General features: G+C 69.9%; 103 protein-coding genes, 1 tRNA gene and 1 pseudogene (2 of these 105 cut by a window edge). 46 read left to right on the top strand and 59 right to left on the bottom strand.

Annotation, left to right across the window (positions count from 1 at the left end; genetic code table 11):
- Positions 1-522: the end of a dihydrolipoyl dehydrogenase family protein gene (locus IEY81_RS03255; protein ID WP_189117022.1), read on the top strand. The gene continues 933 nt to the left of window position 1, outside the view; 522 of the gene's 1,455 nt are visible here — the last part of the coding sequence; its start codon lies off the left edge, out of view; the stop codon is at positions 520-522.
- 54 nt (positions 523-576) lie between these two features.
- Here IEY81_RS03255 and poxB read toward each other — a convergent pair whose 3' ends face one another.
- Together poxB and IEY81_RS03265 are read right to left on the bottom strand one after the other, a co-directional pair.
- Positions 577-2,301, bottom strand: a complete 1,725-nt coding sequence (gene poxB / locus IEY81_RS03260; protein ID WP_189117023.1) for a ubiquinone-dependent pyruvate dehydrogenase — start codon at positions 2,299-2,301, stop codon at positions 577-579.
- Positions 2,302-2,526: 225 nt separating this feature from the next.
- Positions 2,527-3,723: an ATP-binding protein gene (locus IEY81_RS03265; RefSeq protein ID WP_189117024.1), complete on the bottom strand. Its 1,197-nt coding sequence runs from the start codon at positions 3,721-3,723 to the stop codon at positions 2,527-2,529.
- Between the two features lie 204 nt (positions 3,724-3,927).
- On the opposite strand from IEY81_RS03265, the gene IEY81_RS03270 reads away from it, so the two are divergent.
- Together IEY81_RS03270 and IEY81_RS03275 are read left to right on the top strand one after the other, a co-directional pair.
- Positions 3,928-4,791, top strand: coding sequence for an Fpg/Nei family DNA glycosylase (locus IEY81_RS03270; RefSeq protein ID WP_189117025.1), 864 nt, complete (start codon positions 3,928-3,930; stop codon positions 4,789-4,791).
- Positions 4,792-4,800: 9 nt separating this feature from the next.
- Positions 4,801-5,127, top strand: a complete 327-nt coding sequence (locus tag IEY81_RS03275) for a rhodanese-like domain-containing protein (protein ID WP_189117026.1) — start codon at positions 4,801-4,803, stop codon at positions 5,125-5,127.
- On the opposite strand, the gene aat is transcribed toward IEY81_RS03275, so the two are convergent.
- Positions 5,124-5,858, bottom strand: coding sequence for a leucyl/phenylalanyl-tRNA--protein transferase (gene aat / locus IEY81_RS03280; protein WP_189117027.1), 735 nt, complete (start codon positions 5,856-5,858; stop codon positions 5,124-5,126). The genes IEY81_RS03275 and aat overlap by 4 nt on opposite strands.
- 56 nt (positions 5,859-5,914) lie before the next feature.
- Here aat and IEY81_RS03285 point away from each other — a divergent pair, with 56 nt between their 5' ends.
- Positions 5,915-6,613: an EcsC family protein gene (locus IEY81_RS03285; protein WP_229787285.1), complete on the top strand. Its 699-nt coding sequence runs from the start codon at positions 5,915-5,917 to the stop codon at positions 6,611-6,613.
- 10 nt (positions 6,614-6,623) lie between these two features.
- Here the strand turns inward: IEY81_RS03285 and IEY81_RS03290 are convergent, their stop codons facing one another.
- The 9 genes from IEY81_RS03290 to IEY81_RS03330 form a co-directional block, all read right to left on the bottom strand.
- Complete coding sequence (locus tag IEY81_RS03290) at positions 6,624-7,826, bottom strand: hypothetical protein (protein ID WP_229787287.1); 1,203 nt, start codon at positions 7,824-7,826, stop codon at positions 6,624-6,626.
- A gap of 11 nt (positions 7,827-7,837) precedes the next feature.
- Positions 7,838-8,932, bottom strand: coding sequence for a hypothetical protein (locus IEY81_RS03295; protein ID WP_189117028.1), 1,095 nt, complete (start codon positions 8,930-8,932; stop codon positions 7,838-7,840).
- On the bottom strand, positions 8,932-10,041 hold the full coding sequence (locus IEY81_RS03300; RefSeq protein WP_189117029.1) for a hypothetical protein: 1,110 nt from the start codon (positions 10,039-10,041) through the stop codon (positions 8,932-8,934). The genes IEY81_RS03295 and IEY81_RS03300 overlap by 1 nt, the downstream gene beginning before the upstream one ends.
- Positions 10,042-10,141: 100 nt before the next feature.
- Positions 10,142-11,080: a hydroxymethylglutaryl-CoA lyase gene (locus tag IEY81_RS03305; RefSeq protein WP_189117030.1), complete on the bottom strand. Its 939-nt coding sequence runs from the start codon at positions 11,078-11,080 to the stop codon at positions 10,142-10,144.
- 114 nt (positions 11,081-11,194) lie between these two features.
- Positions 11,195-13,060 (bottom strand): acetyl/propionyl/methylcrotonyl-CoA carboxylase subunit alpha, encoded by a 1,866-nt coding sequence (locus IEY81_RS03310; RefSeq protein WP_189117031.1) that lies wholly within the window; start codon positions 13,058-13,060, stop codon positions 11,195-11,197.
- A complete protein-coding gene (locus IEY81_RS03315; RefSeq protein WP_189117032.1) occupies positions 13,060-14,598 on the bottom strand; it encodes a carboxyl transferase domain-containing protein in 1,539 nt (512 codons plus the stop codon). The genes IEY81_RS03310 and IEY81_RS03315 overlap by 1 nt, the downstream gene beginning before the upstream one ends.
- Before the next feature lie 25 nt (positions 14,599-14,623).
- Positions 14,624-15,196 carry an SACE_7040 family transcriptional regulator gene (locus IEY81_RS03320; protein WP_189117033.1) on the bottom strand — a complete coding sequence of 191 codons (573 nt, stop codon included), beginning with the start codon at positions 15,194-15,196 and terminating at the stop codon, positions 14,624-14,626.
- Between the two features lie 34 nt (positions 15,197-15,230).
- The gene (locus IEY81_RS03325) at positions 15,231-15,911 is read right to left on the bottom strand and encodes an SWIM zinc finger family protein (RefSeq protein ID WP_189117034.1); all 681 of its coding nucleotides are present in this window, start codon (positions 15,909-15,911) and stop codon (positions 15,231-15,233) included.
- Entirely contained in the window at positions 15,908-18,658 is a 2,751-nt protein-coding gene (locus IEY81_RS03330; RefSeq protein WP_189117035.1) for a DEAD/DEAH box helicase, read from the bottom strand. The genes IEY81_RS03325 and IEY81_RS03330 overlap by 4 nt, the downstream gene beginning before the upstream one ends.
- A 151-nt stretch (positions 18,659-18,809) precedes the next feature.
- Here IEY81_RS03330 and IEY81_RS03335 point away from each other — a divergent pair, with 151 nt between their 5' ends.
- From IEY81_RS03335 to IEY81_RS03355, 5 genes are all read left to right on the top strand, one after another.
- Positions 18,810-20,414, top strand: coding sequence for a DHA2 family efflux MFS transporter permease subunit (locus IEY81_RS03335; protein WP_189117036.1), 1,605 nt, complete (start codon positions 18,810-18,812; stop codon positions 20,412-20,414).
- A 2-nt stretch (positions 20,415-20,416) separates the two neighbouring features.
- Positions 20,417-21,310 (top strand): endo alpha-1,4 polygalactosaminidase, encoded by an 894-nt coding sequence (locus IEY81_RS03340; protein ID WP_189117037.1) that lies wholly within the window; start codon positions 20,417-20,419, stop codon positions 21,308-21,310.
- Positions 21,311-21,359: 49 nt separating this feature from the next.
- The gene (locus tag IEY81_RS03345) at positions 21,360-21,926 is read left to right on the top strand and encodes a DUF4333 domain-containing protein (protein ID WP_194501157.1); all 567 of its coding nucleotides are present in this window, start codon (positions 21,360-21,362) and stop codon (positions 21,924-21,926) included.
- Between the two features lie 5 nt (positions 21,927-21,931).
- On the top strand, positions 21,932-22,426 hold the full coding sequence (locus IEY81_RS03350) for a hypothetical protein (RefSeq protein WP_189117039.1): 495 nt from the start codon (positions 21,932-21,934) through the stop codon (positions 22,424-22,426).
- A 146-nt stretch (positions 22,427-22,572) separates the two neighbouring features.
- Positions 22,573-23,175 (top strand): hypothetical protein, encoded by a 603-nt coding sequence (locus tag IEY81_RS03355; RefSeq protein ID WP_189117040.1) that lies wholly within the window; start codon positions 22,573-22,575, stop codon positions 23,173-23,175.
- Positions 23,176-23,325: 150 nt separating this feature from the next.
- Here the strand turns inward: IEY81_RS03355 and IEY81_RS03360 are convergent, their stop codons facing one another.
- Positions 23,326-24,678 carry a hypothetical protein gene (locus IEY81_RS03360; protein ID WP_189117264.1) on the bottom strand — a complete coding sequence of 451 codons (1,353 nt, stop codon included), beginning with the start codon at positions 24,676-24,678 and terminating at the stop codon, positions 23,326-23,328.
- 311 nt (positions 24,679-24,989) lie between these two features.
- Between IEY81_RS03360 and IEY81_RS03365 the strand changes: the two genes are divergently transcribed.
- Complete coding sequence (locus IEY81_RS03365; protein ID WP_189117041.1) at positions 24,990-25,391, top strand: hypothetical protein; 402 nt, start codon at positions 24,990-24,992, stop codon at positions 25,389-25,391.
- 22 nt (positions 25,392-25,413) lie between these two features.
- Here IEY81_RS03365 and IEY81_RS03370 read toward each other — a convergent pair whose 3' ends face one another.
- Both IEY81_RS03370 and IEY81_RS03375 read right to left on the bottom strand, forming a co-directional pair.
- Entirely contained in the window at positions 25,414-25,818 is a 405-nt protein-coding gene (locus IEY81_RS03370) for a hypothetical protein (RefSeq protein WP_189117042.1), read from the bottom strand.
- A gap of 120 nt (positions 25,819-25,938) precedes the next feature.
- Positions 25,939-26,244 carry a hypothetical protein gene (locus IEY81_RS03375; protein ID WP_189117043.1) on the bottom strand — a complete coding sequence of 102 codons (306 nt, stop codon included), beginning with the start codon at positions 26,242-26,244 and terminating at the stop codon, positions 25,939-25,941.
- Positions 26,245-26,409: 165 nt separating this feature from the next.
- Between IEY81_RS03375 and IEY81_RS03380 the strand changes: the two genes are divergently transcribed.
- Both IEY81_RS03380 and IEY81_RS03385 read left to right on the top strand, forming a co-directional pair.
- Positions 26,410-27,612, top strand: coding sequence for a sensor histidine kinase (locus IEY81_RS03380; protein WP_189117044.1), 1,203 nt, complete (start codon positions 26,410-26,412; stop codon positions 27,610-27,612).
- Complete coding sequence (locus IEY81_RS03385; RefSeq protein ID WP_229787289.1) at positions 27,609-28,289, top strand: response regulator transcription factor; 681 nt, start codon at positions 27,609-27,611, stop codon at positions 28,287-28,289. Before IEY81_RS03380 ends, IEY81_RS03385 begins: the two co-directional genes overlap by 4 nt.
- A 301-nt stretch (positions 28,290-28,590) precedes the next feature.
- Here IEY81_RS03385 and IEY81_RS03390 read toward each other — a convergent pair whose 3' ends face one another.
- From IEY81_RS03390 to IEY81_RS03415, 6 genes are all read right to left on the bottom strand, one after another.
- Positions 28,591-30,687 carry a RecQ family ATP-dependent DNA helicase gene (locus IEY81_RS03390; protein ID WP_189117045.1) on the bottom strand — a complete coding sequence of 699 codons (2,097 nt, stop codon included), beginning with the start codon at positions 30,685-30,687 and terminating at the stop codon, positions 28,591-28,593.
- A 249-nt stretch (positions 30,688-30,936) separates the two neighbouring features.
- Positions 30,937-32,607: a M4 family metallopeptidase gene (locus IEY81_RS03395; RefSeq protein ID WP_189117046.1), complete on the bottom strand. Its 1,671-nt coding sequence runs from the start codon at positions 32,605-32,607 to the stop codon at positions 30,937-30,939.
- A gap of 161 nt (positions 32,608-32,768) precedes the next feature.
- Positions 32,769-34,721, bottom strand: a complete 1,953-nt coding sequence (locus IEY81_RS03400) for a M13 family metallopeptidase (protein ID WP_271188329.1) — start codon at positions 34,719-34,721, stop codon at positions 32,769-32,771.
- 125 nt (positions 34,722-34,846) lie between these two features.
- The gene (locus IEY81_RS03405; protein WP_189117047.1) at positions 34,847-35,776 is read right to left on the bottom strand and encodes a DUF559 domain-containing protein; all 930 of its coding nucleotides are present in this window, start codon (positions 35,774-35,776) and stop codon (positions 34,847-34,849) included.
- A gap of 193 nt (positions 35,777-35,969) precedes the next feature.
- Positions 35,970-37,184 (bottom strand): M15 family metallopeptidase, encoded by a 1,215-nt coding sequence (locus IEY81_RS03410; RefSeq protein ID WP_189117048.1) that lies wholly within the window; start codon positions 37,182-37,184, stop codon positions 35,970-35,972.
- Between the two features lie 60 nt (positions 37,185-37,244).
- Entirely contained in the window at positions 37,245-37,814 is a 570-nt protein-coding gene (locus IEY81_RS03415) for a TetR/AcrR family transcriptional regulator (RefSeq protein WP_189117049.1), read from the bottom strand.
- A gap of 93 nt (positions 37,815-37,907) precedes the next feature.
- Between IEY81_RS03415 and ppgK the strand changes: the two genes are divergently transcribed.
- The gene (ppgK, locus tag IEY81_RS03420) at positions 37,908-38,663 is read left to right on the top strand and encodes a polyphosphate--glucose phosphotransferase (protein WP_189117050.1); all 756 of its coding nucleotides are present in this window, start codon (positions 37,908-37,910) and stop codon (positions 38,661-38,663) included.
- 2,111 nt (positions 38,664-40,774) lie between these two features.
- Here the strand turns inward: ppgK and IEY81_RS03425 are convergent.
- Together IEY81_RS03425 and IEY81_RS03430 are read right to left on the bottom strand one after the other, a co-directional pair.
- Positions 40,775-41,389 (bottom strand): nitroreductase family protein, encoded by a 615-nt coding sequence (locus IEY81_RS03425; RefSeq protein WP_189117051.1) that lies wholly within the window; start codon positions 41,387-41,389, stop codon positions 40,775-40,777.
- A 53-nt stretch (positions 41,390-41,442) separates the two neighbouring features.
- Positions 41,443-42,078 (bottom strand): YitT family protein, encoded by a 636-nt coding sequence (locus tag IEY81_RS03430; RefSeq protein WP_189117052.1) that lies wholly within the window; start codon positions 42,076-42,078, stop codon positions 41,443-41,445.
- 97 nt (positions 42,079-42,175) lie between these two features.
- On the opposite strand from IEY81_RS03430, the gene IEY81_RS03435 reads away from it, so the two are divergent.
- Positions 42,176-43,678, top strand: coding sequence for a hypothetical protein (locus IEY81_RS03435; protein ID WP_189117053.1), 1,503 nt, complete (start codon positions 42,176-42,178; stop codon positions 43,676-43,678).
- A gap of 71 nt (positions 43,679-43,749) precedes the next feature.
- On the opposite strand, the gene pntB is transcribed toward IEY81_RS03435, so the two are convergent.
- The 3 genes from pntB to IEY81_RS03450 form a co-directional block, all read right to left on the bottom strand.
- Positions 43,750-45,150 carry a Re/Si-specific NAD(P)(+) transhydrogenase subunit beta gene (gene pntB / locus IEY81_RS03440; protein WP_189117054.1) on the bottom strand — a complete coding sequence of 467 codons (1,401 nt, stop codon included), beginning with the start codon at positions 45,148-45,150 and terminating at the stop codon, positions 43,750-43,752.
- Positions 45,151-45,152: 2 nt separating this feature from the next.
- Positions 45,153-46,688 carry a Re/Si-specific NAD(P)(+) transhydrogenase subunit alpha gene (locus IEY81_RS03445; RefSeq protein ID WP_189117055.1) on the bottom strand — a complete coding sequence of 512 codons (1,536 nt, stop codon included), beginning with the start codon at positions 46,686-46,688 and terminating at the stop codon, positions 45,153-45,155.
- Positions 46,689-47,021: 333 nt separating this feature from the next.
- Complete coding sequence (locus IEY81_RS03450) at positions 47,022-48,011, bottom strand: aldo/keto reductase (RefSeq protein ID WP_189117056.1); 990 nt, start codon at positions 48,009-48,011, stop codon at positions 47,022-47,024.
- 102 nt (positions 48,012-48,113) lie between these two features.
- Between IEY81_RS03450 and IEY81_RS24035 the strand changes: the two genes are divergently transcribed.
- The 6 genes and pseudogenes from IEY81_RS24035 (at position 48,114) to IEY81_RS03475 (ending at position 53,348) form a co-directional block, all read left to right on the top strand.
- The gene (locus IEY81_RS24035; protein WP_229787293.1) at positions 48,114-48,500 is read left to right on the top strand and encodes a helix-turn-helix domain-containing protein; all 387 of its coding nucleotides are present in this window, start codon (positions 48,114-48,116) and stop codon (positions 48,498-48,500) included.
- A 15-nt stretch (positions 48,501-48,515) separates the two neighbouring features.
- A pseudogene (locus tag IEY81_RS24040) lies at positions 48,516-48,950 on the top strand (MmyB family transcriptional regulator); the annotation flags it as partial.
- A 233-nt stretch (positions 48,951-49,183) separates the two neighbouring features.
- On the top strand, positions 49,184-50,527 hold the full coding sequence (locus IEY81_RS03460) for an FAD-dependent oxidoreductase (protein WP_189117057.1): 1,344 nt from the start codon (positions 49,184-49,186) through the stop codon (positions 50,525-50,527).
- Between the two features lie 175 nt (positions 50,528-50,702).
- Positions 50,703-51,515: a class I SAM-dependent methyltransferase gene (locus IEY81_RS03465; RefSeq protein WP_229787296.1), complete on the top strand. Its 813-nt coding sequence runs from the start codon at positions 50,703-50,705 to the stop codon at positions 51,513-51,515.
- A 31-nt stretch (positions 51,516-51,546) separates the two neighbouring features.
- Positions 51,547-52,272: a Clp protease N-terminal domain-containing protein gene (locus tag IEY81_RS03470; RefSeq protein WP_189117058.1), complete on the top strand. Its 726-nt coding sequence runs from the start codon at positions 51,547-51,549 to the stop codon at positions 52,270-52,272.
- 86 nt (positions 52,273-52,358) lie between these two features.
- Entirely contained in the window at positions 52,359-53,348 is a 990-nt protein-coding gene (locus IEY81_RS03475) for a hypothetical protein (RefSeq protein WP_189117059.1), read from the top strand.
- Positions 53,349-53,395: 47 nt separating this feature from the next.
- Here IEY81_RS03475 and IEY81_RS03480 read toward each other — a convergent pair whose 3' ends face one another.
- The 4 genes from IEY81_RS03480 to IEY81_RS03495 form a co-directional block, all read right to left on the bottom strand.
- A complete protein-coding gene (locus tag IEY81_RS03480; protein ID WP_189117060.1) occupies positions 53,396-54,283 on the bottom strand; it encodes a hydroxyquinol 1,2-dioxygenase in 888 nt (295 codons plus the stop codon).
- Positions 54,283-55,335, bottom strand: a complete 1,053-nt coding sequence (locus IEY81_RS03485) for a maleylacetate reductase (protein ID WP_189117061.1) — start codon at positions 55,333-55,335, stop codon at positions 54,283-54,285. Before IEY81_RS03485 ends, IEY81_RS03480 begins: the two co-directional genes overlap by 1 nt.
- A 25-nt stretch (positions 55,336-55,360) precedes the next feature.
- Positions 55,361-57,151 (bottom strand): FAD-dependent oxidoreductase, encoded by a 1,791-nt coding sequence (locus tag IEY81_RS03490; protein WP_189117062.1) that lies wholly within the window; start codon positions 57,149-57,151, stop codon positions 55,361-55,363.
- 122 nt (positions 57,152-57,273) lie between these two features.
- The gene (locus IEY81_RS03495) at positions 57,274-58,125 is read right to left on the bottom strand and encodes an alpha/beta fold hydrolase (RefSeq protein ID WP_189117063.1); all 852 of its coding nucleotides are present in this window, start codon (positions 58,123-58,125) and stop codon (positions 57,274-57,276) included.
- A gap of 138 nt (positions 58,126-58,263) precedes the next feature.
- Between IEY81_RS03495 and IEY81_RS03500 the strand changes: the two genes are divergently transcribed.
- Both IEY81_RS03500 and IEY81_RS03505 read left to right on the top strand, forming a co-directional pair.
- A complete protein-coding gene (locus tag IEY81_RS03500) occupies positions 58,264-58,683 on the top strand; it encodes a hypothetical protein (protein ID WP_189117064.1) in 420 nt (139 codons plus the stop codon).
- On the top strand, positions 58,673-59,332 hold the full coding sequence (locus tag IEY81_RS03505; protein ID WP_189117065.1) for a hypothetical protein: 660 nt from the start codon (positions 58,673-58,675) through the stop codon (positions 59,330-59,332). Before IEY81_RS03500 ends, IEY81_RS03505 begins: the two co-directional genes overlap by 11 nt.
- Here IEY81_RS03505 and IEY81_RS03510 read toward each other — a convergent pair.
- The 9 genes from IEY81_RS03510 to IEY81_RS03550 form a co-directional block, all read right to left on the bottom strand.
- Positions 59,304-60,065 carry a hypothetical protein gene (locus IEY81_RS03510; RefSeq protein WP_189117066.1) on the bottom strand — a complete coding sequence of 254 codons (762 nt, stop codon included), beginning with the start codon at positions 60,063-60,065 and terminating at the stop codon, positions 59,304-59,306. The genes IEY81_RS03505 and IEY81_RS03510 overlap by 29 nt on opposite strands.
- A 10-nt stretch (positions 60,066-60,075) precedes the next feature.
- A complete protein-coding gene (locus IEY81_RS03515; protein WP_189117067.1) occupies positions 60,076-61,305 on the bottom strand; it encodes a hypothetical protein in 1,230 nt (409 codons plus the stop codon).
- Positions 61,302-61,613, bottom strand: coding sequence for a hypothetical protein (locus tag IEY81_RS03520; RefSeq protein WP_189117068.1), 312 nt, complete (start codon positions 61,611-61,613; stop codon positions 61,302-61,304). Before IEY81_RS03520 ends, IEY81_RS03515 begins: the two co-directional genes overlap by 4 nt.
- A gap of 119 nt (positions 61,614-61,732) precedes the next feature.
- Entirely contained in the window at positions 61,733-62,764 is a 1,032-nt protein-coding gene (locus IEY81_RS03525; protein ID WP_189117069.1) for a branched-chain amino acid ABC transporter permease, read from the bottom strand.
- Positions 62,761-63,627, bottom strand: a complete 867-nt coding sequence (locus tag IEY81_RS03530; RefSeq protein ID WP_189117070.1) for a branched-chain amino acid ABC transporter permease — start codon at positions 63,625-63,627, stop codon at positions 62,761-62,763. Before IEY81_RS03530 ends, IEY81_RS03525 begins: the two co-directional genes overlap by 4 nt.
- Positions 63,627-64,355 (bottom strand): ABC transporter ATP-binding protein, encoded by a 729-nt coding sequence (locus tag IEY81_RS03535; protein WP_229787298.1) that lies wholly within the window; start codon positions 64,353-64,355, stop codon positions 63,627-63,629. The genes IEY81_RS03530 and IEY81_RS03535 overlap by 1 nt, the downstream gene beginning before the upstream one ends.
- Positions 64,352-65,137 (bottom strand): ABC transporter ATP-binding protein, encoded by a 786-nt coding sequence (locus IEY81_RS03540; protein ID WP_229787300.1) that lies wholly within the window; start codon positions 65,135-65,137, stop codon positions 64,352-64,354. The genes IEY81_RS03535 and IEY81_RS03540 overlap by 4 nt, the downstream gene beginning before the upstream one ends.
- The gene (locus tag IEY81_RS03545; protein ID WP_189117071.1) at positions 65,134-66,426 is read right to left on the bottom strand and encodes an ABC transporter substrate-binding protein; all 1,293 of its coding nucleotides are present in this window, start codon (positions 66,424-66,426) and stop codon (positions 65,134-65,136) included. The genes IEY81_RS03540 and IEY81_RS03545 overlap by 4 nt, the downstream gene beginning before the upstream one ends.
- A 189-nt stretch (positions 66,427-66,615) precedes the next feature.
- Positions 66,616-67,587: a helix-turn-helix domain-containing protein gene (locus IEY81_RS03550; protein ID WP_189117072.1), complete on the bottom strand. Its 972-nt coding sequence runs from the start codon at positions 67,585-67,587 to the stop codon at positions 66,616-66,618.
- Between the two features lie 129 nt (positions 67,588-67,716).
- Between IEY81_RS03550 and IEY81_RS03555 the strand changes: the two genes are divergently transcribed.
- Positions 67,717-68,250, top strand: coding sequence for a Dps family protein (locus IEY81_RS03555; RefSeq protein ID WP_189117073.1), 534 nt, complete (start codon positions 67,717-67,719; stop codon positions 68,248-68,250).
- A gap of 174 nt (positions 68,251-68,424) precedes the next feature.
- Here IEY81_RS03555 and IEY81_RS03560 read toward each other — a convergent pair whose 3' ends face one another.
- Genes IEY81_RS03560 through IEY81_RS03570 form a run of 3 tightly spaced genes read right to left on the bottom strand, consistent with a single transcriptional unit; the run spans position 68,425 to position 70,867 of the window.
- On the bottom strand, positions 68,425-69,660 hold the full coding sequence (locus IEY81_RS03560; protein ID WP_189117074.1) for an NAD(P)/FAD-dependent oxidoreductase: 1,236 nt from the start codon (positions 69,658-69,660) through the stop codon (positions 68,425-68,427).
- The gene (locus IEY81_RS03565) at positions 69,657-70,001 is read right to left on the bottom strand and encodes a non-heme iron oxygenase ferredoxin subunit (RefSeq protein WP_189117075.1); all 345 of its coding nucleotides are present in this window, start codon (positions 69,999-70,001) and stop codon (positions 69,657-69,659) included. Before IEY81_RS03565 ends, IEY81_RS03560 begins: the two co-directional genes overlap by 4 nt.
- A gap of 59 nt (positions 70,002-70,060) precedes the next feature.
- Entirely contained in the window at positions 70,061-70,867 is an 807-nt protein-coding gene (locus IEY81_RS03570) for an IclR family transcriptional regulator domain-containing protein (RefSeq protein WP_189117076.1), read from the bottom strand.
- A 122-nt stretch (positions 70,868-70,989) separates the two neighbouring features.
- On the opposite strand from IEY81_RS03570, the gene IEY81_RS03575 reads away from it, so the two are divergent.
- Genes IEY81_RS03575 through IEY81_RS03610 form a run of 8 tightly spaced genes read left to right on the top strand, consistent with a single transcriptional unit; the run spans position 70,990 to position 78,880 of the window.
- Complete coding sequence (locus IEY81_RS03575; RefSeq protein WP_189117077.1) at positions 70,990-72,216, top strand: MFS transporter; 1,227 nt, start codon at positions 70,990-70,992, stop codon at positions 72,214-72,216.
- Positions 72,203-73,486: an aromatic ring-hydroxylating dioxygenase subunit alpha gene (locus tag IEY81_RS03580; RefSeq protein ID WP_189117078.1), complete on the top strand. Its 1,284-nt coding sequence runs from the start codon at positions 72,203-72,205 to the stop codon at positions 73,484-73,486. Before IEY81_RS03575 ends, IEY81_RS03580 begins: the two co-directional genes overlap by 14 nt.
- Before the next feature lie 53 nt (positions 73,487-73,539).
- Complete coding sequence (locus tag IEY81_RS03585) at positions 73,540-74,565, top strand: ABC transporter substrate-binding protein (protein ID WP_189117079.1); 1,026 nt, start codon at positions 73,540-73,542, stop codon at positions 74,563-74,565.
- A gap of 5 nt (positions 74,566-74,570) precedes the next feature.
- Entirely contained in the window at positions 74,571-75,401 is an 831-nt protein-coding gene (locus tag IEY81_RS03590) for an ABC transporter permease (protein WP_189117080.1), read from the top strand.
- Between the two features lie 32 nt (positions 75,402-75,433).
- The gene (locus IEY81_RS03595) at positions 75,434-76,306 is read left to right on the top strand and encodes an ABC transporter ATP-binding protein (RefSeq protein WP_189117253.1); all 873 of its coding nucleotides are present in this window, start codon (positions 75,434-75,436) and stop codon (positions 76,304-76,306) included.
- Entirely contained in the window at positions 76,303-77,418 is a 1,116-nt protein-coding gene (locus IEY81_RS03600; protein ID WP_189117081.1) for a zinc-dependent alcohol dehydrogenase, read from the top strand. The genes IEY81_RS03595 and IEY81_RS03600 overlap by 4 nt, the downstream gene beginning before the upstream one ends.
- On the top strand, positions 77,415-77,927 hold the full coding sequence (locus IEY81_RS03605) for a hypothetical protein (protein WP_189117082.1): 513 nt from the start codon (positions 77,415-77,417) through the stop codon (positions 77,925-77,927). The genes IEY81_RS03600 and IEY81_RS03605 overlap by 4 nt, the downstream gene beginning before the upstream one ends.
- Positions 77,924-78,880 carry a PDR/VanB family oxidoreductase gene (locus IEY81_RS03610; protein ID WP_189117083.1) on the top strand — a complete coding sequence of 319 codons (957 nt, stop codon included), beginning with the start codon at positions 77,924-77,926 and terminating at the stop codon, positions 78,878-78,880. Before IEY81_RS03605 ends, IEY81_RS03610 begins: the two co-directional genes overlap by 4 nt.
- 23 nt (positions 78,881-78,903) lie before the next feature.
- On the opposite strand, the gene IEY81_RS03615 is transcribed toward IEY81_RS03610, so the two are convergent.
- The 3 genes from IEY81_RS03615 to IEY81_RS03625 form a co-directional block, all read right to left on the bottom strand.
- Positions 78,904-79,683 carry an IclR family transcriptional regulator domain-containing protein gene (locus tag IEY81_RS03615; RefSeq protein ID WP_189117084.1) on the bottom strand — a complete coding sequence of 260 codons (780 nt, stop codon included), beginning with the start codon at positions 79,681-79,683 and terminating at the stop codon, positions 78,904-78,906.
- A 94-nt stretch (positions 79,684-79,777) separates the two neighbouring features.
- A complete protein-coding gene (locus IEY81_RS03620; RefSeq protein WP_189117085.1) occupies positions 79,778-80,641 on the bottom strand; it encodes an alpha/beta hydrolase family protein in 864 nt (287 codons plus the stop codon).
- Positions 80,642-80,848: 207 nt separating this feature from the next.
- On the bottom strand, positions 80,849-82,018 hold the full coding sequence (locus tag IEY81_RS03625) for a glycoside hydrolase family 19 protein (RefSeq protein ID WP_229787302.1): 1,170 nt from the start codon (positions 82,016-82,018) through the stop codon (positions 80,849-80,851).
- Between the two features lie 165 nt (positions 82,019-82,183).
- Between IEY81_RS03625 and IEY81_RS03630 the strand changes: the two genes are divergently transcribed.
- The 3 genes from IEY81_RS03630 to IEY81_RS03640 all read left to right on the top strand — a co-directional run bounded on the left by IEY81_RS03630 (position 82,184) and on the right by IEY81_RS03640 (position 85,421).
- Positions 82,184-83,344, top strand: a complete 1,161-nt coding sequence (locus IEY81_RS03630; RefSeq protein WP_189117086.1) for an ROK family transcriptional regulator — start codon at positions 82,184-82,186, stop codon at positions 83,342-83,344.
- 74 nt (positions 83,345-83,418) lie between these two features.
- A complete protein-coding gene (locus IEY81_RS03635) occupies positions 83,419-83,829 on the top strand; it encodes a hypothetical protein (RefSeq protein ID WP_189117087.1) in 411 nt (136 codons plus the stop codon).
- Positions 83,826-85,421 (top strand): multicopper oxidase family protein, encoded by a 1,596-nt coding sequence (locus tag IEY81_RS03640; RefSeq protein WP_189117088.1) that lies wholly within the window; start codon positions 83,826-83,828, stop codon positions 85,419-85,421. Before IEY81_RS03635 ends, IEY81_RS03640 begins: the two co-directional genes overlap by 4 nt.
- 15 nt (positions 85,422-85,436) lie before the next feature.
- Here the strand turns inward: IEY81_RS03640 and IEY81_RS03645 are convergent, their stop codons facing one another.
- The 5 genes from IEY81_RS03645 to IEY81_RS03665 are packed head-to-tail and all read right to left on the bottom strand — an operon-like array spanning position 85,437 to position 91,135.
- A complete protein-coding gene (locus IEY81_RS03645; RefSeq protein ID WP_189117089.1) occupies positions 85,437-87,143 on the bottom strand; it encodes a cation:proton antiporter in 1,707 nt (568 codons plus the stop codon).
- A 10-nt stretch (positions 87,144-87,153) separates the two neighbouring features.
- Positions 87,154-88,092 (bottom strand): 2-hydroxyacid dehydrogenase, encoded by a 939-nt coding sequence (locus tag IEY81_RS03650; protein ID WP_189117090.1) that lies wholly within the window; start codon positions 88,090-88,092, stop codon positions 87,154-87,156.
- 30 nt (positions 88,093-88,122) lie between these two features.
- Positions 88,123-89,076, bottom strand: a complete 954-nt coding sequence (locus tag IEY81_RS03655; protein ID WP_189117091.1) for a sugar kinase — start codon at positions 89,074-89,076, stop codon at positions 88,123-88,125.
- The gene (locus tag IEY81_RS03660; RefSeq protein WP_189117092.1) at positions 89,073-89,816 is read right to left on the bottom strand and encodes a fumarylacetoacetate hydrolase family protein; all 744 of its coding nucleotides are present in this window, start codon (positions 89,814-89,816) and stop codon (positions 89,073-89,075) included. Before IEY81_RS03660 ends, IEY81_RS03655 begins: the two co-directional genes overlap by 4 nt.
- On the bottom strand, positions 89,813-91,135 hold the full coding sequence (locus IEY81_RS03665) for an MFS transporter (protein ID WP_189117093.1): 1,323 nt from the start codon (positions 91,133-91,135) through the stop codon (positions 89,813-89,815). Before IEY81_RS03665 ends, IEY81_RS03660 begins: the two co-directional genes overlap by 4 nt.
- Positions 91,136-91,269: 134 nt before the next feature.
- Between IEY81_RS03665 and IEY81_RS03670 the strand changes: the two genes are divergently transcribed.
- The 3 genes from IEY81_RS03670 to IEY81_RS03680 all read left to right on the top strand — a co-directional run bounded on the left by IEY81_RS03670 (position 91,270) and on the right by IEY81_RS03680 (position 93,887).
- Positions 91,270-92,070, top strand: coding sequence for an IclR family transcriptional regulator (locus IEY81_RS03670; RefSeq protein WP_189117094.1), 801 nt, complete (start codon positions 91,270-91,272; stop codon positions 92,068-92,070).
- Positions 92,071-92,205: 135 nt separating this feature from the next.
- Complete coding sequence (locus tag IEY81_RS03675) at positions 92,206-93,759, top strand: sodium-dependent transporter (protein ID WP_189117095.1); 1,554 nt, start codon at positions 92,206-92,208, stop codon at positions 93,757-93,759.
- Positions 93,756-93,887, top strand: coding sequence for a methionine/alanine import family NSS transporter small subunit (locus IEY81_RS03680; protein WP_189117096.1), 132 nt, complete (start codon positions 93,756-93,758; stop codon positions 93,885-93,887). The genes IEY81_RS03675 and IEY81_RS03680 overlap by 4 nt, the downstream gene beginning before the upstream one ends.
- Positions 93,888-93,968: 81 nt before the next feature.
- Here IEY81_RS03680 and IEY81_RS03685 read toward each other — a convergent pair whose 3' ends face one another.
- The 3 genes from IEY81_RS03685 to IEY81_RS03695 form a co-directional block, all read right to left on the bottom strand.
- The gene (locus IEY81_RS03685) at positions 93,969-94,340 is read right to left on the bottom strand and encodes a DoxX family protein (RefSeq protein ID WP_189117097.1); all 372 of its coding nucleotides are present in this window, start codon (positions 94,338-94,340) and stop codon (positions 93,969-93,971) included.
- Between the two features lie 71 nt (positions 94,341-94,411).
- Positions 94,412-95,152, bottom strand: coding sequence for an SDR family oxidoreductase (locus IEY81_RS03690; protein WP_189117098.1), 741 nt, complete (start codon positions 95,150-95,152; stop codon positions 94,412-94,414).
- Positions 95,149-96,822, bottom strand: a complete 1,674-nt coding sequence (locus IEY81_RS03695; protein ID WP_189117099.1) for a (2,3-dihydroxybenzoyl)adenylate synthase — start codon at positions 96,820-96,822, stop codon at positions 95,149-95,151. Before IEY81_RS03695 ends, IEY81_RS03690 begins: the two co-directional genes overlap by 4 nt.
- Before the next feature lie 154 nt (positions 96,823-96,976).
- Here IEY81_RS03695 and IEY81_RS03700 point away from each other — a divergent pair, with 154 nt between their 5' ends.
- Entirely contained in the window at positions 96,977-98,521 is a 1,545-nt protein-coding gene (locus tag IEY81_RS03700; protein WP_189117100.1) for an FAD-dependent monooxygenase, read from the top strand.
- 134 nt (positions 98,522-98,655) lie between these two features.
- On the opposite strand, the gene IEY81_RS03705 is transcribed toward IEY81_RS03700, so the two are convergent.
- Genes IEY81_RS03705 through IEY81_RS03720 form a run of 4 tightly spaced genes read right to left on the bottom strand, consistent with a single transcriptional unit; the run spans position 98,656 to position 101,554 of the window.
- Positions 98,656-99,897 (bottom strand): alpha/beta hydrolase, encoded by a 1,242-nt coding sequence (locus tag IEY81_RS03705; protein WP_189117101.1) that lies wholly within the window; start codon positions 99,895-99,897, stop codon positions 98,656-98,658.
- Positions 99,894-100,142, bottom strand: coding sequence for a hypothetical protein (locus tag IEY81_RS03710; protein WP_189117102.1), 249 nt, complete (start codon positions 100,140-100,142; stop codon positions 99,894-99,896). The genes IEY81_RS03705 and IEY81_RS03710 overlap by 4 nt, the downstream gene beginning before the upstream one ends.
- Positions 100,139-100,771, bottom strand: a complete 633-nt coding sequence (locus IEY81_RS03715) for a VOC family protein (protein ID WP_189117103.1) — start codon at positions 100,769-100,771, stop codon at positions 100,139-100,141. Before IEY81_RS03715 ends, IEY81_RS03710 begins: the two co-directional genes overlap by 4 nt.
- A 27-nt stretch (positions 100,772-100,798) precedes the next feature.
- Positions 100,799-101,554 (bottom strand): maleate cis-trans isomerase family protein, encoded by a 756-nt coding sequence (locus tag IEY81_RS03720; RefSeq protein WP_189117104.1) that lies wholly within the window; start codon positions 101,552-101,554, stop codon positions 100,799-100,801.
- Between the two features lie 178 nt (positions 101,555-101,732).
- Between IEY81_RS03720 and IEY81_RS03725 the strand changes: the two genes are divergently transcribed.
- From IEY81_RS03725 to IEY81_RS03750, 6 genes are all read left to right on the top strand, one after another.
- The gene (locus IEY81_RS03725) at positions 101,733-103,085 is read left to right on the top strand and encodes an MFS transporter (protein WP_189117105.1); all 1,353 of its coding nucleotides are present in this window, start codon (positions 101,733-101,735) and stop codon (positions 103,083-103,085) included.
- Positions 103,078-104,217 carry an acetyl-CoA C-acyltransferase gene (locus IEY81_RS03730; protein WP_189117106.1) on the top strand — a complete coding sequence of 380 codons (1,140 nt, stop codon included), beginning with the start codon at positions 103,078-103,080 and terminating at the stop codon, positions 104,215-104,217. Before IEY81_RS03725 ends, IEY81_RS03730 begins: the two co-directional genes overlap by 8 nt.
- A gap of 49 nt (positions 104,218-104,266) precedes the next feature.
- On the top strand, positions 104,267-104,998 hold the full coding sequence (locus IEY81_RS03735) for a TetR/AcrR family transcriptional regulator (RefSeq protein WP_189117107.1): 732 nt from the start codon (positions 104,267-104,269) through the stop codon (positions 104,996-104,998).
- 183 nt (positions 104,999-105,181) lie between these two features.
- Positions 105,182-107,287 (top strand): hydantoinase/oxoprolinase family protein, encoded by a 2,106-nt coding sequence (locus IEY81_RS03740; protein ID WP_189117108.1) that lies wholly within the window; start codon positions 105,182-105,184, stop codon positions 107,285-107,287.
- Position 107,288: 1 nt separating this feature from the next.
- A complete protein-coding gene (locus IEY81_RS03745) occupies positions 107,289-109,610 on the top strand; it encodes a hydantoinase B/oxoprolinase family protein (RefSeq protein ID WP_189117109.1) in 2,322 nt (773 codons plus the stop codon).
- 157 nt (positions 109,611-109,767) lie between these two features.
- On the top strand, positions 109,768-111,015 hold the full coding sequence (locus IEY81_RS03750; protein WP_189117110.1) for an NAD(P)/FAD-dependent oxidoreductase: 1,248 nt from the start codon (positions 109,768-109,770) through the stop codon (positions 111,013-111,015).
- A 22-nt stretch (positions 111,016-111,037) separates the two neighbouring features.
- Here the strand turns inward: IEY81_RS03750 and IEY81_RS03755 are convergent, their stop codons facing one another.
- Complete coding sequence (locus IEY81_RS03755) at positions 111,038-112,576, bottom strand: PucR family transcriptional regulator (RefSeq protein ID WP_189117111.1); 1,539 nt, start codon at positions 112,574-112,576, stop codon at positions 111,038-111,040.
- 74 nt (positions 112,577-112,650) lie between these two features.
- Positions 112,651-112,734, bottom strand: a tRNA-Leu gene (locus IEY81_RS03760).
- A gap of 242 nt (positions 112,735-112,976) precedes the next feature.
- Between IEY81_RS03760 and IEY81_RS03765 the strand changes: the two genes are divergently transcribed.
- Together IEY81_RS03765 and IEY81_RS03770 are read left to right on the top strand one after the other, a co-directional pair.
- Positions 112,977-113,684 carry an FHA domain-containing protein gene (locus tag IEY81_RS03765; protein WP_189117112.1) on the top strand — a complete coding sequence of 236 codons (708 nt, stop codon included), beginning with the start codon at positions 112,977-112,979 and terminating at the stop codon, positions 113,682-113,684.
- 79 nt (positions 113,685-113,763) lie between these two features.
- On the top strand, positions 113,764-113,767 hold the 5' end (the start) of the coding sequence (locus tag IEY81_RS03770; protein ID WP_008355644.1) for an FHA domain-containing protein FhaB/FipA. The gene runs 476 nt beyond the window's last position; the window shows 4 of its 480 coding nt (coding positions 1-4); it begins with the start codon at positions 113,764-113,766; its stop codon lies beyond the right edge, outside the window.

Raw genomic sequence — 113,767 nt, forward strand, 5'->3', positions numbered from 1 at the left:
GGCTGGCTCTACGCCGCCGGCGACGTCAACCACCGGGCGCTGCTGACCCACCACGGGAAGTACCAGGCCCGCGCACTGGGTGACCTGATCGCGGCACGCGCCCGCGGCGACGAGCCCGACCTGAGCAAGTGGGGCCGCCACGCCGCCACCGCGGACGAGCAGGCCGTCACCCAGGTGATCTTCACCGACCCCGAGGTCATCGCCGTCGGCCACACCGCGGAGTCGGCCGAGGCGGCCGGCATCGAGGTCGGCGTCGTCGACTTCGACCTCGGCTCGATCGCCGGTGCGTCCCTGCACGCCGACGGCTACACCGGTCACGCCCGGATGGTCCTCGACGAGGAGCGCAAGGTCCTGGTCGGCTTCACCGCGGTCGGCCCTGACACCGCCGAGATGCTCCACGCCGCCACCATCGCGGTCGTCGGCGAGGTGCCGCTCGACCGGCTCTGGCACGCGGTCCCGGCCTACCCGACGATGAGCGAGATCTGGCTGCGCCTGCTCGAGACCGCCGGACGCGACCGCTAGACGATTGATGCACGGGCTGACCTGCTACGCGACGCCACCGCGCGCATCAATCATCTAGAACAGCTGTCGCAGGTTGGCCTTGCTGAGGTCGATCAGCTCGTCACCCCGACCCGACATCACCGACCGCAGCGCGTAGAGGGTGAAGCCCTTGAGCTGCTCGGCGGTGATGTTGGGCGGGATGGAGAGCTCCTGACGCTCGGTGACGACGTCGAGCAGCGCCGGCCCGTCGTGGGCCAGGATGTCGGCGACCGCGTCGGGAAGCTCGTCGGAGCGCTCGACGCGGCGCGCGTGGATGCCCATCGCCTGGGCCACGTCGGCGAAGTTCGGGTTGGCCAGATCGGTGCCGTAGGTGACGAAGCCGGCGGCCTTCATCTCCAGCTCGACGAAGTTGAGCGAGGAGTTGTTGAAGACGATCAGCTTGACCGGGAGCCGGTTCTGGACGAGCGTCACGAGCTCGCCGAGCAGCATGGTCAGCCCACCGTCACCGGCGAGCGCGACGATCTGCCGGTCGGGGTGGGCGACCTGGGCGCCGACCGCCTGGGAGAGCGAGTTGGCCATCGAGCCGTGGGCGAAGGATCCGATCAGCCGCCGGCGGCCGTTCATGGTGAGATAGCGCGCCGCCCACACCACCGGTGAGCCGACGTCGGGGATGAAGACCGCGTCGTCGGCGGCGGCCTCGTCGACCAGCCGGGCGAGGTACTGCGGATGGATCGCCGCCTTGCCCTTCGACGGCGTAGCCAGCTCGTCGAGCTTGGTGCGGGTCCGGCGGTAGTGGTCGAGGGAGTCGTCCAGGTGGCGCCGGTCGCGGCTCTTCTCGAGCAGCGGCAACAGCATCTCCGCGGTGTCCTTGACGGTCCCCACCAGTCCGACGTCGATCGGGTGCCGCCGCCCGAGCTGCTCGCCGCGTACGTCGACCTGGACGGTCTTGGCGTGCTTGGGGAAGAACTGCCGGTAGGGCAGGTCGGTGCCGAGCATGAGCAGCGTGTCGGCGCGGTCCATGGCGCGATAGCCGGAGGCGAAGCCCAGCAGGCCGGTCATCCCGACGTCGTAGGGGTTGTCGTACTCCAGGTGCTCCTTGCCGCGGAGCGCATGAACCACCGGGGCGCCGAGCGTCTCGGCGAGCGCGACCACCTCGGCGTGGGCACCGGCGCAGCCCGCGCCGGCGAGGATGGTGACCCGCTCGCCCGCGTTGAGCACCTCGGCCGCCCGCGCGACCTCGTCCTCGGCCGGAAGGACCCGGGATCGCGTCGGGCGGATCGCGACCGCCCGCTCGGTCTCGGCCTCGGCGAGCGCGACGTCGCCGGGGATCACGAGCACCGCCACGCCCTGCTTCTCCACGGCGGTACGCATCGCGATCTCGAGCACGTGCGGCATCTGGCTCGGCTGGGCGACGTACTCGGTGTAGACCGAGCACTCCCGGAACAGCTCCTGCGGATGGGTCTCCTGGAAGTAGCCCGTGCCGATCTCGGAGGTCGGGATGTGCGCGGCGATCGCGAGCACCGGCACCCGCGAGCGGTTGGCGTCGTAGAGACCGTTGATCAGGTGGAGGTTGCCCGGACCGCAGCTCCCGGCCACCACCGCGAGCTCGCCGGTCGTGGCCGCGTCGGCGGCCGCCGCGAACGCAGCGGCCTCCTCGTGACGTACGTGGACCCAGCTCATGCCTCCGTTCTTGCGGAGCGCGTCGGTGAACGCGTTGAGCGAGTCGCCCGGAATCCCGTAGACGCGGCTCACGCCGCTGGCGGACAAGGTGGACACGATCTGCTCGGCGATGGTCGACATGCGGCCTCCTTCTCGGCGCGTACGTCACCACCGTAGATCAGCAGCGATGCAGAACCGGGAGGCTCAGCGCACCGAACGCAGGCCGCCGATGGCGAGCGGGACCGGGGGCATGTAACACGCTGTTCGTAGGACTACTCGCCCTATTGGATAGGGCGAGTAGTCCTACGAACGACGTGTTACACGTCGAACGACCGCCAGCTGTGGACGAAATGTGGCCCGAACCGCTCAGCCCTGCTGACGCAGATACCGCCCGAAGTGAGGGACGGTGAACGCGATCCGGCCACGCTCACCGGAGTAGATCAGGCCCTTCTTCATCAGCGCGTCGCGCGCCGGGGAGAGGGACTGCGGCTTCTTGTTCAGGTACGCAGCGACATCAGCGGTCGCGACGGTGCCGATGTCGTCGGCACCGAGCTCGACGGCCGCGTCGGCCATCGCCCGCAGGTAGTCGCGCTCCGCGGGCGTGGCCCGCTCGTAGCGGGACCCGAAGAAGCCGACGGCCAACTCGCGCTCGGCCTCGGGGGCGGCGACCTTGACGTCCTCGGCTGTTATCGGCGAGCGCGGCGCCTGGTCCCACACGGTCTTGCCGTAGGCCTGGATGAAGTAGGGGTAGCCTCCGGTCGCCGCGTACATCTCGGAGAGGGCGTCGGCCTCGAACTCGGCGTCCTCCTCGCCTGCCGGGGCGGCGAGCGCACGGTCGGCGGCGTCGCGCTCGAGACGGTCGATGCGCTGGTAGGAGAAGAGCCGCTCGGAGTAGGACTTGCTGGCCGAGAGAACGGCCGGCAGGTGGGGCAGGCCGGCACCGACGACGATCACCGGCAGCCCGGACTGGCTGATCTCGTGGCAGGCGGCGCACATCGCCGAGACGTCGTCGGGGCCGAGGTCCTGCATCTCGTCGATGAAGACGCCGACCCCCTTGCCGACGTCGGCGGCGAGCCCACCCACGTCGGTGAGCAGCTCGACCAGGTCGATCTCGACGTCGCCGGAGTCGGCCCGGCCGCGCACCGCCGGCGCCTCGATGCCGGGCGACCACTGCTCACGCAGCTTGGCGTTGGGGCCGGCCTCGCGCTGGGCGAAGCTGCGGATCACGCCGAGGACGTGGTCGACGTCGTCGGCACTCGGGTGGCCGAGCTCGCGCACCGCCTGGTGCAGGGCGCTCGACAGCGGCCGGCGAAGCGACTGGTCGGGCCGCGCCTCCATCTTCCCGGTGCCCCAGCCCTTGCGGACCGCCGCCGAGCGGAGCGTGTTGAGCAGGACCGTCTTCCCGACGCCGCGCAGGCCGGTGAGCACCAGGGAACGCTCCGGACGCCCGCGCGCCACCCGCTCCAGCACCACGTCGAACTGCCCGAGCTGCTCGTTGCGACCAGCCAGCTCCGGGGGCCGCTGACCGGCGCCGGGCGCGTACGGATTGCGGATCGGGTCCATGATCAGACGATATCCACATATATAGGGCGCGTCTTAGATTTCGCTAGCGAGCCACATCTTTCCGAGCGTAGGTCTTTATTCGGTTCTCTAAGAGCATTCCTAGAAAGCCGAAGACTCCGCGATCGATGGCTATCCTCGAACGTGTGTTCGATGTTAGCGGCAATCCCGCCCCGCACGCAAGCCTCACGACATAGACTCGCCGACATGCCGGAACTCCCCGAGGTGGAAGCGCTCGCCGAGGACCTGCGCGGGCGCCTCGACGGCCGCGCGATCACGAAGGTGCACGTCGCCCAGTTCAGCGCGCTGAAGACCTACGACCCGCCGATCACCGCGGTCGAGGGCACGCTCGTCGACAACGTCAGCCGCCACGGCAAGTTCATCGACATCGAGGCCAGCGGTGTCCACCTCGTGCTCCATCTGGCGCGCGGCGGCTGGATCCGCTGGCGCGACGAGGTGCCGGCGACGCCCCCTCGGCCCGGCTCGAAGTCCGGCCTGGCGATCCGGGTGGTGCTCGACGACGACACCGGCCTGGACATCACCGAGGGTGGCACCAAGAAGCGGCTGGCGCTCTACGTCGTCCACGACCCGCAGGACGTGCCGGGCGTCGCCTCGCTGGGCCCGGACCCGCTCGCCGACGACTTCACCCTCACCCGGTTCCGCGAGATCCTCGCCGGCCAGGGACGCAAGCAGATCAAGGGCGTGCTGCGGATGCAGTCGATCATCGCCGGCATCGGCAACGCCTACTCCGACGAGATCCTGTGGGCGGCGAAGATGTCGCCGTTCAAGCCCGCCGAGATGACCGACGAGGAGTCGGAGAGCCTCTACACCGCGCTGCGGACGACCCTCCAGGAGGCCGTCGCCCGCGACTCCGGCCTGGCGATGAGCGAGCTCAAGGGCGAGAAGAAGTCCAACCTCGCCGTCCACGGCAAGGCCGGCAAGAAGTGTCCGGTCTGCGGCGACACGGTCCTGGAGGTCAGCTTCGCCGACTCCAGCCTGCAGTACTGCCCCACCTGCCAGACCGGCGGTAAACCGCTCGCGGATCGCCGGATGTCACGTCTTCTCAAGTAGTCTTGACTGGTGACCATCCCCACCGTCGAGATCGCCGGCGTGCCCGATCCCCTGCCCGTCGCAGTCCTCGATGTCCGCGAGGACGACGAATGGGCTGCGGGCCACATCGAGGGTGCGACCCACATCCCGCTCTCGGAGCTCCCCGCCCGCCTCGGTGAGCTGCCCAAGGGCCAGACCCTGGTGGTCTGCAAGGTCGGCGGACGCAGCGCCCAGGCGGTGAACTACCTCGCCCAGCAGGGCTTCGAGGTGGTCAACCTCGCCGGCGGCATGCTCGACTGGGCCGCCGCCGGACGGCCGATGGTCAGCGAGACCGGCGCCGACGCATACGTCCTCTAGCTCTCGTCAGCCGGCGGACCGCCGAACGCCTCCGGGAGAGGCAGCCTGAGCGCCTTCTCCAGGCGGTCGAGGTAGTCGTTGCGCGGCATCTCGACCACGCCGAGCGAGGCCAGATGGTCGGTGCGCCACTGCACGTCCAGCAGTCGCTGGTCGATCGAGCCCGCCTCGCGCAGGGCGGAGACCAGGCCGACCAGGGCGACCTTCGACGCGTCGCGGACGCGGTGGAACATCGACTCGCCCGCGAAGAGCCCACCGATCGCGACGCCGTAGAGCCCGCCGACCAGGCGGTCGTCCTGCCAGGCCTCGACCGAGTGGGCCCAACCGAGCCGGTGGAGGTTGCCGTAGGCGCGACGGATCCGCTTGTCGATCCAGCCGTGCGGTCGGCGCGGGTCCGCGCACGCGGCCACCACCTCGTCGAAGCTGGTGTCGATCCGGATCTCGAAGTCGCGTACGGACCGGCGCAGGGACCGCGAGACGACGAGCCCGTCCAGCGGGAGCACGCCGCGCATGACCGGCGAGAACCACATCATCGGGTCGCGCGGGGACTCACCGGGCATCGGGAAGATGCCGTGCCGGTACGCAGCCAGGAGCGTCCCGGGCGCGACGTCCGCGCCCATCCCCACCAGGTCGTCGAGTCCGTCCGATCCGCGGGTACCCCCACCGTGGTCACGAAGGTCGGCGAAGGCCCACGGCGACGGCTCCGGTTCGATCGGACCCCCAAGATTCGCCACGACGAAACGTTATCGCCCCGCACCACCTCAACCACCACACACTTAGGATTTGCCCCATGATCGGTCCCAAGTCAGTGCTCACCAGTGCGGCTGGCCGCCTCGCGCCCAAGGTCATCGAGTCCGCCCCGGGTGTGACCACCCCGGTGGTCCGGCAGGCTCTCCACCACGCGATCGCCGGCATCGGGCCGCTCCCGGGCGCCGCCGCGGCCGCGGAGAAGCACCTCGAGAAGCAGGACGGCGACGTCGAGGCCGCGGTGAAGCAGGTCATCGACAACCACGTGCGGATGGCCGGCGTGGGCGGCTTCGCGACCAACATCGGCGGCCTGGTCACCCAGGCCGTGACGCTGCCGGCCAACATCACCGGCATCGCGATCATCCAGTGCCGGATGGTGGCCGTGATCGCCCATCTGCGCGGCTACGACCTGACCGACCCGCGCGTACGCAACGCCATCCTGCTCACCCTGCTGAGCGAGGAGAAGGTCGGCAAGCAGATCAAGGCGAAGAAGATCCCGGCTCCGCCGATGGCGGTCGCGACCGCTCCGGCCTACGACCGCTCGATCGACGACACCGTCGCCTCGGAGGTGGCCCAGGAGCTGCTCAGCCGCGTCACCGGTCGCGGCATGATCTCCATGGCCGCCAAGCGCGTCCCGCTGGTCGGCGGCGTCGTCGGCGCCGGGGCCGACGGCTGGATGACCTACCAGATCGGTCGCTACGTCTCCCGCGAGCTGCTGCCGCGACGGAGCGACAACCGCTGAGCGCCGGGCGTCAGCGGCGGCGTACGAGCCGGTAGACCTTCAGCATCGCGCGACCCCACCAGCGGCGCTCGAGACCCTCGCGCGCCCGCTCCTTGGGCACCAGCGAGCGGGTGTGCTCGAGCTCGGCGTGGAGCTCGGCCACCTCCTCCTCCAGGCGCGCCTCGGAGGTGCGCAGCCGGATGGCCTCCTGGAGCAGCGCCTCGATGGTGGCGACGCCTACGTCGAGGACCTGGCGGGCCGGGATGTTGTCGGGGTCGACGAACGGCTTGCCGGCCAGATCGGAGGGGACGAGCAGCTCGTCGAGACCGCCGACCACGTCGTAGCCGCGACCCGAGAGCGCCTCGACCCAGCTCTCGGAGAGCGACTCGACCCACGGCAGGATGTCCGGGGAGAGCGCCAGGCGCGCGGAGTCGCGGCGCTTGGCCAGCGTGCGGTGAGCCAGGAACTCGCGTACGAAAGGTCGGTAGTCGGCCGGTTCGAGCACCGGCACCACCGCCAGGTTGACCTCGCGCAGCAGGGCCGCCTCGGGCACACCGAGGGACGGGTTGCCGCGGTCGATCCCCTCGAGGTCGATGGTCACGTCGTCGAGGCCGAAGGCCGCCGCGAACCGCTCCCAGAGCAGCGTCGAGGGAGACCCCGGCGGCGGGACCGTGATCAGGTGGACGCGGTCGGGCGCGATGCCCTGGGTCCAGCGGTCGAGGATGTCGGGCAGCTCCTGGACGCCCCAGAACCACGACCCGATGCGGCCCTCGCGGGCGGGGTCGCGGATCTCCTCGAGGAACTCGGCGTAGGTGACCACCGAGCGGTGCTTGACGTTCTCCTGCCACTCGGCCGGGATCTGCCGGGCCAGGTCGCGCGCGGAGAGCATGATGTGGATCTCGGAGTCCTCACCGAGCGACTCCAACGCGTGCTTGGCCTGCTGCCAGGAAGCGGTGGCGAGGATCTCGTGGGAGATGATGACGGTGCCGTTCTCGACCGCACGCACCTTCGCGGCGAGCGCGTCCCAGGCGCCGGTGGCCTCCTCCTCGATGCCGCCCCAGGGCAGGTCCATCAGGTCGAGGGCGGCCAGGAAGTGGGCGTCGAAACGGTCCGCGAAGTAGTGGACGCCCTGCTCGGCGAGGGTCTCCCGGTTGTGGAAAAGGACATCCTGAAGATAAGAGGTGCCCGTCTTCGGGGTGCCGACATGAAGCAGCACGCGCCGCCCAGTCTCCACGTTGTACTCCTTCAGGAATGCCCCGCCAGCAACGACAACGCGAGCGCCAACGCCCGGCGCTCGTCGGGACCCTGAGTCGCCTTCCCCGAGGGGAGCAGCCGGTCAGGGTCTCCGTGGAGAGCGTATCCGGCTTCGAGCAAAGCATCACGTTGCCCCCGCGCCTGTCCTTCGACCCAGTCCAAACTTTCTTCTGGGACGCCGAGCTCGCGGGCATCGGGGACGAGCGGTTCGAGCTTCTCCAGCTGCGGTCGCAGGCGGTGGATGAGCAGCCGGCGCTGGGCCTTCAGATCGGTGCGTACGCTGAGAACCTGGCCGATCACGCGGGCCACCTCGTTCGACTCCGCCGAGACCGCCCAGGGGCCGGGGACGCTGTCGACGCCGAGCAGGCCGGGCAGCAGGGCAGGGTCGGTGACGATCTCGACCCGCTCCTTCCCGACCCGGTCGGCCCACCAGCGGGCGATCCGGGGCAGGTCGGCGCGCGGGCCGAGCCAGCCACGCCACTGCGCGTCGCGCATCCAGATCGACCAGGGGTTGACCCGGTTGGTGAAGGTGCGGAACTTCCAGGCGGCAGCGGCGATCTCGTCGAGCGGTCCGCCGAGGACGTAGACGGTGTAGCCCGCGGCGCCCGGAAGCCGCCCCTGCCTCTCCATCTCCTCGCGGATGGGCAGCGTCAGCCAGGGTGCGCCGACCAGCCGGTAGGGCAGCTTCCGCCGTTCCTGACCGGCCGGCTTCGACGTCGGGGGCGCACCGGCGTCGAGCAGGTCCTCGGCGAGCCGCACGCTCGCCGCGCGCAGCAGCTCGCGCGGCCTCAGGGTCGCCGGGTCGACCGGCGGCGGGCCGTACGTCCGGTTGTCGGTGTCGCCGACCAGAGGCAGGTCGCGCCGGCCGCGGCCGGGCGGGCTGGTGCGCAGCAGCGCGTCGACCCGGCCGGGCTCCGAGGGGCCGGTCGCGTTGAGCCGCCGCAGCAGCTCGAGCAGCTCGGCACCAGGGAGGTGGTCGGTCGTGAACGGGGCGGCAGGCTCGGACCAGTCGACCCACGGGGTGGTGCCACCCTCGCGCAGGTGTCTCGCCCAACCCCATCCTCTGGTGGGTGCTCCAGCAGGCATCAGGAGCGTCGCCCCTTGACGCGCCGCATCACCCGCGCCGCACGGGCGGCGACCGGACCTTGGGGCGGGTCGGTGCGGGCCGCCTCGACGACGACGGCGACCAGGGCGTCGATCGCGGCATCGGCGACGTCCTTCGGGCGCGGCGCGTCCGGGTCGATCCACTCGACGTCGGCGTCGGGTCGCTGCGGGCGGAGGTCGTCGAGGTCGCCGGAGACGTCGACCTTGGCCAGCTCGGCCCACTCGACCCAGAGGTCGGCGACCTGGTCGGCCCAGTCGAAGGCGGACGGCGGCATGGTGACGCGCTCGCGCCCGTCGCGGTGGGCGAGGGTGCGCTTGGCGATCACGTCGGTGACCAGGTGGCGGTAGTCCTCGCGCGGGAGCTCCTGCGCCTCGAGCCGGGCGTTGAGCCGGCGCAGCAGCGTCGCCTCCGCGCGGCCCAGCGACTGGTTGTGGCGGTCGCTGTCGACCGGGGTCCAGGACTCGTCGATGCCGACGACCTCGCAGAACCGCCGCCACAGCACCTCGCTGGGCGCGCCCTCGTGGGGCACCGTGACCAGGTGCACACGCTCCGGCGGGAGGTTGCGACCCCAACGGCTGAGCACGTCGGGCAGGCCGTGCGTACGCCAGAACCAGGCGGCCGAGCGCGACTGCTTCGCCGTCTGCATCCGCTCGAGGTAGCGCGCGAAGGTGACCTTGCGCTCGCGCTGGACCTGGTCCTGCCACTCGGCGGCCAGCACCCGCGCGATGTCGCGGACGGTGTAGACGATGTGCACCTCGGTGCGCCCGCCCTCGCCGAGATCGGTCATCGCCTTCTCGACCCGGTCGGGGCGAGCCCCGGCGAAGAGGTGGTGGCTGATCAGGATGGTCTCGGACTCGTCGCGGCGCACGCGCCTGACCAGGGAGTCCCACTCACCGTGGACGGTCTTCCGCATCCCGCCCCAGGGGCGGTCGATCAGGTCGAGGGCCGGCCGGAAGAAGTCGGGCTGGCCGCCGACCGGATAGAAGACGCCATGCTTCTCCAAGGACACCCGGTTGTGGAACAACCTGTCCTGGAGGTACGTCGTGCCCGTCTTCGGGGCGCCGACGTGGAGAAAGACTTTGCGCGCCATGATCCCGCTATTCTGCACCAAGTTAGTAGAGATTGTCGCGGCGGTCCGCCTTTTGTCACCCGGCCGTCACTCTTGAGTGCAGTGTAGGGCGTGGCGCCAGTCAGGAGCGCAGGGCACGCACCACGGCGGAAGGGCTCGGTCGGCCGAGGTGGTCGGCGAGCCAGCGGCTGGTGTCGGCGACCGCGTCGAGATCGACGCCGTGCTCGATCCCGAGCCCGTCGAGCATCCAGAGCAGGTCCTCGGTGGCGAGGTTGCCGGTCGCGCTCTTGGCGTAGGGGCAGCCGCCCAGGCCGCCGGCGCTGGCGTCGAAGGTGGTCACGCCGCACTGCAGACCGGCCAGGGTGTTGGCCAGCGCCTGCCCGTAGGTGTCGTGGAAGTGCAGCGCGAGCCGGTCGGTGGCGACGCCTTCTTCCGCGAAGGCCGCGATCAGCGCCTTCACGTGGCCGGCGGTCGCGACGCCGATCGTGTCGCCGAGGCTGAGCTCGTCGGCGCCGAGATCGAGCAGCCGCTTGCCGGCCTCGACCACCCTGGCGATCTCGACCTGACCCTCCCAGGGGTCGCCGAAGCACATCGAGAGGTAGCCGCGGACGGTCATCCCGGCGTCCTTCGCTCGCGTCATCGTCGGCTCGAACATGGCCCACTGGCCGTCGAAGCTCTGATTGAGGTTCTTGTTGGCGAACGTCTCGGTGGCGCTGCCGAAGACCGCGATGTGGCGCAGACCCAGCTCCAGCGCGCGGTCGAGCCCCTTCTCGTTGGGCACCAGCACGGGGAGCTCGCGCGCCCGGTCGCCCAGCCTGTCGACGAGCTCGTTCATCAGCTCCTTGGCGTCGGCCAGCTGCGGCACCCACTTCGGGTGGACGAAGCTGGTCGCCTCCACCGGGCTCAGCCCGGCCTCGAGCAGCCGGGTGATCAGGTCGGCCTTGACGCCGGTGTCGATCGCCGTCTTCTCGTTCTGAAGACCGTCACGCGCGCCGACCTCGTAGATCGTGACGCGGTCGGGCAGGCCGTCGTGGCGTACGACGGCGGGGAGGTCGGTCATCTGGTCGGCTCCTTCGGGCTCGGCTCGAGCCGTAACACGCTGTTCGTAGGACTGTTCGCCCTATCCGAACGACCGGATAGTCCTACGAACGACGTGTTACATGGTCGGCGGCGGTCACTCATGCGCTGCCTCCACCACGAACAGCTCCGCCCCGAGGGGCACCTGCGAGCCGGCGCCGGCACCGACCACGGTTACGGTGCCGGCGAACGGGGCCTTGAGGGCGACCTCCATCTTCATCGCCTCCAGGACGCCGAGCACCTGGCCCTCCTCGACCGTGTCGCCGACCTGCACGCGCACGTCGATGACCGTGCCGGGCATCTTGGCCTCGACCGCGCCGTCGCTGTGGTGGGCAGCTGCTCCGGCGACCCGGTCGGGCGGGGAGAAGTCGAAGCGGTGACCCTGGTGGACGATCTCGGCGAGGCCGGGCTGGACGTTCACCACTGCCCGATGACGTACGCCGTCGACGACTGCGACGAGCACGTGGTCGGCCGCGCTGATCTGGCGCACGACATGGTCGTCGACGCGGCCGGAGGGGCGGTCGACGGTGACGCTGCGGTCGAGGTCGACGATGGTGGGCGCTGCCGGGCCGGCGAGCCGCCAGCCGTCGGCGCGGAACGGCGTCGTGGTGTCCGAGACGGCGGAGAGCATCGCGCTCACCCACGCGACCATCGTGCGCGGCACCTCGGGATCGGGCGCCGCGACCTCGTTGCGGTCGAGCCAGGCGGTGTCGATCTCCGCGTCGCGGAACGCGTCGGAGGCGGCCAGCACGCGCAGGAAGCCGGTGTTGGTGGTCAGCCCGAGGACCGCGGTCTCGTCGAGCGCCCGGACCAGTGCGGCCCGGGCCGCCTCCCGGTCGGAGCCGCGGACGATGATCTTGGCGAGCATCGGGTCGTAGGCGGTGCTGACGACCTGCTCGCTCTCCAGCGCGTGCTCGACGCGGGCGTTCTCCGACCAACGCACGAGGGAGGTCCGGCCGGCCTGGGGCAGGAAGCCCGCGAATGCGTCCTCCGCATAGACCCGGACCTCGATGGCGTGGCCGTCGACGCGTACGTCGTCCTGGGTGATCCCGAGCGGTTCGCCCGCCGCGACCCGGAGCTGGAGTGCGACCAGGTCGACGCCGGTGATCTCCTCGGTCACCGGGTGCTCGACCTGGAGGCGCGTGTTCATCTCCAGGAAGTAGGCGTCACCGGTGGCGTCGTCGAGCAGGAACTCGACCGTGCCGGCACCGGTGTAGCCGACCTGCTTCGCGAGCGCGACGGCGCTGGTCAGGACCAGGTCGCGCTGCGCGTCGGTGAGCGTCGGCGCCGGGGCCTCCTCGATCACCTTCTGGTGGCGGCGCTGGGTCGAGCAGTCACGCTCGAAGAGGTGGACGACGTTGCCGTGGGTGTCGCCGAAGACCTGAACCTCGATGTGGCGGCCGCGCTCGACGTACTTCTCGATGAGGAGGGTCTCGTCGCCGAACGAGCTCAGCGCCTCCCGGGCGGCCGCGGCGCGGGCCTCGTCCAGGTCGGCCGCGTCACGGACGATGCGCATGCCCTTCCCACCGCCGCCGGCAGCGGCCTTCACCAGCAGGGGGTACGGACTGTCCTCGCCCCGCGGCACCACGGGTACGCCGGCCGCGACCGCGATCTCCCGGGCAGCGTCCTTGCGGCCCATCTGCTCGATCACCTCGGGCGTCGGGCCGACCCAGGTCAGCCCCGCCTTCGCGACCGCGCGGGCGAACTCGGCCCGCTCGGAGAGGAACCCGTAGCCCGGGTGGATCGCCGCAGCACCCGCCTCGACGGCAGCCGTGACGACCGCGTCCGGGTCGAGGTAGGAGGAGACCTCGACGGCCTCGTCGGCGTCGCGTACGTGGGGCGCGTCCGCGTCGAGCGCGGTGTAGATCGCGATCGTACGGATGCCGAGCTCGCGGCACGTGCGGAAGACGCGCCGCGCGATCTCGCCCCGGTTGGCGACCAGAACACTCTCGAACACGGCCATCACATCCTGAAGATTCCGTAGTTGGGCTCGGGGGTCGGCGCGTTCGCCGCCACCGCGAGGCCCATCGCCAGCACCCGGCGGGTGTCGGCAGGGTCGATGATGCCGTCGTCCCACAGGCGGGCGGTGGCGTAGTAGGGCGAGCCCTGGGTCTCGTACTGCTCCCGGATCGGCGCCTTGAACTCCTCGTCGTCCGGCTTGCCGGCGACCGTGGCGAGGACCGAGGCGGCCTGCTCGCCGCCCATGACCGAGATCCGCGCGTTGGGCCACATCCACATGAAGCGCGGGTCGTAGGCGCGACCGCACATGCCGTAGTTGCCGGCGCCGTAGGAGCCGCCGATGACGACGGTGAACTTCGGGACCACCGAGCAGGCGACGGCGGTGACGAGCTTGGCGCCGTCGCGGGCGATGCCGCGGTTCTCGTACTCCTTGCCGACCATGAAACCGGTGATGTTCTGCAGGAAGACCAGCGGGATGCCGCGCTGGTTGCAGAGCTCGACGAAGTGAGCGCCCTTGAGCGCCGACTCGGAGAAGAGGATGCCGTTGTTGGCGACGATGCCGACCTGCTGGCCCTCGATGTGGGCGAAGCCGCAGACCAGGGTCTCGCCGTAGAGCGCCTTGAACTCCTGGAGCTTGGACCCGTCGACGATGCGGCGGATCACCTCGCGTACGTCGTAGGGCGTCCTGGTGTCGGCCGGGACCACGTCGACGAGTGTCTCGGGCGAATCGAGCGGCTCCTCGTACGCCCCGGGGGTCGAGCCCGACGCGACCTTCTGCTCGGGCAGCGTCGAGACGATCCCGCGGACGATCTCGAGCGCGTGCTTGTCGTCGTCGGCGAGGTGGTCGACGACGCCGGACTTCGTCGCGTGGACGAGTCCGCCACCGAGCTCCTCGGCGGTGACCTCCTCACCGGTGGCCGCCTTCACCAGCGGCGGCCCGCCGAGGAAGATCGTGCCCTGGTCGCGCACGATCACGGTCTCGTCGCTCATCGCCGGCACGTACGCGCCACCGGCGGTGCACGAGCCCATGACGGAGGCGATCTGCGGGATCCCGCGAGCCGACATGTTGGCCTGGTTGAAGAAGATCCGGCCGAAGTGCTCACGGTCGGGGAAGACGTCGTCCTGCTTCGGCAGGAACGCGCCGCCGGAGTCGACGAGGTAGATGCAGGGCAGGTTGTTCTCCGCCGCGATCGTCTGCGCGCGCAGGTGCTTCTTGACCGTCAGCGGGTAGTAGGTGCCGCCCTTCACGGTCGCGTCGTTGGCGACGACCATGCACTTGCGGCCGCTCACGAGCCCGATGCCGGCGATCACGCCCGCGGACGGCACCGCCCACTCGTCGCCGTCGTCGTACATCCCGTACGCAGCCAGCGGGCTGATCTCCAGGAACGGTGATCCGGGGTCGAGGAGCCCGTCCACCCGGTCTCGGGGAAGCAGCTTCCCGCGGTCGGTGTGCCGTTGTCGGGAGCGCTCGCTCCCACCTTGGCGGACGCGCTCGAGCCGCTCCCGCAGCTCGAGGGTCAGCTCGCGCAGATTCGACGCCATGGCCAGAGGTTAACGTTCATTAACCTCACGTGACAAGCCCCCCGAGAGCGGCACGAGCCATCTGGGTGAGCACGGCGCGGGTGTCCTCCTCGGGGAGGACCCGGTTGTGCGGCGTGGAGTTGATCAGCCCGAAGACTCCGTGGGCCATCGCGCGAGCGGTGTCGGTGCTCAGCGACGGGTCGCGGTCGCGGAGCTGGTCGGCCCAGAGGTCGACGTACTTCCGCTGCAGGGTGCGGACCTGGTCCCGCGCCTCGCGCGGGAGCGACTGCCAGTCACGCTCCTGGACGACGATCAGCGCTCGGTCGCGCAGTGCGAAGTCGACATGCCAGTCGATCAGCGCCTCGATGGCAGCGGTGGTGCCCTCCGCGGCGCGCACCCGGGCTCGTCCCTCGCGGAGCAGCTCCTGGGAGATGGAGACGAGCATCTCGGCGAGCATCGCGTCCTTGCTCGGGAAGTGCTTGTAGAGCGCCGGACCGGAGATGCCGCAGGCTGCACCGAGCTCGGAGACGGAGACACCGTGGAAGCCGCGCGCGGCGAACAGCTCGGCCGCGGTGTCCAGGATCTGCTCACGCCTGGTCTTCGTCGGGGCCGAGGTCATTGCACGAGGTTAGCGCGTGATCACCTCCGTCAGCTCACTCCTCCAGCAGGTGGCGGGCGCGCAGCACCGCGTCGAGCGCGATCTCCACGTCATCGACCTGCTCCCGCGTCGACTCGCCGACGACGGGTTGCTGTCGGGGCTCCGGGGGCGTGGCGTCGCGTACGTGTCGGCGCAGCCGGCTCATCAGCTCGTCTCGCTCGGCCCCACGCAGGTGGAGCAGGACGGAGGCGTCCCGGTCGGCCGTCCAGCAGAGCTGGTGGAGCACCGCGAGCGAGTGATCGCACACGTCGTGCCAGTGGCCGCAGGTGCAGGTCACCGCGAGCTCCTCGCCGTAGGGGACCAGCTCGACCCCGGCCTCCTCGGCGTGCTCGGCTACGTCGAGCGGCAGCTCCCCGGCGAGCAGGGCCTCGGCCCGCGCAGGCGTGGCGCCGAGAACCTCCGCCAGGGCTGCGACCGCTTCCGCGTCAAGGGTCGGGACCGTGCCGGAGACCGTCCACAGCCCACGCTCGTCGTCGACCGCGGCCGCAAACCGGCCGGCGTCGACGACGAGGCCCCCGATCCGCCCCGACCGGGCGAGCGCGCGCGCACCGGAGAGCTGGTTGTCGTCGTAGGCCCGCTCCTCGATCGCCCGCAGGAACGCGCGGCCCCACCAGGACTCCACGCGTACGGAGCTGCGCCGGTGCGGCTCGCGCGCGAAGGTCAGCGCGGGGCTCATGACGCGATCCGGCGGCGTTTCCGGCGCTTCTGCGGACCGAGCTTGACCAGCTCGCGGAGCTCGGCGTTGGACAGCTCGGTGAAGGCCGCCTCACCGCTGCCGAGGACCGCGTCGGCGAGGACGCGCTTGCGCTGCAGCAGCTCGGCGACTCGCTCCTCGACGGTGCCCTGGGTGACGAGGCGGTGCACCTGCACCGTCTGCGTCTGGCCGATGCGGTGGGCCCGGTCGGTCGCCTGGTCCTCGACGGCAGGGTTCCACCACCGGTCGACGTGGATCACGTGGTCGGCGCGGGTCAGGTTGAGCCCGACCCCGCCGGCCTTGAGCGAGAGCAGGAAGACCGGCACCTCGCCGGCCTGGAAGCGCTCGACCATGCGCGAACGCTCCGCCACCGGGGTGCCGCCATAGAGGAACTGGTGCTCCACGCCTGCGGCTGCCCAGTGGGCCTCGAGGAGACGGGCCATCGCGACGTACTGGGTGAAGACGAGCACCGCTCCCGACTCGGCCAGCACGGTCGAGACCAGCTCGTCGAGGAGGTCGATCTTCTGCGACCGGCCCGCGATCCGGCCGGCCTCCTGCTTGAGGAACTGGGCCGGGTGGTTGCAGATCTGCTTGAGTCCCGTGAGCAGGCTCAGCACCAGCCCGCGACGCTGTGGGTCGTCGGCCTCGAGGCGCTCGATGCGCTCCATCGCGTCGCGCACGTACGCCTCGTAGAGGACTGTCTGCTCGCGGGTCAGCGACAGCAGATGGTCGGTCTCGGTCTTGGGTGGCAGCTCGGGCGCGACGCCGGGGTCGGACTTGCGGCGGCGCAGCAGGAACGGTCCGACCAGCGCGGCGAACTCCTTCGCCTTCCCCACGTCGGCCCCGGCCTCGATCTGGCTCGCCCAGGCGCGACGGAACGCCAGTCGGCTGCCGAGCAGCCCCGGCACGCACCAGTCGAGCAGCGCCCACAGCTCCGTCAGGTTGTTCTCCACCGGGGTGCCGGTCAGCGCCACCCGTGCGTGCGACGGGATCTCCCGCAGTGCTTTCGCGGTCGCCGAGGATGCGTTCTTCACGTGCTGCGCCTCGTCGGCGACGACGAGCCCCCACGGCACCGCCGCGAGCAGCTCCCGGTCGCGCCGCATGGTGCCGTACGTCGTGAGCACCACGCCCGTGGCTCCGTCGAGGTCGCGCTCGGCACCATGGTGGCGCCGCACCTCCACCCCCGGCGCGAACCTGGCGATCTCCGCCTCCCAGTTGCCCAGCAAGCTGGCCGGACACACCACCAACGTCGGCCCACCCACGGCGGTCGAGCCCGTCGAGACCCCCGCCTCACCGGAGGTCGAGCCTGTCGAGACCCCGTGTCGATGCAGATGCAACCCGATCGTCATCAGCGTCTTGCCGAGCCCCATGTCATCGGCCAGACACCCACCGAGCCCGAGGGACGTGATCCCGGCCAGCCAGGTCAGCCCCTCGACCTGGTAGCCACGAAGCGTGGCCTTCAGTTCAGCAGGCACCTCGACCGGCGGCCCCGAGGTCGCCGCGACGACCTGATCGCGCAGCCGAGCGATCGAGGCACCGATGATCACCTTCTCACCCGGCGCCGCCTCGGCGACCTCCTCGGGCACCTGCCCGGTCAGCGCGACCGCCAGCGCCTCCCCACCGCTGATCCGCTTGAGCAGCCGCTTGCGCGCGCGGCGGAGCACCGTCGGATGCACGACCGCCCACGACCCCCGCAGCCGCAGGACCGGCCCGGCGGCCTTCGCCAGCGCCTCCATCTCGGCAGCGTCGAGCGGCTCCCCGCCGAGCGCCGCCTGCCACTGGAAGGCGAAGAGACCCTTCTCGCCGAGCGGCGACTCCCTCATCAGGTCCTCGCGAGCAGAGGACGACGAGGAGGGCGCCCGGTCGACCGCGACCGAGGTGGTCAGGTCGCGCGAGAGCGAGCGCGGCCAGAGCACGTCGACGCCGCGCTCCTTCAGCCACTCGACCCCGTCCTCGAGGAGGCCGACGACCTCGTCGCTCGTCAGGGTCAGCGACGTGGGCACCGGCAGGTCGAGCAGCCCGTCGAGCACCGGCCATGCTTCCGCCGCGCCCCGGAGCGCGACCTGGGCGTGGGTGCGCGCCCGCGGGCCGAACCCGTGGTCGTCCCCCTCCTCCCACAAGCGCGCGGCGTCCGCGACGTGCAGCGGGTCGGTCTCGTCGTGCACCTGCGGCACCAGCGTCAGCGACCCGGCGAGCAGATCCTCCTCCGGAGCCTCGACCCGGAACGAGAGCCGAACCAGCGACGGCAGCGCCGCCGTCACCGGCCCCTCGTCGGTGCGATAGCGGGCCAGCCGGGTCTGCAGCGACTCCCGGAACGCGTTCGACCCGGACGCCTTCGGCGCCGAGGTCGGCACCGCATCCGCCACCGCGGCGACGATCTCGCGCACCAGCAGCTCAGCCGCCTCGCCGTCCAGATCCTCGTAGGAGCGCGACGAAGCCAGCAGCCGCACCCGCTCCTCGTCCTCGTCCGTGTAGCGGACCGCCCACGAGCCACCGACCGGCTCGAGCTGCCCGGCGGCCACGAACCGGAGCCCGAGATGAGCTGCTGAAGCGACCAGAGCGACGGAGGGATGCAGATCGGAGGCCGCGTACGCCTTCTTGAGGACCGGAAGCGCGGCCCGCATCGGCAACGACACCGAGCGCCGGGAGTCCACGAACTCCACGGCCGAGTCCCGTGGCGGCTGCGCCGGCCGGAAGACGGCGCGGCCGGTGACGGGGACGAAGGACATGGACACGACCGTAGCCGTCACCACGGACAGTCTCGGAGATCGCGCTCGTCAGATACCTGCCCGGGCACGCCGCGACGCGGTGATCCGTTTCACAGAGTAGTTGCAAATACCCGTTAGGTGACCTGCCGATCCGGTCGTAGGCTCTTAACCCGTGACAGACCTCTCTGCCCAGCATCAGACGCCCGACGACCACCTCGACAAGAGGGTGCTCGTCGTCGCAGGCGTCGTAGTGCTCGGATCGATCATGTCGATCCTCGACATCACCGTCGTCTCCGTCGCGCTGGAGACCTTCCAGCGCGAGTTCAACGCCACCTCGGCCGAGGTCGCCTGGACCATGACGGGCTACACCCTCGCGCTCGCGACGGTGATCCCGCTGACCGGTTGGGCCGCCGACCGGTTCGGCACCAAACGCCTCTACATGACCGCGATCGTGCTCTTCGCGGCCGGGTCGGCGCTCTGCGCGCTCGCCGACAACCTCGCGATGCTGGTCGCCTTCCGTGTGCTCCAGGGCATCGGCGGCGGCATGCTGATGCCGCTCGGCATGACGATCCTGACCCGCGCCGCCGGTCCGGAGCGGGTCGGCCGGGTGATGGCGATCCTCGGCGTACCCATGCTGCTCGGTCCCATCGGCGGCCCCATCCTCGGTGGTGCGCTGATCGACTCCGCGTCGTGGCACTGGATCTTCCTGATCAACATCCCGCTCGGTGTGATCGCGCTGATCTACGCGTTCCTCGCGCTCGACAAGGACCACGTCGAGCCGTCGCAGACCTTCGACTTCCTCGGCATGGTGCTGCTCTCGCCGGGTCTGGCGATGTTCCTCTACGGCGTCTCCTCGATCCCGGAGGCGGGCACGATCCTGGACCTCAAGGTGATCGGCTTCATGGTCGCCGGGCTCCTGCTGATCGCGATCTTCGTGCCGTGGGCGCTCGCGCGTCGCAACGACCACCCGCTGATCGACGTACGCCTCTTCGGCAACAAGGAGCTCACCGTCGCGGTCGTCACGCTGGCACTCTTCGCGATGGCGTTCTTCGGGGCGGGGCTGCTCTTCCCGCTCTACTACCAGACCGTACGCGGCGAGGACGCCCTCCACGCCGGCCTGCTGCTGGCGCCGCAGGGTCTGGGTGCGATGGTCACGATGCCGCTGGCGGGCATGCTCTCCGACCGCACCGGGCCCGGCAAGATCGTGCTCGGTGGTCTGACCACGATCGCGGTCGGCATGTTCGGCTTCTCGCAGCTCGACGACACCACGCCCTACTGGTATCTCCTGGGCTGCCTGTTCGTCATGGGCCTCGGCATGGGCTGCACGATGATGCCGACCTTCGCCGCCGCCCAGGCGACCCTGCGCGAGCACACCATCGCCCGCGGCACCACGCTGGTCAACATCGTCCAGCAGGTCGCCGCCTCCGCCGGCACCGCGCTCTTCTCGGTGCTGCTCACCAACGGGCTCAAGGGCCAGGAGTCGCTGGAGAAGTCGAGCAAGTTCATGGCCGCTCTCGGCGTCCCCGAGGACCAGGTGGAGTCGTTCGTCGCCGACCCCGCCAACCAGCAGAAGGTGGCCGACGCGATGGCCGCCGCCGGCATCGAACCGTCCGCGATGAAGGACCTCCTCGCCTCGATCCCGGCCGACACCGCCGCGGTCTTCAGCGAGGTCTTCCTGATCGCCTCGATCCTGGTCCTGGTCTGCCTCGTCCCGGCCTGGTTCCTCCCGAAGAGCAAGGCCGAGCACGGAGCCGCCGCACCCACGGTGCTCCACTGAGCATGTCGCGCCGGTCCCGCTCGTCGAGGCCGCGTACGCAGGGCCGGGCTGCCGACGGCAGCCCGGCCCTCGTCACGCTCGGCGGTCTTCTTCTGTCCCTCGCGCTCGCCGCCTGCGGATCCGCGGTGTCCTCGGAGGCGGAGCCCGATCGGCCCGCGCTCCCGCCGGTCGAAGGCGTCTTCGACTACCAGCTCGGCGGCACCGCCGACCAGCTCGCCGACGGCACCCCGATCGACGTCGTCGCCCGCGACGCCACCGCCTCCCCGCTGAACGGTGCCTACAACATCTGCTACGTCAACGGCTTCCAGACCCAGCCCGGCGCCGACTGGTCGGATCGCGCTGCTGCGCTCCTGCATGATGAGTCTGGTGCCGTCGTACGCGACCCCGACTGGCCCGACGAGATCGTCCTCGACCCCTCCACGGCGTCCGCCCGCGAGACGATCCTCGACGTCATCGAACCGGTCATCGAAGGCTGCGCCGAGGACGGCTTCGACGCCGTCGAGATCGACAACCTCGACACCTGGACCCGCTTCCCCACCATCTCTCAGGACGGCGCCTTCGCGCTGGCGCGCGCCTATGTCACCGTCGCCCACGAGTCCGGCCTCGCGATCGCCCAGAAGAACGCCGCCGAAGCCGCCCCCACCGCCCATGACGACCTCGGCTTCGACTTCGCCGTCGTCGAGGAGTGCGGCGCCTTCGCCGAGTGCGCCGCCTACACCGACGTCTACGGCCCGCACGTGCTCCAGATCGAGTACCCCGACTCCCTCGCGGAAGCCGGCCTCTCCTTCGGCCAGGTCTGCTCCGACCCGGCCCGCGCGCCGCTCACCATCCTTCGCGATCGGGATCTGGTGGAGCAGGGCGACGCCACGTACGTCTTCGACGACTGCGAACGCTGACAACACTCACATGCGACCGCAAAGCAAAATCACGTGATTACATGAACCCATGAAAGCCACCCGCGCCATCTCGGGCGCCGTCGCGGCCATGGCCCTTCTGCTGATGCCGGCCTGCTCGGTCTCAGTGAACGCCGGAGGGTCCATGGACAAAGCCAAGGTCGAACAGAAGCTTTCCGAGGTGTTCGAGGAGAAGACCGGCTCGAGACCTGACGAGATCGAATGCCCCGATGATCTGAAGGGCGAGGTCGACGCCACGATGAAGTGCACCATGACGAAGGACGGCAACGACTACGACGCCAGCCTGAAGGTCACCAAGGTCGACGGCTCCGACATCAACTTCGACTACAACATCGTCCCCCGAGACGATGGCGGCGATGCGGCCTCCTCGACCACCCTCGCCGAGAACATTCTGGAGACCGAGGTGGCCGACGTCCTGGAGAAGCAGGTCGGCCAACGCCCTGACGACGTCGACTGCCCTGGAGACCTCCCAGCCAAGGTCGGCGAGACCATGCGGTGCACCCTCACGGCCGGGGCCGACCGCCTCGGCCTCACCGTGACCGTCACCGAGGTCGTCGGAACCTCGGTGAACTTCGACGTCGATGTCGACGAGAGTTGAGTCTCGTGCCCACGCCACTCTCGAGCCTGCTTCCTCAGATCGTCACCCTGAACGTCCCAGATCAGCCCTTCAGCTTCTTCTCTCAGGGCCGCCAGATCATCGGGTGGTGGGACATCGCCAAGATCACCAGCCTCTATCCCACCCAGGCGACTCACGTGGACGAGGACTACCGCCTGACCGTTACCCTCGATGAACTACGCGGCAGCTTCGGTTACAACGAGATCCGCAGGTCAACCGAATGGGTGGCTGGATTCCGCGACGGGAAGTTCACGCTCGGCGGCGAGAAGAAGTGGCACTCCGGCAACCGCATCGAGAAGAAGTGGAGCTATCAAGCCGGTGGTCTCAACCGCACATCGGTCGGCGGTAGCCAACCGACGGTCGGGTACGACCCGGCGGTCTACTCGTTCGAGTCCAGTCGCATCAAGGATCCGCTCTTCACCTGGCTCCAGTCGCACGGCTGGAGACACAAAGGCTTTCTGGGACAATTCTTCGCGCGTTGAGGCACTTCTTGAGAGCACGGACCTCGTACCGAGCATTACCCTCTCTTGAGCCGTCGATAGCGGGGTACGACCACTCAGCGTATTCATTGAGTAGTCATGCGCATGCGTTGCCATTACGTTCACTCGTTGCTTGAGAGTGCGGGCGCATGAGGATGTCTCGGCCGGTCACTGTCGCCGCGCTCACCCTGACGATCGCGATCTTCGCAGGAGGGTGTTCACCAGAGGAGGACCTTTCAACGAAGGAAGCGAAGAGCGGATCGACCGGCAGCCCTTCTGAGTCGCGCGAACCGTCCGCGTCCTCGGGCTGGAAGACGGCTTCGGTCAAGATCGCCCAAATTCAGGTGCCGTTAGAGTGGACGATCTCATCGAGCGCAGACCAAGCGCAGATTGTCCGGGCACCCAAGGACTCGATCGGCCTCTCGCCAGGGTCTGGGAAGATCGTCGCGGGTCCGCATGCTGGCGACGGAGACGACGAGAACGCTGTGAACGCTCTTGCTGAACTTCGCGAAGTGGCGCTCGCCAATGACCTCAAGACTCTGAAGCGCCTGCCGAACGAAGCGATCAACGGTTCGATCTTCTACCACTTCCGAGGTGAAGATGAGCACACATGGCAAGACCACTTCGGCACGGTTCTACCCGGTGGCGACGATCGGTTCACTATCTCTTGGGACTTCACAAAGGCCGACATCGACCGTAAGGGCGCGGAGGCTCTGATCGCTCAGATCATGCCCACGTACAAGCCTCTCTGAGAACGGCGATGCTAGTGCCAGCACACGTTCGGGGAGAGCCCGAAGCAAAGGTTGACCGTTTTCCCTACAGAGGTTCGTCGCGGTGCTGCCGTGCTCGTGGGCAAGGGAGTGCAGCGCACCAAAAAGACGTTCTTAGTGCGGCAGTTGCCGTCAGGAACGCTTCTCGTTTCCGCCGTCCTCGGACGAGTCAGGCACCCATCCGCGAGAAGCTCGCGGATCCAGAACGTCGCTCGCGTTTTCAGTCCAGTCGTCGGTGTAGTCAGCTGCCCACTCTTGGTTCTGGCTGCCATTCTCATCGCGCTTCTTCGCTCCTCGGCGACCGGTCGCACCGGCGCCTGCGCGACCACCGGCGCCGCCTCGGCCGGCGGCACGTCCACCAGCACCAGAGCCGCGGCCACCTGCTGCTCCTGCCCCGCGCGCTCCCGCTCCGCGTGCCCCAGCATTGCGGGCACCCGCGCCAGCACCGGCTCCAGCACGCACACCGGCCGCGCCGGTCCTCGCGGCAGTTGACCTGGCCGCCACGCCCGGCGCGCCTGCCTTCGCAGCGGCGCCAGCGCCGAACTTGGTGGCGATCGCTTTCGCCACACCCGCACCGAGCAGTGCCCCACCTGCCCCGAGCGCGAGCGCGGTGGCGCCGCCTGGTCCGCCGCCCAGCGGGGCCAGGCCTTCCGAGGTCTCGACCATCGCGTAGGACGTCGCCGGAGCTGGGGACCCGTCAGCACTGATCCACTGCCCCTTCTCGTTGTCCCACTCCGGGATGTTCTCGGCCTGGTGCTGCTTGATCGCCTCGTTCTCGGCCTCGATCTTCTCGTAGCCCCAACCGTCGGGATAGAGCGCGTTCGAGCTGATCTTCGCCTTGCGCGCCTGCGCTGCCGCAACGGCGCTGTAGGAGCCGGGGATCGAGGTCGGGGTGCCAGACGGGCGCTCCTGCCGAGTGTTATCGGGATCGATCAGTGCACGGACCTTCGGGTCGGCGTCGATCACCGCTGCGTCGACCGCTTGGACCTTGGCCGCGGCTTTCCGCTCTGCATCGGCGATCGCGGCCTCTCGCTCGGCGTGATCGGCCTTCGCCTGCGCCAGGGCCGACTCGTTCTTCTCTGCCCGCCGCTTGCCGACCTGCTTCGCATCGGTGGGGAAATCAGCGGGGTTGACAGCCGGGTGCGACCCGGGGAGAGATGAGTCGATCTCCGCCTTGGCAATCATTGCTTCTTTGATCCGGAGCTGCACGGCCGAAAGTGCGTCCTCTGCATCAAGGATCTTGTCACGCTTCTCGTGTGCGAACTTCGAGGAGTCCACCAAGGTGTTCTTCATCGCAGCGCCGGACATCATCGTCTCTGAGAAGCCGTCACTTGCCTTGGTGGCGTTGTTGCTCATGGTCCGGCCGGCACTGTTGAAGGCCCGGCGTCCGTCGCCCCAGCCGTTGGTCATCGCCGTGATCGCACCGGGATCGGCCCCACGAACGTAGTCATCGAGCCGAAGCGCCCAAAAACCCTTGACCGACATGAAGACCCCTCCCCGTGAACCATGGGAGTCCCTCGGACCCCCGCACGAGTAAAGTACACACCATTTGCACTGGATCCACCCAGAGTCGGCCGAACTGTCTGCTCTACTCTCAACGTATGACGATCTCTCGGCCAGTGACACTTGCCGCTCTGAGCCTCGCAATGACCTTGACAGTGTCAGGCTGCTCTTCTTCGACCGAGAAGTCCCCGGAGACCAAACCGAGTCCCACCTCAGCAAGTCCGTCGCCTACCACGCCATCCGTTCCCGCAAGCTGGCAAGCCGTCGATGTTGGCAAAGTAGCAGAGCTACGAGTGCCTCCTGACTGGACGATCGACGCCACGAACGCTTCATTACAGACCTTGGAAGCACCGAAGGACGCTACCGGCTTTCCTCCTGGACGGGGCGGAATAGGTGTCGGAAGTCTTGCTGGCGGGGACCAAGCGGAACAGTTCGATTGGGTCGCAAAGCATGCGAAGGAGAACGACTACGCGGGGTACGACAACTTCAAGCGACTTCCTGACGAGGTAATAAACGGCACCAAGTTCTTCAGGTTTCAGTTCGACTCAGAAGCAGTGTGGTGGGACGTGTACGGCACGGTCACTGCCGACGGCGAGCACAGCATCCTCATCGAATGGCAATTCGACAAGACAATCGATCGCAAGCAGGCGGAGGATATCTGGAGTCCGGTGATGCCAACCTTCAAGATGCCGTAGCGAGGTCAGCGGCTAGGCGCACTCAGACCGCGATGTTGCGGCCCTTCGACAGGGTGTCCTTGTTGAACAGCACCAGCGGGTTACTCATGATCGTGGTGGCTTCGACGAACTTCTGGAGAACCAATGCAGCCGCCTCAGCCTCGGCGTCGGCACCTTCTAGCTCCTTGACCGCAAGATCGATACCCTCGTCCATCTTAGTGATCGCTGTCTCGGACTCGGTCAGTGCCGTCTGAATGGCCGTGTGGCCCGCCGCGACAAGGCTGAACAGGTACTTTCCATCTGCCGAGTCGCCGAACATCCCCGCCGCTGGCGCCGTCATTCCGCCCTTGGCGTTCGCGATGTTCTCCTTCTCGACGTTCAAGTCCTCGCGCACCTGACCTAGCGCGATGTAATCGACTGCGATCTCTTGCCCGTTGCCCTCACCCATGATCCGCCCTCCCGAGGCTTCCGTACGCACCCCCGGCGGGTGCCTCAGTAGGAGTAGTACACCCCAGATCACGCAACAGCGCGACCCGGATGCCCACAGTGGGCCGAGCAACAACCAGAGCTACGAAGACACCTCCGCGAGCTCCTCACGAAACTCATGCGTACCGATCCGCCCCATCAACGGCGCGAGGTCGGCGAGCAGGTCCGCGAAGTTCGCCTCGTAGTCGGCAGGAGGGAGCGCCGGGTCGAGCTGAGCCTGGAAGCGAGTCCGCCAGCGGTGGCGGAGAGTCTGCGCCAGACGGTCAGGGGTACCGAAGACGGCGGCGTAGGCAGGCGACCACGGCAGGCTGCAGGTCGGGTCACTCCGCAGCGTCTCCTCCGCTTCGTTCAGCAGCCGGTAGCGGTCATGGGTCTCGGTCCACGTCATCGTCCTCACCGTCTTCGTCGTCGGGATGGTGTCGTCGACGCTACGGAGCGGTGGCCGCCCGGCACATCGCACGCTGGCAGGCACCTGGCTTCCTACCGTGGTAGGAGTGCGGCCGCCTGCCACGGGCGGATGCGACCCAGGTCACGCCTTCCTAGACTGGGCGGCATGACTGTCCGGAGCCTGGCTCGCGACGTACGCGACTTCCTGGACGGTCGCGTACGCAGCAAGGACCTCGACATCCCCTGGTGGGCGCCGCTGCTGTCGGCCGCCGCGCTCGTCGGGGTGGTGGCGGTGGCGGTGCTGCAGCGGGAGGTCTCGACCGCGGCGGTGATCGCGGGCCTGGTCATCGTGGTGCCGTCCCTGAGCATCTTCTTCGTACCTTCGACGCCCGACTGGCTCAGGCACAACATGTGGGCGGTCGACCTGGTCCCGACGCTCGCCGGGACGGCGTGGCTGATGGCGCAGCCGGCGACCGCGTTCTGGCCGCAGCACGACTTCGGGCCGGCCGTGCTGGTCCCGCTCACCCTGGAGATGGTCATCCGCGAAGGGCTCCGCACCGGCACCCTCTACGGGATCGCCTCGGGGGTCGTGATGTGGGTCTTCGCCACCGACACGGCCAGCGGCATCGGCGTACACCTCCTGCTGCTCTTCGTCGGGTGGGTCTGCGGGCTGATGATGCTCGCCCAGATGCGGGCGCTGCGGGCCGAGCGGCTCGCCAGGTCGCAGGAGCATGCTCGCGCGACCGAGGCGGAGCGCACCCGGATCGCCCGCGAGATCCACGACCTGGTGGGCCACTCGCTCTCGATCACGATGCTCCACCTCACCGCGGCAAGGCGCGCGGTCGCCGAGGGTGACGATCCCGCCGAGGCCGAGTCCGCGCTCACCGAGGCGGAGGCGATCGGACGGCGGGCGATGGGCGAGATCCGCCGGACGATCGGGGCGCTCTCGTCCACGGGCACCGGCACGGCGCCGCTCCCCGGTGCCGCCGACGTCGTACGCCTCGTGGAGGAGAGTCGCAGCGCCGGCCAGTCGATCACCTTCACCTCCACCGGCGACCTCTCCCGCATCGACGCCGGCGTCGGCCTGGGCATCTACCGGATCCTCCAGGAGTCGCTCGCCAACGCGATCCGGCACGCGCCCGGCGCCCCGGTGTCGGTGTCGTTGGCGGTCGCCGACGGCGTACGTCTCTCCGTGCGGAATCCGCTCGTCGCCACCAAGCGCGGGGTCGGCGAAGGGTCCGGGCTCGCCGGGATGGCCGCTCGCGCCGAACAGCTCCGTGGCCGCTTCTCCGCCGGCTCCGACGACTCGACGTGGAAGGTCGACCTGGTGATCCCGTCCCACTGCCTCGTACGCAAGGCGATCGCGTGACCTCCGTGAACGGCTCATCGCCGATCAGGGTGATCGTGGTCGACGACCAGGAGCTCGTACGCAGCGGCCTGCGCCGCATCCTGCGACGGCGCGACGGCTTGGAGATAGTGGCCGAGTGCGCGGACGGGTCGGAGGTCATCGGCGCTCTCGAGGCCCACCCGGCCGACGTCGTGGTCATGGACCTGCGGATGCGGCACGTCGACGGCATCACCGCGACCGGCATGGTGCGCGCGCTGCCGTCGGCGCCACCGGTGCTGGTGCTGACCACGTTCGACGAGGACGAGCTCGTCTCCGGCGCCCTGCGCGCGGGTGCGGCCGGCTTCATCCTCAAGGACTCGCCGGCGGAGGAGCTCGTCATGGCCGTACGCTCCGTCGCCCTCGGCGATGCCTGGCTCGACCCGGCCATCACCGGCCGCGTCCTGGCCACCTACCGCTCAGCCGTCGAGCCCGTCGGCGCGGCTGCCGTCGAGGTCGACGAGCTCACCGACCGCGAGCTCGAGGTCCTCCGCGGCCTCGCCTCCGGCTGGACCAACTCCGAGATCGCGGAGCGCCTCGTCATCTCCGAGCTGACCGTCAAGTCCCACATCGGCCGCATCTTCGCCAAGCTCGACCTGCGCGACCGGGCTGCCGCCATCGTCTTCGCGTATGACCACGGCATCGTCCGTCCGGCCATCTGAACTGCCGAAGCGGCAGCCTCGCCGGCCGAAGCGTCTGGTAGGACGGTCGAGACGTCTGCTGGGGCGATCGAAGCGTCAGGCGCGTCCGTCGAGTGCGCACGTCCTGCCGTCTCGGCCGACCCAACTGCCGTCTCGGCCGACCCAACTGCCGTCGCGGCAAGGTCCGCTACCGCTGGTCGAGCCCGCGAGCGCAAGCGAGCGGTGTCGAGACCAACACAGTCCCCTCGGCGCGCGAATGGACCGTGTTGGTCTCGACACGGATTCGCTCGTACCTCGCGAGTCCGGCTCGACCGACGTGGGGTCAGGTGGTGGTGGCGAGGATGAGGGGGTGGACGGTGGCGGCGCCGGCGTCGAGGAGGGCCCGGGCGGCGAGGGTGACGGTCCAGCCGGTGGCGATGCGGTCGTCGACGAGGAGTACGTCGGCGGCGGGTGGGACGTCGGCATTGAGGGAGAAGCGGCGGCCGATGGCGGCGACGCGCTGGGCGGAGTTGGCGGCACCCTGGCCGGGGGCGACGTCGGGGTCGACGATCGCCCAGGAGCCGAGGGCGGGGACGCGGAGGTAGCGGGAGAGGCCCTCGGCGAAGTCGCGCGTCAACGTCGGGCGCGTCGACGACTCGACGTAGACGATGCCGCTGACGGCGGGGCGCCAGTCGCCGAGCACCTCGACGACCGCCTTGACCAGCGGCACCGGGACCGGGCCGTCCTGGGCGGGTTCACGGAAGAGGTCGCGCAGCGCCTGGCCGTAGCCGAGGTCGGTCAGCCGGGCGACGGCGCGGCCCTCGAGGGGGCCCTCCTTGATCTTGCCCTTGAGCGAGATGCCGAGACGGTCGAGGCCGGTGGGCCACATCTTCTTCGGCTCCACGACCACGCCGGGTCGCGCCAGCCGGGCGGAGGCCTCTTCGACAGCACCTTCGGAGACCGCCGAGGTCACCTCGAAACCACCGCAGTTGTCGCACCGACCGCAGTCGACGGCACCCGGGTCGTCGAGCTGCTCGCGCAGGAACCGCATCCGACACTGGTCGGTCGAGATGTAGGCGAGCATCGCGTCCTGCTCACGGCGGCGGGCCTCGACGACCCGTTCGTAGCGCTCGGCGTCGTAGACCCACGGGACCCCGGTCGCCTCCCAGCCACCACCGACCCGGCGCGCGGCACCGTCGACGTCGAGCACCTTGAGCATCTGCTCCAAGCGCGAGCGCGAGAGGTCGACGTACGTCTCCAGCGCCTGCGTCGACAGCGGCCGACCGGCCTCGGCGAGCACGTCGAGGGTCTGACGCACCTGCTCCTCGCGCGGGAAGGCGAGGGAGGCGAAGTAGGCCCAGATGTCGCGGTCCTCGAGGCCCGGCAGCAGCACGACGGAGGCCTCGGAGGTGCCGCGGCCGGCGCGGCCGACCTGCTGGTAGTAGGAGACCGGGGAGGAGGGAGCACCCATGTTGACCACGAAGCCGAGGGTCGCGTCGAAACCCATCCCGAGCGCGGAGGTCGCCACGAGCGCCTTGATCTTCCCGGCAGCCAGCGCCTCCTCCAGCTCCGCACGCTCGGCCGGCTCGGTGCGCCCCGAATAGGCCGCGACATCGTGGCCGCGCGAGCGCAGGTAGTCGGCGATCTCCTCGGTCGCCGCCACGGTGAGGCAGTAGACGATGCCCGACCCGGGCTGCTCGGAGAGATGGTCGGAGAGCCAGGCCAGCCGCTGCTCCGGGGTCTTGAGAGAGACCACGGCCAGCCGCAGCGAATCCCGGTCGAGCGACCCGCGAAGCGTCACCACGGACTCACCGTCCGCGGTCGCCATCTGCTCGGCGACGTCGGCGGTGACCCGCTCGTTGGCGGTCGCGGTGGTCGCGAGCACCGGGATCCCGGCGGGGAGGTCGCCCAGCAGCGTGCGGATCCGGCGGTAGTCGGGCCGGAAGTCGTGACCCCAGTCGGAGATGCAGTGAGCCTCGTCGACGACCAGCAGGCCGCACTCCGCGGCCAGCCGCGGCAGCACCGCGTCACGGAACTTCGGGTTGTTGAGCCGCTCGGGGGAGACCAGCAGGACGTCGATCTCGCCGGCATGGATCGACTCCTCGATCGAGGTCCAGTCCTCCGGGTTGGTCGAGTTGATCGTCACCGCCCGGATCCCGGCCCGCTGCGCGGCGGCGATCTGGTTGCGCATCAGCGCGAGCAGCGGCGAGACGATCACCGTCGGCCCGAGCCCGGCCTCGCGGAGCAGCAGGGTCGCCACGAAGTAGACCGCCGACTTGCCCCACCCGGTCTTCTGCACCACCAGCGCACGGCGGCGGTCGACGGCGAGCGCCGAGATCGCCGACCACTGGTCCTCGCGCAGCGTGGCATCGTCACGCCCCACCAGCGCGCGCAGATGCGCTTCGGCACGGGCACGTACGTCGGTGGCCGGATCAGTCATGCCACAGGTCTATCAGGGACCACCGACGGTCCGGTCGGACCAGCCATCGACCGCGCCCACAAAAGCGAGGCCGAGCCGGCGCTGTTGGTCCTCCCCCACGGGGACCCGCAGAACCGGCTCGACGTGTCCAGTATGCGTCCAATCACCGCACCGGCATAACCACACGCCCGAATTCGTACTTTAGTTACCAAATGCGGACGACGGCGCCTCCTCGCCAAGAGGAGACGCCGTCGTCGCGGTGTATGAGGGTCAGCCGACGGAGACCGCGCTCCAGGCCGCCTCGACAGCCGAGACCTCGGCGCTGTCGGCGCCGTAGATGTCGGTCGCCGCCTTCACCGTCGCGTCACGCGCACCGGCGTAGTCGGTGGTCGAGGTGAAGTAGGTCGAGTTCGCGCGGAACCAGATCTGCTCGGCCTTATCCCGACCGATGCCGGTGATGGTCGAGCCGTCGCAGGTCGTGCTCGAGTGCTCGACGCCACCGATGGTCTTCGTGCCCGAGCCCTCGGAGAGCAGGTAGAAGAAGTGGTTGCCGACGCCGCTGGAGTAGTGGACGTCGAGGTCACCGGTCGAGGACGACCAGCAGTTGACCGAGTTGCCGTCGAAGGACGGGTTGTCCATCCGGCGCAGCGGGTCGCCGCCGTCGAGGATGAAGGCCTCACCGATCAGGTAGTCGCCCTGGTCCTCGGCGTTGTCGGCGTAGAACTCGACCGCCGTGCCGAAGATGTCCGAGGTGGACTCGTTGAGGCCACCGGACTCGCCGGAGTACTCCAGACCCGAGGTGTTCTCGGTGACGCCGTGGGTCATCTCGTGGCCCGCGACGTCGAGCGAGACCAGCGGGCCGTAGCCGACACCGTCACCGTCGCCGTACGTCATCTTCTCGCCGTCCCAGAAGGCGTTGACGTAGCCGTTGCCGTAGTGGACGCGGTTGTAGGAGCCGGAACCGTCGCCGAAGATGCCGTCGCGGCCGTGGACCTCGTTGTAGTAGTCCCAGGTCACGTTGGTGCCGTACTGGGCGTCGGCCGCGGCGGTCGCCCGGTCGTCGTTGGAGCCGTTGCCGAAGGTCGAGCTCGGGCTGGTGACCACGTCGCCGGCGGCGCAGCCGAAGCCGAGGAGCTGGCAGAGGATGCTGTCCTCGGCGTTGTTCATGTCGGTCGTGTAGGTGCCGCCGCGGGTCTCGTCACGCAGCTCGTACGTCGAGCCGTTCTGGGTCACCTGCAGCGGGACGGTGCCGGAGTAGAGCGTGTTGCCCTCGCCGTCGACGGTGTGGATGCCCTCGACCCGGCGCAGCACCTTGCCGCTGGCGGCATCGACGTACGTCGCGAGGCGGGACGGGGTGCCGTCGGACTGCTTGCCCTTGGTGGTCACGCGCCAGGCGAGCGTGGGGGTGCCGTCGACCGCGTCGACGACGAGCTTCGGGGCGTGCTTCTTGTCGGCCTGGAGGTCGGTGATCGCCTTGGTGACGGCGTCCAGGGTCAGCGCGGCCTTCATCGCCGCGTCCTTGGTGACGCCCGGCTTCACCGAGAGGTCGAGCACCTTCTCGAGGCCCTGCGAGACCGAGGTCACCGCGCCCGACTTGTTCTGGTGGGCGACCAGGTCGCCGCCGACGACCTCGAGCCCCTCGTAGGTCCGGTTCATCCGCACGTGCGTGGCACCGCTGGCGTCCTTCAGGGTCACCACCGGCTCGAGCTCCTGGCCGGCGCCGACCTTCCAGGTCGACGGCTTGCTCGTCAACGCCTTGACGGCCTTCGCCGCGACCGACTCGTCGTCGATCACCTTCTGAGCGGACAGGCTGACCGGGGTGACGGCGGAGGCGGAGTCGGCAGGGGTGGCGCCGGCTGGACTTCCGAAGGAGGCGACGAAAGCAGTTCCTGCAACAGCGGCAGCGGTGGTTGCACCCGCCACTCGAACGAATCTACGCATGGGGTTCTCCTCGAGATAACGACCAGGATCGGTCCGGATCCTTCCACCGGATCCGACCGCGCGGCCGAACAAATTCCTGCAATGCAGGTTTGTGAAGGGCTCTCCCCGCGTAACTCGGTTACGCCGTTATCAAAGATTAACCAAACACACCCTGGGGCATGTCACCAGATGCGCACCCGATCCTCGGGGTCGAGCCAGAGTCCGTCACCCGGAGCGGTGCCGAAGACCTCGTGGAACTCGTCGAGGTTGCGGGCGATGTTCGCACGGAACTCGGGCGGGCTATGCGGGTCGATGGTGAGGAACTGCTGCGCCTGCTCCTTGCGCCGGACCGTACGCCACACGTAGGCCCAGTTGAGGAAGAGCCGCTGCCGGTCGCCTATCTCGGCGGCACCATCGGTCGCGAGCATGTAGGCGGTGTGGGCGATCGTCAGTCCGCCCAGGTCGCCGATGTTCTCGCCGACGGTCAACGCACCGTTGACGAACTCGCCCGGCAGGTCCCGCGGCGAGAGCTTGGAGTACTGCTCGATGAGCGCCTTCGTCTTCACCTCGAAGGCCGCCTTGTCGGCCGGCGACCACCAGTCCTGCATGTTGCCGTCGCCGTCGAACTGGGCGCCCTGGTCGTCGAAACCGTGGCCGATCTCGTGACCGATCACCGCGCCGATGCCGCCGTAGTTCTCCGCCGGGTGGGCGTCGAGCGAGAAGAACGGACGCTGCAGGATTCCGGCCGGGAAGCAGATCTCGTTGGTGCCGGGGTTGTAGTAGGCGTTGACCGTCTGCGGCAGCATGAACCACTCGTCACGGTCGACCGGCCCGCCGAGCTTGCCGAGCTGGCGGTCGGTCTCGAAGATCGACGCGGCCGAGACGTTGCCGATCAGGTCGTCCTTGGAGATGGTCAGCGCGGAGTAGTCGCGCCACTTGTTCGGGTAGCCGATCTTCGGCGTGAACTTGTCGAGCTTCTCGTAGGCCTTCTGCTTGGTCTCCTCGCCCATCCAGTCGAGCTCGGAGATCGACTTGCGGTAGGCGGCGAGGAGGTTGGCGACCAGGTCGTCCATCTCGGCCTTCGCCTCGGGCGGGAAGTGCCGCGCGGCGTACTCCTTGCCGACCGCCTCCCCGATCGCACCCTCGACCAACGCGACCCCGCGCTTCCAGCGTTCGCGCAGCTCAGGGGTGCCGTTGAGGGTGCGGCCGTAGAAGTCGAAGTTGGTCTCGACGAAGTCGTCGGTCAGGTAGGGCGCGGCCCAGCGCAGCACGTGGAAGTAGAGCCACAGCTTCCAGTCGTCGATGTCGACCTCGCCCAGCACGGTGGAGAGGTGGGCGAAGAACGACGGCTGCCGCACCACGACCTCACCGAGGACCGCCTCGGTGTCGAGCTTCGAGCCGGAGAGGTTGCGGACGTAGGCGTCCCAGTTGAAGTTGGGGGCCAGCTCGCGCAGCTCCGCGAGGGTGAGCAGGTTGTAGGTCTTCTGCTTGTCGCGGGTCTCCTCGCGCGCCCAGTGGCCCTCGGCCAGCCGGGTGTCGATCCGGATGATCGTCTCGGCCGCCGCGCGCGGGTCGGGGTGCTCGGCGAGCGCGTAGAGGCGCTCGAGGTAGTCGGTGTACTTCCCGAGCACCTCGGCGAACTTCTCGTCGAAGTAGTAGTCCTTGTCGGGCAGCCCGAGGCCGCCCTGGAGCAGGTTGAAGATGTAGCGGTCGGACTGCTTGTCGTCGTTGTCGATGTAGGACCCGAAGAGCCCGTGGCCACCGATCCGCTCGACCTCGCCCAGGAACGCCGCCAGGTCGTCGGCGTCACGGAGCCCGTCGACCGCCGCCCGCAGACCGTCCAGCGGACGTACGCCGCGCTCGGCCACGGTGTCCTCGTCCATGAAGCTCGCGAAGAGGTCACCGATCTTCTGGGCGTCGCTGCCCGGCGCACCTCCCGATGCCGCGAGCTCCTCGATGATCGCGCGCACCTGCTGCTCGGCCTGGTCGGCCAGCATCACGAACGGTCCCCAGCTCGACCGGTCGGACGGGATCTCGACCTCTCGGAGCCAGGTGCCGTTGACGAAACCGAACAGGTCGTCCTGCGGCCGGATGTTGTCGTCCATGCCCGGGCGGGCGTCATCAAGGATCGTCACAGCCCCAGGGTAGATGTGGGGTCCCAAGCGGGTGCGCAACAACCCCGCACATGCAGGGAAGTTGCACCATGTTGCTCACGTTCGCGCGTCGCTTCCCCACATGTGCGGGGTTCTGGCGCTATCGGTCAGGACCAGCCCGGGAAGTGCGCGCGCCAGGCGTCGGAGAGGGTCGTTGGTACGCCCGGCTCGCCGCGAAGCTGCAGGACTCGGTGGATCCGCTCGAGGGGGCGGCCGGGCGACTTGTAGATGTCCTTCGCGACGAAGACCAGGATGCGCCACTGGTCGTCGTCGATCCCCTCGCGCCGCTCGAGATCGGCCTCCCACTGCTCGATGCGCTCGACGTGCTGACGGCCGTCGTACTCGATGATCGTCCTCGAACGCCGGTAGGAGAGGTCGTACTTCCGTCGCTCGAGCTCGTCGCCCACCAGCAGGTTGACCTCTGGTTCGGGAAGCCCGGCGAGCACGATCAGCAGCCGGAGCCGGGTCTCCATCGGAGAGTCCACCCCGTCGCGTACGTAGCCGACGGCCGTCCTCGCGAGCGCTGCACCCGGCCCGGACGTCTCGGCGCAGAAGGCTCGCAGAGTGGCCAGGTCGACCAGCCCCTTGCGCACCAGGTGGTCCCCGACGATCACCAGATCTACCAGGCTCAGCTGAGTGGCCAGCTCGATGAACACCTGCTGCGGCGCCGAGACTCGCACGCCGCCGATGACGTTGACGAGGCCCTTCCTGCTGAGATGACAGGTCACGTCCCGCCGACCGCGGCGCCGGCGACGTTCGACGACGGTGACGTGCTCGCCCGGGAGCGCCGGGATCGGGAGCCCGAGGACGCGCGCCGCCGTGGCGTGGCTCGCCCACGCCTTCTCACCGAACGGGAGCAACGCCGCCTCGGCCATGAGCGCCGCCGTCGTCTCGACGGTCGCCGCGACGTAGATGCCGTGCAGCAAGCGCCGGTAGGAAGGCGTACGCAGGTCCCTGATGTTCCCCTGCGCAGCTGCCGCCGCTCGGGTGAAGGGCCGCGTCGGATCGAACGCGCCGGATTCCGGGTCCTCAGTCATGGAGCCACCATGTGCGGCCCGAGCGACGATGTCGCACCCAAAATCGCTGCCTGTGGATATCTCTGGTCTGAAGCGAGCTTGTGGATGGAACTAGGCCCGAGCCTCGGATCTACGTTCCGCATCGATACAAAATCGGGCATGTGCGGGTGGAAGCCCCGGATAGGGGGTCTCGACAAGCTCGACCAACGGCGGATCAGCCGGGCTTGACGATGCGGTTCATCTCGAAGTGCATGGGGTCGGTCCACTTCCAGTTGCCGCCCCAGGTGAAGCCCCAGCGCTCGAAGATGGCGACGACGGTGCGGTCCATCTCGCCGACGGTGCCGCGCTGGTTGCCGGCGGTGTTGAGGTCGACGGCGAGGCCGAAGGCGTGGTTGGAGAGCTGGGTGCTGTTGGCGATGAAGCGCGGGTAGTAGCAGCCGGCGTACTGGGCGGGGTTGATCTTCTTCGCCAGACCCCGGTCGACGACCTCCTGGAGCGCGGCGCGGAGCTGGGGGATCATCACCTTGTTGCAGGTCACCGAGCCGATGATCGGCACCTGGGCGGTGACGATGTGGGAGCTGACCCAGCTCGCGGCGGGGGTGATGGTGCCGTCGCCGTTGGCGCGGTAGGTGTAGTTGCCGACGGCCTCGGCGACGGTGCCGACGACGTGGGCCTTCTGCGGGGCGTTGGGGTCGAGGCCGGCGCGGGCGACGACGTCGAGACGCTGCACGGAGGCGTCGGAGCCGACGATCTTCTGGATCGGCTTGACCACCCGGTTGGGGGCGATGGCGGCGGTGGAGACGATGAGCGCGTTGCCCTTCTCCATGCCCATCTCCTCGCCCCACTTGTGGTTGACGACGGCGGAGGCGAGGCCCGGCGGCTGGGGAGCGTACGCACCGACGTGGACCGTGGTCGCGTCCTTGTTGGAGCCGAGCCGGACGAAGCCGTCCTTGTCGGCCGGGAGCTCGTCCTGGCGCTCGGGGTCGATCGCGACCTCGCCGCCGGCGACGCGCTGCCAGACCTCGTCGGAGTCGGCGCTCTGGAACGGGGCGAAGTTGCGGTAGGTCGAGGGGTCGACGGCCACGACCTTCACCAGCCGTCCCTCGACGCTGACCTGCGCCATCGAGATCTGCTCGACCCCGGAGACGCCCTCGAGCGCGCCGATCTTCTTGACCGACCGGGACGGGAGGGTGTCCTCGGAGACGATCAGCAGGTCGGTGGAGTGGAGCGTGCCCTCGCGCTTGCCGGGCAGGTCGACCGCGTGGGACGGGTCGGCGACGGGGCTCTTCTTCTCGGCCGCCTCGCTGGCGCTCGGGCTGCCGCTCGGCGAGGAGGAGCCCGGCTTCTCGGGCTCCCCGGCGCAGGCCGTCAGGGTCACGACGAGCACGGCGGCGATCGCCGCGGGCGCCCTCCACGAGACCTTGCGCATCCTTCTACCTCCCCGAGGAAGGTTAGGGGAGGGCTGGTGACCGCCCAACTCGCCGGTAGCTCAGGCGAGAACGCGTGACATCAGCCAGGCGATGTCGTCTGCGGTCTGGTCGGGTGTGCCGGTCGGCTGCATGACATGACTGAGCACGACACGCACCATCGTCTCTATCGCGACGTCGGCCTGGCGGTCGCTCAGCCCGTGGTCGAACTTCTCGATGTGCTCGTGGATGATCTCGGTCGCGTAGCCCAGCAGACCCTCGCTCTGGCTGGTCAGGTAGGGCAGCAGCTCGGTGTCGGCGCCGTGGGTCGCCGAGACCACCGCGTGCAGCAGCTTGTTGTCCTGGGCGCGGTCGAGGACGGCGTACGTCGCCCGGCGGATCGCCCGGACGAAGTCGTCCTCCTGGTCGAAGGACGCGCTCACCACCGCGAGGAACTGCTCCAGCTCGCGCAGGATCAGCGACTTCGCCAGCGCGGGCTTGGCGCCGATGTCGTTGTAGACCGTCTGCCGGCTCACCCCGCAGCGTTGCGCGATACGCGACATCGTCACGCTCGCCCACCCGGTCTCGGTGGTCATCTCGGCAGCTGCGTCGAGGATTCGCTGACGGGTGGTTTCAGGTACGCCGGCCCCCATGGCGGCAGAGTCTAGTGGGACCGTCGCGCGACCGCTGAGGCGGATGTGTCATGTGCCACACGTCGCGTCACCAGTTGGAAATAGGATGGGGACATGACGACGACCCTGCCCTTCGGCATCGACTTCGGCGGCACGGGCATCAAGGGGGCCCCGATCGACCTCGCCACCGGCGAGTTCGCCGCCGAGCGCGTACGCGTCCCGACGCCGGAGCGATCCACCCCGGATGCCATCGCCGAGATCTTCGTGGAGCTGCTCGGCCAGTTCCCCGACTACGACGGGAAGGTCGGGGTCACCGTCCCCGGAGTCGTACGCCACGGGGTGGTCCACTCCGCGGCCAACATCGACAAGTCGTGGATCGGCGCCGACGCGGACGCGATCTTCACCGCCGCCACCGGGCGTGACGTGCACGTGGTCAACGACGCCGACGCGGCCGGGCTGGCCGAGGTCCGCTACGGCGCCGCGAAGGGCCGCCGCGGGCTGGTCATCATGACCACCCTCGGCACCGGCATCGGCACCGCGCTCCTCAACGACGGCGTGCTCGTGCCCAACACCGAGCTGGGCCACCTCGAGCTCGACGGCCACGACGCCGAGACCCGCGCCTCCAACATCGCCCGCAAGCGCGAGGACCTCTCCTGGAAGCAGTGGGCCAAGCGGCTGCAGAAGTACTACCGCCACCTGGAGATGCTCTTCTCGCCCGACCTATTCCTCGTCGGCGGAGGGGTCTCGAAGGAATCGGCGGAGTTCCTCCCGCTTCTGGAGCTGGACACCGAGATCATCCCGGCGAAGCTGCTCAACACTGCGGGGGCGGTCGGGGCCGCGCTCTACGCCGAAGAGCTCTCCACCGACTGACGGCGGACCCGGCTGGATCGGCTGGACCGGCTGGACCGGCTGGACCGGTGTAGCCGGGCGCGACGCCCTGGCCGGGGCACGGGACGCTCTGCGCTCGGCCCGCCGACGCCGCGCCGACGGGCTCCAGAACAACCGGAACACCGCGTACGCAGCCACCGCGAGCAGCACCAGCGCGACGAGCCCCGCGACGAACGCCCAACCGGCCCGCTTCTGCACCCCGGCCGCCGTGGCCGCGGCGTCCTGGAGGTGGCCGTCGTCGAGGTCGGCCCGAGCGCTGGCCCCCCCGAGGTCGAGGAGGAGCACCAGCTCACCGAGCTCGGTGACCGGGTTCTGCACGCCCTCGACCGCGGCGGTGGCGGCACCGACCTCGGTGGTGACCTTCGCGGCCCGGGGCAGCGAGGTGGCCAGCGATCGGTACTCGTCGGCGAGGTCGGCGCTCTCGTAGGCCTCGCGGGCGGCCGCGGAGACCGGCACACCGGCCGCCTTCGCCGCCGCCTGCAGCTCGCGGGCGCCGGCGTCGGCGCCCTCGAGCAGCCCGGCGACGGTCGCCGCGTCGTCGAACGCCCACGAGGCCATCGCTCGGCGCAGCCCCTCGGGCGGCAGCCACACCCCGTTGGCACGGTCGGCCGCGGCGTACGTCTTGCGCGCCTGCGCCCGCTGCGAGAGCTCCTTCGCCTCGGCGCGTGGGAGGACCCATCTGCGGAGGCTCTTCTCGGCGGACGCGTCGGGGTCGTGCAGCTGGACGAGGTCGAGGAACCTGCGCCAGTCGGTCACGCCGTGGGGCTCGTCGTCGGGGCGGTCGTAGGCGGTGCGGCCGCGGTAGACGTCGGCGACGACCGCGGTCAGCTCCTCGTCGGAGAGGTCCGAGACCATCGCGGAGACCGCGGCGTAGGCGGCCGGGTAGCCGTAGGCGTCGACCTCGGCGGTGACGTCGCGGCCGACCGCGTCCCAGTCGAGGAGCGCGAAGGCCTCCTTGCTGCCACGCTTCGCCTTGCCGTACTTCTGACCCTCGGCGCCGACCTCCTCGGCGGCCCGCTGCGCCACGACCTCGGTCAGTCCCTCGCTGAGCCAGCGGCCGTTGACGGTGTTGGGGTTGATCCAGGCGTGGGTCATCTCGTGGAAGAGCACGACCGAGTCGAGGTCCTCGGAGACGACGATCTCCTTCGCGTCCTCGTCGAACCACGCGTAGCCGAGCGCCTCGGAGGAGACGTCCTCGCGGACCGCGTCGAGCCCGCCGGGCCACTCGGCGCCGATCGTCTTCTCGAGCACGGGCAGCCCGGCGCGTACCTGCTTCTCGGCGAACTCGAGCCACTCCTCGTCGCCCGGGAAGCTCTGCAGCGAGACCCGGTTGTCGCCGATGGTGATCCTCTGCTCGTCGAAGGCCTTCGGGTCGCGTGCGGACACGCCGCCCTCGATGAAGTCGCCGGACGCCTTCCAGGTCGTGCGGTCACCCTTCGTCGTCTTCTTGAAACCGGGAACGGAGCTGGAGAACTCCATCGACTTCGGCAGCACGATCTCCACGGTGACCGAGTCGTCGTCACCGACACCGAGCACGGGGAAGACGGCGTACCCGTCTCCGATGCGGATGTTGTTCTTCTTCGCCCGGACAGGTGCGCCCGGGAGCTCGTAGGTCCAGGTGATCGTGCGGGACTTGCCGTAGTGGAGGTCGGGGAACGAGACGGAGGCGACCTTGAGGCCGGTGCCCTTGACCTTCTCGGTGCTCACCGCGAGCTTCGAGCCGTTGCTCGTCGCCTTGATCCGCTCGGCCCCGGCCGGGATCGGGATCGCGTGACCGGTCAGGAAGTAATAGGTGGTGGCGGTGCTGGCCTGCTGGTTGGTGACCGTGATGTCGGTCTTCACCCGGACCGTGCGTTTCTTCTCGTCGAGCACGTAGCGGGTGCGTGAGGTCTCCGCGACGCCGTCGTTCGGGGCCGCGGTCGCCGACGGACCGGTCATCACCAGCCCAGCACTCAGCGCCGCCAGCACGAACAGACCCGCTGTCACGCGCCGGAGCCGACCCGCTCCCTGACCGCTCTCCACTCGGGAACCTTAGACCGATGCCCCGCCGGGTACGACGATTTCGCGCGGTTCCGAGACGTACGTCTGAGGCGTCATGCCCAGGGCGTGCCCCACTTGTCGGCGTAGGCGACCTCGGCGAGCGGCCGGCGGACACGCTCACGCTCCTCGCGCTCGGCGTCGCGCGGGTCGACCTGAGCGGGGTCGCCGTGGCGGCCGACCGCGATGCCGGTCATCACCTTCCACCAGTCGGGTACGCCGAAGGCGGCCGCCACGGCATCGTGGTCGAACCCAGCGAACTGGTGGGAGGAGAGGCCCAGCGAGGCGGCCTGGACGGTGAGGTGCGCAGCGGCCTGGCCGAGGTCGTAGTAGGAGTAGCCGGTCCACTTCGGGCCCTTGCCGTCCGGGCCCGGGCCGACCTGGGCGACGGCGACGAAGACGATCGATGCGCGCGGCACCCACCCGGAGTTGCCCCGGGACAGATGGGGCACGAAGGTCTCGTGCCCGGCGGAGCCCCGCGGCAGGACGAGGAACGACCACGGCTGGCTGTTGCCGGCGCTGGGCGCCCACCGAGCGGCCTCGAGGAGCAGCCTGGTCTCGGTCTCGCTGATCTCGTGGTCGGCGTCGAAGACGCTCACCGACCAGCGGTCACGCAGGTGCTCGGTCAGGTCCTCGGCGCCGGGCTGGGGTGCGCGCTTCGCGGCAGTCATGCATCCATTCTGCAATGTCTACCGACTTGGGCGACAAACCGTCTCAACGGCTGTCAGGCGAGGTAGCGGCCGGGCCGGTGGTTGAAGGCCAGGATGATGTTGAGGACGATCGCGCCGACCGCGGAGAGCAGCACGGTCACCGGCGCGACGACGGCGAGCGCGAGCAGCACGACGGCGACGTCGAGCCCCATCTGGACGTACCCGGCGCGGAGGTTGAGCCGCTCCTGCAGGACCAGGGCGAGCACGTTGAACCCGCCCATCGAGGCGCCGTGACGGAAGATCACCAGCAGCCCGAGACCGACGAGCAGGTTGCCGGCCACCACGCCGTAGACGGTGTCGAGGCCCTCCAGCGGGAGCAGGTCGCCGAGGCCGTGGGTCATCGCCGAGACCGCGATGACGCAGCCCAGCGAGCGCACGGTGAACCCGAGACCCTTCTTGGAGAGCGCGAGCCCGAAGAAGGGCAGGTTCACCAGCACGAACAGCACCTCGAACGGGAGCCCGGTCCAGTAGCTCACCAGCAGGCTCAGGCCCGCCGTCCCACCGGTCACGGCGCCGACCGACTGGATCAGGTAGAGACCCAGCGAGGTCACCACGATGCTGGTCACGTAGCCGAGCGCGTCCTCCACCCAGGTGTGGGGGATGCGGATCGACTCGAGGGAGTCTGCATACGGCTCTGACACAGCTCTCATTGTGTGCGTCGTGCCCGGGCCGAGAAGAATTCGGCAGTGCGAGATGTGTGTCACGTTCCCGCTGGTCAGAGGTGCGTTCACCAAGCATGATGTCCCCATGACCCAGCCGCCTCGGGACGATCTGCCGCCACCACCCTCTGCGCCACCCCCGTCGCCGCCGCCTCCCCCGCCGCCGCCTCCGCCGTCTCCGGGTGCATGGACACCACCGCCGCCTCCGACCGACGGCGTGTGGATCCCGCCGCCACCTCCGGGCGCCTATGCCGGCCCGCCGAAGAAGAAGCGGTCGAAGACCGGTCTGTGGGTCGCTCTCGGCGGGCTCGCTGTGCTGGTCCTCATCGCCGGCGCCGGGCTCGGGGCCTTCTTCCTCCTCCGCCCGGGCGGATCGAGCAGCGCCGCCGGCGGCGACACCGCGGAGACGCCGGGCACCCACAGCGACATGGAGGCGGTGACCTCGGAGCCGACCCGGAAGTGGAGCTGGAAGAGCAGCGACGAGATCCGCTGGACGGCCGACGGCCCCGACTTCACGGTCGCGGTGCTCGAGGGCGAGGCGGGGTTCGTCGTGCTCGACGACGACGGCAAGGAGAGGTGGCGCGCCGAGCGTCACAACTACAGCGGTGCCTGGGTCGACGAGGACGCCGAGCGGATCCAGGCGTCCTGGTACGGCCCGATCTCCACCGACGCGAACGGCGAGACCACGAGCGACAGCGGCACCATCGTCTACGACTTCGACGGTGAGATCGTGTTCAAGGACACCGACGACGACCACTTCGTCGAGTCCGTCGAGGAGGACGGCACCTACCTCGTCCACGACAGCGAGGCCAAGACCCTGAAGAAGGTCAGCAGTCCGGACGACAAGGGCGAGTGGACGATCTCCGGCGAGAACATCACGACCACCGACGACTGGATCTACGCCGTCCACGGCGACACGCTCGCCCGCTACTCACGCGAGGACGGCATCCTCGACTGGAAGATCGACATGCCGGCGGGCTGGAAGGGCCCGAAGTTCTGGTACGACATCAAGCTCGACGCCAACGACGACCTCGTCGTGGTCGTCGGCCACGCGACGTACGGCTTCTCCGCCGAGAAGGGCGAGGCCCTGTGGAACGTGCCCGGCGAGGGAGCGGTCACCTCGACCGCCGGCGACCGCATCGCGGTGATCGAGGACGGGCGCTACGACGAGGCGCAGGGCATCACGATGCCGTCCAACGGCCCCTACCCGATCTTCGACGAGACCGGGAAGGTCGGCGAGCTGCCGTTCTCCACGGCCCGACCCTACGGCGCGGTGCAGATGGTCAAGGTCGACGGCAAGGGCGACCAGCTCAACTTCGGGATCGACGAGGGCGCTCTCTACGACGCGGACGGCAAGCTGCTGGAGGACGGCTACGGCCACGCGTACCAGGCGCTCGACGCCGGCGTCTATCTCCTCGACAAGGCCACCCTCTCCTTCCGGACGTGGCACGAGGAGGAGGACGTCTGGACCCTGACGCTCTCCGGCGTCGACTCGATCGGCGACACCATCAACCACCGCGACGTCTCGGTCGGCTTCGGCGACGGCCACCTGGTCGTCAACGACAAGCACAACCTCTGGTTCTACGAGTGACGCCGTCCTGACATGCAGCAGTGGGGCGCACCGGGATTCCCGGTGCGCCCCACTGCTCGGTCAGGTCAGGGTCAGGCAGGCACCCGCGCGAGGGCCGCCACGATCTCGTCGACCTTGGCCTTCGCGTCGCCGAAGAGCATCTGCGAGTTGTCGCGGAAGAAGAGCGGGTTCTGCACACCGGCGTAGCCCGCGGCCATCGACCGCTTGAAGACGACCACGTTCTTGGCCTCCCAGACCCGCAGGACCGGCATGCCTGCGATCGGCGAGCCCGGGTCCTCGGCGGCGGCCGGGTTGACGGTGTCGTTGGCACCGATCACCAGGACGACGTCGGTCTCGGCCAGGTCGTCGTTGATCTCGTCCATCTCCAAGACGATGTCGTAGGGCACCTTCGCCTCGGCGAGCAGCACGTTCATGTGGCCCGGCAGACGCCCGGCGACCGGGTGGATGCCGAAACGTACGTCCACGCCCTTGTCCCGCAGGATGCGGGTGAGCTCGGCGACCGGGTACTGCGCCTGGGCGACGGCCATGCCGTAGCCGGGGGTGATCACCACGGAGGAGGCGCCGGCCAGCAGCTCGGCGGTGTCCTCGGCGTTGATCTCGCGGTGCTCGCCGTAGTCGACGTCACCGGACGGGCCCGCCTCGATACCGAAGCCACCGGCGATGACGGAGATGAACGAGCGGTTCATCGCCTTGCACATGATGTAGGAGAGGTACGCACCGCTCGACCCGACGAGGGCACCGGTGACGATCAGCAGGTCGTTGCTGAGCAGGAAGCCGGAGGCGGCAGCGGCCCAGCCGGAGTAGCTGTTGAGCATGGAGACGACGACCGGCATGTCACCGCCACCGATGGAGGCGACCAGGTGCCAGCCGAGCGCCAGCGCCACGACGGTGACGGCGATCAGCAGCGGGAGCGTCGGGTTGATGATGTAGACGACGGTCAGGACCGCGAAGACGACCAGTGCTCCGATGTTGATCAGGTTCTTGCCCGGCAGCATCAGCGGCGCCGACTTGATCCGCGCGGAGAGCTTGAGGAACGCGACGATCGACCCGGTGAAGGTGACCGCACCGATGAAGACGCCGATGAAGACCTCGGCGGAGTGGATGGCGCCGCCGTGAATGTGACCTGCCGCCGCCTCGAGGTGACCGTTCCAGCCGATCAGCACGGCGGCGAGACCCACGAAGGAGTGCAGCAGCGCGATCAGCTCGGGCATGCCGGTCATCTCGACGACCTTGGCACGCCACAGACCGACGACCGCGCCGATGGCGACCGCGACGACGAGGACGAGCACGGCGGTGGTGGTGCCGGCGTCGGCGACCTGGATGACGGTCGCGACCAGGGCGAGCGCCATACCGGCGACACCGTAGAGCCAGCCCTGGGAGGCGGTCTCGTGCTTGGACAGACCTGCCAGCGACAGGATGAAGAGGAGGGCGGCGACGAGGTAGGCCGCGCCGGCGATCGAGAAGATATCCATGATCAGGCCTTCCGGAACATCGAGAGCATGCGGCGGGTCACGGCGAAGCCACCGAAGATGTTGATGCTCGCCAGGAGCGTGGCGATGCCCGCGAGCACGAGGACGACGTTGTCGGCGACGGTGAGCTGGAGCAGCGCACCGACCACGACGATGCCGGAGATCGCGTTGGTCACCGACATCAGCGGGGTGTGCAGCGCGTGGTGGACGTGGCCGATGACGTAGAAGCCGATCACCACCGAGAGCGTGAGCACCGTGAAGTGGCGGGTGATCTCGGCCGGCGCCACCGCGTTGAGCAGGAAGAGCGCCAGGGCGCCGGTGCCGACGAGCGCAAGCTTCGCACCGGAGGAGAGGGGCTTCTTCGTCTCGGTGGTCGAGCCCGTCGAGACCTCGGCGGGCGCCGCAGCAGGAGCCGCGGACACCTGCACCGGCGGAGGCGGCCAGAGCACGCCGCCGTCGTGGACGACGGTCAGGCCGCGCTGGACCTGGTCCTCGAGGTCGAGGGCGAGCACGCCGTCCTTCTCGGGCGTGACCAGCTTCATCAGGTTGACCAGGTTGGTGCCGTAGAGCTGGCTCGACTGGGCCGGAAGGCGCGCGGGCAGGTCGGTGTAGCCGATGATGGTGACGCCGTTCGGCGTGGTGACGACCTCGTCCTTGACGGTGCCCTCGACGTTGCCGCCCATCGCGGCCGCCATGTCGACGATGACCGAGCCGGGCTTCATGGAGGCGACGTCCGCGGCGGTGATCAGCTTCGGCGCGGGTCGGCCGGGGATCAGCGCGGTGGTGACGATGATGTCGACGTCCTGCGCCTGCTCGGAGTAGATCTCCGCGGCACGCTGGTCGTAGGCCTCCGAGGTCGCCTTGGCGTAGCCGTCGGTCGACTTCTCGACCTCGACCTCGACCTTCAGGTATTCACCGCCGAGCGACTTCACCTGGTCGGCGACCTCGGGCCGCGGGTCGGTGGCGCGGACGATCGCGCCGAGCGAGGAGGCCGCACCGATGGCGGCCAGACCGGCCACACCGGCACCGGCCACGAGCACCTTCGCCGGAGGCACCTTGCCCGCGGCGGTCACCTGGCCGGTGAAGAAGCGGCCGAAGTGGTGGGCGGCCTCGACGACCGCGCGGTAGCCGGCGATGTTGGCCTGGCTGGAGAGGATGTCCATCGACTGCGCCCGCGAGATACGCGGCACCGCGTCCATCGCGAAGGCGTCGACCTTGCGGGCGGCCAGCGCATCGAGGAGCTCACCGCTCTGCGCCGGCGCCAGCGGGGCGACCAGCGTGGCGCCGCTCTTCAACAGCTCGACCTCACCGATGGAGGGGGCGTTGACCCGGAAGACCAGGTCGGCACCCCACGCCTCGGCCGCGGTGCCGATACGGGCACCGGCCTCGGCGTACGCCTCGTCGGTGAAGCTGGACGCCTCCCCGGCGCCACCCTCGATGACGACGTCATAGCCCAGGCCGGTCAGCTGTTTGACCGTCGCGGGCGTTGCCGCCACCCGTGTCTCCCCAGGCTTCGTCTCTCGGGTCACTCCGATGAGCATCCTCGGCTCCTTCGTCAGTTACGCGGTCTCTTCAGTTTCCAGCATGGCGGGGTTCCGGTCAGCCGATCTGCGTGTGACCGATGGATGACCGGGCCGAGCCGGAACCCCACCGTGCTGGTTACCGGCCGGTAACGGTAGGGCAGATCAGCCAGTGGACACCAGGGTTGTCCACTTGTATCGGTCCAAGACCTGTGGTCTTCCTCACGGACTCACAACCACCCCGAGTGGTCACTTGTCGCCCGCGAATGGTCGATCTTCGACGCCGAGAAGTCAGCGGAGTGACCTCTCGGCGTCAAAGATCGACCTCTCGGCGTCGAGAATCGACGTCTCGGCTCACTTCTCGCTGTCGAGCTGATCCATGAACTGGCCGGGGTAGCGGTCGCCACGGGCGGCGCCGACCGGGACGGCGGCGTCGATGCGGGCCAGGTCGGCGTCGGTGAGGCTCACCTCGTTGGCGCCGACCATCGACTCGATCTGGCTCACCTTCCGCGAGCCGATGACGGGGACGAGGTGCTCGCCGCGGGCTGCGACCCAGGCGATCGCGAGCTGCGCGAGCGTGACGCCCTTCGCGGCGGCGATCTCCTCCAGGGTGGCGACCAGCGCGCGGTTGTGGTCGAGGTTCTCGCCCTGGAAGCGCGGCATCCGGCCAAGCGATCCGGCCACGGCACCGCTGCCGCCGATCAGGCCGCGACCGAGCACGCTGTACGCGGTGATGCCGATGCCCAGCTCACGGCACGTGTCGAGGATGCCGTTGGTCTCGATCCCTCGGCTGAGCAGGGAGTACTCGATCTGCAGGTCGCTGATCGGGGCGACGGCGGCAGCCCGCCGGATGGTCTCTGCGCTGACCTCGCTCAGGCCGATGTGGCGTACGAAGCCGGCCTCGACCATCTCCTGGATCGCGCCGACGGTCTCCTCGATGGGCACCTGCGGGTCGAGCCGGGCGGGCCGGTAGATGTCGACGTGGTCGGTGCCGAGCCGCTGCAGGGAGTAGGTGAGGGAGGACCTGACCGCCTCGGGGCGGCCGTCGAAGCCGGCCATCATCCCGGTCGGGGCGAGGAGCGCGCCGAACTTCACCGAGAGCACCACGTCGTCGCGGCTGCGCTCGCGCAGCGCCCGGGCGATCAGCATCTCGTTGTGGCCGGCGCCGTAGAAGTCACCGGTGTCGATGAGCGTGCCGCCGGCGTCGAGGTAGGCGTGGATGACGCGTACGCCGTCCTCCTCCGCGACGCGCCCGTAGGCGCCGGACAGGCTCATCCCGCCGAGGGCGGGGGAGGTGACAGTGGGTCCGTTCTTGCCGAGCTGTCGGCTGTTGAATGTCGTCATGCCATCCAGCGTGCTCCCGTCCCGAGCGCCGCGGGAGGCACGGCACATCCAGGGAGAGGTCGTCCCTGGATAATTGGCCACGACGGGCGGAGGATGAGAAGCGTGACCGATCGCCGTGAGCTCGCCGACTTCCTCCGTCGCCGCCGCGAGATGCTGAGGCCGGCCGATGTCGGTCTCCCGGAGGGGTTGCGGCGGCGTACCCCGGGGCTCCGCCGGGAGGAGGTCGCCTCGCTCGCCGGGGTCTCGACCGACCACTACACCCGGCTGGAGCAGGCGCGCGGGTCGGCGCCGTCGGAGTCGGTGCTCTCCGCGATCGCGCGGGCGCTCCAGTGCGACCTCGACGAGCGCGACCACCTCTTCTACCTCGCCGGGATGACGCCACCTGCGCGCCAGGCCGGCCACTACGTACGTCCCGGCCTCACCGCGCTCGCCCGGCGGCTGACCGACATCCCGGTCCTGATCTGCACCGACATCGGTGACATCGCCTAGCTCAACCCGCTCGCCTCCGTCCTGCTGGAGATGCCGGAGGGCTCGGCCCGCAACGTGCTCCGGCGCTGGTTCACCGAGCCCGAGTTCCGCACGACGCCGCGGGAGGACTGGGACCGGATGTCGGCCAGCCACGTGGCGGACCTGCGGGCGACGTACGCCCGACGGTCCGGCGACCCGGACGTCACCACCCTCGTCCACGACCTCCTCGAGACCAGCGAGGAGTTCCGACGGCTCTGGGAGCGCCACGAGGTCGGCGTCCGCCGGGCCGACGTGAAGACGTTCGTCCATCCGGAGGTGGGCCCGGTCTCGGTCCGCTGCGAGGTCCTGCTCACCGAGGCGGCCGACGTGAAGCTCCTCGCCTACTTTCCGCTGGAGGGAACCGACTCGGCCGAGAAGCTCGAGCTCCTGCGCGTCATCGGGACCCAGCGGCTCGAGCGATCTCGGGGCTGACGTCGCCGGCTGACGTCTCCGGTCGGGGGGCTCGACAAGCTCGACCACCGGTGTGCGACACGCCGTACGTGGCAGAGATCACGCCGGCGACCACGCCCAGAACAAGAACACGTTCTAGAATTGAGCGTGAAACCCACGTGGACCTGCATAACCACCTGGTGGAACGGATTCGGAGGGTTACACGACCCCCTTTAGGCTTGCCTTAGTACATCCACGGAAGGTTGAACTCCCTTATGCGTGACATCCGCGTTGCGATCGTCGGTGCCGGCCCGGCCGGTATCTATGCTGCCGACATCCTCACCAAGGAGCACCCTGGCGCGCGCGTCGACGTCATCGAGCGTCTGCCTGCGCCCTATGGCCTGGTCCGCTACGGGGTGGCTCCCGACCACCCGCGGATCAAGGAGATCATCAAGGCGCTCAAGCGAGTGCTGAACCAGGATGCCATCCGGTTCATCGGCAACGTCGACTTCGGCACCGACCTCAAGCTCGACGACCTGCACCGCTTCTACGACGCCGTCATCTTCGCCACCGGCGCGATGGCCGACCGCGAGCTCAACATCCCGGGGATCGACCTGCCGCAGTCCTACGGCGCGGCCGACTTCGTCAGCTGGTACGCCGGACACCCCGACGTCTCCCGCGACTGGCCCCTCGAGGCCGAGGAGGTCGCCGTCCTCGGCGCCGGTAACGTCGCCCTCGATGTGGCGCGCATGCTGGCCAAGCCGGCCGACGAGCAGCTGACCACCGAGGTCTCCGACAACGTCTACCAGGGCCTGAAGAAGAACCCGGCCAAGACGATCCACGTCTTCGCCCGCCGCGGCCCGGCGCACATCAAGTTCAGCCCGATGGAGCTCCGCGAGCTCTCCCACTCGCCGTCGGTCGAGGTCGTCGTCGAGGAGGAGGGCTTCGAGATCGACGAGGCCGGCGAGAAGGCGATCCAGAGCCACAAGGCGACCAAGCTGGTCGCCGACATCCTCCTGAAGTACATGGAGGCGCCCGCGGGCGAGAAGCCCCACAAGATCGTCATCCACATGATGCAGAACCCCGTCGAGGTCGTCGGCGAGGACGGCCGCGTGGTCGCGCTGCGCAGCGAGAAGACCGAATACAACGGCGACGGCACCGTCTCCGGCACCGGCGTGTTCACCGACACCCCGGTCCAGGCGGTCTACCGCGCCGTCGGCTACCTCTCCGAGGCGCTCCCCGACGTGCCCTTCGACGGCGAGAACGGCGTCATCCCCAACGCCGGTGGCCGGGTCCTCGGCCTCAACGGCGAACACCTCGACGGCACCTACGTCACCGGGTGGATCAAGCGCGGACCGGTCGGCCTCATCGGCCACACCAAGTCCGACGCCAAGGAGACCATCGACAACCTCCTCCAGGACATCGACAAGCTCCAGCCGGCCGAGCACGGCTCGCCGGCCGCTGTCCTCGAGCACCTGTCCGGCAAGGGCGTCGAGTTCACCACCATCGAAGGCTGGGAGAAGCTCGACAACCACGAGCGCTCCCTCGGCGAGGCCCAGGGCCGCGAGCGGATCAAGGTCGTCCCCCGCGACGAGATGATCCAGATCTCCAACAACTGAGGCAGACGTACGCAGCGGGGCCGGTCATCCACACGGATGACCGGCCCCGCTCCGTTGTGGGGTCATGCCTCAGCAGAGAAGGGGTTGTAGACGTCGACCCCCGTCGACGCGAACAACCCACACTCCCCGTCAACTCACGGTTGACGCCCGGTCATCGTCAACCTAAGGTTGACGCATGGGCACCCCGAGATCCGCAGCAGCACACCATCAGCGGCAGATGGCCGAGTCGTTCGGCTCTGACGCCGACCGCTACGACCGCGCGCGGATGGACTATCCCGACGAGCTGATCGCTCGGGTCCTGGAGCTCGCCCCCGGTCCCGAGGTGCTCGATGTCGGGTGCGGGACCGGCATCGAGGCCAGGCAGCTCCAGGTGACCGGCGCCAACGTCCTCGGCGTCGAACCGGACGCGCGGATGGCGGCGTACGCACGCTCGCGAGGGCTCGTCGTCGAGGAGTCGCGGTTCGAGGACTGGGATGCCGCAGGGCGTACGTTCGACGCCGTCGTCGCCGCGCAGGCGTGGCACTGGGTCGACCCGGTGGCCGGCGCCGCGAAGGTGCGAGACGTGCTGCGTCCCGGCGGCCTGTTCGCAGCCTTCTGGAACGTCTATGACCCGCCCGCGCCGGTCGGCGACGCGCTCCTCGACGGTCTGAGCCAGGTCGCGCCCGACCTCCCCCTGGACCGCGAAGCGATGAAGCAGGCAGACAAGACGTACGAAGAGGGCGCCCGACAGGTCGGCGAGCGCTTCGTCGAGCTCGGCGGGTTCACCGAGCCGGAGCCCTGGCGGTTCTCCTGGTCGCGCGAGGTCACCCGCGAGGAGTGGCTCGACTTCGTGCCGACGCAGGGCTTCCTCACCCGTCTCTCCGCCGAACAGCGCGCACCGGTGCTGGAGCTGGTCGGCGCTGCCATCGATGCCCTCGGCCCCGGTGGCAGCTTCACCTTGAACACCGTCACGGTGGGCATCGCGGTCCCGCTGCAGCAAGAGCCATGACCCAGATCGTCCGAACACCTAGGAGAACAACATGACCGACACCCCAGACCCCGCCCTCAAGGCCGTACGCCTCGACACCCTCATCGACTCGATCAAGAAAGCCCGACCCGAACCCCTGGACCAGCTGGCCGACGCGATGGTCGTCGGCGAGCACCTGGGCGAGGTGGCCGACCACCTGATCGGCCATTTCGTCGACCAGGCCCGCCGCTCCGGCGCCTCCTGGACCGAGATCGGCACCCGGATGGGGGTGACGAAGCAGGCGGCGCAGAAGAAGTTCGTGCCCAAGGCGGGTGACCAGGCCCTCGACCCGAATGCCGGGTTCGCGAAGTTCACCCCGCGAGCCCGCACCGTGGTGGTCCAGGCCCAGGCGGAGGCCCGGAAGGCCGCCAACGCCGAGACCGGCGTACCCCATCTCGTCCTCGGTCTCCTCTCCGAGTCGGAGGGCGTGGCCGGCCACGCGATCACGGCGCAGGGCGTGACCATCGAGGCGGTACGCGAGGTGGCGACCGCTGCCGTGCCCGAGCCCTACGGTGAGGTCGGCGAGATGATCCCGTTCTCCGCCGACGCACGCAAGGTGCTCGAGCTGACCTTCCGCGAGGCGCTGCGTCTCGAGCACTCCTACGTCGGCACCGAGCACATCCTCCTCGCGCTCCTCGAGCACGAGGCCGGCTCCGGCATCCTGCACGACGCCGGGATCGAGAAGGAGCCGACCGAGCAGAGCATCGTCGAGATCCTCAGCTCTCTGACGCTCGGCTGAGCCTGGCGAGACGTCTCGCTACCTGATTCGAGGGACCTCCAGCGCCAGCCCCCCGCTGGCGCTGGAGCCCTGCTTACCTTTCGAGGATGTACCGGATCATCGCCCGCCTCGCCCTCGGCATCGTCCTGGCTGCCGCGGTGCTCGTCGTCCCAGCCACGGTCACGACGCCGTCGGCAGAGGCTCGCTGCCGCCCGGCGCTCAAGTCGTTCTCGCCCGCCAGGTCGACCGTGACCGGCGGCTCCTCGACGACCGCCACCGTCCGGCTCAGCTGTCGGACCCCGAAGCGGACGAAGGTGCGGCTGTGGGCCAGCACGGGCATCCGCGTCCCGGCGTACGTCTACGTCGCCCGCGGCCGGAGCACGGCCAAGGTCACCGTCCGGACCTCCGCGACGACGGTGCGCAGCACCGGCCGCCTCAAGGCCGTCCGCGGTCGGGTGGTGCGCCGGTCGACGCTCGTCCGCGCGGTCACCCCGTGCTACCCGACGCCGGTGCCGAAGGCGCTGTCGCTACCCGCCTATGTGCATGCCGGGCAGACCGCCACCGGCACGGTCACGCTCGACTGCGTCGCCAAGAGTTCGCTGGCCGTGACGCTCACCTCGAGCTCGTCATGGGTCAAGGTGCCGACCTCGGTCACCGTCACGAAGGGCCACCGGTCCGCCACGTTCAAGGCAGTGACGAAGGGCCCGACGACCGGCACGCTGCCGACGTTCAACGTGACCGTCAAGGCGATCCGTAACAAGAAGAGCGTCGCCCGGTCGATGCAGGTCAGACCGGAGATCCGCGCGTTCCGAGCGGGTGACCGCTACACCGTGAACGAGCCGCTGATGACGCCTGAGGGCAGCGAGGGCTGGGTGAAGGGCACGCTGCGGATCACCCTGGACCACCCGGCGCCGCCAGGTGGGCTCGACGTGAACAACTCCCACATGTCCGCCGGCGCGACCTGGATCGAGGCGGAGGTCTTCCTCATCGAGTACCCGTCCGACTCCCGCGTGACCGACCGCCTCACCATCACCGATTCCAGCGGCACGGTCCTTCTCCGGGAGGAGTTCACCTATGTGGTGCACCGGGCTCCGTAGCGACGCACGGAGGGGACGACCCGGCCGGGCGCTCCGCGGCGTCGACGCTAGACGCCGCTCGGCGCGAGGACGATGTCGAATCGCACCGTCGACCACGTGCCCTCGATGACTCGGCCGTCCGGTGTCGGCGTACCGGCGGGCTGCTGCTCGAACCTCTTGATCAGCGACTCCTTGACCCCGAAGACGGTGTCCTCCCAGCCGATCGGGTCGCCCTCGGGGAAGATGTGGGTCACCAGCGTGCGGCACCCCTCGTGGGTGACCATGAAGTGCAGGTGCGAGGCCCGCAGCGGTGAGCGTCCGACCGCGGTGAGCATCTTGCCGACGGGACCGTCGTCGGGGATCGGGTACGGCGTGGGCGTCAGCCCCCAGAACCGGTAGCCGCCCTCGGCGTCGGTGAACAGGTGCGCCCGGGCCGCCCGGGAACCGGCATCGCGCTGGACGTCGTAGAGGCCGTCCTCGTCGGCCTCCCAGACCTCGATCCTGGCCCCGGCCAGCGGCTTCCCGTCGGTGCCGGTGACCGTCCCGGTGACCCAGCACGGCTCGCCGGGGGCCCCGAAGGCCATGTCGCCGCCCAGCTCGATCGCCGGGGAGTCCTCCACGAAGAACGGCCCGAAGACGGTGGCCTCGGTCGCGTCCGCGTACGCCTCGTTGTTGATGTTGATCGTCTGCATCGAGGCGCCGAGGGTGTCGGAGAGGAGGATGAACTCCTGGCGTACGTCATCGGTAATGTGGCCGGCCTCGGTCAGGAACCGGATGGCCGCGCTCCACTCGTCCTCAGTCAGGCGGACGTCACGGATGAAGGCGTGCAGGTGACGCGTCAGCGACACCATGACCTCCTTCAGGCGCGGGTCCTCACAAGCGTCGAAGGAGGCGACGACGGTCTCGACGAGCTTCTCCTCGACCTCCTGCTGCTGGGGCGAGATCTCGGTTGTCATCAGTTCTCCTCTCCCGCCCACGCGGCGGTGAGCAACGCGGTCAGGTTCTCCTCCGTGACCGGGGTGGGGTTGTTGTCGGGGATCGCGGCCAGGATCGGGGCGACCGCGGCGGCGATGCCGTCCTCGGGCATGCCGTAGTCCTTGAGCGCCTTCGGCGCCGAGAGTCGGGTACGCAGCCGAGCCAGCCCCTCCACGGCGCTCGCCGCCCCGAAGGCCGCCGCCATCCGGGTCTCCGCCTCGGGCGCGGACGGCGCGTTGAAGGCGAGCACGTGCGGGAGCACGACCGCGTGGGTCTGGGCGTGCGGCAGGTCGAACATGCCGCCGAGCACGTGGCAGATCTTGTGGTGCATCCCGGAGCCGGCCGAGGCGAATGCCACCGCGGCCAGGTAGGCGCCGTAGAGCGTCTGCTCGACCCCGTCGACGCTCGCGGAGTCGTCGGCGACGAGCGGGAGACCGGCTGCGAGGCCACGGATCCCCTCGGCCGCGTTGACCTGGTCGATGGGGTCCACCCGCGGGCCCCACATCGAGTCGACGCAGTGGGCGAGCGCGTTGAGCCCGCTGGCGACGCTCATCTCACCGGGCAGGCTGGTCAGCAGCGTCGCGTCGTAGACGACCGAGCGCGGCAGCACCCCGCGGTCGACACCGGTGCGCTTCGTACCGTCCGAGGTCAGCCCCCACACGTCGGTCGCCTCCGACCCGGCGTAGGTCGTCGGGACGGCCACGATCGGCAGCCCGGTGGTGAGTGCGACGGCCTTGGCGAGCCCGGTGGTCGAGCCGCCGCCGACGCAGACCAGAGCGTCGGCGCCGGCCTCGGCCGCTCGCTCACGAGCCCGCTCCGCGACCGCGACCGGCACGTGCATCACCACCTCGTCGTGGTGCAGCACGACCGGCACGTCGGCCGTCACCCGAGCGGCGATCTCGGCCTCGCGCTCGCCGGCGATGACCATCACCCGCTGCGCGCCGAGCGTCTTGACCTCGGCCGCCACCGCAGCGGCCGCCTCGCCGGTGGCGAAGCGGACCCGCTGCGGCAGCGACTCGTGCGTGAACTTCATAGTTCCCCCCGTCGTCCCGAGCGGTTCAGGCCTTGCCGAGCAGCGTCGCGAGCGCCTCGTCGAGGGCCGCGCCGGGGTCCTCGGGCAGGGACATGGCGCGCCAGGCGATGTGCTTGTCGGGACGCACCAGGATGGCGCCCGACTCCTCGACCTCGCGGAGCTTGGCCCAGTCGAAGTAGAGGTCGGTGACCGGACGGCCGGGGCCGATGACGACGGTCTCGAGCGGGATGCCGAAGCGCGCCTTGGCAGCGGCCGCGGCGTCCTCCCACGCCTCACCGGCGACACCGGTGATCAGCGTCCACCGGGTGTAGGGCGCGAGGTCGAGCATGGCGTGCTTCTCCACGTTGTCGCCGACCCAGGCGTGCGGCAGGTGAGCGCCGGGAGAGGTCGACATCCGGTGGTAGAGGTCCTCGTCCTCGGTCGGGGCCGGGCGGGTGCCGTCGGAGATGACCGCGTTGGACTCGTAGAACTGGCCGAGCTCGACGCCGTGGGCGTTGAACTCGTAGTTCTTGCGCTCCATCGCGGTGACCAGCGCGGCCCGCTTGGCGGCGCCCTCGGGGGTGTTGGCCTTGCGCTCCTCGATGGCCTTGGCCATCTCCTCGCCCTCCAGGCCGACGACGCCGAGCGCCTCGAAGAGCTCGCCGAACTCGCGTGCCGACTGGTTGGCGCGGGTCACGATGCGCTTGGCGATCGGGACGCGCTCGGTCGAGTAGGACTCCAGCATCGACGGTGAGGCATAGCCCTGCACGACCGCAGCGAGCTTCCAGGCGAGGTTGTAGGAGTCCTGGATCGAGGTGTTGGAGCCGAGACCGTTCGACGGTGGGTGGCGGTGGAGAGCGTCACCGGCGCAGAAGACGCGGCCCTTCTGGGCGTGGGTCGCGTACATCTCGTTGACGCCCCACAGCGTGTAGCCGGTGACCTCCGGCTCCAGGTCGGGCATCCCGAGGAGGTCGCGGATGACCTTGACCGCGTAGTCCTCGGTCAGCTCGGGGGGCGGCTGGTTGATGTCGTAGCCCCACACGATCAGCCACTCGTCCCACGGGCGGACCATCCGGACCAGACCGGTGCCGATGCCGCCGACGTTCGAGCCCGGCTGGATGACCCAGTAGAGGACCGAGGGACGGTGATCGACGAGCTCGGACAGGTCCGCCTTGAAGGTGATGTTCATCGACCCGGCGATGTCCATCGCACCCTCCATCGGGAGGTCGATGTCGGCGCCGACCTGGGTGCGGGCGCCGTCGGCGCCGATGAGGAACTTGGAACGGATCTTGTACTCGTGGCCAGTCAGCCGGTCGCGGGCGATCGTGGTGACGCCCTCGTCGTCCTGGGTGTGGCTGAGGTATTCGGTGGAGAACCGCGTCTGGGTGCCGCGCTCGGTGGCGTTGCGGACCAGGATCGGCTCCAAGTAGGTCTGCGGGATGTCGACGGTCAGGCACGGCGAGGCGAGCTGGTAGTCGGCCTCGCGGTCGGGGCGGGTGCCCCAGGTGCGGATCCGGCCGATCTCCTCGCCGGCGATGCTCGTGCAGAAGACGGTGTCGCCGACCAGCTCGTGGGGCGTCGCGTCGGCGAGCACCTGCTCCTCGATGCCGAGGTCGCGGAAGATCTCCATCGCGCGCTGGTTGGTGATGTGCGCCCGCGGCGTGTTCGCGGTCCAGCGGTACTTCGTGATCATGATGTTGTCGACACCGAGCTCGCTGAGGAAGAGCGCGGCGGACGCGCCGGCCGGCCCGGAGCCCACGACGAGGACGTCGGTGGTCACCACGTCCTCGGTCTCGGGGACCTCGGTCTCCTGCTGGCCGTCGTCGAAGACTGGCATGTGTCTGCTCACCTTTCCGAGACCGCGGTGGGGTGAGTGATCGCAGTCTCAGAGAAGGTCATACCGCCCCGCTCGGACGCCTTCAAAGGTGGGGTCGCGGGTTGGCGGAAATGCGTACGCGTCTAGCGCCCGAGCCACTCCGTGACGGCCGCGACGGTCGATGCCGGCTTCCGGGCCCACTTGAAGTGGTCGATGCCGGGCTCGTCGAGATGTACGCGCCGGACCTCGAGCCCCGGCATCCGCCGGTGGATCTCGTCGACGGTCGAGCTGGGCGCCATCCAGTCGCCCTCGATGGAAATCATCAGCGCCGGCTTCGCGAGCGCGCGCATGTCCTCGGTGACGTCGCGGGCCGGACGGCCCAGCCGGAGGCGGCCGGTGCGGGCGTACCTGGACCATTCCTTCATCAGGGTGCGGGCCTCGCGGCCGGCGAAGCGGAGCTGCTTTCCGGGGAAGTGGCCGACGACCCGGCCGACCAGGCCCATCGCCTGGCTGGCGACCAGGAAGCCTGGGCCGTAGTTGCGCCAGTAGGGCGTCTGCGAGGCGACGTAGACCAGACCGGCGACCTGGTCCGGGTGGAGCGCGGCGTAGGCGCTGGCGGTCTGGCCGCCGAGACTGTGCCCGAGGACGTACGCCGCACCGGCCGAGGCCGGGACCAGCTCGCCGAGGCGCTCGACGGCGGCGGCCATGTCGTCGACCAGGTCGGCGTAGCCGAAGTCGTAGGACCAGCCCGGGACCCGACCGCCATGCTCCTCGTGGCCGCGCTGCTCCATCAGGCCGACGTTGAGACCGGCCGCGGCGAGAGCTGCGACGAGCTTGCCGTAGTAGCCGGCCGGCATGCCCATCGCGGGCACGACCAGCAGCGTCGGGGCCTCGGGATCGGCCGCCCGGGCCACCCTGAGCGTGAAGCTGGTGCCTTCGGCACGCTCGATCGAGTGGGTCTCAGAGGTCTCGGCGTGGAGGAGCGGGTCGGTCACAAGCATAATGTTACCCGTCAGTAGCAGCATACGCTGTGCCCGCGGCTGCCGTGGACCGGAGGAGGAGGGGTGCCAGTGCTACCGCCGATTCCGCCGGACTGGGACCGGATGGCCCGGCCACCTGGGGAAACGCTGTGGATGGCGATCGAGCAGCACGGCCTCGACAGCGACCGGTTCCGGGGGACGCTGGCCCACACGACCGAGCCGCTCGCTCCCGAGATCGGGCTGCGCGAGTGGGTCCACCAGACCGAGAACCTGGTCAGCAGGACGCTGCGCGACTATCTGCTCATCGACCTCGAGCGCCTGGGCGTCGCTGGGCTGCCCGGCGGCCGACGGCTCGCCCACCACACCGGGCCGGACGACGAGGCGCTGGTGCTGGAGCAGTGGTTCGTGATCGTCGAGCACGCGCACGGATCGGTCGGTCACACGCTGACCGCGACGCTGGCCACCGACCGCTACGACGCGGTGGCCGATGTCGTCGCCGCTGCCGCGCAGCAGTGGCAGCCGGCCGCGCTGAAGTCGGCGACGGATGCGGCGGTGAGCACCGATGCAGGTTGAGTTCCGCCCCGTCGACGGCGCCGCCCCGCTGCGGCTCGACTACGAGGTCTTCAACCACCTCCTCCGTCGAGACGCCGATCCGGCGGCGATCAGATCGGTCGTCGGCACGGTCCCCGCGGGCTTCGCGGACCTGGTCGACGCCCTGCGTGACGCCGATCTGACGGTGCTGGTCGACATCGCGACCGCACCGACCCGGCGCCGCCACCGGTTCGCCTACGGAGCCGCCTCCGGAGCGGCGCTGATCGCGGTGAGCGACAACATGCTGCGCCTGGTGCCCGCCTCGCGGGCCTTCGCCGCCTCGGGCCTCGCCCAGGCGGTCAGTCTGCGGCCCTTCCCGGACGCGGCCAGAGGCCCCTCGATGCCGGTCGACGGCCAGACCCTCACCGACGTCATCGCCCAGGACCGGACCCGCCGCTCGGACGCCCTGGAGCGGCTGCGCTCGGAGCTGGCCTGGCGCATCCGCGCTGCCGGGGACCACGAGCTCGACATCACCGCCGTCGTACGCCGCGACGTGCTGCTCACCTCCGGCGGCGGCGGTGCGGCGCTCGCGCCGACGAGCAGCAGCGCCGTGTTCCGGCAGCTGACCCGGCTCACCAGCCGACCTGGCGTAGCGCAGAGCCTCAGCGACGCGGCTCGTTCTCCGGCCTGATGCCGTCGGCACGGTCCCTGAGAAGCTCCGGGATGGCGGCGACCATCCCCGGGCGCTCCTCGTCGCGCGCCATCGCCAGGCCGTTGAGGATCACGTAGATCCCGTAGGGGTCGTCGAGGGAGGTCGAGGGCACGTCGAGATCGGGGCCTGCCGGCCGCCTGCCGAAGAGGATCCCTCGCTTCGTGTGCTCGTAGGACGCCGCTCCGTCGCGGCCGCGGACCCGGACGACCGGCGTCTGCGCGTTGAGGTCGGCCTGACTCACGTCGAGCACGTCGGCCCAGGCGATCTGGACGTCCTGCGCAGCCCCGCGCATCGCGACCCGGTGCGCGTCGATCTGCAGGCACGGTCGCCGGGCCACCCCCGTGAGAAGGTCGGGGACGGGGAGCAGCAGCACGAGCGCCAGGACGCCGAGGATCCAGCCGCTCGGACCGCCGACCGCGACGGCACCGACGAGCAGCAGGACGCCGAGCACCACCAGCATCGTCAGTGTCACGACCTGCAGCCGCCGCGTGAGCGAGAGTGTGACCGCGCCCTCGACGGCGGAGACGTACGCCTCCGGCCGCCGGGACCGAGGGAACCAGACGACCGCGCTGCCGGCGGCGACGACCAGGACGGCGAAGCCGAACAGGGCCATCCCCATCCGGTCTCCGCCGGACTGCGTCAGGGACGACGCCATCACCGCCAGCCCGACGAGCGCCAGGACCGCGACGCACAACGCTTTGAGAACGCGCACGAACAACCTCTCAGAAGATTCCGTCGATGAGATCGCCGCCCGCGTCCCACAGTCCACCGGCGGTGTTGGTCAGATCGTCCCAGCCGTCGCCGATCGCCTCGCCGACGTCGCCGATGCTGTCGACGCCTTTCTCGACCATCGAGTCGATGGCGCCCGAGGTCACGATGCCCACGCCGGTGCCGACGATGACACCGGCGACCGCACCCACCGCTGTCCCGAGGCCGGGCACAGCGCTGCCGCCGAGGGCGCCGACCGCGGCTCCTGCTCCGGCCGCGGCGGCGATGCTCGCGCCGATGCCGGCCGCGGTGCCGCCGGCGTTGGAGACCACGGCCTGCGTCGGTGACTCGCCGTCCTCGATGTCCGACTTGATGCCGTAGCCGAGCGCCAGCGCGCCGATGATGCCGCCGCCGATCTTCACTCCCGTGGGGAGCTTCGGGGAGGTGCTCTTGGCCTCCATGTCGTCGAGGTGCTGGAGGGCCTTCGCCTTGTCGTCGAGGTACTTGTAGAACGTGCCCTTGTCGCCGGCGAGGCGTCCGTCCTTGACCAGCTCGTCGAGGTGCTGGGCCGCCCGGCCAGCGGTCTCCCGGGCGGTCTTGGCCGCGTCGGCGTACCAGACCGCCATCCGCGCTGCGATCGCTCCGCCGCCACCGTCGACGATCAGGTTGCCGGTCAGCGTGACCAGGTTGGCGTCGTCCTTGGCGAGCTTCGCGGCGGCCGAGTCGAGGGCCTCGCGCCAGCCCTCGAGGTGGTCGTCGGTCTCGGTGGAGGCGGTGTTGTAGGCCGTCACCTTGTCCTGGTAGGCGTTCCAGGCGGTCACGCGGTGGTTGTAGGCGTTCATCGTCGCGGGGTCGACGTCCGGTGCGGGCTCGGAGCCGGGATGGGCGACCGCGGCCGGCTCCTGGATGGTGTCGCCGCTGACGACCAGCCCGGCACCGCGCGCGTCGTCACGGATCGTCGCCAGACCGTTCTTGGCGGTGCGCATCGCACCGGCGAGCACCTCGATGGTGGTCGCGGTCCCGCGGGCCGCCTCCTCGACCCCGTCGGCGCTGTGGGCGAGCTCGGTGGCTCGCTTGTGGAAGGCCTGCTCGCCCTCGCCCTCCCAGACGTCCTCGATCCGGCGGCGCCGCGCCAGGACGGAGGTGGTGAGGTCCTCGGCGCCGCTCGCGTAGGTCGACCTGAGCCAGGTCGCCACCGCCTCCAGCGCCTCGGGCTTCCCCTCGAAGGAGGTGTCGATGCTCAACCGGCCATCCCCTGTCGCAGGATCTTCAGGGCGTCGGCGGCGTCGGCATCGGCGTCGGCGAGCTCACCGCTGCACACGCGTACGGCGTCGCCGATCGTCTGCGCCTCGGCGGAGAGGCACATCCCGGCGTCGGCGTAGGAGGAGATCACGCCGCTGATCAGCATCGCGGCGGGACCCAGGTCGTCGAGGCCGGGCATGCTCTTGCCGGTCTTGTCGAAGTCCTCGCCGTCGGTGACCAGCCCGTCGCCGGCGGTGAGCATCGCCTCGTGGTTGGCACGGATGCCACCGCCGCCAGCAGCCTGGTTCATCGGCCCCGTCCTCCTGGTTCAGACAGCCTCGTCCCCGCAGCGTAATGGACCTGGCCACCCACAGCTGGACCCACCGTTTTCCACAGTCCGACCTCTATGTGGAGAAGCCTGTGGATAACTCACTGACGCGGTGGATGGACGCGATGCCCGAGCGGGAAGATCTCGTAGCGTCCCCGGGCCGCCAGCCCCCACAGCCCGCGCGGCGCCAGCAGTACGACGGCGATCGCGATGGCGCCGAGCGCGATGAGATACCAGGTGCCGTACGCGTCCAGCAGCTGCTGCAGCGCGAAGAAGATCACCGCGCCCAGGATCGGTCCCTCGATCGTCCCCAGCCCGCCGATGACCACGATGAAGATCATGAAGGCGGTGTACTGCACCGAGAACATCGATCCCGGCGAGACTCGCAGGCCGTTGACGGCGATCAGCGCGCCCGCCAGCCCGGCGCCACCGGAGGCGGCGACGTAGACCAGCCGCTGCGAGCGCCGCACCGCGACGCCGAGGGACGCCGCGGCGACCGAGTCGTCGCGGATCGCGGTCAGGCCGAGGCCCACGCGCGAGCGCATCAGCAGGTACGTCGCGAGCACGACGGCCACGGCCAGCACGAGCGCCAGGTAGTAGACCGTGGCGATCCGGGTCACCCGGTCGACGCCCTGGAAGGCGGTCAGCGAGAGGCCGGAGCCGCCGCCGAAGCCCGGGAGCTCCTGGGTGACCAGCTTGAAGACCTCGGCGACCACCCAGGTGCCGATCGCGAAGTAGCCTCCGACCAGGCGGAACAGCAGGAACGAGGTCGGCAGCGCGAGCAGCGCGCAGACCACGCCCGCCGCCAGCACGGCCACCGGGATCGGCAGCCCGACGACGTCGGCGAGCTTGATCACGCCGTAGCCGCCGGCGCCGATGAACGCCTGCTGCCCGATCGAGACGAGGCCGCCGTAGCCGGCCATCAGGTTCCAGGTCGTGCCGAGGATGATCAGCGCGAAGAGCGTGACCAGGTTGGTCACGTCGCCCGGGCTGAAGACGAACCACGGCGCCGCGGCCAGGAACACCACGATCGCGGCCAGGACGCCGCCGCCGGCGAGCGAGGGCCAGCCGCCGCGTACGACCTTCAGGTCGGTGGCCGAGCTCATCGGGGTCAGGGTTGTGGGAGCGCTCATGCGACGACCGCCTTCGGGAGCAGGCCCTGGGGCCGGAGGAGGAGCACGACCAGGAAGACCAGGTGGCCGGCGAGCACGCCGTAGGCCGGGTCGATCTGGGCGCCGACGGTCTGCGCGACGCCGAGGACGAGCCCGCCGAGCAGGGTGCCCCACAGCGACCCGAGGCCGCCGATGATGACCGCCTCGAAGGCGAAGATGAGCACCAGGTCCCCGTACGTCGGGCTGAACTGCGTCGACATGCCGAGGAAGACGCCGGCCAGCGCGACGGTGCCGATCGCGATCGCGGTGGCCAGGGCGTACATGTGCCTCTCGTCGATGCCCATCAGCGTCGCCGCCTCGGGGTCGTCCTTGGTCGCCCGCATGGCGCGGCCGATGCGGGTGTGGGAGAGGTAGAGCTGGAGACCGACGATGACGGCGACCGCCACCACGAGCGTGATCAGCGAGAAGACGCCGAGCCGCAGGCCGCCGAGGTCGACCGCGGAGGTGGACAGGTCGCCGATCGAGATCTTGCGGGAGTCGGCGGTGAAGATCTCCTGGAGCAGGTTGGCGCCGATGACGGCCAGCCCGAACGAGACCAGCAGCGGCGACAGCTCGCCGTGGCGCAGCGCAGGGTTGAAGAGGCCGCGCTGGATCGCGTAGCCGACCGCGGCGAGCACCGGGACCACGACGACGATCGTGAGGAACGACGGCATCCCGGTCTGCTGCACCAGCCAGAGCGCGAGGTAGGCGGCGGCGACCGCGAGGACGCCGTGGGCGAGGTTGACAATCCGCATCACCCCGAAGATCAGGCTCAGGCCACAGGCGAGGAGCGCGTACTGCCCGCCGAGCAGGAATCCCTGCAGGACCGCGTTGATCCAGTCCATCACTCGTCCTCCTGTCCCTCGGTGGCGTCGACCCCGAAGTACGCCGCCTGGACCTGCTTGCGGGTGACGTCGGCCGCCGCGCCCTCGAGGACGGTGCGACCCTCGAGGAGGCACTGCACCCGGTCGGCGACGGTGAGCGCCTGGGTGAGGTCCTGCTCGACGACGAGCACGGTGGTCCCCTTCGCGGTGATGGTCGGCAGGGCCTTGTAGATGTCGGCGATCACGACCGGCGCGAGCCCGAGCGAGACCTCGTCGAGCAGGAGCAGCCGCGGGTTGGACATCAGCGCCCGGCCGATGGCGGTGGCCTGCTGCTCGCCGCCGGACAGGTGCGCGCCGCGGCGCGACCGCTTCTCGGCGAGCAGCGGGAACGCGTCGTAGACGGTGGCGAGGTTCCACGGGCCCTGGCGGCGGCCGTGGGCGCCGACCTTGAGGTTCTCCTCGACGGTGAGCGAGCCGAAGATCCGGCGGCCCTCCGGCGTGAGCGCGATGCCCTGCCGGACCCGCTGGTGGGCGGGGGTGCGGGAGACATCGTGGCCGTCGAACCGGATCTGTCCTGCGACCGGCCGGAGCAGCCCGGCGACCGTCTTGAGCAGCGTGGACTTGCCGGCGCCGTTGGCGCCGATCACGGCGAGGGTCTCGCCCTCGGCGACGGTGAGGCTGATGCCGTGCAGCGCGCGGAAGTCGGCGTAGGCGACGTCGATCGCGTCGACCTCGAGCAGGGCGTTCACAGGGCCTCGCCCTCCGGGTCGGCGGAGCCGAGATAGACGGCGGCGACCGCGTCGGAGGCCATCACCTCGCGCGGGTCGCCGGTGGCGACGACGTCGCCCTGGGCGAGGCACATCAGCCGGTCGACGACCTGCAGCAGCGCGTGCACGATGTGCTCGATCCAGACGACGCCGGTGCCGCTGTCGCGGATGGCGGAGATGGTCTCGATCAGCGCGGGCAGCTCGTGCTCGGTCAGGCCGCCCGCGATCTCGTCGAGCAGCAGCAGCCGCGGCTGGGTGGCCAGCGCGCGGGCCAGCTCGAGCCGCTTGCGGTCGAGCAGACGGAGCGAACCCGCGGCGGTGTTGGCGAGGTGGGTCAGGCCGGCGGTCTCCAGGGCCTGCCAGGCCTTCTCGCTGGCCTCGCGGCGGCGCATGCCCGCACCGAAGGTGGAGCCGACCAGCACGTTCTCGAAGACGGTGAGCCCCTCGAAGGGGCGGGGGACCTGGAACGTACGTCCGATCCCGAGGGCGGTGCGGCGCGCCGCCGGCGTGTGCGTGACGTCGGCGCCGTCGAAGCGGATGGCGCCCGCGTCGACCGGGAGGGTGCCGGTCACCAGGTTGAGCAGCGTGGACTTGCCGGCGCCGTTGGGGCCGACGATGCCGAGCGCCTCGCCCGGGGCGACGTGGAACGAGACCGAGCGGGCCGTGACGACCTGGCCGAACGCCTTGGCCAGGCCCTCGGCCTCCAGCAGCGCGCCGGCCGGCGCGCCACTGGAGGCTTCGAGCGAGAGTGGAGCAGAGGTCACTTGAGCGCCTCGGGCTCGCCGCCGAGCGGTACGTCGGGAGCCAGCGAGTTCTGCACGACGACCAGCTCGAACGGGTGGTCCCCACCCTCGGTCTGGCGCCACTGGCCACCGGCGATCGGGGTCTTGGCGACGTACGGCGGGACGTTCTCGTCCTTGCCCCAGGCGACGTCACCGACGACCGTGGAGACCTCGAGCCCGGACAGGGCCTTGGTGATCGCGTCGGCGTCGGTCGAGCCGGCCTCGGTCACCGCGGCGGTCGCGACCTCGAAGAGGGCGTGCGCGAAGCCCAGCGGCTGGGTCCACTGCTTGCCGGTCTTCTCCTCGTACGCGTCGGCCAGCTCCTGCGCGGACTCGCCGGTCAGCGACGACTCGTAGGGAGCGGTCGGGGTCCACCACACCTCGGTGGAGAGGTTGTGGGCGATCGGGCCGAGGGCCTCGACGCTGCTCGGGAAGAGGAGCGCCTTGCCGATCGTCGCGACCTTCGGCTTGTAGCCCTGCTGCTTGGCCTGCTGCCAGAACGTGGTGAAGTCCGGCGGGATCGGGACGCCGACCAGGACGTCGGAGCCCTTGTAGGCACCGATCTGGGCGGAGAAGTCCTTGGTGCCGTTGGGGTAGTTGCCCGGGTTGTCGATCTTCACGCCGGACGCCTCGGTCAGGGCCGGGAAGTTGGCGCCCCAGGCCTCGCCGTCGGGGTCCTTCGGGAAGAGGCCACCGGCCTTCTTGTTGTTGGGGACCTTGCTCCAGATGTCGGCGTAGACCGCCGAGACGTCCTCGAGGCCCCAGAAGAAGTGGTAGCTGTACTTCAGCTCGGCCGGCTTGTCGCCGCTGCGGATCGCGAACGGCTGCCACGGGGCGACCGTGGTGATGCAGGGGATCGAGTTGGCCTCGCACTGCTCCGAGACCGGGTTGACGATGTCGGGCGTGGAGGAGGCGACGATGATGTCGGCGCCGTCCTTGTTGATCAGGTCGCCGGCCACCGTCCCGGCCTTCGTCGTGTCGCTCTGCGCGTCGCGCACCACGATCTCGACGTCGAGCTCCTTGTCACCGGCCTTGACCGGGTTGTCCTTGAAGTAGGTCTCCAGCTGGTCGACGACGAAGCTGTTCGCCTCGCCGAACGGCGCCGAGGCACCGGTCTCGGTCGAGACGAACCCGATGGTGAGCGTGTCTTCGCCGCCCCCACCCTCGTCGTCGATCCCGCCCGAGCCGCAGGCCGTCAAGGTCAGCGCCATCGCTGCGACACCGGCGGCGGCCATGCTGAGGCCGCGTCCGGTGGTGAGTCCGTTGCGCACGTACTTCTCCTTAGAGAGAGTGGGGGTGATGAGTGTCGTCCGCCGACGCCCCTACAGGTGGGAAGCAGGGGGCTGGTTGGCGGAAAATCGCATGGAAGACCTATCGGACTTTGGTGGACTTGTCATCCTTTGGCGCCGAGGAGTGGGCCGAGGTCCCAAAGAGGTCCCGGTCGTGGTTCGGGTCGGCGCTCAGCCGCGGGCGGCGCGGCGTACGTCTCCGGCGGTGACGCCGAAGCGCTTGCGGAAGGCCTGGGAGAAGTACGAGGCCGAGGTGAAGCCACATCTGACGGCGACGTCGACGGTGCGGCTGTCGGGCTCGGCACCGGCGGCCAGCATCGTGTAGGCGAGCTCGAGGCGGCGACCGAGGATGTGGCGCGGCACGCTGGTGCCGGCATCGGCGAAGAGCCGGGACAGGTGGCGCTCGGAGATGCCGGCGCCTGCGGCGACGGCTGCCGCGGAGAGCCCGGGGTCGGCGAGATGGTCCTCGATGAAGGCCTTCGCCGCGGCGCGGTGGGCGGTGGCCAGCGAGACCCTGCCCGCGGTGGCGATGACCGAGATCAGGTCGAGCACGGCGTCCTCGTCGGCCGGTACGGGCTGGTGGGGACGCAGCGCCCGGCCGACCATCTGCACGAGTGCGCGCCCGTGCGGGTCCTGGTCGCGGCCGGCGTCGAGGACGATCGGGGTGGGCATCGAGGTCATCCCGGTGCGGGCCTCGAACGCCTCGACCGGCACCTTGACCGCGAGCTCCTCGAGGCCGTGGCCGAAGCCGCGCAGGAAGGGCGCGTCGACGTCGCAGACGATCAGCTGACCCGGGCGGATGAGCGTACGGCGGCCGGCGTACTCCAGGATCGCCTCTCCCCGGAGGCTGGCGTAGACGGCGATCGACCTGGCGGGGATCTCCTTGACCAGGCTCGCCGGGCGCTCGACCACGTGGCGGGTCGCCCGGACCCGTGCCAGATGGACCTGCTCGAGCTGGAGGTTGACCTCCTGCGCATCGAACCCGCGGTCGTCGATCGGCCGGCAGGAGAGGGCGACCAGGGCGCTGGCGTTGTGGCGCTCCCACGCCTCGACCTGCGCGTCGGCGCTCAGCCCACCGGTCTCGAAGACCTCGGGGCGCGGAACCCGGGCGAGAGGGGCTGAGTCGACTCCGGCGGACGGCACAGAAAGACTCTACGGCGCGCTGCTGGGGACTTAGGGAAGACTAACCTTTCTGGAATCATTCAAGAAAAGGTGCCACAGTTGGTTCTCACCACGAGACCGACACATCAACCTCAGGGGGACCCTCCGACAATGACCACCACGAACACCGACACGAGCAGCGCCACCCACACCTCGCACCCCGCGTTCGTCCCGAGCCCGGCGTTCGCGACCCAGATGCAGCGCCTGCTCGTCGACCTCTCCGAGCTCAGCCTGCAGGGAAAGCAGCTGCACTGGAACGTCGTGGGCAAGAACTTCCGCGACATGCACCTCGTCCTCGACGAGGTCGTCGACGCGGCTCGTGAGTACACCGACGAGGTCGCCGAGCGCATGCGCGCGCTCTACATCGTCCCCGACGGCCGCACCGGCACCGTCGCCGAGGACACCACCCTGGCGCCGCTCCCGTCGACCGAGGTCGACACCGCGACCTGCGCCGACCTCGCCGCCGCCGCGCTCTACGCGGTGTCCAAGACCGCGCGCGACATCCACGACGACATCGACGCCGAGGACCCGACCACCGCCGACCTGCTCCACGCGATCATCACCCGCATCGAGCAGCTCGCCTGGTTCATCGACTCCGAGAACCGCGTCGCCAACCAGTCGAAGCCTGCGCAGCTGACTGTCTGAGTTCGCTCCCCCGCGTACGGCGCCCCGCGATGGTTCGCGGGGCGCTGTCTGTTTTGCTGCTCGGGGTTGGGGCGGCGAGGGTGGTCGGTGTGGCGGGCTGGGCAAATTCCCGCCATGGCGGGGTTGTGCGCTCGAGATCCGCCCGTACGGCGCAGGTCGACGGGTATTTCCCCGCTACCCCAGCCCGCGCAACATCTTCCGAAGACTCACCCCGGGATCCCCCAGGTCAGAGCCACATACGGCAACCCCTCGGTCGATCATCCGCCGAGCCGCGCGGACGGCGTTGGGGTCGTCGACGGCGACGGCGCCGATGACGCGCTCGCCGCGGAGGGTGAAGACGGAGAAGGGCGGTTCGCCGACGACACCGCGTACGACCACCTCGTGCTCGGCATCGGCTATGCGCATCTCACCGACACCTTCGACGTGGAGGCCGTAGCGGTCCGACCACCACCACGGCGCGGTCACCGCGGCACGCTCGAGCCCCAGGATGGTCGCGGCCGCGCGGGCGCCGTCGTGCTGGGCGGCCTCCCAGTGCTCGGCACGGTGGTGGCCACGGGGGCGGGCGCAGTCCCCGACCGCGAGCACGGTCGGGTGGCTGGTGACCTGGTCGGCGTCGACCAGCACCCCACGGGAGGTCTCCAGGCCGGCGGCCTCGGCGAGCGACGTCTCCGGAGCGAGCCCGACGGCGACGAGCACGGTGTCGAACACCCGCGAGTCCGGCTCACCCCGGAGCTGCACCGCGACGCCGGCAGACGTCTCCAGCACCGTCTCGACCGTGGTCGACAGCGTCTCCACACCGTGCGAGCCGTGCAGGCCGTGCAGCCAGCTCGCCACCTCGATCCCGACCGCCGCGGCGAGGGGTGGGTCGAGCGGGTCCACGAGCGTGACCTCGGCGCCCAGGCCCCGGGCGGTCGAGGCGACCTCGGCCCCGATCAGCCCGCCGCCGACGATCAGCAGCCGGGCCCCGGCCACCAGCCTCGTACGCAGCGAGTCGGCGTCCGCGACGTCCCGCAGCACGTGGATCGGCGACCCGATCGGCGGACGAACCGCGCGGCCACCGGTCGCGAGGACGATCCGGTCCGCACTCAGCACGCGGCCGTCGGCGAGCTCGACCTCGCCCGCGTCCGGCTGCAGCGCGGCCGCGACGGCTCCGCCGACCAGCGTGACCTGCTGCTCGGCGTACCACTCGGCCGGCTGCAGCGCGAGAGAGTCGAGGTCGCGGCTGCCGGCGAGATACTCCTTCGACAGTGGCGGGCGGTCGTAGGGGAGCGGGTCGGCCGAGAGGAGCGTCAGCTCACCGGCGTACCCGTTCTTCCGCAGCTCCGCGACCGTCGAGACCCCGGCGATCCCACCACCGACGACGACGACAGAAGCGACCGAGCCGACAGGAGAGACCGAGGAGCCCGTCACGGCCTCTCGCCGGGGAACAGGTAGACCTCGCCGTCCCGCACCTCGACCCGGTGGGGCACGGTGTCCCGCGTGGCCGGGAGCCCGTCGACCTTGCCGGTCTTCAGATTGAACCGCGAGGAGTGCAGCGGGCACTCGACGTCACCGTCCTCGACCCACCCCTCGGCCAGCGAGGCCGTCTCGTGGGTGCAGGTGTCGTTGAGCGCCCAGCAGGTGCCGTCGTCGTCGCGCAGGATCGCGATGTCGTCGTCGGTGCCGGTGATGTCGGAGGAGATGGCGACGCCCTCACCCTCCGGGATGTCGTCGAGGGAGGCGACCCGGATGCCTTCGCTGTTTCCAGTCATGCCTCCATCTTCCACGGTGGTCCCACCGAGCGGTCGGCATCCCACCGGCGACGCGCTTCTCAGACCTGGTGGGTCCGATGGAGGTCGTCTCCGATGTGCGTCGCAGCCCGTGTCAGGTGGGGCACGGTGTCGAGCAGATCGAACACCGGCGCCTGGCCTCCGGTGGGCGTCGAGACGTTGAGCCCGGCGACCACCCGCCCGGTGCGGTCTCGGATCGGCGCGGCGACGGCGCTGAGGCCTGCTTCGAGCACCTCGGAGACATGGCACCAGCCGCGGGCGCGGATCTCGCTCACCTCCTCGACCAGATCGTCCGCAGACAGGCCGGTGCGTCGCGACTGCTCCCGAAAGGCATCGGAGGCGATGAACTCGGCCAGCTCGTCGTCGGAGAGCCCGGCGAGGGTGACCCGGCCGATGGCGGGAAGAGAGGCCGGGATCCTGCTGCCCACGTGGAGCGAGACGGCCACCAGGCGCGGCGCCCCGACCCTGAGGAGATAGACGATCTCGTCGTTGTCGAGCCGAGCGAGCGACACCGTGCGCCCGACCTGGCGCGAGAGCTCCTCGCAATGGGGCAGCGCCACCTCTTCGAGCGAGAGTCGCGACTGGCTCGCGTAACCGAGGTCGAGCAGCCGGGACGTGAGGCGGTAGTGGTGGCCGTCGTACGACGCAAGTCCCGCCGTCATGAGGGTCCGGAGCAGCCGCCGGGTAGCCGAGCGGCTGAAACCGGTGCGTTCGGCGGCCTCGTCCAGCGAGAGGCGCGGGTGGGCACCGTCGAAAGCACGGATCACGTCCAGCCCTCGCAGCAGCGACTGCACCACGTCGCGGTCAGGGATGACCCGATCGTCCCCCAGCATCACCTGTTCCGCCATGCGCACACCTTAACGCTCAGCGGCAAAAATTGCGCCCTTCCCCTTGACCGGCCGCACGCCTCGATGCCACCGTGTGTCTGCGATCACAATGCACAGTTGTGCGCATACCGGAACGAGGTCTTGTGAAGCCCAGCACCATCGACGTGGACAGCACCCGCGCGGGGGTCACTCCAGCGTTGTGGCTGTCGTTGTTCGTGTGCATGGGCGTCGGGCCGATGTTCCTTTACACGCTCACGGCCGTCTCGCCGCTCTTGATCGCCGACCTCGACCTCAGCGCGGCCCAGTACGGCTCGATCTCGACCGTCACCTTCGGAGCCGCTGCCGTCTCGGCCGTTCTCCTGGGCGGCCCGTCGAACCGCTTCCGTGCACGCACGGTGATGATCGCCGTCTCCATCGGCTCGATGACCGGCCTCGCCGTGATGGCCGTCGCCGACTCGTTCACCGCCGTGCTGGTCGCCGGAGTGCTGAGCGGGGTCGCACAGGCCCTCTCCAACCCGGCGACCAACCGACTGGTCGCCGGGATGCCCGTACGCGTGCGCGGAGCCCTCGTCGGCTGGAAGCAGTCCGGCGTCCAGGCCGCCCAGCTGGTCTCGGGTCTCGCCGCTCCGCTCGTGGCCGCTGCTGCCGGGTGGCGCTGGACCGCGGCCATCGGTCTCACCGTGGGTGTGGTCGGCGTGGTCGCCGCGATCGCCACGCATCCGGCGACAGGTGCAGGTCACGCGTCGACGACCGCGACGACGGCGTCGACCGGATCGATGACGGTCGGCGCCCTGACCGCCTACACCTTCTGCATCGGGTTCGGGCTGCAGGCGACCAACGCCCACCTCCCCCTCTTCGCCCACGTACGCCTCGGTCTGGATCTGCACACCGCCGGCCTGATCGCCGGCGTGGTCGGCCTCATCGGCCTGTTGAGCCGCATCTGGTGGGGCCGCCGGACCGGCGACGGCTCGCGGCACGCATCGACGCTGGTCGCGCTCGCCCTGATGGCGGCCGTCGGCGTCACGGTCGTGCTCACCTCGGCCGCTGTGGGGAGCTGGTTGGTCTGGATCGGCGCCGCCGTCTTCGGCGCTGCCGCGCTCGCCTCCAACTCCGTGACGATGGTGGCTCTGATCAGCTCGGTGCCCACCGCATCGCTCGGCTCGGCGACGGCACTGCTGGCCACCGGGATGTATCTCGGGTTCGGCTCCGGCCCCCTCGTGTTCGGCCTCGTCCTCGACCTCGGCGCCGGTTTCGGCACCGCATGGCTGATCCCGATCGCCGCCTTCGCAGCCGCCGCCCTGATCGGCGTCGCATCGACTGCTTCCCGACGTCCAACCAACCCTGAAAGGCAAACGCATGCTCACCCGTGAACAGAACGACCTGCTGACCCAGACCGGTCCTGGCACCCCCATGGGCAACCTGTTCCGTCGCTACTGGATCCCGGCGCTGCTCGCCGAGGAGATCGAGGGCAACGACTGTGACCCCGTCCGGGTGCAGCTGCTCGGCGAGAGGCTGATCGCCTTCCGCGACACCGAGGGACACATCGGTCTGATCGACGAGTTCTGCAGCCACCGCACCGCCTCGCTCTACTTCGGTCGCAACGAAGAAGGCGGCCTGCGCTGTGCCTACCACGGGTGGAAGTACGACACCGAGGGAAACTGCGTCGACATGCCGTCCGAGCCGGAGGGCAGCAAGTTCTGCTCGAAGATCAAGCAGCGGGCGTACAAGGCTGTCGAGGCCGGCGGCCTCATCTGGGCCTACATGGGCGATCCGGACCGAGAGCCGCCGCTGCCGAACCTGGAGTGGATGGGGCTCGACCCGGAGAAGCGCTTCATCTCGAAGCGTCGCCAGTTCTCAAACTACCTGCAGGCGATGGAGGGCGGCATCGACTCCAGCCACGTCTCGTTCGCCCACCGCTTCAACCTCGACGACGACCCGCTGCACTCCGGCACCGAGGGCAACAAGTACCTCAAGTCCGACACCAGGCCGAAGTTCGAGGTGGCCGAGTCCGATGGCGGTCTCCTGATCGGCGCCCGCCGCAACGCGGACGAGAAGAACTACTACTGGCGCATCACCCAGTGGATGATGCCGTGGTACACGATCATCCCGCCGTTCGGTGACCACAACCCGATGGGCGGGCACGCCTGGGTGCCCATCGACGACGAGACCTGCTGGGCCTGGAGCTGGAACTACCACCCCACCAAGGACTTCGGCGAGCGTGAGATCGAGGCGTTCGACGCGGGCGACGGCATCCACGTGAAGTACAAGCCCGGCACGTACGACCCGCTGGCCTCCGCCGAGAACGACTACCTCATGGACCGCGCCGCCCAGCGCCGCAAGGAGACCTTCTCCGGCATCGCGGGCATCGCCGCCCAGGACTTCTCCCTGCAGGAGTCGATGGGGATCGTCGCCGACCGCACCAAGGAGCGCCTCGGCACCTCCGACGCGGCCATCATCCTCGCCCGTCGACGGCTGCTCGCAGCGCTCGACGACGTCGACTCCGAAGAGCTGCCGGGTCTGGACCCGGCGCACACCAGCGTTCGCTCGACCTCGATCCTGCTGCCTCGCGACGTGCCGTTCCAGGAGGGCGCGAAGGACGTGCTGGCGGTCAAGCCCGGCGAGAACTTCTACTCGATCTGATCGGCGGGCCCATGCATACACACTTCAGACGGTCGCGGGCGGCGGTCGCTGCCATGACCCTGGCCATCGGAGCGGTCACCATGGCCGGATGCGGCACACGCGCAGACGGCGCGAGCTCCTGCGTCGACGTCGAGGTCGAGGCCGGCATCACCAACAGTCTCTCGGACGCCTTGCTCTTCATCGCCCAGGATGCGGGCTACTTCGCAAAGGAGGGTCTCGAGGTGAAGCTTCGCCCGTTCAAGTCCGCCGGCGAGATGGTCCCCTATCTCGCGGCCGGTCACCTCGCGGTCGGCGCCGGTGCGCCCTCCGCAGGCTTCTACAACGGCATCGCCCGAAACATCGACATCAAGATCGTCGCCGACAAGGGCCAGCTCGTCACCAACCACGACTACATGCCGCTGCTCGTCCGCAAGGATCTGGTCGACTCCGGGAAGGTCACCACCATCGGCGACCTCAAGGGGTTGAAGGTCGCCGAGCCCGCTCCCGGCACCGCGACCTCGTCGACCCTGTCCGAGCTGCTGAAGTCCGACGGGCTGACCTACCACGACGTCAGGCACAGCTTCCTCGGCTTCCCCGACCACGTCGCCGCCCTGCAGAACGGCTCGATCGATGCCGCGCTCACCACCGAGCCGGCCGCGACAAAAGCGCTGCAGAGCGGAGCTGCGGTCAAGCTCGCAGACTCCACGACGGTCTACAACAACCAGCAGCTCGCCGTCCTCCTCTACAGCGGTGACTTCCCCAAGAAGCAGCCGAAGGCCGCAGAGTGCTTCATGAACGCGTACGCCAGGGCCGCGGCGGACTACAGCACCGCGGTCGAGGGTGGCAAGTGGACCGGAGAAGGCGCCGACGACATCGCCCAGATCATCGCCACCAACATCAAGTCCGACCCCAAGGCGGTCAAGCAGACGGTGCCGAGCTACGTGCACCCCGGCGCAGCCCTCAACGTGGAGAGCCTGAAGAAGGACTACGCGTTCTTCGTCGATCAAGGCCTCTACACCAGCCGGTCGGACATCGATTTCGAGTCGCTGGTCGACACCAGCTTCGTCGACAAGGCGGCGAAGGCCGCGACCAAGGAATGAGTGCCATGACCAACGTTGCAGAAGCGGCCCGCACCCCGAGAGCAGCCGCCCGCCAAGTGGAGCAGCGCCGCACCCTGAGCAGGAGCACGCTGCGTACGATCTCGATCCTCAGCCCGCTCGTCGTGCTCGTGGCCTGGGAGGCCTTCTCCCGTGCCGGGGTCCTCGACGAACGGTTCTTCCCCGCCCCGACCCTGATCTTCCAGGCTCTGTGGGTCGAGGCCAGCAGCGGCGAGCTCTGGACCCAGACCCAGCACAGCCTCACCCGGCTGATCGTCGGCTTCGTGATCGGCGCGGTCCCCGCGGTCGTCATCGGCGTCGCGATGGGCCTCAACAGGGTCGTGAACGCGGCCGTACGCCCCATCATCTCGGCGCTCTACCCGGTCCCGAAGAGCGCGGTGCTCCCGCTGTTCCTGCTCTTCTTCGGTCTCGGCGAGGACACGATCTGGTACTTCGTGGCGATGGGCGTGTTCTTCCCGGTGGTCATCAACACCTACACGGGCGTCGCCAATGTCTCCGCGATCTTCTACGACGTCGCCGAGAACTTCGGCGCCAAGCGGCTCACCGTCTTTCGGACCGTCGCCCTCCCCGGCGCGATGCCGAACGTCATCACCGGTCTCGAGCTCGGCGCCGGCATGGGTCTGATCATGCTCGCGATCGCCGAGATGATGGGCGGTCAGGGCAACGGCTGGGGATTCATGGTCTGGAACTCCTTCCAGCTCTTCACGATCGAGTCGATGTACGCCTACCTGCTGGTCTTCGCGCTCGTCGGCCTTCTGCTCGCCCTCATCGTCGGGTTCGTGGGCCGCAAGCTCACCCCGTGGATCAGCCGCCACTGACGGCGGCCTACAAGAGGAACGGACCACACATCATGTCCAACACCACTGCACCGGCTTCCGCCGCGACGACCACCGCGACGACCGACCCGAAGATCCGCATCCGCGGCCTGAGCAAGCACTTCTCCGTCCCCGGCGGCCACGTCGTGACAGCACTGGACTCCTTCGACCTAGACGTGCCCCAGGGCCAGTTCCTGACCATCGTCGGGCCGTCCGGGTGCGGCAAGACCACCTTCCTGCGGATGCTCGCCGGGCTCGAGTCGCCCTCCGAGGGCAGCATCGAGGTGGTCGGAGGCACCGACGGGCGGCCGGAGAACGCGATGGTCTTCCAAGGCGACTCGATCTTCCCGTGGATGAGCGTCTGGGACAACGCGGCGTACGGCCTGACCGTGCGCGGTGTGCCGAAGGCACAGGTCAAGGAGACCGTCGGCCACTACCTCGAGGCGACCGGCCTGACGAAGTTCGCCGACGCGTTCCCCCACCAGCTCTCGGGTGGCATGCGTCAGCGGGTCTCCATCGCACGCGCCTTTGCGAACGACCCGGAGATCCTGCTCATGGACGAGCCGTTCTCGGCCCTCGACGAGCAGAACAAGACGCTCCTGCAGGCCGAGCTGCTCCGCATCTGGGACGAGACCCGCAAGACGGTCGTCTTCATCACCCACTCCGTCGACGAAGCGGTCACGCTGAGCGACCGCATCATGGTGATGAGCGCCCAGCCCGGCCGGGCGAAGGCCTTCATCGACGTGCCGTTCGAGCGTCCGCGCGACGTCCTCCAGCTGCGTCACCAGCCCGAGTACGGGGAGATCGTCTACGACATCTGGAGCCAGCTCAAGGAAGAGGTCGAGAAGGCCAAGCAGCAGGCGGACGCCCGCGTGGCTCCCAAGCGGCACGGGCTGTTCCGCCGATGAGCGACCTGCTCGTCCGCGCCGCCGTCAGCGACGGAGCCGGCGACACCGAGGTCCGGGAGCTCACCCTCCCGGCCTCGGTGAGCAGGCTCCGCGTGGAGTCATCCGCCGTGTGCGGCACCGATGTGATGCTGCACCAGCGGGGGCTGAGAGCCCCCGCCGTCCTGGGTCACCACACGATCGGCCGCATCGACCATCTCGCCCCCGAGGACGCCGACGCCCTCGACCTCGAGGTCGGCACCCGCGTCGCCGTCGAGGAGTACGTCGGTTGCGGGTCCTGCGCCGAGTGCGCGGCCGGGCGCTACCGGCTGTGCGCACACGTCGACCTGTGGACCGGCGGTGAGCGGGTCGGGATGATCCCCGTGTCACGCGCCTCCGGGCTCCACGGCGGCAACGCCGAGTTCATGGAACTCGGCCCCCGCCATGTGCTCCACCCGCTGCCCGAGCACCTCACCGTGGACGAGGCTGCCTGGACACTGCCGCTCGCCAACGCCGTCGACTGGACCCTCGACGCCGGAGGCGTCGGCGCGGGGTCGAGGGTCGCCGTGATCGGCCCGGGCTACCACGGCCTCTCCTGCGTGGCCGCTGCGCTCGCCGGTGGCGCCGAGACCGTGATCGCGCTCGGACGGCGCTCCAGCGCCGGACGGCTCGACCTCGCTCGTCGGCTCGGGGCGACCGCCGAGCTCAACGACGAGACCGTCGTCGACCTCGTTCGCGAGAAGTACGGCCCGCTCGACGCGGTCATCGACACGATCGGGGCTCCGCAGACGATGGCGACCGCCGTCCAGATGCTCGGGCGGTTCGGGGTGCTGGTGATCGCCGGTCTCAGCGGCGGCGAGGCCGCCCTCGACCCGACCTCGATCGTGCGCAACCTGCTCACCGTGAGGGGCGTACGCGGCCGCTCCCCGCAGGCCGTCACCCGCGCGATCGAGCTGCTCGCCGCGGGGACGACCGGCCTGGAGAGGATCCCGACCCACAACGTCCCCCTGGAGCAGGTCGGGCAGAGCCTGCGCGACATGGACCAGGGCAGGGCTCCGCTCACCCCACATGTCGTGATCGACCCATGGATGCGGGCCGACCCGACCGCCTCCGAGACTACGAAGGAGACCCGATGAACCCCCTGCGCAGGTCCTATGAGGCCCGAGTGCTCGTCGTACCGCTCGGCCCCGGCAGCGCCCAGCTCGTCGAGGAGCTGCTGACGCTCGGCGTCGAGGGTGTCCAGGTCCTGACCGGGCCGGACCCGGTCGAGGCGCTCACCGAGCCCCTCGGCGAGGACGCCTGGATGCCGCCGGCGCCGGCGAGCACCACCACCATCACCGAGTCGGCCGACATGGTCGTCCTGGTCGGCACCGACCTCACCCAGGTGCCCGAGCCGGTCGTCCGTGAGGTGTGCACCGCGGCCCGTGAGGGCGGCGACCTCATCGCCGCCGTCCTGGTCGCCCCCGAGCACTGGGAGGAGCCCGCCGGCGCCTCCGCGATGGTCACGCTCCGCCAAGAGGTCGACATGCTGGTCTCCGTACGCGGCCCCGAGCTGCTCGCCGCGCTGCTCGACGTCCTTCGCGGGGGCGCGCGCACCGAGGACCACCCCGAAGTCGCGGCGCAGCCGGCGGAGGTGTCGGCATGACCGGCGAGGAGCAGGACTTCTTCGAGGTCACCGTGCGGCAGGCCCGGCTGGAGGCCGACGGTGTCATCTCGCTCGAACTGGTGCCGGACAGCGGCCTGCTGCCGGCCTACGAGCCCGGATCCCATCTCGACATCGAGCTACCCTCCGGCACCGTCCGGCAGTACAGCCTCTGCAGCCCGCCGTCCGACCTGAGCTTCTACCGGATCGCGGTCCTTCGCGAGCCCGAGGGGCGCGGCGGCTCGATGGAGGTCCACGAGACGGCGCTGGTCGGCAGCCGGGTGCGGATCCGCGGGCCCCGCAACCACTTCCCCCTGGAGCCGTCGCCGCGCTACCTCTTCATCGCCGGCGGCATCGGCATCACTCCTATGCTCGCGATGGTCATCCGCGCCGAGCGCGAGAGGTCGCCGTACGAGCTGGTCTACGTAGGCCGCCACCTCGAGACGATGGCTTTTCGCGAGAAGCTCGCGACCGGTCCCCACGTGAAGGTGCTGGTCAGCTCGGAGACCGGACGCCCCGACCTCGCCGCTCTCGTCGACGGGGTCACCGACGACACCCTCGTCTACGCGTGCGGCCCCGTCTCGATGCTCAAGGAGCTCGAGGAGGTCTGCGAGAAGGCGGGCCGCGCCGACCAGCTGCGGGTGGAGAAGTTCGCCTCCGACGGCGAGGCGCTCGCCGAGGCGTCGACCGGCGACTCCTTCGAGGTCGAGCTCGCCAGGTCCGGCAAGGTCCTCACCGTGGGCCCCGAGCAGGGTCTTCTCGAGACGATCCAGGACCACTGCGACATCATGACCTCCTGCGAGGACGGCTTCTGCGGCACCTGCGAGACCCGGGTGCTGGCTGGTGACCCGGAGCATCACGACACGATCCTCAACGAGAAGGAGCGGGCCGCCGGCAAGACGATGATGGTCTGTGTCGGGCGTTCGAAGAGCCCTCGCCTGGTGCTCGACCTCTGACCGGTTCACTGACCGGTCGATGGCTACGAGGAGGCGGAGGCCAGCTCCGCCTCGATGGCGCGGGTGGTGACGAGCAGCTCCGGGAGGATCTCCTCGCGCATCTGCTCCACTGAAGTGCGGTTGACGTGGGTGGCGACGTTGACCGCGGCGAGGGCGCGGCCGTCCGGCCCGTGGACGGGCGCCGCGATCGAACGCAGCGTCGGGTCGATCTCCTGGTCGGTGATGGCGAAGCCGTCCTCGCCCGCCTGGGCGATCCGACGGGCCAGCTCGTCGGGGTCGACCGCCGTGCGTCCGGTGAGCGGCTCGGCATGCAGATGCTCGAGGTAGTCGTGCAGCGCTTCCGCATCGAGGTCGGCGAGCAGCACCCGTCCGCTGGACATGGCATACGCCGGCATTCGTGTGCCCACCGCGATGTTGACCGTCATCATCCGGTCGGCCTTGACGCGGTCGACGTAGACGACGGTGTCGTCGTCGAGCACGGTGAGCGAGCAGGTGTCGCGCACCCGCTCGGCGAGGGCGGTCAGGTGCGGATGGAGCCGGGGGAGCCCGAGCCCCTCCAGATAGGCGTCACCGAGCTCCATCACCTTGGGCCGCAGCTGGAAGGTGCGGCCGTCGGTGCGGACGTACCCCACTCGTTCCAGGGTGAGCAACAGCCGTCGTGCGGTGGCGCGGGAGGTGTCGGCGAGGGACGCCACCTCGGCCAGCGACAGGGGATGCTCAGCGTCGCTGAGGATGCCGATCACGTCCAGGCCGCGCAGCAGTGAGGCGACGATCTCCTCACCCTTCGGACTGGTCGTCGGCATGGTCCGACCCTATCGGAACTGGCACAGCCACCGATGCGCTCACAGTGAGCATCGGTGGCTGTGCCGAGGGGTGCGGATGTGGTTCGTCGACGGATCAGTCCGGGCAGGTGTTGCGGTAGTCGGACAGGTTGATCGAGGACGGCGCCGGGCAGAGGAACTGCGAGTAGCGGGTGTCCTCGTCGAGGTACCTCTTCATCCAGGTGACGAAGAGCCGGCCCTGCCAGTCGTCATCGGTGTTGGCGATGAGGTGGTCGGCGTTGTTGATCTCGCCGTACGCCTTCTCCGATGCCCCGGTGGCCGAGGTGTAGAACGGGATCGAGTGGGTGGCGACCGGGGCGATCGTGTCCAGCTCGGCGCCGATGATCATGGTGGGGATCCGGATGCCCGGCCAGGTCTTGTCGGTGTGCCACGGCTGCAGCGCGACCGCGGCCTTGATCGAGGAGTCCTGGTTGGCGGCCTCGAGCGTGCCACCACCACCCATGGAGTGGCCCGAAACCGCGATCCGGTTCTCGTCCAACCGCGAGGCGACCGCCGATGAGGCGTCCTCCTTCAGGTAGTCGACCGCCGCCAGGATCTGCTGACCGCGGCTGCCGGGCTGGTCGAGACGGGTGTTGGTATCGATCGCGAAGACGACGAAGCCGTGCGACGCGACCCGCCTGGCGACCGAGGCGTACATCGAGGACGAGGCCGTGTACCCGGGGGCGAGCACGATCCCGCCGTACGTCCCCTCGGAGGTGGAGGTGGGGTAGTAGATCGTTCCGCCGCCGAAGCCCAGGACCAGCGAGGAGACCGAGGTCGAGGCGAGGGAGAACGTGCCGTTGTCGAGGAGACTGGAAGCCGTCGGGTCCGGTCCACGCTCGTAGGGGCTCTCCGCTTCGGCCGGCGCGACCAGTCCGAAGATGGGGAGGGTGATGGCCGCAGCGACCGCGGCGATTCTGAGGGAGAGTGATCTGAGCACCGAGCCTGCTCCTTCGTCCGTCCGGCCCCGGACTGTCCGGGGTTCCGGTTGCTACTCGAAGGTAGGGGGGCGGATCGCCGCCCGGCACCGGCACGGATGCAGAACCTTTTTGTGCGGTTTACACAAAACGACACCCGACGGTGTACGCAGCGGGGCTGCGCACACCGTCGGGACTGTGCACTCGGTGACCGACCTCGTCGAGGCGGGTCAGCAGGACAGGTTGCCGCCCGGGTCGACCCCGAGCAGCGAGGTGATCTCGGTGTAGTTGTCGATGCGACTCTGGACCTGGCCCGGGTTGGCGCCGTCGCACTCGAGGGTGCCGTTGATGGCCCGGATGGTCTCACCGAAACCGTGGCCGTCGACCATCGCGGTGTGCGGGGTCATCGTGCCCGGACCGCTCTGGGTGTTCCAGTACCAGAGCCCGGTCATCCAGGCGACCGCCGGATCGGTGGCGACCAGGTTCGGGTTGTTGAGCAGATCGATGCCGAGCGCGTCTCCAGCCGCCTTGTAGTTGAAGTTCCAGCTCAGCTGGACCGGGCCGCGGCCGTAGTACTGGTCGTTGCCCGCCGGGCAGCCGTAGGACTGGTTCGGGTCGCAGTAGTGGGGGTAGTTGGCCTCGTTCTGCTCGACGACGTAGAGCAGGTCACCGGTCTCGTGGGCGACGTTCGCGATGAACGCGGCGGCCTCCCGCTTCTGGGTGGCCTCGTCGCCGGCGTTGGTGAACTCCGGGTAGGCGCTGAGCGCCTCGACCAGACCGGCGTAGGTGTAGAAGGGGTTGCGGTTGGGGAAGAGCTGGTCGAACTGCTGCTCGCTGACCGGGAACTCGTCGGCGACCGGCTCCGGCGACTCGGGATCGGTGGCGGAGCCGCCGATGTTCACATCGATGCAGGCGTAGAAGGCGTTGGCGGTGTCGGCGACGTTCCACACGGCGAGGACCGTCTGGCGGCCGGTGTAGGAGCCGAAGTCGACCTGGTGCTCGACGGTGGCGGGCGGCTGGGCACCGCCGTCGTCGAACTCGGCGATCTTGTCGTCGCCGATGAAGTACTGCCACGTGCTGGTGCTGTGCCGGGCGCTCAGCGACCAGGTGAAGGTCTGGGTGGAGCCGACAGGGGTGGCCCGCCAGCCCTTGGAGTCGTCGTCGAGCTCAGCGAAGCGGGAGTTGCCGCCGGAGCAGCTGGTCAGACCCTTCGGGCCCTCGACACTCTGCGGTTCGTACTTGATGTCGCCGCAGTCGACGGTGCCGGCAGCACACTGGGCCTGCCTGCTCGGGGGGTTCGAGATGTAGCCGTGCGCACTTGCGGGGCTCGTCGGCAGCATGGCCAGGACGGGCGCCAGCAAGATCCCGCCGAGAACGGCGATCTTCGTTGTAGTACGCATTCCAAGCTCCTAGAGGGGGTTGAGATGGATGGCGATGGAAGCCCCACTGTAAGGTTCCTTTACAGTTACCGTCTAGACCCAAAATGGACAGCGTCCGGCACGAGACCTGCAATTGTTAAGTTGGTTTTCCGTACGCCACCCTCCCCCTCGAAAGGAGCGCCGCCGATGTCGAAAGCACCCAAGACACACCTGATCCGCGACACCAACGACCGTGCGGCGCTCGACCTGATGCTCGCCAACGGCCCGGTGACGAAGACCCGGCTCGGTGAGCTGGTCGGCCTCTCGAAGGTGACCGCGGGACAGTTGCTGACCCGCCTGGGCGAGCGCGGTCTGGTCGAGGTGGTCGGGTCGCAGCAGGGCGGTCGCGGGCCCAACGCGGCGCTCTACGGCGTGGTCCCGTCGGCCGGTTACGTCGCAGCCCTCCACATCGGCCCCGACCGCATCACCGCCTCGGTCGCCGACATCACCGGCAACGAGCTGGCCACCGGCGCCCTGGACCCCCGCGAGTCCTCCGACCCGGTCGAGGCGGTGCGGGCCACCGTCGCCGGCGCCACCCGGAGCGCCGGCATCACCATGTCGCAGCTGCGCTGCCTCTCGATCGGTACGCCGGGGATGATCGACCCACGCACCGGCGACATCCGCTTCGCCAACGACCTCCCCGACTGGCGCGCGGGCGTCCTGGAGGAGCTCCGCCGCAGCTTCCAGCGTCCGATAATGATCGAGAACGACGTCAACCTGGCCGGGCTGGCCGAGCAGTCCGCCGGCGCGTCCCACGGCGTCAAGGACTCCGTGCTCGCCTGGATCGACCGCGGCCTCGGCCTCGCGGTGATCGTCGACGGCCGGCTCCACCGCGGCGCCGGCGGTGGCGCCGGCGAGATCGGCTACCTGGCGATTCCCGGCGCCTCCACCCCGCACGGCTCCGACAGCCCGCAGCACGCCGCCTTCCAGTCCCTGGTCAGCGTCGAGGCGATGGACACCCTGGCCCGCGCGTTCGGGCTGCGCGGCAGCGGCGTCGACTGCGTGAAGACGGCGGTCGAGGGCGACCCCGACGCCGAGCCCTTCCTCGACGAGCTGGCCCGGCGCCTCGCGCTCGGCCTCGCCGGCATCTGTGTGGTGCTCGACCCCGAGCTGTGCGTGCTCGCGGGCGAGATCGGGCAGGCCGGCGGCGCGGTGCTGGCCAACCGCGTCCAGAAGGCGATCGCGTCGCTCGGCCCCAACGTGCCCACCGTCGTGGCCAGCAGGATCTCCGGCGACCCGGTGCTCCGCGGCGCCCTGCAGATGGGCCTCGACACCGCCCGCGACGAGGTCTTCTCCAGCCAGGGCTGACCCCGACGAGCCTCCGGCAGCGATCAGGGGAACGCCCGATGCCATAGGTACCGCGGCTACATATCGTCGCCGGTATGACCACACAGACGGGCGTACGCCGACCCCGCATCAGCCTCTTCTGCTTCCGCGCAGTCGCAGCGCTGACGGCGCTCTTCGCGATCGGGCAACCGATCTTCATCGGCTCCTACTTCGCCGGCACGTTCGAGGCGCTGGGGCTCCACTCCGCCGGCGCGGTCTTCCTGCAGGGACTGAGCCTGCTGATCCTGGCCGCCAGCGTGGCCGTCGTCGTGATGCGGGGCCGCTGGTGGTTCCTCACCGGGTCGGTCGCGCTCTTCCTCCTCATCCACACCCAGGCGACCCTCGGCTACGTCCGCGCCCTCCAGTGGCACGTTCCGATCGGTGTCGTCACGGTCGCCGTGGCGGTCGGCCTGGCCATAGCCTCGTTCCGGCGCGGCGCCGGCAGCCCGCGGGAGGGCCGGCGATGAGGCTCCGACGACGCACCTTCCTCGGCGCCGGCCTGGCCGTCCCCGTCGCCGGCTCGCTGGCCGCCTGCGGCGAGACCCCACAGCAGACCGGGAGGCTCCTGCGCAGCGCGGCACGGCTGCCGAAGGCGTACGCGACCCCGCTGCCGCTGCCTCCGGTCAGACGTCCCCGGGGCGAGCTGATCGAGATCGCCCAGCGCTCCGCGACGGTCGAGATCCTGCCCGGGCTGAAGACCGAGATGATGACGTACGACGGGGTCTTCCCCGGTCCCACGCTGGAGACCCGCCGTGGCGAGGCCGTGACCGTACGCCACACCAGCACGCTCACGCTCCCGACCGCCACGCACCTCCACGGTGGGCACACACCGGCGAAGAGCGACGGCTGGCCGACGGACCTGCTGGTGCCGCCCGGGTTCGAGACGAAGCACACCGAGCACGGCAGCAGCCACGGCAGCAGCCACGGCAGCAGTCACGGCCGCGGTCACGGCAGCGGTCACCAGGGCATGGCCGACCCGGAGGCGAAAGTGACCAAGGGGTCCCGCGACTACCGCTATCCGCTCGAGCAGCCGGCGACGACGCTCTGGTACCACGACCACCGGATGGACTTCACCGCCCCGCAGGTCTGGCGCGGCCTGGCCGGCTTCCACATCGTCCGCGACGACGAGGAGGACGCGCTCTCGCTGCCGCGGGGTGAGCGGGAGCTGCCGCTGATGATCACCGACCGGTCCTTCGACGAGGACGGTGCGCTGCGCTACCCCGCGATCGACCCGGAGCTCCTCGGCGAGCCGGGGGTCGAGGACCGCTACATGGCGGGCGTGCTGGGGGATGTCGTCCTGGTCAACGGCGCCCCGTGGCCGGAGGCGGAGGTCGACGGGGCGCAGTATCGGCTGCGGCTGCTCAACGCCTCCAACGCGCGCCGCTACGCGCTCAGGCTGCACACCGACGACGGGAAGCCGGTCGGCTTCACCCAGATCGGCTCCGACGGCGGGCTCCTCTCCACCCCGGCCGAGCACGCCGAGGTCACGATGGCCCCGGGCGAGCGCTTCGACGTCGTCGTCGACTTCCGCGAGCTGGCGCCGGGCACCACCGTCGAGATGCGCAACGGCCTCGGCCGCGGCCGGACCGCTCAGGTGATGCGGTTCCGCATCGCCCGCCGCGCGAGCGACGACGTCCGGATCCCGCAGCGGCTCGCCGACGTACCACCTCCGGAGACGCCCGGCGGCGCGGTCGTGCGCCGGTGGCACTTCCGCCGCGAGGGCGTGCACGGCCGCAGGGGGTGGGGCATCAACGGCAAGCCGTTCGACCCGGCCGTCCCGCAGGCGCAGGTGCCGCTGGAGTCGACCGAGATCTGGGAGTTCTTCACCGATGCGCACCATCCGGTCCACGTCCACCTCTCGCCGTTCCAGGTCCTGCGGCGCGGCAACCACGGCCCCGGCCCGATGGACCTCGGCTGGAAGGACACCGTCGACGTACGCCCCTACGAGGCCGTCCGGGTGAGGGTGAAGTTCGAGAGGTACGCCGGCCGGTTCCTGATCCACTGCCACAACCTCGAGCACGAGGACATGGCGATGATGGCCGGGTTCGAGACGATCTGAGATCCAGCTCCGAGATCAGCTCATCTCGAGCCGCTTCTCCATGTCGTCGAGCACGGCCTCGACCTTCCGGTATGTGTGCGAGCTGTAGGCGCCGATGCTTCGCTCGGCGGCGAGCGCCTCACGCATCGCCTCCAGGTAGCGCATCTGCAGGAGCATCGTCTGCTCGACCACGTCGGGCCGGACGGTGGGCACTTCGCGGATGCCCGCGAGCACCCGCGGGAGGATGCGGTCCTTGAGCTTCTTCACCAGCTGGGGATCGATCGGCTCGCCGTCGATGGTCTGCGCCTCGAGAGGGCCGAGATGGTCGACGGCCGACTCGCCGACGTGGCGGAGCAGCGCCCGGAAGGCGTCGCGTCGATCCTCCGGCGACTCGCCGGAGAAGTTCATCCGGCGGATCACGGCCGGGAGGGTGAGCCCGAACAGCACGAGGGTGATCAGCGCGACCAGGAAGGCGGCGAGCACCACGGTGGCGCGGTGCTCGGTGCCGGCCGGGATGGTCTGGGCGGCGGCGACCGTGACGACGCCGCGCATCCCGGCCCAGCCGATGGTCATGAACCCGCGCGTCGTGATCGGCTCGCGTTCCTCGAACTCGATGTCGGCGCGGCCACGCGCGAGCCGGCGCCGGGCGGCGGCGATCCGGGCGTCCTCCTCTTCCTCGTCGGTGGTCAGCGAGTCGAGCTTCTGCTCGAACTGGTCCAACCGGGCGCGCTCCAGCTCCCGGGTTTCCTCCCGGTCGCGGAGCGCCGGGCCGGCGAGGCCGACGAACCGGAGCACGACCAGGAGCCCGAAGACGACGAGCACGAGCCCGGTGATCTCGCCGAGGGTCGTGTCGCCCTGGGCGGCGTCGACGAGCTCGGGGAGCTGATAGCCCATCGCCAGGAAGACGCCGCTCTCCAGGATGAAGTTGATGGTGGTCCAGGTCGTCGACTGCGTCTGCCGGTCGCGGGCGCTGAACCGTCGGCTGCCGAGCCCGCCGGTCACAAGCCCGGCGACGACGACCGCGAGCACGCCGGACGCGTCCAGCTCCTCGGCCGGGAAGTAGGCGATGAACGGCACCGCGAAGGAGATCGTGGTGTTGAGCACCGGGTCGTCCAGCCGCTGCCGGAGCAGCACGGTCAGCCACCCGATCACGCCCCCGATCACGACCGCACCGAGCACCGCCCACCCGAACTCGACCGCCGTACGTCCCAACGAGAACGAGCTCGCCGCAGCGATCCCGGCCACCGCCGAGCGGAGCACGACCAGGGCGGAGGCGTCGTTGACCAGGCTCTCGCCCTCCAGCACCGCCATCACCCGCGGTGGCAACCCCACACGGCGGCCGACCGCCGTCGCCGCGACCGCGTCGGTCGGGCTGACGACGGCGCCGAGCGCGACCGCGAGCGGGAAGGAGATCTCCGGGAAGAGCCAGTTGACGACCGCCCCGATCACGAGCGCCGAGACGATCACCATCACGACCGAGAGCCAGCTGATCAGCCGGAGGTTCCGTCTGAAGTCGATCAGCGGCAGGTTGACGGCCGAGGAGTAGAGCAGCGGCGGCAGCACCCCGGCCAGGATCCACTCGGGGTCGAGCTCGATCCCGGGCGCACCGGGCAGATAGCTCGCCGCGATCCCGAGGCCCACGAGCAGCAGCGGTGCCGCCACACCCGTACGCCGGGCGAACACCGACGCCGCGATCATGGTCACCAGGGCGGCGCCGCCGATCAGGAAGATCTGATGTTCCACCCTCGCGAGTCTAGGAGGATGGCGCGGCCTCCTGAGGCAGTTCGGGGCCGGAGACGACGTTGAGCAGCGGACGCCCGTCGGCGAAGCGTCGGAGCTGCTCGGCCACCAGCCGCTCTGCCCGCGGGTAGAAGGTGGCTGCGCCGCCGCCGACGTGCGGGGTCACGATGGCGCCGGAGGTCCACAGCGGGTGATCTGAGGGCAGCGGCTCGGGGTCGACGACATCGAGAGCCGCCCGGAGCCGGCCGGTGGTGAGCTCGGCGAGGAGCGCCTCGGTGTCGAGGGTGCGGCCACGGCCGATGTTCACCACGAGCGCGTCGTCGGGCAGGAGAGCGAGCGTCTCCGCGCCGACGAGGCCGATGGTGCCGGGCGTCTCGGGGAGCGTGAGCACCACGATGTCGGCGGTGGGCAGCAGGCTCGGCAGCTCGTCGACGCCGTGCACCGCACGCCCGGGATCGGCCTTGGACGCGACACGCACCACCTCGGCCTCGCAGGCGAGCAGGCGCTGCTCGAGGGCGGCGCCGATCGAGCCGTAGCCGACGAGCACGACCCGCGAGTCGGCCAGCGACCTGGTGTGCTCCGGCGCCCAGCGGCCGGCGTCCTGGTCGCGCACCCAGCGCGGCAGCTCCCGCTGAGCGGCGAGGATCAGGCCGAGCCCGTGCTCGGCCGCGCTGGCGTCGTGGAGGCCGCGCCCGTTGCACAGCGTGACGTTTGGGCCGATCAGCGGGAGCACCTTCTCCACCCCCGCGCTCAGGCTCTGCACGGCGCGCAGCGCCGGCATCCGGGGGAGCAGGTCGCGGCCGACGCTCCGGCCGTACGGCAGCACGTAGAGCTCGACGTCGGAGACGTCCTCGGGCGGGGCGCCGGTGCCGTCGTACACCTCCACCTGCAGGCCGTCGGGCCAGCCGCCCATCTGCTCCTCCAGCTGGGCCCAGGGCACGAGCACGCGCATCCGGTCACTTCCTCTCGTCGTCGTCATGGGTCAGGCTGGCACAGCGGTCGTGGTCAGGAACCGGGCCAGTCGTTCCCGGTCCGGCAGGCCGTCCTTGTCGCCGGCCGAGGTCGTCGCCAGGGCACCGACCGCAGCGGCCCGCTCCAGCGCCGGCCCGATGGCCAGGCCGTCGAGGTGGGCGCTGATCAGGCCTGCGGCGAAGCCGTCACCGGCGCCGACGGTGTCCACCACGTCGACGTCGAAGGCGCGCTGCTGCACGCTGCCCTCCGGCCCGAAGGCGACCGCACCCTCACCGCCGTTCTTGACCACCACCCGGGTGGCGCCCGCGGCGAGGTAGTGCTCGGCGATGCGCTCGGGGTCGGCGTGGCCGGTCAGCACCTGTCCCTCGCCCACGCCGGGGAGCACCCAGTCGGCGAGGGCGGCGACCTCGTTCACCACGACGACCATCTCCTGCGGGCTCGGCCACAGCGCCGGACGCAGGTTCGGGTCGAAGGAGATGCTCGCTCCGCCCGCACGCGCGGCGGCGATCGCCTGGAACGCGAAGTCGCGGGCCGTCTCCGAGATCGCCAGCGGGATCCCGGTCAGGTGGAGATGACGGGCCCCCAAGACGTACGCCGCGGCCGGCGGGCTCCACGACAGCCGGCTGCCCGCGGAGCCGCTGCGGAAGTAGACCACCTCCGGGTCGCCACCGTCCGCCCGCGACTTCAGCTGGAAACCGGTCGGCGCGACGGGGTCGGTCTCGACCAGGGACAGGTCGACGCCACAGCCGCCGAGCTCCTCCCGGACGAACAGCCCGAACGGGTCGTCGCCGAGCCGGCCGACCCAGCCGGAACGGTGACCGAGCCGCGCCAGCCCGGTCGCCACGTTGGTCTCCGCGCCGGCGGTGGCCCGGACGAAGCTCGCGGCCCGATGCAGCGGGCCGCTCTCCTGGGCGACGAACATCGCCATCGCCTCACCGAAGGTGACGGCGTCGACGCCGCTCATGCCGCACCGCGCTGCGTACGTCGCCCATGCATGCCCTCGACCACCGGGTTGACCAGCTCCCCGATGCCCGCGACGCTCGCCCGGACCTGCTGTCCGGGTCGGATCGGCAGGCTGGCGCCCGGAGCGCCGGTGAGGATCACGTCGCCCGGTCCGAGCGGGAGGAAGCCGCTGACCCACGCCACCACCTCGGCGATGCTGCGGGCCAGCCCGTCGGTGCTCGCCGACGGAGCGGCTGTGTCGTCGACCTCGAGCCCGACCGTCACGGACACCGTGTCGAGGTCGGTCTCGATCCAGGGGCCCAACGGGGTGAACCCGCGCTGCCCCTTGGCCTGCGTCCACAGCGAGTCGGCGACCTGCAGGTCGCGGCCGGTGACGTCGTTGGCGACCGTGTAGCCCAACACGTCACCCGAGGCGCCGAGCACGACGGCGAGCTCGGCCTCCGCGTGGACCAGGCCGAGATCGGCCGATACCGGCACTGGCTCGCCCGGCCCGATCACCGACCGTGCGGGCTTGAGGAAGGCCTGCGGCGGCAGCAGCCGGTCGCCCGGCCCGGTGTTGTGCGCCATCCCGACGACGGTGCGGGGCTCGACCGGGGCCAGCAGCCGGGCATCGTCCGCGGCGACCCACCGGTCGAGACGCCGGATCTCGCTCGCGAAGAGGTCCTCGATCAGCCGGTAGCCGTCGGCCTCCACCACCGCATGGTCGGTCCCGCCAGGATGCTCGATCCGGGCGATCCTCATCGGCCGGTCTCCGCAGCCGTCTCGACAGGAGCCTCGACAGGCGCCGTGGCCGCAGGCGCCCTGACCAGCAGCATGATCGCCGCGGCCGCCGCCAGACAGCCCGCCATCAGCAGGAACGACGCGTCGGTGCTCCCGGTGGACCCGTTGAGCCAGCCGACGAGGTAGCTGCCGGCGAAGCCGCCCAGAGCGCCGAAGGAGTTGATCAGCGCGATCGCCGCACCGGCCACGTTGTTGGGCAGGAACTCCGGGATCTGCGCGAAGTAGGGGCCGTACGGCGCGTACATCGCGCCACCCGCCACGGTCAGCAGGATGAAGGCGAGCCAGAACTGGTCAGGGCCGAGCAGGTAGGAGCCGTAGAACGCCACCGCGCCCAGCAGCAGCCACGGCCAGACGTACCGGCCACGGGTGCCGGCGCGGTCCGACGACCGGCTGTTGAGGATCATCAGCACGACCGCGAGGACGTACGGGATGGCGGAGATGAGGCCGGACATGCCGATGCCCTCGCCCGAGGCGGCCTTCACGATCGACGGCAGCCAGAAGACGAAGCCGTAGACGCCGACGCTCCACAGGAAGTACTGCAGGGAGAGCAGGACGACGTTGCGCGAGCGGAAGGCCTCGCCGTAGCCCTTGACCGGAGTCAGCCCGCGCTGCTCCTTCTCGAGCTCGGCGACGACGGCGTCGCGCTCGGGCGTGTTGAGCCACTTCGCCTGCTCGGGACGGTCGCTGACCATCGCCCGGAAGACGAACGCCCAGGCGACCGCCGGCAGCCCCTCGATGATGAACATCCAGCGCCAGTCGGTGGCCTCGATGAGGAAGCCGGAGACGACCGTCAGCCACAAGACGGTGACCGGGTTGCCGAGGATCAGGAAGGTGTTGGCGCGGCCGCGCTCACGGCTGGTGAACCAGTGGCTGAGGAAGATCACCATCGCCGGCAGCACCGCCGCCTCGACGACGCCGATCAGGAAGCGTACGGCGATCAGCGCGGTCGCCGAGCTGAGCAGACCCTGCACCGAGGCGAGCACGCCCCAGGCCAGGAGGCTCCAGAAGATCAGCGACCGTACGCTGCGGCGCTCGGCGTAGATCGCGCCCGGGATCTGGAACACGAAGTAGCCGAGGAAGAACGCCGCACCGATGAGGGCGGAGACCGCCGGCGTGATCTGGAGCTCCTCGGACATGCCACCGGCGATGCCGATCGAGAAGTTGGAGCGGTCGAGGTACGCGAGGCTGTAGGTGATGAAGACGATCGGCAGCAGGCGCGCCCAGCGCTGCGTACCCATCGTCGGCGCACCGGAGTCGGCGCGAGGGTCGGACGTGGTCATCGGGTTCCTTTCGCTCCACTCCCGCGTGGCGGAAGTCGCTTTCACCATGCGAGTGTGTCTGTCGCCACATCGGCCCGTCAACGAATTCCTCCCGTCTTTCAGATGTCGCTTCCACGATATGGAAGAATGACGTCATGAACGACGCGACCGATGCCGACGCCAAGCGCGACATGGTGGGCAAGGCCCTGCTCCTCCTCGATCACCTCAGCGCCTACCCCTCCGGCGTACCGCTCTCCACTCTCAGCCGCGAGACCGGCTTCCCGCTGAGCACCTGCCACCGGCTGGCGGCAGCACTGATCCGCGACGGCTTCGCGACCTTCGACGAGGACAGCAAGCGCTACTCCCTCGGGCTCAAGGTCTTCTCCCTCGCCCAGTACGTCGCCCACCGCCGCGGCTTCGCCGGCTCGGCGCTGCCGGCGCTCGAGGAGCTCACCGGGCAGACCCGCGAGACCTCGCTGATGTCCGTCCGCTCCGGCCACCACCAGCTCTACGTCCACCACGTCCAAGGGCCCCAGCAGGTCAGCGTGATCGGCACCCCCGGCGCCCTCGGCCCGCTGCACTGCACCTCGATGGGCAAGGTGCTGGTGGCCTTCGCCCCCGATGCCGAGCGGAAGAGCCTCGTCGACGACCTCGACCTCGTCGCGGCCACACCCCGCACCATCTCCGACCGCGACGCGTTCGCGGAGATGATCGACCAGGTGCGCGAGGAGGGGTACGCCGTCGCCGACGAGGAGCACGAGATCGGCATCCGCGCGCTCGGCGTCCCCGTCCTCGACCCGGACGGCCGCGCCGTCGCCGCCGTCTCGGTCGCCGCCCCGTCCTACCGGATGGAGATGGCCCGGATGCTCGACCTGCTCCCGCACCTGAAAGCCGCCGCCGAGCGGCTGGCGATCGTCCTGCCGGTCTCCGCCTCCCCCTCGGCCGTGCGGCGCTGAACGGCGCCTGGCACGATGACGCGCGCCGAAAACGCTCTCGCGGCCAATCTCGCGAACCCCGCGACAACCGCACGCAGCAGGACCATTATCGTTCTGTGATCGGCATCACAGGAAAATATCAACAAGGAGGCGGATATGGGCACGACACCAGAGGGCGTGCATGAAGAGGCGGCGGCCAAACGCGGAGCATTCTCTTCGCGACAGGTCTTCATCCTCGCGGCGATCGGATCCGCGGTGGGCCTGGGCAACATCTGGCGCTTCCCGTACGTCGCCTACGACAACGGCGGCGGCGCCTTCGTCATCCCCTACATCGTCGCTCTGCTGACCGCAGGCATCCCGTTCCTCTTCCTCGACTACGCGATGGGCCACCGGTTCCGCGGCTCCGCGCCGCTGTCGTTCGCGCGGCTCCGTCGCGGCACCGAGGGCCTCGGCTGGTGGCAGGTCGGCATCTGCTTCATGATCGCCATCTACTACGCGGCGGTCATGGCGTGGGCGGTGCGCTACACGATCTTCAGCGTCAACAAGGCCTGGGGCGACGACCCGGAGGGCTTCTTCTTCGGTGAGTTCCTGCAGGCCGGCGACCCGGGTGTCGACGCGACGCCGGTGTGGGGTGTGCTCATCCCGCTGCTGCTGGTGTGGGTCGCGATCCTCGCCGTGATGCTGCTCGGCGTCCAGAAGGGCGTCGGCGCGAGCTCGGTCATCTTCATCCCGCTGCTCGTGGTCGCCTTCGTGATCCTCGTGGTGCGCTCGCTCTTCCTGCCGGGGGCCGCCGAGGGCCTCGACGCGCTCTTCACGCCCAACTGGGGTGCGCTGACCGACGCGACCGTCTGGGCTGCGGCGTACGGCCAGATCTTCTTCTCGCTGTCCATCGGCTTCGGCATCATGATCACGTACTCCTCCTACGTGCACAAGCACACCGACATGCCGGGCTCCGGCCTGGTCGTCGGCTTCGCCAACTCCAGCTTCGAGCTGCTCGCCGGCATCGGTGTCTTCGCCGCGCTCGGCTTCATGGCGCAGGCCAACGGCGTCGCCGTCGGTGACGTCGCGACCTCCGGCATCGGGCTGGCGTTCGTCGCCTTCCCCGCGATCATCAGCGAAGCGCCCGCGGGTGCTCTGATCGGCGTGCTCTTCTTCTTCTCGCTGGTCATCGCCGGATTCACCTCGATGGTGTCCATCGTCGAGGTCGTGATCTCCGGCGTGCGCGACAAGTTCGAGATGACGCGCACCGGCGCCACGATCGCGGTCACCATCCCGATGGCCGTGCTCAGCCTGATCTTCTTCTCGACCACGAGCGGCATCTACGTGCTCGACATCATCGACCACTTCATCAACCAGTTCGGCATCCTGCTGGTCGCGGTGATCTCGATGCTGATCCTGAGCTGGGGGCTGCGTGTGCTGCCGACCTTCAGCGCCCACCTCTCCGACGGCAGCTCCATCGTCGTCGGCGCCTGGTGGCGCATCCTGGTCAGCATCGTCGCCCCGATCGGCCTGGTGCTCGTCCTCGGGCTCTCTTTCTGGGAGGACCTGAAGACCCCCTACGAGGGTTACCCGGGCTGGATGCTCGGCGTCTTCGGCTGGGGCGGCGCCGCTGCTGTCATCGTCTTCGGATTCCTGGCCGCGCAGGCCAAGTGGCGTGACCCCGAGGCCCTGTCCGAGATCCACTTCAACGAGAAGGGAGCGAAGTCATGAGTGGTTCCGCCATCGTCATGATGCTCGTCGCGATGCTCATCATCTGGGGAGGCCTGGCGCTGGCCGTCGTCAACCTGCGGCGCAGCCCCGACATCCCCCACACGGACGAGGTCTCGCACGAGATCTGAGTCCTTCACCGGACGCAGCCCAGAGCCTGGCCCGGAACGTGGCGACTGCCGCGTTCCGGGCCAGGCCCGTTCTCGTCTCCGTCAGAACGGCTCGACCGCGAAGCGTCCCCAGGCGACGAAGAGCATCGCCGCCAGGAACACCAGGTCGCCGAGGAGCTCCTTGTACTCGTCACGCCGCACTCGCTCCGTGCCCGCACCGGCCATGTAGAGCGCCATCCCCGAGGCCGCGACCGGCACCAGGACCGGCGCCACGCTCACCAGCCCCGGCAGGACGAGGCCGAGGCCACCGACGAGCTCGACGGCACCCATGAACTTCAGCTTGCCGGGCGTGAAGTCGAGGGGCCAGTGCGTCTTCGCGGCGTACGTGTCGAAGGGCATCGTCAACTTGAAGACGGCGCCGACGACATAGCCGAGCGCGAACAGTCCGGCGACTATCCAGAGCGCGATGTTCATGATCTCTCCCAGGTGCGAGTGAGGTTCGTTCGTTCACCCCCTCCGACGGAGCACCTGCTCGATCTGTGACATCAGCCGAAGCTGCGCCAGTCCACCAGCTCGTGCATGCCGGCGCCCGCGGTCACGAGCGGCAGCGCGGGGACGAAACAGCGCGGCGACCGGCCGAGCAGGAACAGTACGGCTGCGGCCACGTCCTCGGCCGGGATCATCCGGTCTCGTACGTCGTCGGGTGCCCAGCCGGTGCCGGGGGTGTCGACGAGGCCCGGCGCCAGCGCGGTGACGTGGATGCCCTCGCTGCTGAGCTCGGCGTGGAGCGAGCGCGAGAACGCCACCAGCGCTGCTTTGGTGGCCGAGTAGACCGAGGCGTACGGGGGTGTCTCGGTTGCCGTCATCGAGCTGACGTTGACGATCCAGCTCGCGCCGTCGCGCAGGGCGGCCACCCGCAGCGGCGGCAGGCTCTCCTGCACGAGACGGACCGCGCTGCGGAGGTTCAGGTTGAGCTCCACGTCGAGCTCCTTGGCCGACTTCAGCTGGATGGGACCGATGAGACCGGCGCCCGCGTTGTTGACGAGCAGGTCCAGCCGGCCGTGGTGCCGGAGATGATCGGCAACCACGTCCTCGGCCACGTCCTCGGCCAGGTTCGCGGCGACGACGTGGACCCGCTCGGTCCCCAGCCGGTCGGCAGCGGCCTGCAGCTTGTCGCGGTCGCGGCCGACGATGGTCACCGACCACCCTTCGTCGACCAGCATCGTGGCGATCGCCAGACCGATGCCGGCCGAGCCACCGGTCACGAGCGCAGCACGGGTGCTCATGCGAGCGCGCGCCGCTCGTCCTCGACACGGGTGGCGATCTGCGCGTGCAGCCGCTTCTTGTCGATCTTGCCCACCGCGGTCTTCGGCATCTCGTCGATCCACTCCAGCCGCTCCGGCCACTTGAACTTGGCCACGCCGAGGCCTTCGAGGTGTCGCTGGACGTCGGGCAGGGAGAGCGGGTCTCCACGGCCGACCAGATAGGCGCACGAGCGCTCCCCGAGCCGTTCGTCGGGCATGGCCACGACGGCGGCGTTGATGATGTCGGGGTGACGGAGCAGCAGCACCTCGACCTCCTCGGCGTTGATCTTCTCCCCGCCTCGGTTGATGACGTCCTTGAGGCGCCCCTCCACCGACAGGAAGCGGTCCGCACCGAAGGTCTGCACCGAGACCAGGTCGCCGGTGCGGTAGAGACCGGTCGAGGTGAATGCACCCCGGTTGTGGTCCGCGGCGTCGAAGTAGCCGCGCAGGGTGTAGGGGCCGGCGCAGCACAGCTCGCCCACCTCTCCGTCGGCGACCGGCTCCTCCGTCCCCGGCGTCAGAACCTCGAAGGCATCGGCTGGTGAGAGCCCGGCACCGACCGTGGTCAGCCGAGCCTCGCGCGGCGCGTCGAGCGGGGTGACCGCGAAGAAGCCCTCACCCATCCCGAACAGCTGTCCGCTCCAGACGCCGAGCTCCTCGAGACGCTCGAAGAGCGGGAGCGGCACCTTCGCGCCCGAGAGCACGACCGTACGGAGCGACGCCGCGAGCTGGTCGAACTCCGGGAGCCGGACGGCGTTGTAGTGGCCGTGACCGAGGAGCACGTCAGTGACCCTCGACGCGGCAAGCAGCGGGAGCGCCTCGGAGAGATCCGGGGTGGCGAGGATCAGCGACCCGCCGACGCTGTGGGGCCCGTGCAGGCCGCAGACGATGCCGGCATTGTGGATGAGCGGGATCAGATGACCGTTGCGGGTGGTCTCGTCCCATCCCCAGGCCTCGGCATAGGCACGGGCGTTGTACCAGTACTCGGCGTGCAGGCGGGGGATCACCTTGGGGACGCCGGTGGTCCCTCCGGAGAGCTGGAAGACGGCGACGTCGTCCGGGTCGATCTCCGCCTGGATCGCATCGACGATCTCGCGGGCGTCGTCCGGGTGGAGGTGCTGGCCGAGGTCCTCGATCCGCGTGCCCGTGCTCTCAGGGCTCGCCCCGATGGTGAGGAGGTGGCGCAGCCGAGGGTGCTCGGCTCGCTGCTCCTCTGCGAAGGCGACGAGGTCGAAGCCGCGGGTGCCGGACTCGACCAGGTGCGCGACTGCGCCGGTGCGCTCCGCGATCGTGCCGATCTCGTGGGCACGGTGCACCGCCAGCGTGCAGACCGGGATGAGCCCGGCCTTGAGGACGCCGTACCACGCGACGACCGTCAGGAGCCGGTTGGTGACCTGGAACAGCACACGGTCTCCCGGCTCGAGGCCGAGCTCGACCATGCCGGCTGCGACCTGGTCGGACCACTCGTCGAGCTCGGCATAGGTGAGGCGACCGTCCGAGGTGACCACCGCGTTGCGCGCTGCGTGCTTCTCGGCGACCGCGCGGAACTCGGCGGCAATGGGGAGCGTCCCCCACAGCCCTTCCGTCCGGTACGCCGCCGCGACGTCCTGCGGGAACGGGACGACGCGTCCCGACCACTCGATTCTGCCCATCCTCTTGCCCCTCGGCATCTCGCCGCGACGGCCCTGTGACCGTCGACACCAGTCTGCACCGTAAGCCGGATTCGACGGATGCGTCAACTTCTTGACGTAGATGTTGAACGCGTCTACCGTGGAGACACTGTCGTCGGCCGGAAAGGCATCAACCGTGGAACTGCGTTCCGTCGCCGTCCTGGGCGGAGGACCAGGCGGCCTCTACGTCGCTCGCCTCCTCAAGCTCCGCCATCCCCACTGCGTCGTGGACCTCTACGAACAGAGCCCGCCAGGCCAGACCTTCGGTTTCGGCGTGGGCCTGGCGACCCGTACGCAGCGCAACCTCGGCGCCGCGGACCCGGCGAGCCTCGCCGAGATCGTCGAGCGGTCCTTTCGGCACGAGATGGCGATGGAGGTGCGTGGGCAGCGTGCGCAGGTCCCGATGGACAACCTGATCGCCATCGGCCGCTCCACCCTTCTGGACGTGCTGCGCCGCCACGCGGAGGACGCGGGCGTGCGTCTGCACTACGGCCGACGCGCGGCCAGGGACGCGCTCGACGCCGAGCTGGTGATCGCCGCGGACGGCGTCAGCAGCGCGACCCGTGAGTCGGCCGCGGACGCGTTCGGCGCCTCGGTCACCACCCATGACTCCCTCTATCTGTGGTGCGGCACCGACTTCGCGCTCCCGAGCGCCGTCTTCCTCCCGGTCGAGACCGAGCACGGCACCTTCGTGGCCCACGCCTACCCCTACGCACCGGACCGGAGCACGTTCCTCATCGAGACCGACGAGGAGACCTGGCGCCGAGCCGGCTTCGACCAGACCACGGCGCAGACGCCGTTCGACCAGACCGACGAGGAGTCGCTGGCCTACCTCGGCACCGCGTTCCGTGCCGAGCTGCAGGGACACCCGCTCATCGGCAACCGCACCCGCTGGCTCCGGTTCCGCACCATCCGGTGCGAGCGGTGGCACCACGGCAACGTCGTGCTGCTGGGCGATGCGGCCCACACCGCGCACTACTCGATCGGCTCCGGAACGAAGCTGGCGATGGAGGACGGCATCGCCCTCGCCGACGCGGTCGCGGCCGCGCCGGACCTGCCGACAGCTCTCGCTCGTTACGAGACCGACCGCCGGCCCGCCGTCGAACACCTCCAGGAGACCGCGCGCCGCAGCATGCGCTGGTGGGACACGTTCCCCGGCCGGCTGGACCTCCCCGTCGACCAGCTGCTCCTCGCATACATGACCCGCGCCGGGAAGGTGAGCGTCGATCGCTTCGCGGCTCTCGCCGAGGACGTCGTACGCCGTGGGCTGAGCCAGTACGCCGGCTGCGACGCCGCGGACGTGCCCACCGAGGATCGCGACGCCTGGATCCTGTCGCGGCCGCTGGTCCGGGACGACCGGGCCTGGCCGGCGAGGACCGTCTCGGTCGAGGAGCTGGGCCGGCATCACGAGGTCGCCGTCGACGTGGACGACCCCTGGGGCCCGGAGGGGGACGCACTGCTGAAGCAGCTGGTCACCGCCCTCGACGACGCCACCCACAGCGTCCTCCTGAGCGCTGAGGACGACCTCGGGTCGACGCTCACGATGCTCGACCTCGGCGAGCGGCTGCGCCGCGAGAGCGGCGCGGTCGTGGCGGCCCGGGTGAGCGAACGATGGAGTGAGCACGCGGCCGCCGCGCTGGCCAGTGGCCGGGTCGACCTGGTGGTCCTCACGGCATCCTGAGCTCCCCGCGGAAGAGGGCCCGGCCTCCGATGAGGAGGCCGGGCCCTCTTCCGTCCCGCGATGACAGTCGGAACAGATGGAAACCGCCGGGGCACGGGGATCGCCCGTGGCCCGGCGGTGCTCGGGGGTGGTTCTCAGAACCGCTGGCGGAGCCAGTCCTCGATGCGAGCCGCCGCCAGCGAGGTGCCGGTCGGGGCTCCGGATCGGATCGGCCCACCGAAATGGGTGCCTTGCACCGCGTCGACGGTCAGGTCGTCGGCGGCCAGAGCATCGCTCATCGCCGCGATGTCGGTGGGGAAGGACGCCTGGTCCCCGGTGAACTCCAGGAGGAGGGTGGGGACCGTGACGCCGGGGGCGCAGCGTACGAAGTCGGCGTTGGTGGTGTTCGCCGACCAGGTGGAGAGCCAGGCCTCGGCCGTGCTCAGCCGGCCGAAGCCGACGAGTCCGTAGTTCGTCAGGTCGGGACGCCGCCCGAAGAGGGACCCGTAGGGCCGTTCGTTGGCGTCGAGGGTGAGGTCGACGTTGCGCAGATCGGCATCGGTGCGGTGCACCGTGATCAGTCGCGGGGCCAGTGCTCGCCGGCGCGCGGACGGGTCGCCGCTGTCATGGAACTCCTGGTTCGCGGCGCGCGACTGCTCGACGTGACGGCGTGCGACCGCGTCGATCCGGCTCACCCGGCGCCGCTGCGCCTCCCGGTAGCGACCGACGAACTCGGCGGCGTACCAGGTCGGCTCCGGCGCCGGCCGGAAGCCGTTGCGCGGGTCGAACGGGTCGAGCTCCGGATCGACGGACATCGGGTCGTCCTCGTCCACGACCGAGGGGTCGATCACCCGTTGGAGCAGGGCTCCCTGGCCCGGATGAGGGGCCAGGAAGACGACACCGTCCGGCAGCGGCATGTCGGCGCTGCGCAGCGCGACCGGACGCCCCGAGGGAGCCGCGTCGAGCCGCTTCTCCGGGTCGAGACCGGCCTGTTGACAGTAGAACGCGGCCAGGGTGCCACCGCCCGAGTGACCCAGCGACACCACGCCGAACCCTCGAGACCTCAGGAACGCGTGCCCGGCGGCGAAGTCGAGGATCGCCTGCTCATGGATGAGATTGAGGTCGTTGTTGGGGGAGCGCGACCCCTGTGTCCACACGGCGTACCCGGACCCGAGGAGGTGCGGCACGAGCGGGTGGTGGGTCACGTCCTGGCGTGGGTGCATGATCGTCACGACGGTCTGCGCCCCTGCCGGCGTACGCAGCACACCGGTCACCTTCGCCTCGTCGGCGGTGACGAGCTCGTGGACCGAGGTCTCCACCCCGTCCGGCGCCTCGATCGCGTCGTCGTAGCGTCCCGCGCCGAGCCGGACCGCCGAGTCCTGGGCCGGACTCGTCATCGTCGCTCCAGCCGGAGCGCGTCCTTGTCCCACTGGACGATGCGGCAGCCGTCGAGGCCGCCGATGCAGCTGTACCAGACGGCGTGCCGCGCCCCGGTCGCACGCCGGTCGATGACGACCGGCTCCTCGGACGCGATCACGAAGTACGGGCCGATCCGGTCGACCTCGACGCCCGGCACCTCCTCGGCCACCGCCGCGATCGAGGTGTTCTCGGGGACGTCGAGCATGAAGAGGCGGTGCGTCATCGACCCACCTGCCCTTCCTGCCAGGCCTCCGCCCGCTCGACGATCAGCTCGGCCTTGCGGACGAGGAGGTCGTCCATGCCGGCGCCGGGGCGCTGCACGATGTCGACGAGAGCGTCGATGGTGAGGTTCGCGTCCAGGTCCTCCTGCGGGGTGACCGGGCGCAGCGCTCGGGTGATCTCGACCATGTAGCCGTTGGGGTCGTGGGTGTAGATCGACTCGATCGTCTCGTGCTGGATCTGCATCTCGACGGGCCACTGGCTCGCGTCGAGCCGGCGTCGGTACTCCAGCAGGTGGTCCTCGCTGTCGACGTGGATCGCCAGGTGGCGGGAGCGTACGAACCATTCGGGCGTCTCGTCGCCGAACTGCGCGTAGACGTCGCCCTTCGACACCTCCGGAGCCGGCAGCCCGAAGTAGTAGAAGAAGGCGACCCGGTCGTCGTTGCCGATGTCGAAGAAGAAGTGGATGAAGTCCGGGTGGTCGTCCGGTCCCCAGCCCGCGGCACAGATCGAGTGCACGACCGGGAAGCCCAGCGTGTCCCGGTAGAAGCGCACCGTGCCGCTCGGGTCGAAGGTGGGGAAGGCGGCGTGGTCGACGCCACGGACCAGGTGCTGGTCGGAGAGCGAGCTCATCGGTTTCCTTTCGCCGTGGAGCGGGGTTCAGGTGGCGGGCTGGAGGCTGTCGGCGCGCAGGAGGGACCCGGCGCCGGGGATGTCGACGGGGAGATCGGCGGCGCGCAGGATGCTGTAGGCCCCGGCGGTCGCCGCGGAGAGCACCGGCAGGCCGAGCTCCTGCTCGGCAGCCTCGACGAGCGAGAGCGACGGCATCTGGACGCACGCCGAGATGACCAGCGCGTCGACATCGGTGAGGTCGAGGCTGCGAGCGGCCTCCATGACGCGATCACCCGGGATGCAGCCGACCTCGCGGTTGTCCTCGACCTCGAGCGCCCGCCAGTCGGCGACCTCGAAGCCCTCGGCCTCCAGGTAGGCCACGACCTTCTCCGCCAGCGGACGCATGTAGGGCGTGATCAGGGCGATCCGCCGCGCGGACAGTGCCTGGAGCCCCTCGACCAGGGCCCCGGCGCTCGAGCGCACACGCGCCTCCGCCCCGCCGGTCGCGAGCTGCTCGGCGACGAGCCCCTCGACCCGCTGGTGCTCGCCCGGACCGGCGGCCATCAGAGCGACCAAGCAGGCGTAGAGGATCACGTCCGGTGAGGCGTCTCCCAGCTCGAGGATGCAGCGCTCGCGCTGGGCGTTCATCGCGGCGAGCTGCTCGGGGGAGACCTTCGCCATCCGCATGCGGCTGGCGTGGAACGAGAAGCTCGCTTGCGGGTGCCGGCTCAGGATCGCCGGCATCTCGGTCTCGACCGTCACGTTGGAGCTCGGGACGACCAAGCCGATTCGTACGTGGTTCATGAGGGTCCTTTCGTCTCACCTCATGATTCAACGGTGATGACAAAAAGTCAACGCGATCGTCAACAGCCATCACGAGAGCCCACTCACAACCCCTCGCTCGCGTGTTTACGATGACGTCAATCTATTGACGGATGCGTCAGAGCGAACTACGGTCTGCCTCGCCCTCAAGGAGTTCGACATGCAGACGTCCACGACCACGACCAGAGCCGGGCTCAGCGTCCGGCGGACCCCACAAGCCGTGCTCGCGCTGAGCTTCGCCGCCCTGACCCTCGAGGGCTACGACCTGATCGTCTACGGCACCGTGGTGCCGAGCCTGCTGAGCTACCAGGCCTGGGACCTCACCCCCGAGCAGACCGGCTTCTTCGGCTCGATCGCCGTCCTCGGGATGCTGCTGGGCGCCCTCGGCTCGGGAGTCCTCACCGACCGGATCGGGCGCCGCCGGGCCATGGTGCTGAGCGTGACGGTCTTCTCGGTCGCGATGGGCCTGTGCGCCGTCGCGACGCACCCCGCCCAGTTCGGGTTCTTCCGGCTCCTCGTCGGGCTCGGTGCCGGCGGGCTGATGCCGACCGTCGTAGCGCTGGTCGTGGAGTACTCGCCGAACCACCGGCGGAGCCTCAACACCGCGATCGCCTTCGCGGGCGTCGGCATCGGTGGCGCCCTTGCCGGCCTGCTCGCGATCGTCCTCGTCCCCGCGTACGGCTTCCGGGTGATGTTCGCGGTCGGCTTGGTGCCGCTGCTTGTCGTACTGCCGCTGCTGCTCCGCCACCTGCCGGAGTCGGTCGACTATCTGCGAGCACGCGGACGCGAGGAGGAGGCCCGTGCGGTCGTCACCCGGCACGGTCTCGAGGTCGACCTCGATATCGGTCTCGACGCACGCCTCGAGCCGACCGCAGACGTGGTGGCACCCGGCTGGGGCTCGCAGCTCCGCACCATCTTCGGCAGGCGGCTGCTGGCGACCACCCTGCTCTTCTGGGTGGCGACGTTCCTGTGTCTCCTGGTGCTGTTCGGCGCCAACGCCTGGTTGCCGGCGCTGATGGTGCGCGCGGGCTACGGGCTGGAGTCGGCGCTCTCCTTCCTCCTGGTGCTCAACCTCGGCGCCGTCTTCGGCACCCTCGCCGCCTCGCCCCTGGCGGATCGCTTCGGCTCCAAGCCGATCGTGGCGGCAGCGTTCACGACCGCCGCGGTGTCGCTCTCCCTGCTCGCCGTGCACCCGCCGACCGCCGTCGTCTACGTCCTCGTGGCCCTCGCCGGGGTCGGCACGACGGGCACCCAGATCCTCGTCAACACCTACGTGGGCAGCTCCTACCCGACCGAGAGCCGCGCGACGGCCCTCGGCCTGTCCCTGGGCGTCGGGCGCCTGGGCGGGGTGCTCGGACCCACCTACGGCGGCTATCTGCTGGCCACCGGACTGCCCGTCTCCGGTCAGTTCTACGCGTACGCCGTGCCCGCACTGATCGGCTGCGTGGTCATCCTCGCCATCCCCCGAACCCGACCCGACGAAGCGACGAAGGAGGTGGGCGCCCATGCGTGAGGCGGTCATCGTGAGCACGGCCCGGACCCCCATCGGTAAGGCATATCGCGGAGCGTTGCGCGAGATCTCCGCCCCCGAGATGGCCGCGCACGCCATCTCAGGCGCCCTCGGGCGGACGTCGGTCGAGCGCGGCGAGATCGAGGACGTCGTGCTCGGCTGCGCCATGCAGGAGGGGACGGCGGGCTACAACGTCGCGCGGCAGGCGGCGCTGCGCGCCGGCCTCCCGACCAGCGTCCCGGGGATGAGCATCGACCGGCAGTGCGCCTCCGGCATGATGGCGATCGCGACCGCTGCGAAGCAGATCGTCGTGGACGGCATGCAGGTGACGATCGGCGGCGGGGTCGAGTCGATCTCGCTGGTGCAGAACGAGCACCGCAACACCTACCGCGCCGAGGATCCCTGGCTCGCCGACTTCGGGCACGACATCTACGTGAGCATGCTGGAGACGGCGGAGAACGTCGCCGGGCGCTTCGGGGTGAGCCGGGAGGAACAGGACCTGTACGCCCTCGAGTCGCAGCGGCGTACCGCACGAGCGCAGGAGGCCGGCCTCTTCGACGAGGAGATCGTCCCGTTCCACCTCGACCTCGACGAGGGCAACCGTCCCTCGACGACCATCGAGGCGCTCCGCGGGTTGTCCGCCGTGCTGCCGGACCGCCCGGACCACGCAGCGACGGTGACCGCCGGCAACGCCTCACAGCTCTCGGACGGGGCGGCCGCGGTCGTCCTCATGGAGGCCGGCGAGGCATCGCGGCGCGGCCTCGACCCGCTGGGGATCTACCGCGGCATGACGGTGGCCGGGTGTGATCCGGACGAGATGGGGATCGGGCCGGTCTATGCGATCCCGCAGCTGCTGCGGCGGCACGGCCTCACGATCGACGACATCGACCTGTGGGAGCTCAACGAGGCCTTCGCCTCTCAGACCGTCTACTGCCGCGACCGCCTGGGCATCGACCCGGACAGGTACAACGTCAACGGCGGGGCCATCGCGATCGGCCACCCGTACGGCATGAGCGGTGCCCGCATGGTGGGCCACGCGCTGCTGGAGGGTCGCCGCCGCGGCGCTCGGTACGTCGTGGTCAGCATGTGCGTCGGGGGCGGGATGGGCGCGGCCGGGCTCTTCGAGCTGTGCTGAGCCGCGCCGGATGACTCGACATGAACGTCAAATCGATAACATCAGCGTCATGAGCAACGCCAAACCCCGCCCGAAGACGAAGGCCGGGAAGGACGCGGACCCGGCCCGGTCAGGCGTACGTCGCGGACTGGTCGAGCAGGAGATCTACGACCACGCGACGCGCTTGTTCGCCGAGCGCGGATTCGCCGGCACCAGCTTCCAGGACATCGCCGACGCCGTCGGGCTGACCCGGCCCGCGCTCTACCACTACGTGAGCAGCAAGGACGAGCTCCTCGCCAAGCTGGTCGCCGAGATCACCCAGGACTCGGCCGCCGGGATCCAGGCGATCGCGGAGCGCGACGACCTGGACGCGACCCGCAAGGTGCACGAGATCGTCGTGATGAGCGTGCGCCGCCAGGCGGAGAGCGCCGCCCGGTTCCAGCTCCTGATCCGCTCCGAGGCCGACCTCCCCGAAGGCATCGCCGAGACCCACACGGCCGGCCGTCGCGCCGTGCTCAAGGCGATGGCCGGGGTCATCGAGGACGGCGTCGCGAAGGGCGTGTTCCGACCGGTCGACCCGCGCGTGGCCGCGCTCGGCCTGCTGGGCATGAACAACTGGGTCGCCTGGTGGTATCACCCCGACCAGCGCAACGACCTGGACCGGATCTGCGAGCAGCTCGCCGACATGGCGGTGGCGTCGCTGATCAACCCCGACGGCAGTGCCACCACCCGTGCGGAGCCTCGCGACGTGCTCAGGCTGATCCGGCGCGATCTCGACCACCTCGAGAACCTGCTCGACTGACCGACCGCAACCCCTCCCCCTCTGTCAGGCCCCCGCACTCGCGGGGGCCTGACGCCCGTTTTGGCTGGTCGAGCAGGTGGTGGCGGCCACATCTTCTTGATTTACACGTTCGTCAACCTATTGACGGCTCCGTCGAATCGTTCTAGCGTTTGTGACACCGGACACAACGAAACGAGGATGCTCATGGCTTACGTCATCGGTGTCGACGTCGGCGGAACCTTCACGGACGCCGTGCTCGACGACGACGCAGGGAACATCGTCGCGGCGAAGGCGCCGTCGACTCCGCCGGACTACTCCCAAGGCGTCATGGACGTGTTGGCAGTGCTGGCCGAACAGCTCGGGATGCCGGTGGACCAGATGCTCGCCAGGACCCACCACATCGCCCACGGCACCACGTCGTCGCTCAACGCGCTGGTCATGGGCAACGTGCCTCCCGTCGGGTTCCTGACCACGGCCGGCCACCGCGACTCGATCTTCATCATGAACGTCGAGGGCCGCTACCTCGGTGGGTCACCCGACCAGCTCCAGAACGTGCTGGGACAGAGCAAGGACCACGGGCTCATCCCCAAGCGCCACGCGCTGGAGGTCGTCGAGCGACTCGACCGCGACGGCACGGTCGTCGTCCCGCTGGACGAGGAGTCGGTGCGTACGGCGGTCCGCAAGCTCCTCGACGCCGGCGTGAAGGCGATCGCGGTCTCGCTGCTGTGGTCCTTCAAGAACCCCGCCCACGAGCAACGGATCCGCGAGATCGTCCACGAGATGAACCCGGACATGTTCGTCTCGCTCTCCTCGGAGGTGAGCCCGCGGATCCGGGAGTTCGCGCGCAGCTCCACCACCGTGATGAGCGCCCAGATCGGGCCCGGCCTGCGCGACTACCTCGGCTCGCTGGAGGGCCGGCTCCGGGAGCAGGGTCTCGTCGGACCCCTCCTGGTCATGCAGAGCAACGGTGGCGCCATCGCCGCCGCCGAGGCGCCCGCCACCGCGATCAGCACCGTCGGCTCGGTGCTCACCGGAGGCGTCGTCGGCGCGGTCTCGCTCGGCGAGCAGCTCGGGCACCGCAACATCATCTCCACCGACGTCGGCGGCACCACCTTCCTCGTCGGCCTGGTGGTCGACGGCGAACCGGTGCGCACCAGCAGCACGATCATCAACCACCACCCGATCAACGTGCCGACCCTCGAGGTCCATGCGATCGGCTCCGGCGGCGGCGCCATCGCATGGCTCGACAAAGGCGGCAACCTCCAGGTCGGCCCGCGCAGCGCGCAGTCGGTGCCCGGCCCGGCGTGCTACGGAGCCGGCGGCACCGAGCCGACCAACACCGACGCCAACCTCGTGCTCGGCATCCTCCCCGAGACGGGCCTGCTCGGCGGTCGCAAGGCACTCGACCTCGAGGCCGCCCGAGAGGCCATCCGGGTACGCATCGCAGACCCCCTCGGTCTCAGCGTCGAGGACGCCGCCGCCGCGATCTATGCGATCCAGAACGCCCAGACCGGCGACCTCCTCCGCAAGACCGTGGTCGAGACCGGCCACGACCCGCGCGACTTCGTGCTCTACGCCTTCGGCGGAGCCGGCCCCGCGTACTGCGGTTTCTACGCCGCCGAGGTCGGGGTCAAGGAGTGCGTCGTCCCGCTCGGGCCGGTCGCCTCCGCCTTCTCGGCCTACGGTCTCGCCTCGTCCGACATCGTGCTCGCCTCCGAGCTCTCGGACCCGGGCCAGATGCCGCTCGACCCCGCCCGTGCGACGGAGAATTTCGCCGCCCTCGAGGAGCAGGTCCGAGCCGCGATGGAGCGTCAGGGGCTGGACTTCGAGCGGATCGAGCTCGTCCGCTCGCTCGACCTGCGTTACACGGCCCAGCTCGCGGAGGTCGCGGTCGAGGTCCCGGACGGTGACCTCGACGACGCGGCGATGACCCAGGTGATGGCCGACTTCGAGCAGCGCTACGGCGAGCTATTCGGCGAGGGCACCGGCTTCAGTGCCGCCGGTGTCCAGGCGATCACGTTCCGCGTACGCGGCACCGGCGTCCTGCCCTTCTCGCCCGCCCTGCCGAAGGTCGACACCGCGATCGACCCCGACCCCTCCGCGGCTCTGCTCGCGACGCGCAAGGTCTGCCTCGACCCGCGCGTGGGCTACGTCGACACGGCGGTCTACGACTACCGCCAGCTGCTCGCCGGCCACCGGATCACCGGCCCGGCCATCATCGAGGTCCCCACGACCACCGTCGTCGTTCCGCCGGAGATGACCGGCACCGTCGACCACCTCGGCAACCTGACCATCACCACGAGGAGCTGACATGACGATGCAGATTCCCGGCTCGGAGCACTTCTCCAGCCGCCCCACGAACTTCGACGAGATGACAGCGGGCCTCCCCGAGTCCCTGGAGGTCCACACCGTCAGCCAGGAGCAGATCGACGCCCTGGACCCGCTGACCTACGAGGTGGTCCGCCACCGGCTCTGGTCGGTGACCGAGGAGATGGGCGAGGCGCTCAAGCGCATGTCCGGCTCACCGATCGTCACCGACGCCAACGACTTCGACTTCGCGATCTGTGACGAGCTGGGTCAGGAGGTCCAGGTCGGTCTCTACAACACGATGCTCGCCGGGGCCGTCGACCTGGCGATCTACTGGACCCTCCAGCACCGGTCCCACAACCCAGGCGTACGCGAGGGCGACATGTTCCTCTGTAACGACCCGTGGGTAGGTGGTGGCCTCCATCAGAACGACGTCATCGTCTTCCAGCCGGTCTTCCACGACGGCAAGCTCTTCGCCTGGACCAGTGCGATCTGCCACGAGCCCGACCTCGGCGGCGTCGGCCTGGGCTCCTTCAGCCCGGCCGCCCAGGACGTCTTCTCCGAGGCGCTGCCGACGCCGCCGATCAAGGTGGTCAAGGACTTCGACCTGCAGGACGACGTCGTCGACGTGTGGATTCGCCGCTCGCGCGTACCGATGCTGGTGAACCTCGACCTGCGCGCGAAGGTCGGCTCCAACACCGTGGGCCGCAAGCGGCTCGAGGAGGTGATCGCGCAGTACGGCGCCGACACCGTCAAGGCCGTGATGAAGCGGATGATGGCCGACGCCGAGGGCCGCCTGCGTTCCAAGCTCACCGATCTGCCCGACGGCACCTGGTCGGCCACCGGCTACCAGGACCAGTCGCACGAGGGCGACCGTGGCGTCCACAAGATCACCGTCGCGATGACGAAGCGCGAGGACCACCTGACCTTCGACTTCACCGGCACCGACCCGCAGGCCGGCATGATCAACTGCACCTACGCCGGCATGCGCGGCGGCGTGATGCTCGCGCTGCTGCCGATCCTCGCCCACGACATCCCGTGGTCCGCCGGCGGCCTGATGCGCTGCTTCGACCTGGTCTCGGAGGAGGGCACGATCAACAACGCGACGTACCCGGCCGCGGTCAGCCGAGGGCCGATCGGCCCGGCCTGGCTGACCGGCACGCTGGTCGCGCAGTGTCTGTCCCAGATGCTCGACCGTTCCACCGACCTCGGCGCGAGCGTCCAAGCGGCCTGCTGCGGCACCTGGGACACCGCCGTCGTGGCCGGTCTGGACGAGCGCGGTGAGGCTCCGATGCCGTTCCTCAACGTGATGATGGAGCCGATGGCCGGCGGCTTCGGCGCCCGTCCCGAGATGGACGGCATGGACACGGGCGGCCTCTTCTGCATCCCGATGGGCCGCGTCCCCGACGTCGAGATGACCGAGTTCCTCTACCCCCTGCTGACCTTGTGGCGGCGCGAGGAACCCGACTCCGGCGGCCCGGGGCGCCAGCGCGGCGGCGTGAGCGCCTCGCTGGCGGTCACCCTCCACGGCACGTCGCAGCCGGCCGGTCTCGTGCTCGCCTCGGCGGGCAAGGCGGTCGCGCAGAACAACGGCCTCGCAGGCGGCTATCCGGGCAACACCGGCTTCGACGCCGTCGTACGCCGCGCCGAACTCGGCGAGGTCCTCGCCGACGGCCGGATCCCGCAGACGCTGGACGACCTGGGCAGCGACGTGGAGATCGGCCACTGCTACGCCCAGTCGCATCTCGCTCCCGGGGAGGTGCTCTACATGAACTGGCAGGGTGGCGGCGGCTACGGCGACCCGCTGCTGCGTGACCCGGACGCCGTCCTCCACGACATCGTCGAGGACAAGGTGACCGCGTCGGCCGCCGAGATCGTCTACGGCGTCGTCCTCGCCGGCGACGAGGTGGACCGCTCCGCGACCGAAGCCCGGCGGGCCGCGCTTCGCGAGGACCGGCGGGACCGGTCGCAGTCGGAGCCCAGGGACCGTGGCACGGTCGACACCGCCACGGCCCGGCGCATCGACGACAACCTCGTCATCGACGGCGACACCGTCGGCTGCGCCCACTGCGGCCAGGGCCTGGCCGATGTCACCCGTGACGTGTCGCTCGGCCTGGCCACGTACGACGGTGCTTCGACGGCCGCCGGACCGCAGGTCACCTCCGACCCGGCCTACTACGTCGACGACACGATCGTCTTCCGTCAGCTCTGCTGCCCCGGTTGCTGGACGGCGATCTCGTCCACGATCGTGCCTGCCGACCACGTCGGGCCGACCGACGACCTCGCCACCCTCGGGGTCACCCCCAGGCTCGTCGCCGCCGAGTAGCCGGATCGGCGGACACGCCGACACGACAGATCAGCGAAGCCCCGGCTCCTCGGAGCCGGGGCTTCGTCGCGCCGTTGGGCTGCGGCCACAACCGCGAGGCCCCGAGTTGTCACGAACGCCCAGCCGAGTCCCGGCCTCCGGGGCCGACGATGGGGTCATGACCTCAGCAGCGCACCCTTCATCGCCCCGCCGTGTCGCCGTCGTCGGCGCCGGCATGGTCGGTCTGTCGACCGCGTGGTTCCTGCAGGAGGCCGGCGTCGACGTCACCGTCGTCGACCGCGACGGCGTCGCCGCCGGCTCGAGCTGGGGGAACGCCGGCTGGCTGACGCCGAGCATCGCCGTGCCGCTCCCCGAGCCGTCGGTCCTGCAGTACGGTCTGCGCGCGGTCCTCAGCCCGTCGTCCCCGGTCTACGTGCCGCCCACCGCGAACCCGCGGCTGCTGCGCTTCCTCGCCCAGTTCGCCCGCAACTGCACGCCCGCGCGGTGGCAGCAGGCGATGCAGGCGCTGATCCCGCTCAACAACGGCGCGCTCGCCGCCTTCGACGAGCTCGAGCGCGGCGGGATCGAGGCTCGTACGCGGTCGGCAGACCCGTTCACCGCCGCGTTCCGCAGCGTCGAGGACAGCCGCGCGCTGCTCGACGAGTTCGCCCACATCGAGGCCAGCGGTCAGCAGGTGGACTTCGAGGTGGTCGACGGCGACCGGGCGCGGGCCGAGGAGCCTGCTCTGGCGGACAGCATCGCGACCGCCATCCGGATCCGGGGCGAGCGGTTCATCGACCCGGCGACCTACGTGCACTCGATCGCGGACTCGGTGCAGAAGCGCGGCGGTCGGCTGGTCACCGGGGTGTCGGTCGGCGAGATCCGGTCCGGCGACCGTGAGGTCGTCGTCGCGGGCGAGCGCTACGACGCCGTCGTCGTGGCCACCGGGGCGTGGCTGGGCGCGCACGGCCGCCGGGTCGGCGTCCGCCGCCTCGTGCAGGCGGGCCGCGGCTACTCCTTCACCGTGAAGGTCGACGACCTGCCGCGCGGACCGGTCTACTTCCCGACCCAGCGGCTGGCCTGCACACCGATCGGCGACCGGCTGCGGATCGCCGGGATGATGGAGTTCCGCGACGCCGACGCGCCGCGCGACCCGCGGCGGATCGACGCCCTCGTCGGTGCGGCGCGCGACCTCCTGGCGGGAGCCCACCTGGACCAGCGCGAGGACGAGTGGGTCGGCGCCCGGCCGTGCACCTCCGACGGTCTGCCGCTGATCGGCGCCTCCGCCGACCCGCGCGTCTTCGTCGCCGGCGGTCACGGGATGTGGGGCATCACCCTCGGTCCGGTGACGGGGCGGCTGCTGGCGGAGCAGATCGTCTCCGGCGTACGTCCTGACGCGCTGCGCGCTGTCGACCCGCTGCGCTGACCGGGCCGGCTCACGGCCCTGCTCACCGGCCGGGCGGTCCACCTCGCCCACGGAGCCGGGCGATCTCCAGGCGCAGCGCGAGCCGCTGCTCCGGGTCCTCGAAGTCGATCGGGCACAGGGCAGCGATCCGGGCGACCCGGTTCCTGACGGTGTTCGGATGCACTCCCAGGGACCGGGCCGCCCGTTTCGGCTCGCCCCAGTGGTCGATCAGGGCCTCGACCGTGTCGATCAGCACGGTTGCGCTCTCGTCGCCGAGGAGGTCCCTGATCGGAGACACGATCGGCCGGCTCTCCTGCCCGCGCACCGCACGCGTCAGGATGATCGCCGGCCATCCCTCCTCGACCGTGACGACCGGGCGACCCTCGTCCTCCGCGCCGGCGAGCTCGGTGGCGGTGAGGCGGGAGGCGTCGAGATCGCGAGGAGCGTCGACGGTCGTGCCGACGTACATGTGTACGTCGGCGTTGTCCCGCCCCTCGCCGCGCACCAGCTCACCGAGCCAGCCGTCGCTCCCCGGTCCCGAGGCCCCGGCGCGGAGCACGGCGTAGACCTGGTCGTCGAGGTCTGCGATCACGGGCCGGCGCCACCCGCGGCGGCGGCACAGCGCCTGCCACAGCTGCCGTCTGGCCTCCGCAGGCAGGTCGGCCGGCCCGGCCAGCACCGCCACCCGCCACGGACCGTCGTCGAGCCACTCGGGCTGGTCGACGACGGAGCCGCGCACCAGCGACCGGATCTGGTCGAGCTGCACCTGCTGATGGAGCTCGGTTTGCGCGCGCAGCCGGAGGAGGGCGAGCGCGACCAGCTCGGTGGCAGCGTCCAGCTCGCGCTCGTGCCCCGGCGGCAGGGGGTTCTCGGCGATCGCCCAGATCGACCCCAGCCATTCACCCCCGGCCCGGACCGGGACCACGTAGCGCGCCTTGACCCCACCGTCACCTGCGGGCACGAAGATCGGCGAGTCGGAGCGGGCCATCCGCCGGAAGACACCGAGAGCGCGGAAGTGGTCGCGCACCTCTCGGGGCACCCGGCGGCCGACGATGGTCGCCGTGCGGGCGTCGTCGATGTCCGACTGGCCCTGGGAGTAGGCCAGGACGTGGGAGCTCGCGTCCTCGATCGTCACCGGCGCCTCGAGGAGCGAGCTGATCCGGTCGGCGATGTCGAAGAGGTCGTCGTGGAGGTCGTCGGCCGCCCCTCGCGCCGGTCTCGCCGAGGCGTCGATGGCCGACCGCACGACGGCGATCACCGAGCTCAACGACGCACCCCGGCTCATCGCCAACAGCGGCAGACCGAGCTCACGACAGCGCTCGGCGACACCGTCGTCGACGGCCAGCGGGTGCCGCACGAGCAGGCCCGACGCATCCGCACAGGAGGTGACCAGCCCCTGCACCTGCCCGACGTCCGTGGCCCCGACCACCGTCACCAGATCGCCGCGAGCCACCCCGGCCGCAGACCCGACCTCACCCGCCTCGACGATCTCCAGCCCGAAGACCGGCCGCGGCTCACCCGGCACGACGACCTCGACGAAGCCCTGGGGCAGCGAGTCGGCGAGGTCGGCAGCGGTGGTCACACCGCCACTGTGCCACTGCCAAGAGGCGGAGATGAACGAAGCCCCGGTCCATCGGACCGGGGCTTCGTCACACGTGCGCGAGGGGGGAGTTGAACCCCCACGTCCTTGCGGACACACGGACCTGAACCGTGCGCGTCTGCCTATTCCGCCACTCGCGCGTGCAGCAGAGGAAACGTTAGCCCACCAGCACCCACCGGCCCAAAACGACGGCACCCCGTCCGCCTTGACACGGGTGGTCACCGGATCGTGGGAGGATCGAAACCACGCAGAATGCGGGAAGTAGCAGATCCCCTAGGGTGCACCGATACGATCGGGCCGAATCCGGGGGGACCACTATGCCCGTACGCGACACACCACCCAACCTGACCGGCCTGCCGGCACCTGAGAGGAGCGCAGCAACGTGAGCGGCCTGCAGAAGTTCGAGCAGAAGCTGGAGCAGCTCATCTCAGGCGCTTTCGCCAAGGCGTTCCGGTCCGAGGTGAAGTCGGTGGAGATCGTCGCCGCGCTCCAGCGCGAGATCGACAACAACGCCCAGGTGCTCAGCCGTCAGCGACGGCTGGTGCCCAACGACTTCTTCGTCGAGCTGTCCGCCAGCGACCTCGGCAAGCTGGAGTCCTACGGACCCCACCTCAAGGAGGAGCTGAAGCGCCAACTGATGGATCACGCCGAGGTGCAGGGGTTCGTCTTCCCCGGCCGGGTGAACATCCAGTTCGGCGAGGCGAAGGACCTGACGATCGGCCGGTTCCGGGTGCGCAGCCGTGCCCAGGCGGCGGTCTCGGGCGGAGACATGAGCGACACCCAGGTGAGCCGTGCGCAGGCCTACCTGGAGATCAACGGCACCCGGCACCCGCTCCACGGCAACCTCGTCGTGGGCCGTGGCACCGACGCCGACCTGCGCATCAACGACCCGGGCATCAGCCGCCGCCACATCGAGTTCCGCTCGAAGCAGGCCGGCGACGGCGTGCGGATCGAGGTCTACGACCTCGGCTCGACCAACGGCATGCTGGTCAACGGGCAGAAGATGGCGAGTGCAACCCTTGACGACGGCTCCCAGGTGCGCATCGGCACCACCGTCATCACTGCGCATATCGTGGAGGAGCGCCGTTGAGCGAGCGTAAGCGAGCGACCATTCAGATCGTCACGACGCCACTTCCGTACGCTGGCGCCTTCTCAACGGAGGTGGCGGCGTGA

Source organism: Nocardioides luteus (assembly GCF_014648595.1).
Taxonomy (GTDB): Bacteria; Actinomycetota; Actinomycetes; order Propionibacteriales; family Nocardioidaceae; genus Nocardioides; species Nocardioides luteus.

Coding starts and splice junctions, on each gene's coding strand:
- IEY81_RS03325 (WP_189117034.1), bottom strand. CDS start 15,911: ATGAGCCCCGCGCTGACCTTCGCGCGCGAGCCGCACCGGCGCAGCTCC.
- IEY81_RS03380 (WP_189117044.1), top strand. CDS start 26,410: ATGACTGTCCGGAGCCTGGCTCGCGACGTACGCGACTTCCTGGACGGT.
- IEY81_RS03605 (WP_189117082.1), top strand. CDS start 77,415: ATGAACCCCCTGCGCAGGTCCTATGAGGCCCGAGTGCTCGTCGTACCG.
- IEY81_RS03710 (WP_189117102.1), bottom strand. CDS start 100,142: ATGACGCACCGCCTCTTCATGCTCGACGTCCCCGAGAACACCTCGATC.
- IEY81_RS03640 (WP_189117088.1), top strand. CDS start 83,826: ATGAGGCTCCGACGACGCACCTTCCTCGGCGCCGGCCTGGCCGTCCCC.
- IEY81_RS03435 (WP_189117053.1), top strand. CDS start 42,176: ATGACCCAGCCGCCTCGGGACGATCTGCCGCCACCACCCTCTGCGCCA.
- IEY81_RS03315 (WP_189117032.1), bottom strand. CDS start 14,598: ATGGCGTCGAATCTGCGCGAGCTGACCCTCGAGCTGCGGGAGCGGCTC.
- IEY81_RS03625 (WP_229787302.1), bottom strand. CDS start 82,018: ATGCGTACTACAACGAAGATCGCCGTTCTCGGCGGGATCTTGCTGGCG.
- IEY81_RS03520 (WP_189117068.1), bottom strand. CDS start 61,613: ATGAACCAGGCTGCTGGCGGCGGTGGCATCCGTGCCAACCACGAGGCG.
- IEY81_RS03450 (WP_189117056.1), bottom strand. CDS start 48,011: ATGACGACATTCAACAGCCGACAGCTCGGCAAGAACGGACCCACTGTC.
- IEY81_RS03295 (WP_189117028.1), bottom strand. CDS start 8,932: ATGCCTGCTGGAGCACCCACCAGAGGATGGGGTTGGGCGAGACACCTG.
- IEY81_RS03480 (WP_189117060.1), bottom strand. CDS start 54,283: ATGACAACCGAGATCTCGCCCCAGCAGCAGGAGGTCGAGGAGAAGCTC.
- pntB (WP_189117054.1), bottom strand. CDS start 45,150: ATGGATATCTTCTCGATCGCCGGCGCGGCCTACCTCGTCGCCGCCCTC.
- IEY81_RS03705 (WP_189117101.1), bottom strand. CDS start 99,897: ATGACGAGTCCGGCCCAGGACTCGGCGGTCCGGCTCGGCGCGGGACGC.
- IEY81_RS03425 (WP_189117051.1), bottom strand. CDS start 41,389: ATGACTGCCGCGAAGCGCGCACCCCAGCCCGGCGCCGAGGACCTGACC.
- IEY81_RS03330 (WP_189117035.1), bottom strand. CDS start 18,658: ATGTCCTTCGTCCCCGTCACCGGCCGCGCCGTCTTCCGGCCGGCGCAG.
- IEY81_RS03370 (WP_189117042.1), bottom strand. CDS start 25,818: ATGGGTGAGGGCAACGGGCAAGAGATCGCAGTCGATTACATCGCGCTA.
- IEY81_RS03670 (WP_189117094.1), top strand. CDS start 91,270: ATGAACGACGCGACCGATGCCGACGCCAAGCGCGACATGGTGGGCAAG.
- IEY81_RS03720 (WP_189117104.1), bottom strand. CDS start 101,554: ATGAACCACGTACGAATCGGCTTGGTCGTCCCGAGCTCCAACGTGACG.
- IEY81_RS03600 (WP_189117081.1), top strand. CDS start 76,303: ATGAGCGACCTGCTCGTCCGCGCCGCCGTCAGCGACGGAGCCGGCGAC.
- IEY81_RS03725 (WP_189117105.1), top strand. CDS start 101,733: ATGCAGACGTCCACGACCACGACCAGAGCCGGGCTCAGCGTCCGGCGG.
- IEY81_RS03505 (WP_189117065.1), top strand. CDS start 58,673: ATGCAGGTTGAGTTCCGCCCCGTCGACGGCGCCGCCCCGCTGCGGCTC.
- IEY81_RS03555 (WP_189117073.1), top strand. CDS start 67,717: ATGACCACCACGAACACCGACACGAGCAGCGCCACCCACACCTCGCAC.
- IEY81_RS03430 (WP_189117052.1), bottom strand. CDS start 42,078: ATGAGAGCTGTGTCAGAGCCGTATGCAGACTCCCTCGAGTCGATCCGC.
- IEY81_RS03300 (WP_189117029.1), bottom strand. CDS start 10,041: ATGGCGCGCAAAGTCTTTCTCCACGTCGGCGCCCCGAAGACGGGCACG.
- IEY81_RS03530 (WP_189117070.1), bottom strand. CDS start 63,627: ATGGACTGGATCAACGCGGTCCTGCAGGGATTCCTGCTCGGCGGGCAG.
- IEY81_RS03310 (WP_189117031.1), bottom strand. CDS start 13,060: ATGGCCGTGTTCGAGAGTGTTCTGGTCGCCAACCGGGGCGAGATCGCG.
- IEY81_RS03590 (WP_189117080.1), top strand. CDS start 74,571: ATGACCAACGTTGCAGAAGCGGCCCGCACCCCGAGAGCAGCCGCCCGC.
- IEY81_RS03340 (WP_189117037.1), top strand. CDS start 20,417: ATGTCGCGCCGGTCCCGCTCGTCGAGGCCGCGTACGCAGGGCCGGGCT.
- IEY81_RS03270 (WP_189117025.1), top strand. CDS start 3,928: ATGCCGGAACTCCCCGAGGTGGAAGCGCTCGCCGAGGACCTGCGCGGG.
- IEY81_RS03445 (WP_189117055.1), bottom strand. CDS start 46,688: ATGCTCATCGGAGTGACCCGAGAGACGAAGCCTGGGGAGACACGGGTG.
- IEY81_RS03500 (WP_189117064.1), top strand. CDS start 58,264: ATGGCGATCGAGCAGCACGGCCTCGACAGCGACCGGTTCCGGGGGACG.
- IEY81_RS03675 (WP_189117095.1), top strand. CDS start 92,206: ATGGGCACGACACCAGAGGGCGTGCATGAAGAGGCGGCGGCCAAACGC.
- IEY81_RS03345 (WP_194501157.1), top strand. CDS start 21,360: ATGAAAGCCACCCGCGCCATCTCGGGCGCCGTCGCGGCCATGGCCCTT.
- IEY81_RS03460 (WP_189117057.1), top strand. CDS start 49,184: ATGCGTGACATCCGCGTTGCGATCGTCGGTGCCGGCCCGGCCGGTATC.
- IEY81_RS03320 (WP_189117033.1), bottom strand. CDS start 15,196: ATGACCTCGGCCCCGACGAAGACCAGGCGTGAGCAGATCCTGGACACC.
- IEY81_RS03690 (WP_189117098.1), bottom strand. CDS start 95,152: ATGAGCACCCGTGCTGCGCTCGTGACCGGTGGCTCGGCCGGCATCGGT.
- IEY81_RS03580 (WP_189117078.1), top strand. CDS start 72,203: ATGCTCACCCGTGAACAGAACGACCTGCTGACCCAGACCGGTCCTGGC.
- IEY81_RS03405 (WP_189117047.1), bottom strand. CDS start 35,776: ATGACTGAGGACCCGGAATCCGGCGCGTTCGATCCGACGCGGCCCTTC.
- ppgK (WP_189117050.1), top strand. CDS start 37,908: ATGACGACGACCCTGCCCTTCGGCATCGACTTCGGCGGCACGGGCATC.
- IEY81_RS03610 (WP_189117083.1), top strand. CDS start 77,924: ATGACCGGCGAGGAGCAGGACTTCTTCGAGGTCACCGTGCGGCAGGCC.
- IEY81_RS03415 (WP_189117049.1), bottom strand. CDS start 37,814: ATGGGGGCCGGCGTACCTGAAACCACCCGTCAGCGAATCCTCGACGCA.
- IEY81_RS03650 (WP_189117090.1), bottom strand. CDS start 88,092: ATGCGCGTGCTCGTGCCCTGGGCCCAGCTGGAGGAGCAGATGGGCGGC.
- IEY81_RS03685 (WP_189117097.1), bottom strand. CDS start 94,340: ATGAACATCGCGCTCTGGATAGTCGCCGGACTGTTCGCGCTCGGCTAT.
- IEY81_RS03475 (WP_189117059.1), top strand. CDS start 52,359: ATGTACCGGATCATCGCCCGCCTCGCCCTCGGCATCGTCCTGGCTGCC.
- IEY81_RS03715 (WP_189117103.1), bottom strand. CDS start 100,771: ATGAGCTCGCTCTCCGACCAGCACCTGGTCCGTGGCGTCGACCACGCC.
- IEY81_RS03305 (WP_189117030.1), bottom strand. CDS start 11,080: ATGACCGACCTCCCCGCCGTCGTACGCCACGACGGCCTGCCCGACCGC.
- IEY81_RS03660 (WP_189117092.1), bottom strand. CDS start 89,816: ATGAGGATCGCCCGGATCGAGCATCCTGGCGGGACCGACCATGCGGTG.
- IEY81_RS03410 (WP_189117048.1), bottom strand. CDS start 37,184: ATGCGCAAGGTCTCGTGGAGGGCGCCCGCGGCGATCGCCGCCGTGCTC.
- IEY81_RS03615 (WP_189117084.1), bottom strand. CDS start 79,683: ATGCCGACGACCAGTCCGAAGGGTGAGGAGATCGTCGCCTCACTGCTG.
- IEY81_RS03655 (WP_189117091.1), bottom strand. CDS start 89,076: ATGAGCGGCGTCGACGCCGTCACCTTCGGTGAGGCGATGGCGATGTTC.
- IEY81_RS03390 (WP_189117045.1), bottom strand. CDS start 30,687: ATGACTGATCCGGCCACCGACGTACGTGCCCGTGCCGAAGCGCATCTG.
- IEY81_RS03750 (WP_189117110.1), top strand. CDS start 109,768: ATGACCTCAGCAGCGCACCCTTCATCGCCCCGCCGTGTCGCCGTCGTC.
- IEY81_RS03570 (WP_189117076.1), bottom strand. CDS start 70,867: ATGGCGGAACAGGTGATGCTGGGGGACGATCGGGTCATCCCTGACCGC.
- poxB (WP_189117023.1), bottom strand. CDS start 2,301: ATGTCGACCATCGCCGAGCAGATCGTGTCCACCTTGTCCGCCAGCGGC.
- IEY81_RS03490 (WP_189117062.1), bottom strand. CDS start 57,151: ATGCCAGTCTTCGACGACGGCCAGCAGGAGACCGAGGTCCCCGAGACC.
- IEY81_RS03470 (WP_189117058.1), top strand. CDS start 51,547: ATGACCGACACCCCAGACCCCGCCCTCAAGGCCGTACGCCTCGACACC.
- IEY81_RS03375 (WP_189117043.1), bottom strand. CDS start 26,244: ATGACGTGGACCGAGACCCATGACCGCTACCGGCTGCTGAACGAAGCG.
- IEY81_RS03565 (WP_189117075.1), bottom strand. CDS start 70,001: ATGACTGGAAACAGCGAAGGCATCCGGGTCGCCTCCCTCGACGACATC.
- IEY81_RS03740 (WP_189117108.1), top strand. CDS start 105,182: ATGGCTTACGTCATCGGTGTCGACGTCGGCGGAACCTTCACGGACGCC.
- IEY81_RS03485 (WP_189117061.1), bottom strand. CDS start 55,335: ATGAAGTTCACGCACGAGTCGCTGCCGCAGCGGGTCCGCTTCGCCACC.
- IEY81_RS03355 (WP_189117040.1), top strand. CDS start 22,573: ATGAGGATGTCTCGGCCGGTCACTGTCGCCGCGCTCACCCTGACGATC.
- IEY81_RS03745 (WP_189117109.1), top strand. CDS start 107,289: ATGACGATGCAGATTCCCGGCTCGGAGCACTTCTCCAGCCGCCCCACG.
- IEY81_RS03395 (WP_189117046.1), bottom strand. CDS start 32,607: ATGCGTAGATTCGTTCGAGTGGCGGGTGCAACCACCGCTGCCGCTGTT.
- IEY81_RS03635 (WP_189117087.1), top strand. CDS start 83,419: ATGACCACACAGACGGGCGTACGCCGACCCCGCATCAGCCTCTTCTGC.
- IEY81_RS03585 (WP_189117079.1), top strand. CDS start 73,540: ATGACCCTGGCCATCGGAGCGGTCACCATGGCCGGATGCGGCACACGC.
- IEY81_RS03525 (WP_189117069.1), bottom strand. CDS start 62,764: ATGAGCGCTCCCACAACCCTGACCCCGATGAGCTCGGCCACCGACCTG.
- IEY81_RS03735 (WP_189117107.1), top strand. CDS start 104,267: ATGAGCAACGCCAAACCCCGCCCGAAGACGAAGGCCGGGAAGGACGCG.
- IEY81_RS03695 (WP_189117099.1), bottom strand. CDS start 96,822: ATGGGCAGAATCGAGTGGTCGGGACGCGTCGTCCCGTTCCCGCAGGAC.
- IEY81_RS03465 (WP_229787296.1), top strand. CDS start 50,703: ATGGGCACCCCGAGATCCGCAGCAGCACACCATCAGCGGCAGATGGCC.
- IEY81_RS03265 (WP_189117024.1), bottom strand. CDS start 3,723: ATGGACCCGATCCGCAATCCGTACGCGCCCGGCGCCGGTCAGCGGCCC.
- IEY81_RS03285 (WP_229787285.1), top strand. CDS start 5,915: ATGATCGGTCCCAAGTCAGTGCTCACCAGTGCGGCTGGCCGCCTCGCG.
- IEY81_RS03680 (WP_189117096.1), top strand. CDS start 93,756: ATGAGTGGTTCCGCCATCGTCATGATGCTCGTCGCGATGCTCATCATC.
- IEY81_RS03360 (WP_189117264.1), bottom strand. CDS start 24,678: ATGTCGGTCAAGGGTTTTTGGGCGCTTCGGCTCGATGACTACGTTCGT.
- IEY81_RS03665 (WP_189117093.1), bottom strand. CDS start 91,135: ATGACCACGTCCGACCCTCGCGCCGACTCCGGTGCGCCGACGATGGGT.
- IEY81_RS03595 (WP_189117253.1), top strand. CDS start 75,434: ATGTCCAACACCACTGCACCGGCTTCCGCCGCGACGACCACCGCGACG.
- IEY81_RS03630 (WP_189117086.1), top strand. CDS start 82,184: ATGTCGAAAGCACCCAAGACACACCTGATCCGCGACACCAACGACCGT.
- IEY81_RS03730 (WP_189117106.1), top strand. CDS start 103,078: ATGCGTGAGGCGGTCATCGTGAGCACGGCCCGGACCCCCATCGGTAAG.